Here is a 115,343-nt window from a genome sequence, read left to right on the forward strand (position 1 = left end):
GGCCTCGAGCCGCCGGTGCGCCTCGGCCGCCTCGGCGGCGGGCAGGGCCGCCGCGACGCGCGGGGTGATCGCGCCCGACTCGGCGAGCCGGCGGATCTGGTGCAGCTTGTCCGTGCGTCCCGCGTAGTCGGGGACGAACGTCGTCCGCACCGAGACCCGGCCGCCGCCGTCGATCTCGTGGCCGCCGGGTTCGTCGCCGGTGCGGAAGCGGGCGTAGACGCCGCCGTCACGGAGGGCGCCGAGGAGGCCCGGCCCGGCCAGCGCCGCGTCGGCGACCGCGTCCACGCCGCCCGGATACCGGTCCAGGATGCGTGCGGCGACGTCGGATCCTCTGGCCACGACGTCGGCCGCGCCCAACCGGCGGACCAGGGCCTCGTCGGCGGGCGCGGCGTCGGCGAGCACGGTCAGCCCCGCGTGCCCGCCCATCTGGACCAGGTAGCCGCCGAGTGCCCCGGCGGCGCCGATCACGGCGAGGACCGAGCCGGGCGCGAGCGCGAGCAGGTCGAGCGTCAGCTGCGCGGTGAGCCCGTTCATCGGCAGCGTCGCGGCCGCCACGTGATCGGCGCCCGCCGGTGCGCTGACGACCCAGCCGGCCGGCAGCACCACGTACTCGGCGTAGCCGCCCGCGGCCTGGCCGACCGGATGCACCATCGCCATCACCGGCTCACCGAGGGACAGATCGGTCCGCGTCCCCGGGCCGATCTCGTCGATCACACCGGCGATGTCCATTCCGGGGACGTAGGGAGCCGGTATCCCGGCGAACGCCTGCGCGAGCCCGCCGGAGCGCAGCAGCGTGTCCGCCGGGTTCACCGCGGCCGCGTGGACCCGCACCCGGACCTCACCGGGCCCGGCATGTGGTTCCGGCAGCTCGACGAGCCGCAGCACGTCGGGTCCTCCGAACTCATAATGACCGACCGCTCGCATAGTCCCAGCTCCTTGATGGTTCTCGATGTATACCAGGTCCGACATCCGTACCCTGGCATCGATGCGGAGGACGCGGCAAGAAGGCACTTCGACGTGCGCAGGTATCCCCGGGAGAACCGTTCCCAGGTGGAGCCCGGTACCTGTCGTATACTGCGAACCGTGACGCATCCGCTCATGGAGGTGGACGGCGCCGGCCTGAGCGAGCAGGACCGGCGAGACCTGATCCGCGGCGTGCTCGAACGCATCGGCGACAAGTGGTCGGTGGTCGTCATCTGCCAGCTCGGCGACTCCACCCGGCGGTTCAACGAACTGCGCCGGATGAGCGAGCCGATCACCCAGCGCATGCTCAGCGCGACACTACGAGGGCTTGAGCGGGACGGCCTGGTGACGCGCACCGTCTTCGACACCAAACCCCCGCGGGTCGACTACGCGCTGACCCCGCGCGGGCACACGCTGCTCGAGATCGTCCGCACCCTGGCCGGATGGGCGGAGGACAACGCCGCCGGCATCCTGCACTCCAGAACGGCCTTCGACGCCCGCTGACCTCCGGGGAACCGGTCTCGGTGACCGTCTCTGGTCGTCCGCGACGATCCCCGGAGAGGGAAAAGGCCTCGAGCCTCAGAAATCGTTACGCATCGGGATCAGCGGGCGGGGGCCGGGGTGTCGTCGGGGGTCTCGGGGCGGCGGTGTCCGAGCGCGGTGCCGAGGGCCGCGCCGCCGACCGTGCCCACGGCCCAGAAGACGATCATGACGACGAGGAACTCCGGGCGCAGCACGTCGAGGACCGCCGCCTGCCAGGTCGGCGGCACCGCGTCGCCGGTGCTCAGGTAACCGGCCTGCCGGCGCATCCAGACCACCGCCTCGGGAAGGCCGACGGCGATCACCGCCACCAGGGCGGCGAACCCGGCCAGGGCTCCGGTGTGCAGCCCTGAGCCGAATGATCGGTCGCGCCAGGCGGCGGCGAGCGCGACCGCGAGCAGCAGGACGCTCGGGCCGGCGATCCAGAAGTCGAGCACGCCGCCCCGGTCGTGCGCCAGTGACCAGCGCGAAGCGGCGAACGACCCGCCCGCCACGACGACCGCCACCCCGGCGGCCTTTGCCCACGCGCCGTGCGCACGCCCGGACCGCAGCGCGGCCCACGCCCCGCTGAGGGCGAACCCGCGGCGCTCGGCCGGCGGGTCGATCGCCGCGAGCTCGGCCCGCAGCGCGGCGCCCCACGCGGACCGGCTCCCCGGCAGGTCCGCGACGGCCACGTCGATCACGAGTTGCCAGACGTCGCCTGCCGCGTGCCGGCGCCCCGCGGCCGTGGCGCGGGACCCGAGCGCGGCCCCGAGGACGGGCCACGGCAGGGCCCAGATCAGCGCGGCGAGGAAGACCTCGAACGGTCCGAGCAGCTCGCCGCGGCCGAGGATCACGACGGCGGGGAACGTGCCGGGCTCCGCCAGGTAGGCGGCGCGCAGCGGCAGGTGCGCGGACGCGGTGCCGGCGGCGACGGCGGCGAGCGTGAGCAGCCCGGCGACGGTTCCGGCCCCGAATCCGCGGGCGCGGGCCACGGCGGACGCGGCCACGCCGGCGAGCACGGCGCACACGACCGCCGCGAGCAGCCCGAGCGTCGCGGTCAGCAGCAGCACGTCGAAGCCCCAGCGCGGGCCGCCGGTCGCCGTGGCGAGATAGGAGCGCTCCAGGCCGGCGGTGAGCACTCCGGCGGCGACGGCGATCAGTCCCGGCCACAGCGGGCGCCGGGCGCCGTCCCGCAACGCGGCCCGGGCGCGGGCGGCGAGCGAGCCCGCACCGCCTCGGCGCACGGCGTCGCGCAACCGGATCGCGAGCACCACGATCGCGAGCAGGGGCGCCGGTGCGAGCACCACCACCAGGAGAACGAGGAAGACGAGCATCGAGGGCCTCCGAGACGGCAGGGGCGGGCCGGGATCGAGCGGTCGCGGTCAGGTGGTCCTGGGCGTCAGCCGGGCCGCGCCGGGGGTGCGCGCCCCTTCGCCGGCGGGCGCCGGCGCGACGGTGCGCGCGAGCTCGGCGCCCGCGGCGGTGAGCCGGTACAGGTGCCTGGCCGGCCGCCCGCGCGGCGGGTCGGTCTCCCAGGAGGTCTCCACCTGCCCGCGCTCGGTGAGGCGGATGAGGATCGGGTACACCGTGCCGGCCTTCAGGCCGAGGCTGCGGCACAGGTCGTAGCCGTGGCTCCAGTCCGCACCCGTCTCGGCGAGGGCGGTGAGCACGGCCGCGGTCTGCGGGGAGGGGCGTCGTGCGCGTACCATGACTCCAATATCTACCTAGGTAGACTTATTGCGCAAGTCCCGGCCGTGTCCTGTAACGACGTCATCGCGAGCGTGCGGGAGCCGGGAGGTCCGGCGCCGGCGAGCCTCTCGCCCGCCGCCGCGCCCCCGGCGATCCCGGTGATGTCCGAGCGCCTCCCGCGCGCCCCTTTCCGATTCCGGGGGCGCGCCGCCTGGACGTGGGCCCGCGGCCCTACTGCAGTCCGGCGCGGACGGAGGTGATGCGCTGGGTGTTGAAGCCGAGCCAGTGCATGCGGCCCAGGTAGCGCGCGTGCTCGACCTTCAGGCAGCGGTCCATGATCACTGTCGCACCGCCGTCCTCCGCGATGCGCGCGCCCTCCTCGTTGATCACGCCGAACTGGCACCACAGGGCGCCGGCGCCGATCGCCACGGTCTCGCGCGCGATCTGCGGCAGCGCGTCCGGCGCGCGGAAGACGTTCACGATGTCCACCGGCACGGTCACGTCCGTCAGGCTCGCGTAGCACGTCTCCCCGAGGATCCGCGTCTCGCGGGGATTCACGGGGATCACGCGGTAGCCGTGCCGCTTGAGGTAGTAGCCGACGAAGTGGCTGGCTCGCAGCTCGTTGCCCGACAGGCCCACGACCGCGATGGTCTTCGCGCCGTGGAGCACGCGCTGGATCGCGAACGGGTCCTGGTAGTGCCCGAGATCGGTCATGCTCGCTACCTCTTTCCCGCTGTCGCGGCGACGTGCGCGAAACTCTGCTCCAGGTCCCAGACCAGATCCTCGACGGACTCGGTGCCGACCGACAGCCGCACCGTCCCCGGCGCGATGCCGGCGGCCCGGAGTTCGTCGTCGCCCAGCTGACGGTGCGTCGTGCTGGCAGGGTGGATGATCAGGCTTTTGGCGTCGCCGACGTTCGCCAGGTGGGACCAGAGCGTCACGCCTCGAATGAGGTCCTGCCCGCCGGCCCGGCCGCCGGCGCAGTCGAAGGAGAACACCGCGCCGGCGCCGCGCGGCAGGTACTTCTCCACCAGCGGCCGGTATCTGCTCGACGGCAGGCCGGGGTGGGTGACGTTCTCCGCCAGCTCGTGCGACTCGAGGAACGCCGCGACCGCCCGCGCGTTCTCCACATGGCGTTCCATGCGCAGCGACAGCGTCTCGAGCCCTTGCAGGAACAAGAAGGCGTTGAGCGGCGCGAGCGCCGCGCCGAGATCGCGCAGGGTCTCGGCGCGGAGCTTCATCAGGTAGCCGTAGGTCCCGAAAGTCTCGTGGAACCGGAGGCCGTGGTAGGCCGGAGACGGATCGGCGACCACGGGGAACCGCCCGTTGGACCAGTCGAAGGTGCCGGCCTCGACGACGACGCCGCCGATGCTCGTGCCGTGACCGCCGATGAACTTGGTCGCCGAATGGATCACGATGTCGGCGCCCCATTCGATCGGGCGGCACAAATACGGCGTCGCGAACGTGTTGTCCACGATCAGCGGCAGCTCGTGCTCGTGCGCGATGGACGCCACGGTCTCGATGTCCAGAACGTTCCCGGCCGGGTTGCCGATCGTCTCGCCGAAGAAGGCCTTCGTGTTCGGGCGCACCGCCCGCCGCCACGCGTCGGGGTCATCGGGATCGACCCACGTCAGCTCGACGCTCATCTTGCGCAGCAGGTGCTTGAACTGGTTCACCGTCCCGCCGTAGAGCGCGGAGGACGACACGACGTGGTCGCCCGGCTCCAGCAGCGTGAAGAGCGCGGCCGTCTGCGCGGCGATGCCGCTGGCGAACGCCACCGCGCCGGCGCCGCCCTCCAGGTTCGCGACGCGCTCCTCGAACACCGCGACGGTCGGGTTCATGATGCGCGAGTAGGTGTTCCCGTACTCCTGGAGGTTGAAGTACGCCGCCGCCGACTCCGGGTCCTCGAACACGTAGCTGGTCGTCTGGAAGATCGGCACCGCACGGGCGCCGGTGTTCGGGTCGGGCCGTTGACCGGCGTGCAGTTGTCGTGTCTCGAATCCGAACGCGCGGGCCTGCTCCGCGCGGGGGAACTTGTCGGTCACCGGTGCCTCTTCCTCGAAACGTCATCCGCCGGCCAGGAACCGGCGGACGATGGGCGTCTGACGCGCTTCCTCGAGCAGGAAACAGTCGTGGCCGTACGGCGCGTCGATCACCCGCAGCTCGACCGGCTTGCCGAGCGCGCCGAGCGCGTCCGCGATCTCCTTGGACGCGGACGGCGGGTACAGCCAGTCGGAGCTGAACGCGATCAGCAGTGTCCGCGCCGAGACGGGTTCGAGTGCCCGCGCGAGCGATCCGCCGCCATGCTGCCGGGCGAGATCGAAATAGGTCAGCGCACGCGAGGTGAAGAGATACGTGTTGGCGTCGAAGCGCTTGACGAACGAGTCGGCCTGGTGGCGCAGGTAGCTTTCGACCTCGAACTCCGGTTCGGTGACCGTGTGGCGGATGTCGTCGGCGAACTGCAGTCGCCGGCCGAACTTGTCGTTCAGGGCCGGTGCGGACAGGTAGGTGATGTGGCCGACCATGCGCGCCACGCCCAGGCCGGCGTGGGGCGTGCGGCCTGTGCCGTGATAGTGGCCGCCCTGCCAGGCGGGGTCGCGCATGATGGCCTCGCGCGCGATCGCGTTCCAGGCCACGCCCTGCGGGTGCAGGGCGTGGGTGCTGGCGATGGCCACGATGGCGTCGACCTGGTCGGGGAACAGGACGGCCCACTGCAGCGCCTGCATCCCGCCGAGCGAGCCGCCGGCGACCGCCGCGAGCCGCTCGATGCCGAGGACGTCGAGGAACGCCCGCTCGGTGCGCACCATGTCCGCGACCGTGATGACGGGGAAGCCGGACCCGTACGGCTCGCCGGTCGCCGGGTCGATCGACGACGGCCCCGTCGTCCCGCGGCAGCCGCCGAGCAGGTTCGTGGAGATGACGAAGAAGCGGTCGGTGTCGAACGCCTTGCCGGGGCCGATCATCCCGTCCCACCAGCCGAGCCCCTTGCCGGCCGCGCCGTCGCGCTCCGCGGCCCCGAAGCCGTCGCGCGTGCCGCTCTCGGACGGCGTCTTCGACAGACCGGCCGCGTGGGCGTCGCCGCTGAGCGCATGGCACACCAAAATGACGTTGTCCCGCGCGGGCGAGAGGGTGCCGTAGGTCTCGTACGCCACCCGGATCGGATGCAGCGACCGCCCGCACTCCAGCGGCACCGGTTCGGGCAGATCGAGGTACCGCGTTTCGACTTCGCCGACCGAGCCGGCTGAGAGCGTCGAAGCTGACACCATGGGCTGGATCATACCTAGTCATGTTCCCACCGGCCAATGTATTGTCAAGAATCCCGATGGGAAATAGGGGAAAAGTGAAAGGGGTATCACGCGGCATGACCACGATCGACAACGGAGTCAACGTCCAAGCTCTGCTCGACGCGCGCGAGGCGCTGAAGGGCGCGCCCGAGGCCGCCCAGTTCACCTGGCGGGCGTCCTCCAAGTGGGAGAACGGCGTCCACAGCACGACGACGATCCAGAACTTCTTCGGCCTCGGGCAGGAGCAGAGCCACAAGCGCGAGACGGTGTTCACCGCCGACCACCCCGAGGTCTTCGCGGCGGAGGACAACGGCATCACGCCGATCGAGTACCTCCTCGTCGGCCTGGCGAGCTGCCTGACGGCCGGCGTGGCGTCCGTCGCGCAGAACCGCGGCATCCAGCTGCGCTCGGTCGAGTCGACCGTCGAAGGCGACCACGACATCCGCGGGATCCTCGGCGCCGACAGTGACGTGCGCAACGGCTTCAACGACATCAAGGTGACGTTCACCATCGACGCGGACGCCTCCAAGGAGGACATCGAAGCGCTGGTCGCCCAGTCGCAGAAGCGCTCCGCCGTGTTCGACGCCCTCACCAACCCCACGAACGTCACCGTCGAAGTCGCCTAGGGAGGCCGGGCCATCGAACGCACCACCACGGTCGTCATCGGCGCGGGGCACGCGGGCCTGGCCGCGAGCCACTTCCTCCGCGGCCGGTCGGTCGACCACGTCGTGCTCGAGCGCGGCGAGGTGGCGAACTCCTGGCGGCGCGAACGCTGGGACTCCCTGCGGCTGCTCACTCCCAACTGGCTGAGCCGCCTGCCGGGCCGGCACTACCAGGGCCCGGACCCCGACGGCTACATGACGATGGGCGAAGTGATCGAGTTCATCGAGCGCTTCGCCGCCGTCTCACGCGCTCCCGTCCGCACCGGCACGAACGTCACCTCGGTGCGACGCGCCGGCGACGGATACCGCGTGACGACGAGCCGCGGCGAGATCGGCTGCCGGGCCGTGGTGATCGCGAGCGGCGCCTGCAACCGGCCGGCGGTGCCGCAGCTCGCGGAGGCGGTGCCGGCGTCCGTCGCGCAACTGACGCCGTTCGGCTATCGCGGCCCCGCCCACCTGCCAGACGGGGGCGTGCTCGTCGTGGGAGCGTCGGCCACCGGCGTGCAGCTCGCGGCGGAGCTGAGGCGGTCGGGGCGGCCGGTGATCCTCTCGGTGGGGGAGCACGTGCGGTTGCCGCGCCTGTACCGCGGGCGCGATGTGCTCTGGTGGATGGACGCGTCGGGCGTGTGGGACGAGCGCCATGACGAGGTCGACGATCTGACGCGGGCCCGGCGGCTCCCCTCACCGCAGCTGGCCGGCACCCCCGAGCGTGAGACGCTCGATCTCAACACGCTCGCCGCGATGGGCGTGGAGCTGGTGGGCCGCTGGGCGGCCGTGCGTGACGGCCGCGCGCTGTTCTCCGGTGGCCTGCGCAACGTGTTCTCGCTCGCGGACCTCAAGATGCGGCGCCTGCTGGAAGCCTTCGACGCGTGGGCCCGGGTTCACGGGCGCGACGCCGAGTTCGGTCCTCCCGAGCGTTTCACGCCGACACGCGTGCCCGAGTCGCCGCGATGGCAGCTCGACCTGCGCGGCGGCGAGATCCGCGCGATCGTGTGGGCGACGGGATTCCGGCCCGACTACGGGTGGCTCGACGTGCCCGTGGTCGACGCGAAGGGCCGGCTGAGCCACGAGGGCGGCGTGGTCGAGAGCCCGGGACTGTACGCGCTGGGACTGCCCGTGCTGCGGCGGCGCAAGTCCACCTACATCCACGGCATCGAGGACGACGCGCGCGAGGTGATCGATCACCTCGCGCGCCACCTGGCCGCACGCCGATGAACCCGCCACGTCCGCCGCCGGTCATGGCCGCCGGGTCCGGCGTCGTCCGCCGCGCGCGCCCCGCCGCGTGAGTCGATCCCTACAGGTAAAGGCTAGAGATCAGCCCGCCACCCCCGGTGGCGGGGCTGGTCGGGAGGGTGTGGCGGCGAGGCGCCCCGCCCTTTCGCCGCACCCCCGACGCCGGCACGGAGTCGCCTGGCGTCTGACCGAAGGACGGCCGTCCTAAAAGCCAACTATTTAGGTAGGTATAGACAGATATCCGGGATCCGGAGTAGCCTCCGGCCAAGGCCATACCGTCCGCGCCCGGCAGGGTCGCGCCCTGGCGCGGCGATCAGGCGGCAGGCCCGTCGCGTGACCAGCAGTACCGGTGTCCCCACGCCGGCGTGACGACAGGAGGTGAGGACCATGTCCCTGGTCTTCCGCCGGCACATCGACCCGCGGCGCGTCGCCGGCGCGCTGTGCCCGCGCTGACCCGTCGCCGGTTCACTCCGACCGAGCCCCGCCCACGTCACCGCCCGCCGGCCATCGATCGGCGGACGGGCCATCGTGGCGCCCTCCGATCAGGAAGTGGTCACTGCTCATGCCCGATTCGTTTCCCCCGCTGCACCTCGCCGTCGCGCTCGACGGGGCCGGCTGGCATCCGGCCGCATGGCGCGCGCCGAGGGCCCGGCCGAGAGAGCTCTTCACCGCCCGCTACTGGTCCGACCTGGTCGCCGAGGCCGAGCGGGGCCTGCTCGACTTCGTGACGATCGAGGACTCGCTCGGGTTGCAGTCCGCGAGCCCGGCCGAGCCGGACCGGCGCACCGACCAGGTCCGGGGCCGCCTGGACGCGCTCCTGATCGCCGCCAGGGTGGCGCCGCTGACCCGCCGCATCGGCCTGGTGCCCACGGTGGTCGTCACGCACACCGAACCGTTCCACATCGCCAAGGCGGTCGCGACGCTGGACCACGTCTCGGCCGGACGCGCCGGCGTGCGGGTCCGGGTGTCCGCCCGGCCCGACGAGACGGCGCACTTCGGCCGCCGCGCGCCGGCCACGGTCCGCCTGGACGAATCAGCCACCCCGGCGGCGCGGCGACTGGCGGCCGACCTGATCGACGAGGCGGCCGACTACGTCGAGGTGGTCAGGCGGCTCTGGGACAGCTGGGAGGACGACGCGGAGATCCGGGATGTCGCGACGGGACGGTTCGTCGACCGCGCCAAGCTGCACTACATCGACTTCGAGGGGCGCTGGTTCAGCGTCAAGGGCCCCTCGATCACCCCCCGCCCGCCACAGGGACAGCCCCTGGTCAGCGCGCTGGGGCACCAGAGCGCGCCGTACCGGCTCGTCGCCCGCTCGGCCGACATCGGGTACGTGACGCCGTTCGACACGGCCCAGGCCCGCGCCGTCGTCGAGGAGATCCGCGCCGAGCAGGCCGCGGCCGGACGGGCGGAGGAGAGGGTGCTGGTCTTCGCCGACCTTGAGGTGTTCCTGGACGACACCACCGCCGCGGCGGTCGAGCGCAAGGCCGGCCTCGACGATCTCGCCGGCGCCGTTCACGCGGGCGACGCCCGCGTCTTCACCGGCACGCCGGCCGAGCTGGCCGACCTCCTCCAGGAATGGCAGCGGGCCGGCCTGGCCGGATTCCGGCTGCGTCCCGGCACCGTCCCGCACGACCTGGAGCAGATCACCCGCGGCCTCGTACCGGAACTGCGGCGCCGTGGGGCGTTCCGGACGGAGTACCGCGCCGAGACGCTGCGAGGCCGGCTCGGCCTGCCCCGGCCCGCGAACCGGTACGCCGCCGCCTGAGCCCGGGCCGCCCAACGTGGAAGGACCTTCACGACCATGACCAGACCGCCCAAGCAGATCCACCTCGCGGCCCACTTCCCCGGCGTCAACAACACGACGGTGTGGAGCGACCCGGAGGCGGGCAGCCACATCGAGTTCAGCTCGTTCGCCCACTTCGCGCGGACGGCCGAGCGCGGGAAGTTCGACTTCCTCTTCCTTGCGGAGGGGCTGCGCCTGCGCGAGCAGAACGGCCGGATCCACGACCTGGACGTGGTCGGCCGCCCCGACACCTTCACCGTGCTGGCCGCGCTCGCCGCGGTGACCGAGCGGCTCGGACTGACCGGGACGATCAACTCCACCTTCAACGAGCCGTACGAGGTCGCCCGGCAGTTCGCGAGCCTGGACCACCTCTCCGGCGGCCGGGCGGGCTGGAACGTGGTCACCTCCTGGGACGCGTTCACCGGCGAGAACTTCCGCCGGGGCGGCTTCCTGGCGCAGGAGCACCGCTACCGCCGGGCGCGCAACTTCCTGCACACCACCTTCGAGCTCTTCGACTCGTGGCGTGGCGACGAGCTCGTCGCGGACGCCGCCGCCGGGGTATTCCTCGGCGACCCGGAGGCGGGGTCCTTCGAGCACCACGACGAGGACTTCGACATCTCCGGGCGGTTCACCGTCCCGCGCGGCCCGCAGGGACGTCCGGTCATCCTGCAGGCCGGCGACTCCGAGGAGGGCCGGGAGTTCGCCGCGTCGTCGGCCGACGCGATCTTCAGCCGGCACGCCACGCTCGACGCCGGGCGGGCCTTCTACTCCGACGTCAAGGGCCGGCTCGCCCGCCACGGCCGGACCCGCGACGAGCTGCTCATCCTGCCGGCGGCCACCTTCGTGCTCGGAGACACCGACGCGCAGGCACAGGAACTCGCGCACGAGGTACGGCTCGCGCAGGTGAGCGGCCAGACCGCGATCAAGTTCCTGGAGCAGCTCTGGAACCGCGACCTGTCCGGCCACGACCCCGACGGCCCGCTGCCGGAGATCGACCCGCTGCCGGGCGAGAACGTCGTCTCCCGCGGCCGGGCGAGCGACCGGCACCACAGGGACCCGATCGCGGTCGCCCGGGAGTGGCGGGAACTGGCCGCCGCGAAGAACCTCTCCACCCGTGAGCTGATCATCGAGGTCACCGGCCGTCAGTCGTTCATCGGCTCGCCCGCGACCGTCGCCCGGCAGATCAACGACCTGGTGCAGGCCGACGCCAGTGACGGCTTCATCCTGGTACCGCATGTCACGCCCGGAGGGCTCGACCGGTTCGCCGACGCCGTCGTGCCGCTGCTGCAGGAACGCGGCGTGTACCGCGCCGACTACACCGGCACGACCCTGCGCCACCACCTGGGCCTCGCCGAGCCCCGGCGGACCGGCGAGGCCGCGGGGACCGGCGCATGAGATTCCTGCTGATCAGCTTGATCGTGCACGCGCCGGATCCGGTGACCGGGGTCAGCAAGCCGACCAACGAGCGGTTCCGCGAGGTCATCGAGAACGCGCTGATCGCCGAGGAGCTCGGCTTCGACGGCTTCGGGGTGGGGGAGCGGCACGAGCGGCCCTTCATCTCCTCCTCGCCTCCGGTGGTGCTGAGCCACATCGCCGCGCTCACCTCCCGGATCCGGCTGTTCACCGCGGTCACCACGCTGAGCCTGCTCGACCCGGTCCGGGCGTACGAGGACTACGCGACCCTCGACCACCTCTCCGGCGGCCGGCTCGAACTGATCATCGGGAAGGGCAACGGCACCGCCCAGCGGGAGCTGTTCCACGTCACGCCCGAGGACCAGTGGGACCGCAACGCCGAGAGCTACGAGCTGTTCCGCAGGCTCTGGCGGGAGGAGAAGGTCACCGCCACGCCGCGGTTCCGGCCGAGCCTCACCGAGGCGGAGGTGTGGCCCCGGCCGCTGCAGAGGCCGATCCGGGTCTGGCACGGCAGCGCGACCAGCCGGGAATCGGTCGACCTGGCCGCCCGCTACGGCGACCCGCTCTTCTCGGCGAACGTCAGCAACCCGATCGAGCCGTACGCCGAACTGGTCCGCCACTACCGCGAGCGGTGGGCCGCCTACGGTCACGACCCGGCCGCCGCCGTGGTCGGAGCCGGCACCGCCGGCTACTACGCCGACCACCGGTCGCAGGACGCCGTCGCCGCCTATCGGCCGGTCTTCGAGGGAACGCTCGCGTTTCAGCGGCGACTCGGGCTCGAGCCGGTCTTCCCCACTCTGGAGGACTTCATCGAGCGCAGCTCCGCCCTGATCGGCAGCCCGCAGCAGATCGTCGAGAAGGTCCACCGCTACCACGAGCGGTTCGGCCACAGCGTCACGCACCTGCACGCCGACGCCGACGGCCTGACCGACGCCCAGCACCGCGCGTCACTGGAGCTGTTCCAGTCCGACATCGCGCCGGTGCTGCGCAAGGAGATACCGGACCCGCCCTGGGGGTGGGGACCGGTCGCTCCGGTGCCCGAATCCGCTTTCGTCGAAGGGTGACCGATGGCCGCCATCCCGCTGGCCGTGCTCGACCTGGTCCCGATCTCCTCGGGATCGACCGCCGCGCAGGCCCTGCGCAACAGCATCGACCTGGCACGGCAGGCCGAACGCCTCGGCTACGCCCGCTACTGGTTCGCCGAGCACCACCTCAACCCGGGGGTCGCCGGGACGTCGCCCGCCGTGCTGCTGGCGCTGACCGCGGCGGCGACCTCGACGATCCGGATCGGATCCGGCGCGGTGCAGATGGGCCACCGTACGGCGCTGGCGACGGTCGAGGAGTTCGGCCTGATCGACGCCCTGCACCCGGGGCGCCTGGACCTCGGCCTCGGCCGGTCAGGCGGGCGGCCGCCCGGGCGGACACCCGAACCGGCGCTGGTGTCGGGCGCCTCGGTGGCCGACGGCCGGGCGCCGAACGGGCTGCTGATCCCGCCGAAGTTCTCCTTCGCCCACCTGCTCGCCTCGCCGCGTTTCGCGCTGCAGAAGACGCTGCTGCAACTGCCCGGCGCGCGGTCGCAGGACTACACCGAACAGGTCGGCGACATCCTCGCGCTGCTGGGCGGCACCTACCGGTCCCCGGAGGGCGAGGAGGCGCATGTGGTGCCGGGCGAGGGCGCGCAGGTGCAGATCTGGATCCTCGGCAGCAGCGGCGGCGAGAGCGCGAACGTCGCCGGCGCGAACGGCCTGCGGTTCGCCGCCAACTACCACGTCAGTCCTGGCAGCGTGCTGGAGGCGGCCGAGGGCTACCGGGCCGCGTTCCGCCCGTCCGCGGAGCTGGACCGGCCCTATGTCAGCGTCTCGGCCGACGTCGTCGTCGCCGAGACCGAGGCCGCCGCCCGCGAACTCGCGGCGGGCTACGGGCCGTGGGTGCGCAGCATCCGGACCGCCGAAGGGGCGATCCCGTACCCGACCCCCGCCGAGGCTCGCGCCCTCCCGTGGGGCGAGGCCGACCGTGAGCTGGTCGCCGACCGCGTCGACACCCAGTTCGTCGGGACCGCAGGGCAGGTCGCCGACCAGCTCGAACGGCTGAGGGAGGCGACCGGCGCCGACGAGCTCGTCATCACCACCATCGCCCATGATCACCAGGACCGGGTGCGTTCCTACCGGTTGCTCGCGGAGGAATGGCGCCGACGCTGAGATGGCCGGACGCCCTCGCCCCTGACGCTCGATCCGCGCCGGTCGTTCCGCGGTCGTTCCGCGGTCGTCCCGGTCGCGGCCGGTCGCGGCCGGGTCGACCGGTGGCGGCCCCCGGCAGGATAATAACCTACTAAACATGTAGGACTTGACGGGAACTAGTGGCTGTGTTGAGGTGAAACTGTCCACCTCGTCCCAGAAAGGCGGCACTCATGCCCGTCGAGTTTCTCGGCATCGGCGGGACCAACGACGGCTCAGAAACCTCGCCGCGCTCCGGTCCCTCGTTCGACAAGCAGTACACACTCCGCCTCGCCCGGGCCCACGAGGAGTACGGCTGGGATCGTGTGCTGTTCGCCTACGGGTCCGGTTCGCCCGACCCCGCACAGGTGGCCGCCTTCGTCGCCACGAGGGTCACCGACCTCGGCATCCTTCTCGCGCACCGGCCGAACGTGTCGTACCCGACGTACGCCCTCAAGACGTTCGCCACACTCGACCAGATCAGTGACGGACGGCTGACCGTCCACTTCATCACCGGCGGCAACGACCACGAGCAGGGCCGCGAGGGTGACTTCCTGACCAAGGACACCCGGTACTCCCGCACCAGGGAGTACATCGGGATCGTCAAGAAGGGCTGGACCTCGCGCGAGCCTTTCGACCACGAGGGTGAGCACTACAGCTTCAAGGACTTCGTCTCCGACGTGTTCCCGGTCCAGCGGCCGCGCCCGTCGGTGTCCTTCGGCGGATCGTCGGCGGCGGCGTACGCGGCGGGCGGGGCGGAAGCCGACATCTACTGCCTGTGGGGCGAACCCCTGGCCGACACCGCGCAGCAGATCGTCTCCGTCAAGGAGGCCGCGCTGCGGGCGGGACGCGCGGACCTGCCGAGGATCCAGGTCGCCTTCCGGCCGATCATCGCACCGACCGAGGAGCTGGCCTGGGAGAAGGCGCACCGCATCCTCGGCGACCTGCGCCGTGCCGGAGGCAACGGGCGGCGCCTGCCGGGGCCGCCGGAGAACACCGGATCACAACGACTGCTGGAAGTGGCGGCCAGGGGAGAGCGTCACGACCGCGCGCTGTGGACGCCGACCGCGGCCGCGACCGGCGGCGCGGGCAACTCCAACGCGCTCGTCGGCACTCCCGAGACCGTGGCCGAAGCGCTGCTGGACTACTACGACCTCGGCGTGGAGATCATCTCCGCGCGTGGTTACGACATCCTCGACGACACGATCGACTTCGGCCGGCATGTGATCCCGCTGGTCCGGCAGGGGGTCGCGGAGCGCGACCGGGCCAGGGCCGCCGGGCTCAGCTCGGTGGGATCATGACGCTCTCCGGCACCCGGGCGGCGCCGGACGTCCGGCGAGACGAACTCCCGCCGAGAGTCGTCCCGACCCGTCATCCGCTGCGCTGGGCGGCGACGGCCCTGGTCCTGCTCCTGCTGGCGATGGCGGCCAACTCCCTTGCCACCAATCCCGAATGGGACTGGGAGGTCGTCGGACAGTACCTGTTCGCGCCCTCGGTCATGCGCTCGGTGGTGCTCACCCTGGAGCTGACCGCTCTCGGCATCGTCCTGGGATTCGCCATCGGCACGCTGCTCGCCCTCATGCGCCTGTCACCCAACCGGCTGCTGTCGTCGGTGGCCTGGGGCTACGTCTGGCTCTTCCGCTCCGTCCCGTTGATCTTGCAGCTGCTGTTCTGGTACAACCTCGCGCTGCTGTATCCCCGGCTGTCGTTCGGCGTCCCCTTCGGGCCGGCGTTCTTCGACATCGGCACCATGGACCTCATCGGGCCGCTGACCGCCGCCGCCCTCGGCCTGGCCCTGCACCAGGCCGCCTACGCCGCCGAGATCGTACGGGGCGGGCTGCTGTCGGTGGACCCGGGCCAGCGGGAGGCCGCGGCGGCACTGGGCATCCCGCGCGCGCGACGGCTGTTCCGGATCATCCTGCCGCAGGCGATGCGCACCATCGTGCCGAACGCGGGCAACGAGATCATCGGCCTGGTCAAGGGAACGTCCGTCGTCTACATCATGGCCCTGCCCGAGTTGTTCTACCAGGTGCAAGTGATCTACATGCGCAACGGCAGAGTGCTGGCCCTCCTGCTGGTGGCGGCCATCTGGTACCTGGTGCTGACCACGGCGCTGTCGGTCGTGCAGTACTACGTCGAGCGTCACTACGGCCGGGGGCGCTCATGACGGCGATGGTGGAACTGCGCGATGTGCACAAGAGCTTCGGCACGCTGCACGTGCTGCGCGGCGTGAGCCTGAGCGTGCGCCAGGGCGAGGTGGCCGTGATCCTCGGCCCGTCCGGCTCGGGAAAGTCGACGCTGCTGCGCACGATCAACCATCTGGAGAAGGTGGAGTCCGGCACGGTCGAGATCGAGGGCGAGCTGCTCGGCTACCGGCGGTCGGGCGACCGGCTGCACGAACTGCACGAACGGGAGATCCTCCGGCAGCGCACGAAGATCGGTTTCGTCTTCCAGAACTTCAACCTCTTCCCGCATCTCACCGTGCGGCAGAACGTCGCCGAGGCGCCGCTCTCGGCGCAGAGACGGCCCAAGGCGGAGGTCGCCGCCCTGGTGACCCGGCTGCTCGACCGCGTGGGCCTGGCGGAGAAGGCCGACGCCTACCCGCGCACCCTGTCGGGAGGCCAGCAGCAGCGGGTGGCCATCGCGCGGGCGCTGGCGCTGGAGCCCAAGGTCGTGCTGTTCGACGAGCCGACCTCGGCGCTCGACCCCGAACTCGTGGGCGAGGTCCTCGAGGTGATGAAGGACCTCGCCCGCACCGGCACGACCATGCTCGTCGTCACCCATGAGATCGGGTTCGCCCGTGAGGTGGCCGACACGGTCGTCTTCATGGACGCCGGCCGGATTCTCGAACAAGGACCCCCGTCCCAGGTCCTCGACGGCCCGCGGCACGAACGCACCCGCGCCTTCATCGGCAAAGTCCTCTGACGCAAGGAACCATCATGCGCCTCTCCCCCCGGTGGGCCCCCATCATGCCCGCGATGCTCCTGGCCTTGGCCGTCGCCGCGTGCGGCGCCGAGCCGACGGTCGCGGCCAAGGACGCCGCGACGAACGCCGCCACGAACGCCCCTGCCGGCGCGACGGAGAAGAAGATCAACACAGGGCCCGACCAGAACCGCGTGCGCGCGAAGAAGGTCGGCGCCATAGCCGCGCAGGTGCCCGCCCCCATCGCGGCGGACGGCGAACTGGCCGTCGGGTTCAGCGGCCAGGGCGCTCCGCCGCTGGGGTTCCTCGCCGACGACGACACGACGTACATCGGAGTGGAGACCGACATCGCCCAGCTCGTGGGCGACGTGCTCGGCCTGGAGGTGAAGCCGGAGATCACCTCATGGGAGAACCTCTTCGTGGGAGCCAAGTCCGGAAAGCTCGAGGTCGTCTTCAACAACGTCACCGTGACCGAAGAGCGCAAGGACGTCTACGACTTCGCCACCTACCGCGTGGACCAGCTCGCCTGGCAGGTTCCGAAGAACAGCCCGATCAAGGCGATCTCCAAGCCCGCCGACATCGCCGGGCTGCGCGTCTCCGTCGGATCGGGCACCAACCAGGAGAAGATCCTCCTCGACTGGGAGAAGCAGAACAAGGACGCCGGTCTCAAGCCGGCCGAGATCCAGTACTACACGAACTACGGCGATGTCCTGCTCGCGCTGAAGTCGGGCCGCATCCAGGCCTATTTCGGGCCGAATCCGTCCATCGCCTACAACGCGGCCGTGAGTGGCGACTCCCGGATCGCCGGCACCGCCTCCGGCGCGGGCCCCGACCTGCAAGGCCTGATCGCGGCGATGACCAAGAAGGACAACGGCCTGGTCAAGCCGCTCAACGAGGCGCTCAACACGGTGATCCGGAACGGGAAGTACAAGGAAGTGCTCGACCGCTGGAGCCTGGGCAACGAGGCGATCCCCGAGTCGCAGATCAACCCGCCGGGCCTGCCCCGCCAGTCGAGCTGATCGGGGAGGAACATGCGGACATCACCGAGGCGCGCCCTCGGCACGGTCGTGATCAGGGGGGCCCGGTGACGCACCCGCTGGACAACCCCGCATGGGCCTCGCTCACCGGGCCGCACGCACACCTGGCCGAAGCGCGCGGCGCCGTCCGGCGCTACCCGGCCGACATGTCCCCCTTCATGGCGGTCGGAAGCGAGCCGTCGGCCGCCGACTGGGAGGACATCGCCGCGCTCTCGGGCCCGGGATCCATCGTGGCCGTGGCCGGCGCCACGGCCTCGCCCCCGCCCGGCTGGGAAGTGGCGCACGTCGTGCCAGGCGTCCAGATGTCGGGCGCCGAGGTGTTCGGCGTGCCAGACGAGGAGGCGGTGCGGCTGACCACGGCCGACGTGCCCGAGATGCTCGACCTCGCCGACCGCACACGGCCGGGCCCCTTCCTCCCGCGCACGGTCGAACTCGGCGCCTACCTCGGCATCCGCCGTGGCGGCGCACTGGTCGCCATGGCGGGTGAGCGGCTGCACCCGCCCGGCTGGACCGAGATCAGCGCCGTCTGCACCGACACCGCGTTCCGCGGCCAGGGCCTGGCCTCCCGCCTGGTCCTGGCGATCGCCGCGGGCATCCGGGCGCGAGGGGAGATCCCGTTCCTGCACGCCGCGGCGAGCAACACCGACGCGATCCGCCTGTACGAATCGCTCGGCTTCTCCCTGCGGCGCAGGACGTCGTTCAAAGGCCTTCGCGTCCCGGAGAACGAGGTGGTCAGCGCGTCCCGCACGCGGGTCTGACCGCTACCGGGCGGCGTCGGGCCGCCGGATCGGGCGGTGTTCACCTCAGGGGGCGACGCGCCCGCGGGGAGTCGTCGTGCGCCTCGCGGGCTTCGAGCAGCGCGGGGAGATGGTCCTTGCTCCAGGCGCGTGCGGCCGCGATCAGGGCCAGCAGGCTGCGCCCCAGTGCCGTCAGCTCGTATTCGACGCGGGGCGGGTTCTCGTCGTACGCGGTGCGTGTGATCAGCCCGTCACGCTCCATCGCCCGCAGGGTCTGGGTGAGCACTTTCGGCGTGATGCCGCGTAGCGGCGCCCGGAGCTCGGTGAACCGCCGCCGGCCGCCTTCCAGGCAGAGCACGACCATCGCGGTCCACTTGTCGCCGATCTGTATCGGCATCGCGCTGGACGGGCAGACGGGGTCGAACATCCGCGGGTCCAAGGGGTCGGCCATGGCGTGAGGCTATCCCAGTATCTTTGAGGTAACGAGTATCTCGTGGATACCGTCCTATCCGGCAGCGACACGCGCGGGCCAGATGGGAGAGACATGAGCGGCATCGTCATCTTCGGAGCGGGCGGCCGGGCCGGCCGGGCGGTCACGGCCGAAGCGCTCGACCGGGGACATCGCGTGACGGCCGTGGTCCGGGATCCGGACAAGCACCGCGACATCGCCGCGGACGGCGTCCGCGTGCTGCGGGGTGACATCACGGACCTGCAGGCGGTCTCCTCGATCGTGCCCGGTCATGATGCCGCGGTTCACGCCGTGAGCCCCTTCTCCGGACCGGAGCAGGGCTTCGACGCCCTCGACCCCCGATTCTTCGTCAAGGCGGCGGACGCGCTGCTCGGCGGCCTGGCGGAAGCACGCGTGCCCAGGCTCGTCCTGATCGGTCTGTTCGCGAACCTCAACGATGCCGGTGGGCGTCCGGTGATGGACGACCCCTCGGTCTTCCCGGCCGAGATCCGGCCGTTCGCCGTCGCGCACACGGCAGGCCTGGAAAGGCTCCGGGCGGCGAAGGACTCGCCCGTCGACTGGCTCATGCTCACCCCGCCCGCGCTGCTGGACGCGGCAGGTCCGCGGACCGGCCGCTACGGGATCGGAGGGGAGACCGCGCCGGGGCCGGCATCCGCGCGTCTGTCCTACGCGGACCTCGCGGTGGCGGTGATCGACGAGATCGACACGCCGCGGCACCGCCGCACCCGCGTCTCGGTCTTCGACCGGCCCGGCGACGACCACGTCTCTGGCCGGCCGCCACACGCGCGGCCGGCCGGTCTACAGGACTGAAGCGTCCGCGTCCTCTTCGACCAGGAAGCCGCCCGACTGGTGGTGCCACAGGCGGGCGTAGGGGCCCTGGGCCTGGAGAAGCTCGTGGTGGTCGCCCTGTTCCACGACGTGGCCCTTGTCGAGGACGATCAGGCGGTCCATGCGGACGACGGTGCTCAGCCGGTGCGCGACCACGATGGCGGTGCGGTCGCGCATCAGCCGCCACAGGGCTTCCTGGACGAGGATCTCGCTCTCGGAGTCCAGCGCGCTCGTCGCCTCGTCCAGCAGCAGGATCGGCGTGTCGCGCAGGATGGCGCGGGCGAGGGCGACGCGCTGCCGCTGGCCGCCGGAGAGCTTGACGCCGCGCTCTCCGACCAGCGTGCCGAAGCCGTCCGGCAGGGTCTCGGCGAACTCTGTGACGTGCGCCGCCTGCGCGGCCTGGTGGATCTCGTCGTCGGTGGCGCCCGGCCGGGCGAACGCGATGTTGTCGCGCAGCGACCGGTGGAACATCGCGGGCTCCTGGGGGACGTACGCGATCAGGCTGCGCAGGTCGGCCTGACGGAGCCGGCTGATGTCCTGGCCGCCGATCAGGATGCGGCCGTCGTCGATGTCCATGAGACGGAGCAGCAGCCGGGTGAGGGTGGTCTTGCCGCCGCCGGACCGGCCGACCAGGCCGACCTTGGTGCCGGCGGGAATGTCCAGGTCCAGGCCGTCGAACAGGAGCGAATTGCCGGAGTGCGCGAACGCCACCCGCTCGAACCGGACGCTCGCGTCGGCCGGGCGCAGCGGTTGCGGGTCCTCGGGGTCGACCACGCTCGGCGGCGTGAGAAGAAGCTCGGTGAACTGGGCGGCCTCGGTGACCACGCTCTCCATGCGACGGTAGATCTGGTTGAACTCGAACATGAGGCCGGTCGTGTTCGAGTAGTAGGTGAACGTCACCACGATCGCCTCCACGCCCAGGCCGCCGCGGAGGCCGACGGCGAGCAGCAGGCCGACGGTGCTGGTGACGATCGAGAACGGTGCGACGATGGTGTCCACCCGGAGGTTGCCGTAGTCCCAGGAACGGAGCGACAGCCTGCGCTGCTCGGCGAGCCGGGCCCGGTGCTCCGCCCCCTCGCGGTCCTCGGCGGCGAACGCGCGGACCGTCTCCATGTTGGCCAGCACGTCCGCGACGTGCCCGGAGACCCGCACCTTGGCGGCCTCACGCCGATCCACCAGCCTCTGGCGGCGGCGGATGAGCGGGGCGACGACGAGGCCGGTGACGATGATGAGGCCGAGCAGCACGAAGACCAGCAGCGGGTGATACCGCCACAGCACCACCGAGGCGAACACCAGCGGCACCAGCTTGGCGAAGATCGAGAACGCGAGCGTGTCCATGAAGCCCTCGAACCCGCTGGAGAAACTCAGCACCCGTTTGGTCAGCGCGCCGGCGAAGTTGTCGTGGAAGAACGCGGCGTCCTTGGCCAGCAGCCTTTCCATGCCCGTCGTGCCGAGGTGTTCGATGCCCCGGGCGTCCGCGCGGTTCAGGAAGTGCAGGCCCGCCCGCCACAGCACCTCGCCCGCGAACAGCATCGCGCCGAAGCCGAGCACGTACGGCATGAGCACGGCGACGGAGCCGTCCCCGCCCTTCGACAGATGCCCCACGATGCCGGCCACCGCCAGCGGCGCCAGGTAGAACAGGCAGATGTTCCCGAGCGCCGGAAGGATCAGCGCGGGCACCGCGAACCGCCGCTGGTTCAGCAGCTCGCCGATGTAGTGCCGCAGCGCCAGCAGCACGGCCGACTTCCGGGCGGACGGTCCGTCCCCCGAGGACACAGGCGATTCGAGCACAGCCATCCCCACCCCCTCCGATCGCCCACCACTATGGCCATGGTGGCGCGGGGCAGGCGGAGGGAGCGAACGGTTTTCCGCCGATGGTCGCCTGTGCGGCGGTCGCTGAGGTGGCGTTGCGGGGCGATATCGCCCCGCAACGGGACATCTCGGTGGTCAAGGCGTGCGGTTCGTCACTCGGCTGGAAGCAGGGCCACGGGCTCGGGTCGTTCACAGGTGCTCGCGACGGTCACCGCGCTCCGAGACTGCGCCGAGGACAGCAGCGACTCCATGACGTCGAGCACGTGGTACCCCAGTGTCCCGCCCGCGCGGGGCTCCTGGTCCGATGGGGACGTGGCGAAGTCCAGCAGCCCCACGCCGCGCCCGGCCTCGGCATGACCGGCCGTGGCGGGCATGGTCTCCCAGCCTTGCCCGCCCGCCCTCGCCAGCAGGACGGAGCCGTCGAAGTGGTTCGGGTCGGGGACGACGAGCGAGCCCCGTTCGCCGTGCACTTCGATGTTGGGCGCCTTCGTGGCCGCTCCCTCGAAGCCCATCACCAGTGTGGACAGCGCCCCCGACGCGTGCACCAGCACGCCCGTGACGTAGGTGTCGACGGTGACCGGGATCTCCTCGCCGCGGCGGGGGCCCGAGCCGATGGTCCGTTTGGGCCGCGTGCGGGTGCCGGCGCCGATGACCGTCGTCACCGGTCCGAGCAGCGTGACCAGGCTGGTGATGTAGTACGGGCCCATGTCCAGGAGCGGGCCGCCGCCGGGGGCGTAGTAGAAGTCGGGATTCGGGTGCCAGCGTTCGTGACCGGGGGTCAGCATGGTCGCGGTCGCCGCGACCGGCCTGCCGATCAGGCCGTCGTCGATCGCCTTGCGCGCCGTCTGCGTACCGGTGCCCAGCACCGTGTCCGGCGCGCAGCCCACCCGCACTCCGGCGGCGGCGGCCTCGCGCAGCACCCGCGCGGCGTCGGCGGTGGTCGCGGCGAGGGGCTTCTCGCAGTAGACGTCCTTGCCGGCGGCGATGGCCCGCGAGGCGATCTCGGCGTGCGCGGCGGGGATGGTCAGGTTCAGCACGACGTCGACGCGCGGGTCGGCCATCAGCTCCGCCACGCTCAGCACCTCGACGTCGGCGTCCGGTCCCACCGCCTCCCTGGCCCTTTCGAGGTCCAGATCGGCCACGGCGAGAAGCCGCAGCTCCGGCAGCCGCTCGATGGTCTTGCGGTACTGGGCGAAGATGACACCGCATCCGACGACGCCGATGTTCACCGGCTGGCCCACAGCATTCCCCTTTCGATGATGGTGCGCACGCTGTCGTTCCGCAGGACGTCGAGGCTGTGTCCCGGTGTCGTGACGAAGATCTTTCCGCTGCCCCACTCGCGGGTCCAGATCGCCGGCGAGGTGACCTCCCTGTGCCAGGGGTCCCACGGGCGGACCTTCTGCGTCGTGGTCGCCAGCACGTCGCTGTAGTCGTCGGCCAGCACCCAGTACTGCTCGGTGACCAGGTCGAAGTCCGCGATGCCCGCGGTGATGGGATGGTCGCCGGCCCCGGGCCGCATGGTGACGGTGTAGGGGATGAAGTTGTCGGCGGGCGAGCCGTCCCGCTCGTCCGGGTGCTTGCCGGGATGACAGGCGAACTGCCCGCCGATGAGGTGCAGATAATCGGAGGAGCTGCGGAAGGAGTCGGCGATGCCGCCGTGCCAGCCCGCCATGCCCGTGCCGGCTCGGATCGCGCTCTCCAGTCCGCGCAGCTCCTCCGGCTCGATCGTGCCCATGGTGTAGCACTGCACGATGAGGTCGATGCCGGACATGAAGGCGGGGTCGGCGTACGGCGCCGGCGAGTCCGCCCGATGCACCTCGAACCCGTGCTTCTCGAGGAAGGGAACGAAGAGCTCGGTGGCCTCGACCGGGACATGCCCTTCCCAGCCGCCCCGCACCACCAGAACCCGACGACCGTGATCACTCATGTCTCACCTATCGCTCAATAGAGGGCAAACGACTCCAATGGTCACACTTCGGTCACTTGGACACCACCCTTCTGGCGGGCATCGTTACCGCGCCCGTCATTTCCGCCGGCGGCGCCCGGCGGGGCATGGGGAGACGGGCCGCCGCCGCGGGCGTGAGGACGTCATGGAGGGAGGTTGCGCACACCGTCCACCACCTGGTACGACGGAGTCCGCTTCGAGGAGGTCTCGTTGGGATACCCGAGTCAGTGGAAGCACCGGGCCGCGCCGCCCGGCCGGCCGCGTCAGATTCCGCCGGTCCCGTGATCGAGCGCATCCTGCCCGACGGCGTGGTCGCGGCCGAGCTGTTCGACGACCCCGCGGACGTCGAGCTCTTCCCCGAAGAAGAGGCGCACATCGCCGAGGCGGTGGACAAGCGCCGCAGAGAGTTCACCTCCGGACGCCACTGCGCCCGGACGGCGCTGGCCAAGCTCGGGTTCCCGCACGTGCCCGTCCCGCCGGGGGAGAGGGGATCGCCGATCTGGCCGCCGGGCGTGGTGGGGTCCATCACGCACTGCGCCGGATACCGGGCCGCCGCGGTCTCGCTGGACGTGCTGAGCGTCGGCATCGACGCCGAGCCTTACCTGCCGCTGCCCCCAGGGGTGCTCGACGCCATCTCCCTGCGCGAGGAACGCGTCATGCTGGCCGCGCTCGGAGGCGATCTGCACTGGGACCGGGTGCTCTTCAGCGCCAAAGAGAGCGTCTACAAGGCGTGGTTCCCGCTCGCCCGCCGGTGGCTGAACTTCGAGGACGCGCTGATCCGCATCGACGGGGACGGCGCCTTCGCGGCCTCGCTGCTCGTTTCCGGCCCCAGCGTCGACGGCAGGATGCTGACCGGCTTCGCCGGCCGGTGGACGGTGGCCGGCGGCATCATCGCGACGTCCGTGACGGTGCCTCGCGACCCGGGATAGCCCGCGGGACCGCGGGCCGCCGGCCGTGCGCCATGGGCGGACCGGCGCGCGCACAGGACGCGCGGTGAGGGTCCGGAGGCGGTCGCGATACTCTGCGGTCTAGCCCGGCGACGGGGCCGGCCGGGCATCCGGGGCGGACCTGATCTCCTCGGGGCGTCAGCGGGAGAAGGGGACGGGGACCCACCTCGTACACCGGCCGGGTAGCCTGACGATCGAATTCGTTCACACGTGTGGCAGGGGTAGGCGTGGCTGTCGGTACCATTCTTCGATTCGACGAGGTGCGCGGATACGGGTTCATCGCCCCGTCAGCCGGTGGCGAGGACGTGTTCTTCCACGCCAATGACTTCGGGGAGAACCGGCACCAGCTGCAGGCCGGGTTGCGGGTGTCGTACGAGGTCGCCGAAGGAGACCGCGGTCTCAAGGTGGCCGCGGTGCGCATCTTGGAGCCCGCGCGCCACTCGGGGGCTCCGGCGCGCGTCCACGAGCAGCGGGCCGCCCACCATACGGCGCCCCAGGCGTCGTCCGCCGCCTCCGTCCCCGCGTCCGGGGACTTCGAGGACGACGAGGGCCTGTGCGACGTGCTGGCCGCGGAGGACCTCAGCTCGGAGGTCACCGAGTTGCTCGTCACGAAGGTCCCCACGCTGACCGGCGCCCAGATCACCCAGATCAGGCAGCACCTGCTGCAACTCGCCCGCTCCCACGGCTGGGTCGACGCCTGACAGATCACTGGGGTGAGCGCCTCCCGCACGCCTCACCGTGCTCACGCTGATCGGGAACCTGCAGGGCCGGAGCGACGCCGCCCCGGCCCTGGTCATGATCGATGAGTGCCGGCCGCTGGTCAGGGGTTCTCGACGGCCGGCTTCTCGCTCGGGTCGCCAGGCTTCCCGCCCGGGTCGCCAGGCTTGCCGCTCGGTTCGGGCTTCCCGCCCGGGTCGCGGCCGGGCTTGCCGTTCGCGTCGCCGGGCTTGCCGATCGGCTTCTTGTCCTGCGTGTCGTCCGGCTTCTGCTGCACCTGGTCCGCGGGCGGGGCCGTGACCGTCACCGGGGTGCCGAAGTCGCCGAAGTTCAGGACATCACGCTGGCCGTCGTCACTGAAGGTGACCTCCAGACGCCGGACCCGTCCCTGATCGTCCACGTCCACGGCGCCCGTGACATCCAGCGGCTCGGCCTTGGAGCCGTGGGTGCCCGGCCAGTTCTCGTCCTTGAGCGAGAACGTGAACCGCTGACCGGTCCAGCCTGCGCCGGAGGCCGGGCCGCCCTCACGGACGTCGGTGGCCGAACGGAGTTTCTGCAGGGCGGCCTGTGGGTCCTGGGGGGCGAGCTTGACCAGCGCGATGGCCGCCGGCGCGTCCTTGACCACCGCCTGGCTGCGCGGGTAGGCCGTCCATTTCGCCGCGCCCTGCTCCCGTATGTACATCAGGTCGCCGATGAAGAGGGTGTCGGTCCCGCCTCCGTGGCCGGTGATGGTGCCGACGCGCTGGACGGGGTCGAAGGCGCCGTCGAACGTCCTGACGCCGGCGTCGACGTGGATGCGGTAACTCTCCCCGGTGGTGTTCTCGACGGCGGCGGCCACCTGGGCCTGCGCCGAGGGCTGGCTCCCGGGCAGGAGCACCAGCACGGTCGCCCCCGCCGCGGCGACGACGCCCACCGTAGTGATCACCGGCACCAGGGATCGGGTGCGCTCGGGCCTTCGGGTCACCCTCGGCATGAGATCGATGCCGGCGGGCCGGTCTTCGGTGGCTCTGACGAGCAAAGTGCGGAGTTCATTCTCGTTCATGGACGGCTCCTCGTGTCGGTCTCTCACCGGACCCCACTCCCTTCCTGCTCGGATCGGTTGACAACGGTGTCGGGCGAGATCAGCCGCCGCATCGCCTGAAGACCGCGATGGGTGTGGGACTTGACCGTCCCCGCCGAGCAGCCCATCAGATCGGCGACCTCCGCTTCGGGCAGGTCGGCGAAGAAGCGCAGCACCAAGGCCGTGCGCTGCCTGACCGGCAGCCGCGCCAGCGCGTTGCGAACGTCCTCGGCGACGGCCCGGGCGTCTCCCAGGTCACCGGGACCGGGGAGTTCGGGCAGCTCGGCGCGCGGGATCTCACGACGCCACCGGGCACGCCACCAGGACCGGTAGGTGTTGACCAGGATGCGGCGCAGGTAGGCGTCGGGCTCACTGGTGGTGTCCAGCCGGTTCCACACCCGGTGTAACTTGCCGAGGCTGGACTGCACCAGATCTTCGGCCGTGTGCCAATCGCCGGTGAGCAGGACCGCCGTTCTCAGATGATGGTCTCCCCGGTGCCGTACGAAATCCGCGAAGTCGGCATCCACCCGGTCTCCTCTCGTCGCTGAAAGCCACCCCTGACACTCCCTGGGTCCCATCCCAGGTTGACCGGAAGCGCCCGGAATCTCCGTGAAGTTCCAGCGCGTGAGCGAGCATCGGAGGGCCTGCCGACAGACGGATGAGCGGACGGGAACGGCACGAACGCCGCGACGGCGGAGGCGTGGGGCGCCGCCTATCGGGGAGCTTCGCCCGCCCGGCCGACGCCCTTGTGCACGCGGATGGTGCGGTCGAGGAGGTCGCGCAGCGCGCACTCGACGCCGGCCGCGGCAGCGCGGTCACCGTCCCCCGCCGGACAGGACGTCCGGCGGGGCGGCGGCCCGCACTGCCTCGGGGGGTCAGCCGTTCGCCGGGGGGAGCGCGTTCGCTCCGCCCACGAGCGGCAGCATGACCGTGCTCCTGGCCGTGTCGAGGTCCAGCCTCGCGCCGGGTGCGGGCCGGATGGTGTAGTCGTAGTCGCTCGACAGCAGCACGACGCCGATCTGGTGGCCCGCGGGGAACACGTAGTCATGCGGCTGCATGTCGAAGTCGAGACCGTAGGGGCTGCCGGGCTTGATCGGCGTGCTCTTCCAGATCGACCTGCGGTTCTGCGGGTCCGTCCAGCCGCGGGTGACGATCTTCGCCTTGCCGTTCTGGTCGTAGTCGACGAGCAGCGCCGTGACGTTCGCCGCCGGTTGGCCGAAGGAGATCCGCAGCGACACCCGGGGCGTCCCGCTGAGCCTGGCCGCACCGATCAGCGCCGCCGACCTGTAGGCCAGGCGGTTGGGAGAGGTGATCGCGCCGGCGAGCGTCTCGGCCGTCTGCGAGACGTCGTCGACGATGGTCTCGGTCACCGGCCTGCCGTGGCGGGGCCTGCCGGGGGTGAGGACGCCCGCCGCACCGTTCGCGCCGGGGGTCAGGTTGAGCTCGGTGTCCGCCTCGGCCGGGTCGGGCCACTCGGGGTAGGTCACAAGGCTCTTGTCCTCGCGCTGGATCAGAGCCCGCGGGTCGTTCTCCACGCCGTTCCTGTAGTCCCACAGGTAGCGGGTGAACCAGCGGTTGAGGACGTCGACGCTGGGGGAGCCGCCGTGCCCGCCCTGATGCAGGTAGATCTTGTGCGGCACCCCGCGCGCCTTCAGCGCCTCGTACCACTGCGCCGCCTGCTTGGTCTTGACGTTCCAGTCGTTGAGCCCGTGCGCGACCAGCACCGCGGCGTGGACCTTGCGGACGTCGTTCATGTAGTTGCGCTCGTCCCAGAAGGCGCTGTAGTCGCCGGTGACCCGGTCCTGCGCCTTCTCGAGCCCTTCGATGACGCCGCGGCAGATCTGCCTGTCGGCGCGGGTGTACACGTACTCCGCGAGCACGTCGGCGTCCTCGCCCTGGTAGCCGCCGGCCGCGACGATGGCGCCGTTGGCGCGGTAATAGTCGTACCAGCTCGAGATCGCCGAAATCGGCACGATGGCCTCGAGGCCCGCGACGCCCGTGCTCGCGACCGCGTTGGGCAGGGTGCCGTTGTAGGAGGTGCCGATCATGCCGACCTTGCCGGTCGTCCAGGTGGCCCTGACCTCCGCGCCGGTGGCGTCATAGGCCTTCGCGCGGCCGTTCAGCCAGTCGACGACGGACTTCGCGCCGAGGGTCTCGTTGCGCCCGCCGGTCGTCGGGCAGCCGTCGGACCCGCCGCTGCCCAGCGACTCGGCGTGGACCACCGCGAAGCCGCGGGGCAGCCAGTTGGCCTCGTGGCTGGTGCTGATGGCGGGCTGCGGGCCGGTGCCCGTGATCTTGGCGTCGGAGCCGGCGCCGTCGGCGGCCGCGGCGGTGAGCCGCTCGTCGGTCGCCGGGTCGCGCACCGGGCCGCCGCGGTTCAGCCAGCCCCTGCCCGGGCGGCGCGGCTGGTAGAGCTCGTGGTCGACGTCGTGGTTCGCGACGTCGTTGCCCCCGGCGTAGTAAGGGCTGGCCTCGTACACGACGGGCGACTTCAGGCCCGCCGTCTCGGTCTCCCGCAGCCGCGTGACCTCGGCGTGGACCCGGTCGTTCCGCCCGTCGCGGTCGCTGTCGACCGAGGTCTCGACCCACACTTCCTGGCGGATCCAGTCGGCCCGGTTCGACGAGAACACCGGCTGGGCCAGGCCGTCCTGGAACACCGGCCCGACGGGAGCGGCCGCGATGGCGGGAGCCGGGGTGGCGGCGAGCCCCGTGAGGGCGGTGGCGACAGCGAGGCCCAGCGCCGCGGCGCTGCGACGTGCTGACCCGGGACGGCGGACGGCAGGCGGAGCCGCGTGGCCCCTCGCCTGGCGCGGCATGGACATCGGCGAATTCCCCCAACGATCGGTGCCCGAGGCCGCGAAACGGCCGCGAGCGAAGGTAAAGGGACCGTCAAGGCGGGCCCGCTCGATGTTATGAGGCAAAGGCGCTAAATGTCACTAGATGGGTGATAGTCCTCTATCGCGGTGTTTGCGAAGAATGTCGAAGTGGGTGGGCCGCTCGAGGCCGCCATGACGTGCCGAGAGGTGAACGCCGGCCACCGATGACGGAGACGTTCTGTGCGGAAGCGGACCGTAGGAGTGGACTTCGCCGCTGCTCGAACAGGGACGGTCACCCGGTGAAAGCGGTGTCCCCGAGGATTCTCTGAGCTCAGAACGAGGTGCCGAAGCCGCCTGAGTGGCCCCCGGAGTCAAAGCCGCCTGAGTGGCCCCCGGAGTCGAAACCGCCAGGGGGAAGCCCATCCGCGTAGTTGCCGGACGGCCCGTAGTAGTTGCCGGACGGCCCGTAGGAGTGCGGTGACGCCTTCCGCTCGTGGCAGGGTTGCGGCGGATGCGCGACGATCGACTGCCCCGTGAGCGCCTGCCACGCATCCTCCTCAGAGCCGCCCTCCTGCCACTCTTCCAGCACCTCCGAGGTTTCCCAGTCCCAAAGGACGATGGTCGGCGGATGGTGGGCGCGTTCCTCGGCGAGCGCGGCCTGGATCCGGTCCAGGGTGACCCCGGCTTCTTCTCTTATCAGGCTTCGGTCCTCGATCCCGAATATGGTGTCACAGAGCAGTTGAATCTCGAAGTACCGTCTTCCGTCTTCCTCTGTCACCGTGTAAGCCCATAGGGGCGCGTCGGACTCACATGCCATCGCCATCAGCCGCTCCGCGATGTAGTGCGACCATCCGGGCGATGGCGATTGCTCCGCCAGTGCCCGCTCGGTGCCATTCTCCCAGGAGATCAAGGTCTGGCGATGAAGGGAGAGTTCTTCGGCGACCGCGGACAGGATCTGCTCCAGAGTGAGGCCGGTCCTCACCCTCGCGGATTCTGGGGAAGGCGTCTCGGCGGGTTCGAGGGTCTGCAAGAAGATGCTCAGGATTCGGCTGGTGCCCTCATGTATGAAGTATCCCCATGCCGGCTCGTTGAGCCCGCCGGCCAGCACTGTGGCTCTTCCTTGTCGCTCCTGCGCCTCTCGCGCCTGTTCGGCCTCGATGTGCGCGGGCAGATCGCTCACCTGTGCACGAAAGTCCAGGCAGGCGCCGTGCAGATCGTCGTGGACGCGCTGCGTGCTGATTTCGTAGGCGGCGGCCAGCCGCTTCTCGCGAAACCTCCAAAGAACCCGATGGCCCCATCGGGGAGGAGGGGTCAGGGATTTCAGAGCCTGACCCAGTTCGGAGTTCGCGGTCTCAATGGCCAACCGCATCGCCCTCGTGGCGGCCGACCAGCGGGCCGCGTCCGCGGCCGAGGCGCGTAAACGATACGTGGGTGGGCGGCCCGTCGCGAGATCGACGACACAGTAGAGACGCCGGATCTCATCGACCTCATCCCAGAAATCCGCTCTCGCGCGGGCGATCGTGTAGTACCAGATCGATGCGCGGTCGAACGGGGGGAGATGATCGATGTCGATCCACACTTCTCCATCGTCGGTGTTCATGAAAGGACCTGTTCTCATTCGCGGGGCGACCGAGGCGCGCGGGGAGCGGAGTCCGGCGTGGGAGCGGCCGGCGCGACGGCGATGCTCCCGCTCGTACCCCCAGCATGGACTCTGATCATCGCGCGCGGAACATGCCGGGCGGCCACCTTTGACTGCTCGTTCACACGGTCGCGTGCACTCGTCCCGCCAGAGCACCCCGGGCGGGAGGTCGCAGAAGCATCACTCATCTTCCGCTCGGGGATGGAACTCCCGGTAGGCCCCGTGCGTTGGTCAAGGCAGCGTGCCCTGGTGGATCGATGATCTCCGTTGGCTTCCGTCGGGCTCCCGATCGGAGGGCGAGAGGTCGATGATTTCCGAGCAGAGCGTTCCGTCACCGCAAGGCGAGCCGCACCGTGTGGGGGTCGTGGCCTCGGCCGAGCGTCTGCGTTATCCTCCCGGATCTCTGGTGCTGCTCGCCGGGCTGCCCGGCGCGGGCAAGAGCACCTTGCTCGCACGCCTGTACGGTCTGGACGGCGCCGAGACCGGGCCGCTGCCGGCGGGCGACGTGCGGGTGATCGACTCCCGCCAGTCGCGCAACTGGTGGGCGCGTTTCCTCGGCCCGGTTCCCCCTCGGATGCGCACCCCGCTCGTGCACGCGACCCATGTGCTGCGCATCGCGCGCGCGGTGTCGCGCGGCCACGCGGTCGTCGCGCACACCAGGGGCACCTGGCCGCACATCCTGCACGGGTTCGCCTGGCTCGCCCGGCGACAGGGCGCCGCGACACATATGATCTTGCTCGACATCTCGCCTCATGCGGCCCGTGCCGGGCAGTACGCGCGCGGGCGGGTCGTCACCGCCTCCACCTTCGCCCGGCACTGCCGCCGCTGGGGAGATCTGGTCGACCGCGCCCGCGCCGGCGGCCTGCCGCCGGCCGCGACCGTCACCGTGCTGGACCGCGACGCCGCCGACCGGCTCCGCGAGATCCGCTTCGACGCCGGGCCCGCCCGCGCGGGCGACGCACGCTGAGCCGCGTCCGTCACCGGCGTCGTGCCGCCGGCCGGGTCAGTCGTTCACGGCCGGGCGCTTGAGCCGCTCGGCGACCGTCCGCAGAAGCTGATCGGACAACCGCGGGTCGGCGACCGCGCGGGACATCAGCAACGCCCCGACCATCGCGCTGAGAGTGAGGATGGCGTCGGCGTGCGCCTCATCGGGGTCATCGCCGTCGCCCGTCTCGCCGATGAGCGCCAGATAGCTCCGTACCTGCGTTTCGTACGCCTCCTTCACCTCGGCGGCGCCGCGGCCCGCCGCAGCGCCGAGCGTCACCAGGGCGCAGCCTGTTCCGGGAGCGTCGCGATGGCGGGTGCTGAGGTAGGAGTCGATCAGTCCTGTGCGGGGCTCCTCGCGGTTCTGCCGAGCGGCCTCCGCCATCTTGGTCTCACCGTCGGCCAGCGCCAGCGCCGCGGCCTGGTTCATCAGGTCGTCGCGTGAGGCGAAGTGCTTGTAGAACCCGCCGTGGGTGAGACCCGCCTCTTTCATCAGGTCGGCGACGCCCGGGCGGGTCATGCCCTCCTCGCGGACACGCCGGGCGGTGATCCGCAGGACTCGTTCACGCGACTCCGCCTTGGCCGCCCGAGAGTGACCCATCTCCTGACCTCCTGATACGCGACAGGCTCCGCCGGCCATATGTGGATGATGGTCATCATACACACGTCCTTCGCAAGGGCGCGTCCGGCTTGACATCCCAGGATGATACGCATAATCCTGAATGTGGATGACGAACATAATCCATGCTCGGGAAGTGACTCGCACCATGACTCAGATCTACGACCCCGGCCGCACCGCGGTCCTGCTCGTCGACCCCTACAACGACTTCCTGTCCGAGGGAGGCAAGCTCTGGCCCCGGCTCGAGGGCGTGGCCACCGAAGTCGGCCTGCTGGACAACCTGCGCGCCGTCGTCACCGCGGGCCGCCGGGCCGGCCTGCGCGTCGTCTTCGTTCCCCACCGTCGCTGGCAGGAGGGCGACTACGAGGGCTGGGACCACCCCAACCCGACCCAGCGCGCCATCCAGGAGCGCCACACCTTCGCGCTCGGCACCTGGGGAGGGGAGTTCCACCCCGACTTCCAGCCCGCCGCGGGCGACGTGGTCGCCCGCGAGCACTGGGCGCAGAGCGGTTTCGCCGGCACCGACCTGGACCACCAGCTCAGGCAGCACGGCATCGGCCACGTCATCGTCATCGGCCTGCTCGCCAACACCTGCATCGAATCCACCGGCCGCTACGCCATGGAACTCGGGTACCACGTCACCCTCGTCCGCGACGCCACCGCGGCCTTCACGCCCGAAATGATGCACGCCGCCCACGAACTCAACGGCCCCACCTACGCCCACACCATCACCACCACCGCGGAACTCCGCCGGACGCTCGAGAACGGAGAGCAGTGAGATGCCCCTGACCGGAGACCTGCTGATCGGCGCGTCGGCGGTGGCGGCGTCCGATGGCACGATGAAGGCGCTCAACCCCGCGACGGGCGAGCGGATCGAGCCCGGCTTCGCGCTCGGCGGCCCGGCCGAGGTCGACCGTGCCGCACGACTGGCCGACGAGGCGTTCGACGGCTACAACCGCACCGGGCCCGAGGAACGCGCCGCCTTTCTCGAACTGATCGCCGACCGGCTGGAGGGGATCAACCAGGAACTGGCCGAGCGGGCGGCGCTGGAGACCGGCCTGCCGGTCGCCCAGCTCGAGGCCGAGGCCGCCAAGGCGGCCGTCCAGTTCCGGCAGTTCGCCGAGGTGGTCCGTCAGGGCCGCTTCCGCCAGGCCACCCTCGACCCGGCGCTGCCGGAGCGGCGGCCGCGGCCGCGCATGGACCACCGCATGCAGAAGATCGCGATCGGCCCGGTCGCCGTCTTCGGCGCGAGCAACTTCCCCATCTCCTACTCCGTGGCCGGAGGCGACACCGCCGCCGCGCTGGCGGCGGGCTGCCCGGTCGTCCTCAAGGCCCACAACGCCCACCCGGGCGCGTCGGAGCTGGAGGGACGCGCCATCCAGAGCGCGGTCGCCGACTCAGGACTGCACGAGGGCGTGTTCTCCCTGGTGCGCGGAGCGGGCGACGAGATCGGCGCGGCCCTGGTGGACCACCCGCTGATCAAGGCGGTGGCGTTCACCGGCTCCGAGGGCGGCGGCATGGCGCTGTACCGCCGGGCCCAACTGCGCCCCGACCCGATCCCGGTCTTCGCCGAGATGACCAGCGTCAACCCGACCTTCGTCCTGCCCGCGGCGCTGGCGGCGCGCGGCGGCGAGATCGGCGACGGTTTCGCCGAGCGCATGCTCGTCAACGTCGGCCAGGCCTGCCTGAAGCCGGCCATCCTGCTCGCCGTCGACGGCCCGGGCTACGCCGAGATGCGCGACGCGGCCGCCGCTCGCGTGAGCGCGATGGGTGCGCGCCCCATGCTGACCCCCGGCATCCACGACGCCTACGTCCGAGGCGCACAGCGGCTGCGCGACTCCGGCGCCACGCTCCTCGCCGAGGGCCCGGAACCCGAAGGGACCTGGGACGGCCGCGCGCGGCTGCTCGAGGTCGGCGGTGACCGGTTCCTCGCCGGCCCCGCGCTCGCCGAGGAGGTCTTCGGGCCTGCCGCGCTCCTGGTCCGCGTGACCGGCGTCGACCAGCTCATGGAGGTGGCCCGGAGCTTCCGCGGCCAGCTGTCGGCGACGATGCACCTCGACGAGCCCGACCACGCCGACGCGGCGCGGCTGCTGCCGATCCTGGAGCGGCGCACCGGCCGCATCGTGGTCAACGCCTTCGCCCATCCGCAGGAGGTCGGCCACGCCACCGTCCACGGTGGGCCGTTCCCGGCCACCACGGACAGCCGCTTCACCTCGGTCGGCATGAGCTCCATCGACCGGTTCCTGCGACCCGTCACCTACCAGGGCTTCCCGGACGCGCTGCTGCCCGGCGCGCTGGCGGCAGGCAACCCCCTGGGATTGTGGCGGCTGGTCGACGGGCACCTCACCCGCGACTGAGGACGGCCGCCGCCCGGCGGCCGTCCTCAGTGCACGGCGGGGATCGAACCGCCGTCGATGACGTACTCGGCGCCGGTGATCCAGGACGCGCGGTCGGAGGCCAGGAAGGCGACCAGCTCCGCGACCTCCTCGGGGCGTCCCGGCCGGCCCATCGGGATGCCGCCCAGCGATCGCATGATCTCGGCGCGGGCCGACGCGAGGTCGCCTCCGGTGGCGGCCATGATGGACTCCATCAGGTGCCGGGCGCCGTCGGACTCCACGAATCCCGGCAGGACGGCGTTGACACGGACGCCGTGCGGCGCCAGTTCGGCGGCCAGGCCCTTGCTGTAGCCGGTCAGCGCGGCCTTGGCCGTGGCGTAGGGCAGGGGAGCGGTGGTCGGCATGATGCGCGCGATCGAGGTGACGTGCACGATGGCGCCGGAGCCCTGCTCGACCAGCGACGGGATGAAGGCCCGGTCAAGGCGCACGGGAGCGAGCAGGTTCAGCTCGATGGTGCCGAGCCAGTCGGCGTCGCGGACGGACGCGGCCGGGCCGGGCTCGCCGACGTGGCCGCCGACGTTGTGGACGACGATGTCGATGCCGCCGAACCGGGCGAGCACCTGGTCGGCCACCTGCTCGGCGCCGCCGGCGGTGCCGGCGTCGGCCCTGACGAACAGCTCGGCCGGAGTGCCGGCGGCGGAGCGGGCGGTGGTGGCCACCCGGGCGCCGAGGGCGGACAGGTGGGCGACGATCGCGGCGCCGATGCCCTTGGTGCCGCCGGTGACCAGGGCGCGCTTGCCCCGCAGGGAATCGGTGAGTGGTGTGACCATGGTGTCCTCGGAATCGCGGCCAGAGGGGGGTGCTACATTCGATATATAACGACTGTAGCACCCCCTGCCGGGCGGCCGGGACGCGCGGCTCAGGTCAGGCGCCGCAGCCACTCTTTGAGCATGAGCTTCTCTGTGGGGGTCATCGAGGCGGCGCCGTCCTCGTCGAGCGCCGCGGACAGGGCGGAGGCGAGCGCGGCCAGGCGGGGCCCCGGCTCGCCGTCGTCGGCCTCGGCGGTGATGAGCGAGCCGAGGATCATGTCACGCACCTGCCGGGACATCGCGAGGTCTCGCTCGCCCTCGGGCTGGGCGATGAGGCTGAGGGTGACGCCGGCGTTGGCGGCGGCGATCTGCCGGGCCGCGTCCGCCGGGCCGGTTCTCAGCCGCCCCTGGCGTGCGACCGCGGTGAGCAGGTCCAGCAGCATGGCCTCGGCGCTGGAGGTCAGCGTGCAGGGCGTGCCGGGCTCGATCTGCCCGTAGAGCAGGACGTAGAAGGAGGGGTGCTCCAGCCCGTACTGGACGTGCCTGTCCCAGCCCTCGCGGATGGCCGAGACCGGGTCGGCCGGGCCGTCCGCGCCGCCGGGCGCCTGGACGTACTGGGTGAACCCGTAGTTCACCACGGCGTCGATCAGGCCCTGCTTGCTGCCGAAGTGGTGGTAGAGCGTGGGCGCCTGCACGCCGGCGCGCTCGCAGATGGCGCGGGTCGAGACCTGCCTGTCCTTGGACTCGTTCAGCAACTGGCCGGCGGCGAGCAGCAGCCGGTCGCGTGCGCTCGCGCCCACCTTGCTTCGGGCGTCGGTACGAGAAGCCATATACCGATTGTAGCGCCACGGCCGCCACCGGACCGGCGTGGCTCCGGGAGGCCGCCCATCCGTCGTTCCGTCGCGCGAGGAGTGCTATATTCGTTATGTATCCAATGTAGCAGCCGTTTGAGGAGGCATGCGATGGACGTGATCGAGCGCTACTTCCAGGTCGCGCAGAGGCAGGACCACGAGGGAGTGGCGGCCTGCTTCAGCGAGGACGGCGTCGTCGTCGACGAGGGGCGCGCCTACCGCGGCAGGCCGGAGATCCAGGGCTGGCGCGAGGCGACGGCGGGCACGTGGACCTACACGGTGACCGTTCTCGACACCGAACACCTCGGCGGGCAGGAGTACAAGGCGCACACCCTCGTGCGGGGCGACTTCCCCGGCGGGGAGGTGAAGCTGACCTTCCGCTTCACGCTCAGGGACGGGCTCATCGCCCGGCTGCACATCGGCGAGCAGCCCTGACCGAAGGAGCCGCGAGATCGCCCCACCGAACGGGCCCGGCCCCTTCCGCGCGTTCAGGGCAGGAAGGGCGCCGCGGACACCAGCAGTGTGAGTGCGAGCATCGCCAGCGCGATCCGCACGCGCGGGCGGCGTCGCCCGTCGGTGCCCTTCATGGCGGCCGCCGCGGCCGCCGTGGTCAGCGCGGCCAGCGCGGTGGCGATCGTGAGCAGCAGGCCGCGGCCACTCGCGTCCTCCGAGATCCCGACCTGCCGGCGCTGTTCCTCGCCCATCCGCTTCCAGTCCGCCTCGCCGGACCGCAGAGCGGCGGCGATGACCGGGTCGACGCCGCCGGCGGCGGTGGGAAGCCGCCCCATCACGTCGGCGACGCGCTCCAGGCGTGAGACGATGCCGCGCTCGGCCGTCGCGAGTGCGGCCTGCCTTCCGGCCTCCTTGGGCTCGACGGCGTTGAGCGACGCGAGTTCCCTCGCGTCCGCCTTGATGCTCTCCCGCAGGACCGTCAGCCTGCTGGTCGTGGTGAACGCCGTGCGCTGGCCGCTGACGATGATGCTCGCCGCCAGGCGGGTGGCCTGCCGCGCGGCGGCGGCCTGGGCCTGCTGCTCCTCGCCGGCGGCGATCAGCTGCGCCGACGGCAGGATGACGAGCGACGCCCACGCCAGCACCGCCACCGCGGCCGCGGTCCGGCGGCCGGCGGGCTCCAGCAGCGGCTGCGGGAACAGGTCGGTCGCGCTCTCCGCGCTTCGCGGGACGTCCAGGCGACGGTGCCGGGTGAACGCGCTCAGCAGCGCCAGCAGGCCGAGCACGACGCCCGCGAGCGCGAAGCCGCGGCCACGGCCGGCGAACCGGTCGGCTCGCGCGCGGGGGACGTCCGGGTCGAGGTCGCGCAGAGCCGGGTGCGCGGCGCGGACGTTCGCGAGCCTGCGAGGCAGGTCGTACCCGCCGTCGTCCAGCGCGTAGAGGGTGGTGGTGAGGTTGTCCGGCCCCAGCCGGCTCGCCGCCCCACGCAGGGCGAACGCGCTGTCGGCGGCGATCGCGTGTTCCGCCCACGCCGAGCCGCCGCGCGCCATCGCCGGGACCAGGCCCGCCGCCCTCGCCTCCAGCGCGGCCAGTTGGAAGGCCTGCGGCGCCTCATCGCCGTAGACGGTGCGCGCGTCCTCCTCGGCGGCGCCCATCCGCGCCGTCTCCTGCCGGGCGGACTCCTGCCAGAGCCCGCCGGCCTCGCTGAAGCTCCACGCCGCGAGCCCCGTGGTCACCGCGAGGGCGGCGACCACGGCGAGCTGGATGTAGCTGCGGAGGGTGAGGCGGCCGCGGACCGTCGGCCGGTGCCGGCGGAGCGTCCGCGCTCCGCCGTGCCGCCCCCGCCCATGGCCGGCGACCCCCCGCAGCGCCGCCTCGGACGCTCCAGAAGGCTTCCGGGCCCGCTCTTCCCGGGCGGGACCCGGGAGCTCCGAGGCCGGCGCTTCCTGCTGCGGAGCCGCGGCCTGTGCGGTGGGTGCTTCCCGCGGCGGGGCGGCCGTGTGCTGGACGGGTGCCTCCTCGGCCGGAGGCGGCGGGGCCGGCGCTTCCGCTATTGGTCGCGCGGGGAGCGGCGGATCCGGCTCCGGTGCTCGGCCCTCCTGGACGCGCACCCCTGTCTCCGGCGGTGCCGCCGCCTCCCCGTCCCCGTCCCTGTTCTCGTGCCCGTTTTCGTTTTTGTCGTCGTTTTCGTTCTTTGCGGGTTTTTCGTCTGGGACGTCGGCGCCTGTCACCGCTGCCTCGTGAAGGTCAGCTTCAGCCCGGTCGGGTCGACGAGGCGCAGGGTCGTACGGCTGAGCCGCATCGTGTAGCGGAGCGGTGTCAGCGGCTCCTTGCGGTTGGTGTAGTTCTCGTGCGGCGAGTTGGGATCCCGGCGGGTCGAGGTCACCTTGCTCGGCGTCAGGGTCAGCCGGTTTCCCCGGACGCGCGCCTTGCCCTCGGAGTAGCGGAAGAACTCGACCGTGCCGGCGGCGGTGGGATAGCTCAGCAGCCATGCCTGCCGGTAACGCCCGCTGCGGCCGAAACCGAAGGCGAGGGTCGCGTCACCGCTCGCGGCCTCCCATTTGCCCACCAGGCCCTTGGGAATGCGCGGCTTGGCCGCGCCGCGCGCGACCGTCGCCTCGCCGGAGGAGGGGCGCGACCAGGCATCCGGGGCGCGCGACCAGGCGGCGGGGGCGACGCCCACCTGCGCGTTCTCCGCCTCGCGGGCTGCCCCGCCGGCGGTGTCGCCCGCGACGGCGGACGCGCTCCCGCAACCGACAACCGTCGAAATAGCGACAAACAGCGCCAGTAGTGGATGAATCATGAATTGTCTTATATTTGGGCCTAATTCGACCACCTTGCGGGTCGTTCTCATCGCCATGTCCCCTTTTCTGGATTCTTGCGCGGTTCTTCGTGCGCATCGCTCCGCATATGACGTGGATGATGATGAATACAGAATGCGCCACGCCGAATACCTCGTCCAGGGGAATATCGCTTCAGGTCTCACCATCGCCGTCCCGCACGGAATCCGATGGCGATGACCGCCGAACGCGCACCGGCCCGTCGCGATCGCGACGGGCCGGTGACCTGACAGGAGCGGGTGGCGCCTACCGAGCGGCCTTGTCGGGGCGCTCGGTGATGCGGATGGCGTTGACGATGGGGTCGCCGGTCCGCGCGCAGAACTTCACGTTCAGCCGGCCGTCGGTGACCTTCACCGTGTACTGGCGGTTGAGCGCGGTGTTCTGGCCGGCCAGGCGGGCGACGTCGAGCGCCTGTGCCAGGAGCACGTCCTCGGCGCGGACGTCGAAGACCCGCTTGCCCGCGTGCTTGCCGCGGGTCTCGGCGAAGCCCAGCTCGACGGTGTAGACGCCGTCGGGCACGTTGTCGAACCGGTACTCGCGCATGCCCTCGCGGGCGCTGCTGAACAGCGCCTGCTCGGTGGTGCCGGCGATCGTCTTGCCGGTGGTGCTCTCATGGCCGCCGCCCACATGGCCGTAGCCGCCGCGGGAGTACTCACGGTCGGCCACCCAGGTGTCACCCGCGGCGTCGACCACCTTCTTGCCGCCACCGGCCTCGATGGCGACCTGGAGCTTCGGCACCACGACCGACACCAAGACCGGGAAGGCCGGGTTGCGGCCGCTCGCCGAGCGCACGACCAGCGTGCCGGTGCGGACGGTGCCGGGCTTGACGCCCACGCTGGACGCGGTGACCCGCAACGTGACGGACCTGCCCGCCTCGATGCGCCCGCCGGCCGGGGTGACGCTCAGCCAGGTCTGCGCCGGGTCGCTCTCGATCGTGTACGTCGTGCCGGCCCCCAGGTTGGACAGCTCGAAGGCGCCCTTCCTGGTGGCGCCGGCGGGCATCACCAGGGTGACCTGGCCCGTCGACGCGGTCACCCGGCCGGTCGCCAGGGCGGTGTCGAGCCGGTTGCGCGTGCCGGCCGTGACGGTGACCTCCTTGGCGAGGGTGCCGTAGTTCTCCGCCGAGACCTCCACGTGGTGGTCGCCGGCCGGGACCTCCCCGAGGAAGGCGCCGTCGGCTCCGGTGGTGAAGGAGGCCGCGTCGCCCACCTTGACCGTCGCGCCCGCCAGGGGCTCGCCGTCGTTGGCGTCGGTGACGGTGCCGGTCACGAGCCCGTGCGCCCGGGCGGCGAAGGTCAGGCTCTGGCTGTCGCGGAGGGCGGGGATGTCCGAGGAGTACTGGAACGCGTCGGTGCCGTCCCCGTTCTCGATGCCGACCGTGGCCTTCTCGCCGGCCGCGTAGGTGCTGTCGATCCCGCGGTAGCGGAACCCGACGGAGCCGTCCTCGCCGAGCAGCGCCTCGAACGAGATGAGCGCGTCGACGCCGTAGAACCGCGCCTTGCGCCATTCGACGACGAAGGTGCGGTTCGGCGCGGTGCCGATGGTGGCCGTGTAGAGCCCGGCCCCCTCGTCGAAGATGCCGAGGTCGGTCCAGTACGGGTAGATGGCCGGGTGCGGCCCGTCGCCGGAGGGCAGGGATTCGTGGGTCGGGAAGGCGTAGTGGTCGCCCCCGAAGGACATGAACCCGTTCGTGCTGACGATGCCGCTGGTGTAGGTCTTGCCGTAGAACGGGAAGGCGAACGGCAGCGCGAGCGTCTGGGTCTCGTCGTCCCAGGCGAGCGGCTCCAGGTGGGTGCCCTCGACGTAGGCCTCGGAACCGCTCCTGCAGGTGTGGCCGAAGGCGTCGATGTGGCTGTTCAGCTCGACGTCCTCGGTCATGTCACCGGTCACCGTGACGGGCACGGTGGTCTTCTCGGCGCAGAGCGAGGTGGCGGTGACCTGCAGGTCGTAGGTCTTGTGCGGCAGCCGCAGCTCATAGCGGCCGTTCGCGTCGGTGACCGTGGCGGCCGGGGTGCCGGCCGCGGCCACGGTGGCGCCCGCCTCGGGAAGGCCCACGCTGGTGACCGTGCCCGACACGGTGCTCATGTCCTGGGCCGTCAGCGACAGGTCCGTGGTCACGGTCCGGTCGGTGGAGACGGTGACGGTCACCGTGGCGTCGTCGTAGGTGAACTTCCTCACGGTGAGCCGGTACTCGCCGCTGAGCAGGCGGGGCAGCGTGTACGTCCCGTCCTGCGCGGTGGGGACCGAGCGGTTCAGCGGCCCGGAGACGCTCACGGTCGCGCCGGCCACGGGGGAGCCGCCGGAGGTGACCGTGCCGGTCAGCGCGCCGAGCTCGCCGGCAGGGGTGGCCTTGACCGCCGCGTAGGCGTCGAGCCTGCCCTCGCCGAAGACGAAGTTGTCCTGCGCGGTGCCGCCGCAGCCCTGGTCGTCCACGTCGGCCGCGGTTCCGTCGAGCAGCGCGCGCGTGGCCTCGATGTCGCCCCGCAGGAAGGGGGACGCCGACCACATCAGCGCCACCGTCGCGGCGACGTGCGGGCTGGCCATCGAGGTGCCGGACTTCAGGCCGTAGCCGTCGCCCGGCAGCGCGGAGCGGATGTCGACGCCGGGCGCGGCGATGTTCGGCTTGATCTCGCCGTTCTCGCCGGGGCCCCGGGAGGAGAAGTAGGCGATGTTGCCGCTTGCGTCGAAGGCGCCGGCGCTGTAGCTGGCGACGTAGCCGCCGGGTGTGCCGGTGGTGCCGCACGACGGGCCCGCGTTGCCGTTGGAGAACGCGGGGAAGATGCCGGCGGCGACCCACGCCTCCACCATGCTCGTGTACCAGAGGTCGATGCCCTCGCCGCCCCAGGAGTTGTTGACGACGTCGGGGGCGAGGTCGGGCCGCGGGTTCTGGTTGTTCAGGTCGGTGGGCGCGAGGATCCACTGCCCGGCCGCGAGCAGCGTGTAGTCGGGGCACCCGCCGACGAGGAGGCACGCCTTCGCGGCGATCCACTTGGCGCCGGGGGCGACGCCGATGGTGTTGGCCCCGCCGTCACCGCCGACCATGGTGCCCACGGTGTGGGTGCCGTGGCCGCGGTCGTCACATGGGGCCTTGGCCGGGCACGCGCCGGAGGGGTCGAACCAGTTGTAGTCGTGGTCGGCGGTGCCGTCGGGCTTGGTGCCGCGGTACTGGGAGACGAGCGCGGGGTGGTCCCACTGCACGCCGGTGTCGATGCTGGCGATGGTGATGCCCTCGCCGTGGTCGCCGAGCTCGTCCCACACCTTGGGAGCGTTGACGCGGTCGACGTTCCACTCGACGGAGGCGGCCGTGGCCTTGGCCGTGCCCGGCTCCGGGTCGGGCAACGCGACGACCTTGGACGGCTCGATCGCCGTCACCTCGGGAAGCTCGGCGATCTCGGCCGCCAGCTTCGCGTCACCGGTCACCTTGACCGTGTTGACGATCCAGAAGGGGGTGAAGTCGGCGTGCGCGGCCTTGAGGAGCTTGCGCAGCCCGGCCTGGGAGGCGGTGGCGGTCTCCGTCTTCAGCCGGTAGACCTGCTTGCCCTTGTCGGCCTTGGTCTTGGCGGCGCGCGCGGCGCGCAGGTCGGCGCCGTCCTTCAGGCGCACCCAGAAGGTGGCCTTGTCGTCCTTGGACAGGTCGGCCCGGACCGCACGATCGATCTTGTCGGACGCGGGTGCGGCCTGCGCGGCGCCGTAGGCCACGCTCTGGGGGGCCAGCAGGGCGAGTGCGGTTGTCCCGATCAGGGCCGCTCGCCAGAGGCGGGGGATGGACACACGATCTCCTTCACGGGCGGTGGGGCACCCGTGCGGGGTAGCAAAAGGGGCAATAGGGGATCTTGCGGACCCACGGGGAGCATCGTGGAGGGATCTTGGCTTTATTGGCAAGAGTTGGACAAAGCGTGTTTACCAGGATTTAGCGTGCGTATCGGGACGATGGCCGATAGCCCGGTGGGCACACGCGAGGCGGACGGCCGATGAGCTGCGACGACATCCGCGGCTGCGAAGGATGTCGGCCTGGCCGCGCGCGGGCCTCCGCGGGCATGACGTATTCCCGCCATTGACCGAAACGGACATCCCGGCGCCCTGAACCGGCCGGCGCGACGAGCCCGCGCGTGAGGGCCGGAGGTCCCGCCGTCGCGGGCGCCGGCCGCGTGCCCGATAGTCTCGCGGGGTGACCGGTGGTTCCCGTCCTCGCCGTACCTCGCAGCGCGCCGACGCGCGGCGGCCCTGCCCGTGCGGCCTGCCCGCCGTCTACGACGAGTGCTGCGGCCGGTTCCACGCCGGCCGGGCCGCGCCGACGGCCGAGGCGCTCATGCGCTCGCGTTTCACGGCGTTCGCCGTCGAGGACGAGGCCTACCTGCTGCGCACCTGGCATCCCACCACCCGGCCGGCGCGCGTCGAGTTCGAGCGGGGCATGCGGTGGACCGGCCTTGAGGTCGAGGAGGTCTCCGGCGGCAGCCTCGTCCACACCGAGGGCACCGTCACCTTCCGTGCCCGCTACACCTTCCGGGGCAGGCCCGGCGAACTCCGCGAGAAGAGCCGCTTCACCCGCGACCAGGGAGCCTGGACCTACCTCGACGCCGTCCACGCCGGCTGACGGCTCGCGCCGCCCGGCCTGCCCGCCCTCGGCCGCGGCGAAGGCCGCGCGCGGCCCGCCCTCGGCCCTGGACGCCGATCAGTCGTGGTCGCCGGTGCAGCGGATCTCGGCGCCGGTGGTGGCCTTTCGCAGGATGGCGTAGAGGTTCTCGCGTTCTTCCGGGCCGAGCGCGCCGAGGACCTCGTTCTCCGAGAGGGCGAGCGCGCACTCGGCCCTGGTGAGGACCTCGACGCCGGTGGGGGTCAGCTCGACGATGTGCCGGCGCCGATCTTGGGGGGAGCGCCGCCTGGCGATGAGCTCGTGCGCCTCGAGCTCGTTGAGCAGCCCGACGACGTTCGTCCCGTCCATCTCGAGCATGACGGACAGCGCCTGCTGTGAGCAGTCGCCCTGGGCGCGCAGCACCGTCAGCGCCACCAGATGGCGTGGACGCAGGCCGAGGGGAGCCAGGGCCGTCTCCGAGCGCAGCCGCATGCGGCGCGCCAGGTGGTCGAGCAGCGGCCCCAGTCGATGCGTCGACTCCTCGACTACCGGCTCGGAGGTCATGGACAGGATTCTAGTCCACTTGACGAACTGTCGATGTCGCGCTAATCCTTTGTCCTACGCAAACTATTTGTGGAGGCAAAGCCATGGCTCATCTATTGCACCTCGACGCCAGCATCCAGGGCGAGCGCTCCGTCAGCCGCAAGCTCACCGCGCGGGCCGTCGCCGGGTGGCGTGCCGCGCATCCGGGCGGGACCGTCACCTACCGCGACCTCGGCCGCCATCCGGTGCCGCACCTGGACGAGGCGGGTGGCACGGCGCGGCTGCTGCCGCCCGGCCAGCACACCCCGGCGCAGGCCGCCTCGTGGGCGCTGACGCAGCAGCTGGTCAAGGAGGTGAGGGACGCCGACACGATCGTGCTCGGGCTCCCGCTGTACAACTACGGCGTGCCGAGCTCCGTCAAGGCGTGGGTCGACCACCTGATCGCCCCCGGGCTCTCGATCGACAGCGCCACGGGAGACGGCCTGCTCGGCGGCACGGACTTCGTCGTCATCGCCTCCCGCGGCGGCGGCTACGGGGAGGGCACGCCCCGCGAAGGCTGGGACCACGCGCAGCCCTGGCTTCCGCACGGCGTCTCGCTCACAGGACTCGCGCCGCGGTTCATCACCGTCGAGCTCACCCTCGCGGAGGTGCAGCCGGCGATGGCCGAGCTGATCCCGCTGGCGGCCGAGAGCCTCGCCACGGCCGAGCAGGCCATCGACGGCCTCTGGACGCCGGCCCACGCCATGGCGTGACGAGCTCGCGGCCGCGCGCCGGTGTTCAGGCGCCTCCGCGGAGGTAGCCGAGCTGGGGGAGCTCGTGCTCGTATCGCTCCAGCAGCCGTGCGGCGAGCGCCACGGAGTCGACGAGCGGGTGGACGGCGAAGGCGCGCAGCGCGGCCCGGCGCGACCCGGTGGCGGCCGCCTCGATGACCGCGCGTTCGGCCGCCTTGACGCTGGTGACCAGGCCCTGGGCGTGGCCGGGGAGCGGGTCCACCGCCAGCGGGCGGGCGCCGTTGGCGTCCACGAAGCAGGGCACCTCGACCACGGCGTCGTCGTCAAGGGCGCCGATGGCGCCGCGGTTGCGGACGTTGAGGATGAGCGTCGTGCGCTCGTCCAGCGCGATCGCCCGCATGAGCGCGAGGGCGACCCGGTCGTAGCCGCCGGACTCAAGGTCGCTGGACGCCCGCTCGCCGGCGCCGGCCGCCTCGCGGTTCTCGGCCATGTAGGTGGTCTCGCGCTCAAGCCGGGTGCTCTCCCACAGGGCCAGCGCGGAGCCGCCGGTCTCGAGGGCCGGCGCGGAGCCGCCGGTCTCGCCGTAGAAGCGCCGCTGCTGGTCGATGAGCAGGGCCCCGCGCGTGCGCCCGGCGGCGCGCGCGGCCTCCACGGCCTCGCGGGTGAAGTAGTAGTAGTGCAGGTACTCGTTGGGGATGGCGCCGATCGTGCGCAGCCACTCGCCGCCGAACAGCTTGCCCTCCTCGAAGGAGGTCACGGCCTCGTCGTCGGCGAGCAGTCCGGGCAGCAGGTCGCGGCCGCCCACGCGCACGGCGCGCAGCCAGCCCAGGTGGTTCAGGCCGGCGTAGTCGAGCCGGACGGCGGCCGGGTCCACCCCGAGCGCGTGCGCCACACGGCGGCCCAGCCCGACCGGCGAGTCGCAGATGCCGATGACGCGGTCGCCGAGGTGACGGGACATCGCCTCGGTGACCGTGCCGGCCGGGTTGGTGAAGTTGATGACCCAGGCGTCCGGCGCGAGGGCGGCCACCCTGCGGGCGATGTGGTCCGCCACCGGCAGCGTGCGCAGGCCGTAGGCGATGCCGCCTGCCCCCACCGTCTCCTGGCCGAGCACGCCTTCGCCGAGGGCGACCCTTTCGTCCACGGCGCGCCCTTCCAGCCCGCCGACGCGGATCGCGGAGAACACGAAGTCGGCGCCGGTGATCGCCTCGTCGAGGTCGGCGGTGACCTCGACCCGCGGGGCGCCGGGGACGCCCTGCCCCTGCTCGGCGAGCACGCGGCCGATCGCCGCGACGCGGGCGGCGTCCAGGTCGTGCAGGGTGACGTGCGTCACCCGGCCCTCCCCCTGATCCTGCATCAGCGCCCGGTAGACCAGCGGGACCCTGAAGCCTCCGCCGCCGAGAATGGTCAGCCTCATGTCTCGATCACCCCTGTCCCGGCTTCGCGCGGCGCGGCGCCGCTCATCGGATCCATGATCCCGCGTGCGCGACCGTCGCGACCCGGCCGCATCCCCTCACTATTCTTATGGCGGTGGTGAACGGCGAGGAGGTCGGCCTGTGACGGTCAAGGTGGCGGTGGCCGGGCTCGGCGCCATCGCGCAGACCGCGCACCTGCCGCTGCTCGAGCGGCGCGGCGACCTGTTCGAGGTGGTGGCGCTCTGCGACATCTCGCCCTCGCTGACCCGGCGCATGGCCGACCGGTACGGAGTCGCCCGGCGCTACACCGACGTGACGAAGATGCTCGACGCCGGCGGCTTCGACGCCCTGGTGGTGCTGACCTCCGGCTCCCACGGGCACGTGGTCGCGGACGCGCTGCGCCGCGGTCTCGCCGTCCTGTGCGAGAAGCCGCTCGCCTACACCCGGGCCGAGATCGACGAGATCGCCGCGCTGGAGGACCCCGAGCGGCCCCGGGTGATGGTCGGGTACATGAAGCAGTACGACCCCGCCGTCCAGCGGATGGCGGGCCGGCTCACCGGTGTGCGCGCCATCCAGGTGACCGTGCTGCACCCCAGCGACGGCTCGCAGCTCGCCTTCGCCCGGCTGCCCGCGCCGCCCGCCGACGTGCCCGCAGAGGTGGCCGACCGGCTGCGCGCGCAGCACGACGAACTGGTCCGCGCCGCGATCGGGGACGCGCAGCCCGAGGCGCGGTGGCTCTACATGACCATCCTCAACAGCATCTGCCACGACCTGTCGCTGCTGCGGCTGCTCGCGGGCGGGCCCGGCGGCGTCGACCACGTGACGACCTGGCCGGGGGCGGGCGGGCGCTCGGTCGAGCTGTCGGGGCCGTTGCGGGCCGGGGGCCGGTACGCCGTCCACTGGCATTACCTGGAGGACTACCCCGGCTACCGGGAGACCGTGGCCGTGCACCACGCCGCGGGCTCGTTCGAGGTGGTCTTCCCGACGCCGTACCTGCTGGGCGCCGCCGCCCGGCTCACCGACGTGAGCGCCGAGGGACGCCTTTCCTTCCAGGACGTCACCCCGTCCTTCGAACGTGAGCTCGTCGCCTTCCACGAGATGGTCACCCTCGGCGCCCCGCCCCTCACCGGAGTGCTGGGCGCCCTCGACGACGTCATGACCGCCCAGCAGGCGGTGAACAGGCTGCTCACCCGCGACGGCCTGGCCCCCGGCGGCGAGGTCCGCGCCGAGGCGGAGGTCGTCTAGCCCGGCGGCGCCCGGTCGTCCGCGAGGCCGGCGGACGGCGGACGGGCCGGGCCGGGCCGAGCGGATCACGAGCTCGCACCGACGGGTCCATCGGCGCGTGGCCGTCAGGTCCGGTTGGCATCATCGAGGCATGAGACGTAGTGGCAGGCGGCCGCCGTGGCTCTGGAGGGCGGGCGGATCGGCGCTGCCGCTCGTCGCGGCGATCCCCGTGCTGCTCGCCTCCCGGTCGAAGACGTCGATCCTCTCGGCGCGGTCATCGGGCGCCGGGGTCCGGTCCGGCTGCCGTGGCGCCTCGGGCGTTTCCTCCACTGGGCTTACGACGCGGGCTTGATGCGCGTCGCGGGGATCGCCTACCAGTTCCGGCATCGTGAGCTGCATGACCACCTCTCGGACGCCCGGCCCCCGGGGTGGTCCCCGTCCGGAGAGCGCCGGCAACGAGCCGGCTCGCTCCCTCCGCCGCCTGCTTCGAGCGGCCCGGAGCGGCCGTGGCCAGGGACGGGGACCACCCCCCGGGATGGGCACCTCGGTGCGGGGCTGACAGGCTTGTGTCTTCGAGGCGCGAGCGTGGGAGGCGTTGGAGATGACGCAGCAGGTGCCCGACGGGCCCGCCGTGCGGGCGGCCGTCCCGCAGCCGGTGCTGAGCCCGCTGACGACGACGGCGATCTTCCTGGTGGTGACGGTCGCCCCGGGCGGCGAGCCGGTCGCCAGAGAGTTGCTGAGCGACCTGTCGGCGCTGCAGCGGTCCGTGGGCTTCCGGTCCCCCGAAGGCAGGCTGAGCGTCGTCGCGGGCGTCGGCTCCACGGCGTGGGACCGGTTGTTCGCCGGGCCGCGCCCGGCCGAGCTGCACGAGTTCCGCGAGCTGAACGGCGCGCGGCACCGGGCGGTGTCCACCCCCGGCGACCTGCTGTTCCACATCCGCGCCATGCGGCTGGACCTGTGCTTCGAGCTGGCCTCCCAGATCATGGACCGGCTGCGGGGCGCCGTCGTGGTCCGCGACGAGGTGCAGGGCTTCAAGTACTTCGACGTGCGCGACCTGCTCGGCTTCGTCGACGGCACCGAGAACCCCGTCGGCCCGGTGGCGAGCGAGGCCGTCCTGATCGGCGGGGAGGACGCCGAGTTCGCCGGCGGCAGCTACGTGATCGTGCAGAAGTACCTGCACGACCTCCAGACGTGGAACGCCCTGCCGGTGGACGAGCAGGAGAAGGTGATCGGGCGGACGAAGCTGTCCAACATCGAGCTGGAGGACGCCGTCAAGCCGGACGACTCGCACGTCGCCCTGACCACGATCACCGACCCGGACGGCACCGAGCGGCGCATCCTGCGCGACAACATGCCGTTCGGCAACGTCGGCAAGGGCGAGTTCGGCACCTACTTCATCGGGTACGCCCGCACGCCCGCCGTCACCGAGAAGATGCTGCAGAACATGTTCCTGGGAGACGCCCCGGCCTCCCACGACAGGATCCTGGACTTCTCCACGGCGGTGACCGGCACCCTGTTCTTCGTGCCCACCGTCGACTTCCTCGACGACCTTCCCGATCCCCCTGGCGCCGGCGTCGTGGCCGGGGCCGGAACGAACCCCGAGGTCCAGGTCCGGAACGAGGGGTCTTTGGGCGTCGGCGATCTCAAGAGGAGCACGTCCCGATGAACAACTTGCACCGCGAGCTCGCACCCATCTCCGACGCGGCGTGGGCCGACCTTTCCGAGGAGGCGCGGCGCACGTTCAAGCGTCACGTGGCCGGCCGGCGGGTCGTCGACGTCCCCGAGCCGGCCGGGCTGGAGCTGGCCGCGGTCGCGACCGGGCACCTGGACGCCATCGAGCCGCCCGCGTCGGGGGTCGTCGCCCGCACCCGCAGGTCCCAGCCGATCCTGGAGCTGCGGGTGCCGTTCACGGTCGACCGGCGTCAGGTGGACGACGTCGAGCGGGGCGCGAAGGACGCCGACTGGCAGCCGGTGAAGGACGCCGCGAAGCGCGTCGCGTTCGCCGAGGACCGCGCGGTGTTCCAGGGATACGCCGCGGCGGGCATCGCCGGCATCCGCGACAGCTCCTCCAACCCGGCGCTCACGCTGCCGTCCGAGGTGGGCGACTACCCCGACGCCGTCAGCCAGGCCATCTCCGCGCTGCGGCTGGCCGGCGTCGGCGGCCCGTACGACCTGGCGCTGAGCGCCGACGCCTACACCGCCGTGAGCGAGACCGCGGTGCACGGCTACCCGGTCATCGAGCACATCGCCCGCCTGCTCGACGGGCAGATCATCTGGGCGCCCGCCATCGACGGCGCGTTCCTGCTGTCGAGCCGTGGCGGCGACTTCGAGCTGTGCATCGGGCAGGACCTGTCCATCGGCTACCTGTCCCACGACGCCACCACCATCGAGCTCTACTTCCAGGAGACGCTGACCTTCCTGGTGCACACCGCCGAGGCGGCCGTGGCGCTCACCCCGGCGTCCCCGGCCACCGCCTGAGATCCACTCTCCGCCGCCGGGCCGCCGAAGGGTCGCACCGCCTCTCCCGGTGCGACCCTTCGGCGGCGGAGGGACGCGTACGGGCGCGCGAGGAGACCTTCCGGTCGCCGGAGCGGACCTCATGTACGGCGCGCAATTCCGCAATTACCGCGAATGGCCGCTTGTTCCGGGTGTTGCGGATGTCGTCAATGATGTGTTACTTTTCTGCGCGTTCGACTGCTCGGTAAGTGATTCCTGTTTCTCCGCCATTCGACTGCGTACGGGGACGCCGTGAGTGTGAGAAAGGCACTGTTCAGAGCCACGAAGCCGGTGCCCTGGCGAGCCATGGGCCATCCGGACCGCTTTCCATCGAACCGTCGGGGGGCACGGCGCGGCCGCTCATCGCTTCATCGCGCCCGTCCTCCCGAATTCCCGTCCGAACCTTAACGTAGTCGTGTCCGCGCCGGTCACATGACCGGTGAGGCGCGCTTACGCGTGTCCCGCCGCGCGGGACGCGCGCGGATCCCCGTCGCAATCGGCCGCCTGTCGCATCGGAACTCGTTCCGCGGGTTCCGCGCGGCTGAAAACACTTCCCGAGTAAAGCGCGCATGCGCTCGTCGCGTTATGCGCCGGGTGAAGGAAATCTATTTCTTCGCCACTGCCAGGTTTAATCGCGCATAAAAGGGAGAGAAAAAGTGAACGCTTCCAGGATCAACCTCAAGGGCAAGTTCGCGGTCGCGGCGTCGCTTGCGGCGGCCGCGTTGCTCGCCGGCGGCCTCACCGCCGGCCCCGCCGCCGCCTCGTCGTCCTCGGCGCTCGCCGGGACATGCGAGTTCACCCGCACCCTCTGTTTATTCGAGGGCGCCGGGTACACCGGCGCGAGGTTCACCGCGCTGTCGCTGATTCCTCCGGCGGGCGTCTGCGTCGACCTCGTCGCACACGGCTGGGGCTCGGGGCGGGCCCACTCGGCGATCAACACCGCCACCCAGATCGCCACGCTGTGGAGTAACACCAACTGCACCGGCACCCCCCTGCCGATCTACCCCGGCAGCTACCCGAGCTTCACCTTCAACGCGGGCAGCGTCTTCGTGTACTGATCCCAGAGGGCATCGCACCGCGGGGAGGGCCACGAGCGGCGGCCCTCCCCGCGGGCATGCCGCGCCCCGGCGCGACACGCTCCCGGGCGCCCCGGCGAAGCGCCCGGCGCTTCGCCGTGCGGCCGAGGTTCGTCAACGGTTAACCGGAAATGCCGTTGTGCGTCGTCCTCCTGCTATGCGCAGGCACTGGGATGCTGAGGCCGCCGGAAAGATCGGCGGCCCAAGCAGAAAGGACCATGATGTCCCAGGGCCTGTCCCGCCGAGGGTTCCTCGCCGCCGGCGCCGGCGCCGCCGCCGCGTCGTTGCTGCCCCCCTCCGTCCACGCGGCCATGGCGATGCCGGCCCCCTCCGGCGGCCTGTCCGCCATCAAGCACGTCGTGTACCTCATGCAGGAGAACCGGTCGTTCGACCACTACTTCGGCGGGCTGCGCGGAGTGCGCGGATTCGGCGACCGCAACGCGATCAGGCTGCCCGGCGGCGGATCGGTGTTCGAGCAGCCGGACGGGGCCGGCCACGTGCTGCCCTTCCCGGTGCGGGCGGCCGCGGGCGCGGTGGGCAAGGACCTGCAGTGGATCTCGGCGCTGGCGCACGGCTGGAGCGACGGCCAGGCCGCGGCCGCGGGCGGCTGGCACAACGGCTGGATCCCCGCCAAGAGCAGCGCCACCATGACCTACTACGAGCGCCAGGACATCCCGCTGCAGTACGAACTGGCCGACACCTTCACGGTCTGCGACCAGTACTTCTGCTCGGTGCTGTCCTCCACCAGCCCCAACCGCAACTACCACGTGAGCGGGCACACCGGCTACGAGCCCGGCACCGCCAAGCGGGCGATCGACAACAGCGCGTACGACGAGGACACCCACGCCGGGTACACCTGGGCGAACGCCGGCGAGGTACTCCAGGCCGCCGGGCGCTCCTGGCAGGTCTACCAGGAGTGGGACAACTACGAGGACAACAACCTCGAGTTCTTCGCCACCTTCCGCCGCGTCGCCCGCAAGGCGCTGCGCGGCGACTTCCAGAGCATGGACTCCTTCTACTCGGCGCTCGGCCGGGCGAGCGACGCGCAGCGCGAGCAGATGCTGGCCCGCCTGGACGAGGGCGCCGCCGCGCTGACCCCGCATGAGCGCTCGCTGTACGACCGCGCGCTGCGCCGGGTGCGGCCGGGCACGCTGGCGGCGAGCTTCCGCGCGGACGTCGAGGCGGGCCGGCTTCCCGAGGTGAGCTACATCGTGCCGTCGGCGGCCGACTCCGAGCACCCGAGCGCGTCCTCGCCGATCCAGAGCGCGCAGATCACCTGGGACATCCTCGACGCCATCGCCTCCACCCCGGAGGTCTGGCGCTCGACCGCGCTGTTCATCACCTACGACGAGAACGACGGCTTCTTCGACCACGTGCCGCCGCCGCGCCCCCCGGCCGAGCGGGCAGAGGAGTACTACGAGGGCAACCCGGTCGGGTTCGGCATGCGGGTGCCGATGACCGTCGTCTCGCCGTGGACCGTCGGCGGGTACGTCTGCTCGCAGGTCTTCGACCACTCCTCCACGGTGCGGTTCCTGGAGAGCTGGCTGCGGGTGCGCTTCCCCGACGTCTCGCCCTGGCGGCGCACGGTCTCGGGCGACCTCACCTCGGCGTTCGACTTCACCACGGCGGGCCGGCGGCCCGCCCCCGCGCACCCGGCGCAGGTGCCGGCGTTCAGCGGGCGCTGGCGTCCGTCCCCGCCCGCCGACCAGCGGATGCCCGTGCAGGAGGAGGGCGCCCGCCCGGCCCGCCCGTTGCCGTACCAGCCCGACGCCTCGGCGCGGCTGCGCGGCAGGACGCTGCACCTGGCCTTCGCCAACCGGGGCGCCGAGAGCGTGCACATGGCGCTCTACCCTTACGCGGGCGAGCTCGCCGCGCCGCTGCACCTCGACGTGCTCGGGGAGACCACCCGGGCCGTCCAGGTGCCCGGCGACCGCTACGACCTGGTGCTGACCGGCCCGAACGGCTTCCGCAGGGAGTTCGGCGGCTCGCTCGCCGGCGCGGCGGCGGGCCTGCGGGTCTCCACCCGGATCGACGGCGGCGCGCAGCGGCTGACCCTCGTGTTCGAGAACGCGGGAAGCGAGCGGGTCAAGCTGCGCGTCCACGCGCTGGCCTACGAGGACCGCGACATGGCGGTCGTCCTTCGGCCGGGCCAGTGCCGGGAGGTCCCCTGGCCCGCCAAGGCGGCGCGGGGCTGGTACGACGTCCAGGTCTCCTGTGAGCAGGACCCGGCGTTCGCCCGGCGCCTGATGGGCCACATCGAGAACGGCCGACCCAGCGTCACCGGCTGAGAACCGGCCACCGCTTCGCCGTCCGGCCGACGATGTCGCCTCGCGGTGGTCGCGACGAGGGGTCCACTCCCTGTGCGGTGTTCCTCGTTCACCCGCGGTGACGCCACGGCTCGACCGGTCCGCTCGTCCGTGAGAAGCGGAGATCCGCGGGGACGGCGTGGACGCCTCCTGCAGTGGGTGTTCGTGCTTCACGGCAGATCTGCGGAGATCAGCGCCCTCGACGAGGTGATCGTGCGGGCCCGCGACGGGTTCGGCGGCGCGGTGGTGCTGCGAGGCGAGGCGGGCGCGGGCAAGACCGCCCTGCTCGGCGCGGCATCCTCGCGCACACGGCCGGGTGAGGTGTCGTGAAGGAGCGCCGGCACCGGCCACCGGCCGGCCCGCCACGCGCGGGCGCGACGGCCCGCCGCCGGAGGCCGTTCACAAGGGGCCGGGCGGCCTCGATGAGCTCCTGCCGGCCCGCACGTCCGCGCGTGCGGGCCGGCGCCTGTCAGGAGGGTCGGGCGGCCTCGATGAGCTCTTGCAGGCGCAGCCCCCGGGCCGCGTCCAGCTCACCGGAGCGGCCCGCGCGCACGGCCGCGGCGAACTCGGCGCGCAGCACCGGCCAGCCCTGCTCGTGGTCGATGCCGGAGGTGTCGTAGAGCAGGGTCCCGGCCGGTCCGAACAGCTCCACCTGGGTGCGCGCCCCGGTCAGCGGGACGCACCCCGACAGCGACGCCTGGCTGACGGCGCCGCCGGCGTGCTCACAGGTCAGCTCCACCCACCGGCGCGGGTCGCCGGTGCCCCTGATGGAGACGATGGGCCCGATGGCGGTGTCCAGCAGGTCCAGCAGGTGCGGGCCGAGGTCGAGCAGCGCCCCCTCCTGGAGCCGCCAGCCGGTGGCGAACTCCCCGCCGAGGAAGGCGCCGTGCAGGTAGCACGAGCGGGCGCCGGTCGTCTCGAACCCCGCCGCGCGGCGCAGGAACTCGCGCGTGGCGGGGTGGTAGCGCTTGGTCAGCACCATCTGCGAGACGACGCCCGCGGCGGCGACGGCGTCGGCCACGGCGCGGGCCGCGGCGAGGTCGGGGCCGAGCGGCTTCTCCAGCAGCAGGGCCTTGCCGGCCTTGGCCGCGCGCACCGCGAGCTCGGCCTGCACGGCGGGCGGGACGGCGAACGCGACGGCCTCGCAGCGGTCGAACAGCTCCTCCGGCGTGCCGGCGACGGCGGCGCCGTACGGCGCGGCGACCTCGCGGGCGGCGTCCGGGCGGCGCGCCCAGACGGCCGCGAGCCGCGTCTCGGGGCCGGCCGCCAGCATGCGGGCGTGCATGGCGCGGGCCCACGGGCCGGCGCCGACCAGGCCGACCTCGACGGGAGTGGTGGTGCTCACAGGTTCTCTCCAGCGGTGGGGCGGGATGGGCGGGCCGCCGCCAGACGGGCGTCGGCCTGGTCGGGGGCGTACAGGTGCTCGACCACCATCGCGGTGGCGCCGGCGAGCGCGGCGCGCTCGCCCAGCCGGGAGGTCACCACCTGCAGGTTGCGTGTGGCCCGGGGCAGGGCGCGCTGGTACAGCAGCTCGCGCACCCCGGTGACGAAATGGGTCTCGGCCAGATCCCCGGCGATCATCAGGACGCCGGGGTTGAGCAGGGTGACGACGGTGGCGAGCACCTCGCCGCAGCGCTTGCCCGCCTCGCGGGCCAGGCGCACCGCGTCGGGGGAGCCCGCGTCGAGGAGGGCGCGGACGTCGGCGGCCGACTCGGCGGGCACGCCGAGGGCGGCGAGCCGCCCGGCCAGGGCCCGGCCGCTGGCGACGGCGGCCAGGCAGCCGTAGGAGCCGCACATGCAGTGGGCGTCCTGCTGGTCGTGCAGGCGGATGTGGCCGAGGTCGCCGGCGCCGCCGTCGACGCCGCGGAAGACCCCGCCGTCGATGACGACGCCGGCGCCGATGCCGGTGGACACCTTGACCAGGACGAACGTGGAGCAGTCGGCGAACGCGCCGCGCTGCTCGCCGAGCCCCATCAGGTTGGCGTCGTTGTCGACCAGGACGGGGACGGCGGTGTCCACGCCGGCGTGCCGGTTCAAGGACTCCTGCGTGCGCTCGGGCACCGGGTAGCCGTCCCAGCCGGGCATGATCGGCGGCCGGACCACCCGTCCGGACGTCCAGTCGACGGGGCCGGGCAGCGACAGGCCCACCCCGCACACCGCCGACGGAGCGGCGCCGGCCGCGGCAAGCAGGCCGGCGAACCAGGCGGCGAGCCGGTCGAGCACCGGCTCGGGGCCGTCGTCGATCAGCAGGACCCCGGCGCGCTCGGCCAGGACGCCGCCGGCCAGGTCCAGGACGGCGGCGCGCGCGTGCGTGGTGTCCAGGTCGGCGGCCAGGACGACGGCGTGCCCGGGGTCGAACTCCAGCCGGACGGAGGGACGCCCCCCGGTGGACGGGCCGCCGGCGGCCTCGCGCAGCCAGCCCGCGGCGAACAGCTGGTCCAGCCGCTGGCCGACGGTGGAGCGTGACAGGCCGGTGACGCTCTGGAGCTCGGTGCGGGTGTTCGCCTGACCGGTGCGGATCAGTTCCAGCAGGTGACCGGCCGTGCTCCAGGGCGTCGCCATCTGGGGGATGTCTCCTCTAGCTCTTGTCGGCGCCGCTGGTCAGGCCTTCGGTAAGGAGGCGTTCAACGGCGTAGAAAAGAAGTACCACGGGGATGGTGAGGACGACCGACCCGGCCATGAGCACGGTCTTGGAGACCTCGATGCCGTTGGCGAGCTGCTGCAGGCCGAGCGACACCGTCCACTTGTCGGGGTCGGCGGCGAGGAACAGCAGCGCGAACAGGAACTCGTTCCAGGCGATCATGAAGACGTACAGGCCGGTCGCCATCAGCGACGGCGCCGACAGCGGCAGCACGATGCGGCGCACGATCTGGACGCGCGAGCAGCCGTCGAGCGCCGCCGCCTCCTCGATGCTGCGGGGGATGGTGACGAAGTAGTTCTTCAGCATGTAGATGGAGACGGGGACGGTCTGCGCGATGTACACGATGGCGAGCCCCACGAGGCTTCCCTGCAGGCCGATGCGCGCGAACATCACGAACAGCGGCACCGCGAGCAGCGTCGCGGGGAACAGGTAGACGGCCAGGAACACGGCGCTGACCTGCCGGCCGCCGAAGAACCTCAGCCGGCTGATGGCGTAGGCGCCCGGCACCGAGGCCAGCAGCGTGAGCGCGACCGTGGCCAGGGCGACGAGCGCGGAGTTGCCGAGCATCCGCAGGAAGCCCTGCCCCCCGTCGTCGGTCGAGCGCAGGACCTCCTGGTAGGTGGCGGAGGTCAGTTCCGACAGGCCCACCCACAGCTTGCCTGGGGCCAGCAGCAGCTGGTCGATGGGCTTCACCGACAGCAGCAGCATGTAGTAGAAGGGGAAGATCGTGATCACCGCGAGGAAAGCGATGACGACCCATCGCAGCGCCCCGAAGACCCGCTCCTCGACCTGCGCGCGGCTCATGACTCCTCCTCCTGGACCTTCCTGGCGAAGAACGTGAAATAGACGCCGAGCAGCACGGCGAGGATGACGGCCAGCACCAGGGCCTGCGCGGCCGCCGCGCCCACGTCGTAGCGGGCGGTGAGGAAGTCGTAGACCCGCACGGCCACGACGTCGGTGCCCGAGCCGCCGCCGGTGAGCAGGTAGACGTCGTCGAACTTGTTGAACGTCATGATGAACCGCAGCACCGTCAGCAGCGCGATCACCGGCATCAGCTGGGGGAGCAGGATGTGGCGGAAGCGCTGGGTGAGCGTGGCGCCGTCGACCGTGGCGGCCTCCTCCAGCCCGGCCGGCACGGCCTGCAGCCGCGCGAGCAGGAACAGGAAGGCGAAGGGGAAGTAGCGCCAGATCTCGAAGGCGATGACGGTCAGCAGGGCGAGCGGCACCTGCACGTCCCAGCCGAGGAAGGAGACCTCCTGGGCGCGGGTGGACAGGAAGGCGACCGGCTTCTCCCAGCCGAGCAGCTTGGCGCCCCACTCGTTGACGATGCCGAACTGCGGGCTGAGCGCGATCTCCCAGACGAAGGTGACGGCCACCACCGGCGCGACGTAGGGCAGCAGCATCGACCCGCGCAGCAGGGCCCGGCCGCGGAAGGGGCGGCGCAGGGCGAGCGCCGCGACCAGCCCGAGGGCGATCGAGCCCGCGGTGCCGCCCACGGTGTAGACCAGGGTGGTCCACAGCGAGGACCAGAAGCCCGGCGAGGTGAGGACCTCGGCGAAGTTGTCCCACGTCCAGCCGGACAGGAAGCTCATCGTCTGGATGTCGACCAGCCGCGCGCGCTGGAAGGCCAGCAGCACGGTCCAGGCGATCGGCAGGATGACGACGACCAGGACGACCAGCGCCGTCGGGGACACGAAGGCCAGGCCGGTGCGGTTCTCGCGCTGGGCCAGGGTGAGGTTTCCTCCGGCGCGGGCCGGCGGCCGTCCGGGGCCGGTCGCGGGGGAGGGGCGCCGCTCGGCGCCTCGTACGGTGCTCATCGTGGGTTCCTCTGGGGACGGAGCCGAAGGGCGGCTCACTGGAGGGACTTCCGCAGGGCCGCGACCTCCTCGGCGGCCTGCCGGGCGGCCTCGCCGGGAGGGATCTGGCCGGAGGTCATGGCTCCGACCGCCTTGGGCAGCGGCAGTTCACCGAGCGTCGCGCCGACCAGGGCTCCCTGGCCCTGGGTGATGCCCCAGCGGCGCATGTCGCCGACGCCCGCGGCCAGCGCGTCCAGGAGCTCGGCCGAGTAGGCCGACTGCATGGGCTCACGGGTGTCGACGCCGATGTCGCTGGCGCGCCAGGCCTTGCGGTACTTGCCGGGCTCCTCGGGCGTGCCGTCGCGGACCGGGATCTTGCCTTCGGCGGCCATGCCGAACCAGCCCTCGTACCCGGTGCTCATCATGTACTGGACGAACCTCTCCGCGGGCGCGGTCTCGGCGGTCTTGCTGATCACCCACGAGGCGATCTCGCCGAACTGGGCGGGCTTGGCGGCGTCCGGGCCCTTCAGGGAGGTGACGATGCCGCTGTTGGCGGCCAGGAACCCCGGGTCCTTGGCGCACTCGGGGCAGCTCGGCAGGGCGTCAGCGCGCAGGCCCGCCAGCTCGTCCAGCAGGAAGGTCGACCAGACGATCATGGCGGAGCGCCCGGCGAAGTAGGTGGCGCGGGTGGAGTCCACCGTCTGGGTGCCGGCGGCGCCGTAGTCGGCGGCGAGCTTGTCGTAGGTGTCGAAGGCGCGGCCGCACTGCGGGCTGCCGAGGCCGACGGCGCCGCCGGAGCCGACGAGCTCGCAGTCGTTGGCGAGCGCCAGGTCCTCGAAGCTCTGCTGGGTGAAGACGTCGCTGGGGTCGGTGGCCAGCGAGATGCCGCTGACGCCGCCCGCGTTCAGCGTCTTCGCGGCGTTGAGCATGGCGTCGTAGGTGTCGGGGGCGGGCAGGCCCGCCTTGGCGAACAGGTCCTTGCGGTAGACGAGGATCTGCAGCCAGGCGTCGCTGGGGACCGCGAGGCGCGTGGCGCCGTCGGCGGTGAGCTTCAGGGCGTTGCCGTTGAAGGTCGCAGGGCTGAGCGCGTCGACGACCTTCCCGGCGGCGGCGGTGTCGAGCAGTCCGTTGGTGTACATCTGCCAGGCCGAGGCCAGCGGGACGCCGCCGATGACGTCGGGCAGCGTTCCTGCGGCGGCCGCGGACATGATCAGCTGGGGGAGCTGGCCCTCGTCGACCCCGACCAGCCGCACCCGGACGCCGGTCTCCTTCTCGAAGGCGGCGACGACCTTCTTGGTCGCCTCCATGCGCGGGGTGAGGTTCTCAAGGCTCCAGACCGTGATCGTGCCGTCCGGGGCGCTTCTGCCCTGCGCGGCGCAGCCGGACGACAGCCCGGCTCCCGCCATGACGGCCAGACCCACCGCCAGTGCCCTCCACCTTCGGGACCACATCTATGAACCGTCCTCACTGCCGCCTTCATGTTTCGTGTGTGTTGCATCAGAACACCACTTTTGTCTGTTGACAAGACCTAACTCTGGGATATCTTCGACATAACCCCGGCAAATTTGATCGATCCACCGTAAGAACCACCCCACGGAGTCTCCTGTGGAACGTGTCGTCCAGTTCACCGGCCCCCGCCAGGTGGAGGTCGTCCCCGCCGAGCCTGTCCCGCTGCCCCCCGGCCACCTCCGCGTCCGCACGCGGTATTCCGGCATCTCGGCGGGCACCGAGCTGACCGCCTACCGGGGCACCAACCCCTACCTGACCCGCACCTGGGACGCCGGCGCGCGGCTGTTCCGCGACGGAGGGCCCGGCATCGCCTACCCCGTGGCCGGGTGGGGGTACTCCGAGGTCGGCGAGGTCGTCGAGGTCTCGCCCGAACTCAAGGGCGCGCCCGGCATGCCCGAGCCCGGGGACCTGGTGTGGGGCATCTGGGGGCACCGCAGCGAAGGCCTCGTCCCTGCCGAGCGCATGGCCGGCCACCGGCTGCCCGACGGCCTGTCGCCGCTCGCCGGGGCCTTCGCCCGGGTCGGGGCGATCGCCTACAACGCCGTCCTCGCCGGCGACCTGCACCTCGGCGAGGACGTCGCCGTCTTCGGCCAGGGCGTGATCGGCCTGCTCACCACCCGGCTGGCCCAGCTCAGCGGCGCCCGCGTCACCGCCGTCGACGCGCTGGACGCCCGGCTCGCCGTCGCGGTGCGGTACGGCGCCTCCCACACTCTCAACGCCCGCACCGAAGCCGTCGCCGAGCGCATCCGCGAGGCCACCGCCGGTCAGGGCGCCGACGTCGCCATCGAGATCAGCGGCGCCTACCCGGCCCTGCACGAGGCCCTGCGCTCGGTGACCGTCGGCGGACGCGTCGTGGCCTCCGGTTTCTACCAGGGCGACGGCGCCGGCCTGCGGCTCGGCGACGAGTTCCACCACAACCGCGTCCAGCTCGTCAGCTCGCAGATCGGCGGGGTCCCGCCCCAGCTCGCCGGGCGCTGGAGCGTCGAGCGGCTCCAGCGCACCTTCCTGCGGCTCGTCGCCGACGGCCTCGTCGACGTCGCGTCCCTGGTGAGCCACGTCGTCCCCGCCGCCGACGCGGCCGAGGCCTACGTCCTGCTGGATGAGCGTCCCGCCGACGCCCTCCAGGTCGTGCTGGAGTTCTGAGAGGTCATGTCCATGTTCAAGATCGCCTGCCAGGAGCAGCTGCTTCCCGGCGAGACCCTCCAGCACAAGTGGGAGTTCGCGCGGGAGGCCGGCTACGACGGCATCGAGCTGCGCGCCAAGGGCGGCTTCCACTTCCGCGACCGGCTGCCCGAGCTGCGCAAGGCCCGCGCCGACGGGGTCGTCATGCCCACCGTGTGCGTCGACATGCTGCACTTCTTCGGCGCCTTCGACGACGAGCCGCGCCGCGACGCCGTCGAGCAGATGAAGTCCCAGCTGTCGGTCATCGCCGAGCTGGGCGGGCTCGGCGCCCAGACCCCCGCCTCCTACGGCATGTTCTCGCGCCGCCTGCCCCCCTTCGAGCCGCCGCGCGACGAGGAGCGCGACCGCGAGGTGCTGCTGGAAGGGCTCGCCGAGATGGGCGAGCACGCGCGCAAGGAGGGCGTCACCCTCTTCCTCGAACCGCTCAACCGCTACGAGGACCACATGGTCAACCGGCTTGAGCAGGCCGCCGACCTGATCCGCGCGACCGGGCTGGACTCCGTCCGCATCGGCGTCGACAGCTACCACATGAACATCGAGGAGGCCGACCCCGCGGCCGCCATCCTCGCCGCCGCACCGCTCATCGGCCACGCCCAGGTCAGCGACTCCAACCGCTTCCAGCCCGGAGCCGGCCACCTCGACTGGCCCGCCTGGCTCGGCGCCCTGGACGCCATCGGCTACGACGGGTACCTCGCCGTCGAGTGCCGGCTCACCGGCGACCCGATCGAGGCCGTGCGTTCCATCCCCTCCTTCATCGCCCGGGCCGCCACGTGATCACCTTCCCCGAAACGGCCGCCGCCGCCCCCGCCGGCGGCCGCCGGGCACGCCTGCGCCGGGCCGCCGCCCAGGTCCTGCTCACCAACTGGACCGGCGCGGCGACCGTCCCCTCGCGCGCCCTCTACCCCCACCAGTGGAGCTGGGACTCCGCCTTCGTCGCCCTCGGGCTGCGCCACATCTCTCCGCGCCGCGCCCAGCGCGAGCTGGAGACCCTGCTGGGCGCGCAATGGGGCGACGGCCGCGTCCCGCACATCGTGTTCAACCCCGCCGTGCCGGCCGGCGCCTACTTCCCCGGGCCGGACTTCTGGCGCTCCGCCGCCGCGGGCCGCGGCGCCGGCGCGCCGCCCGCCGTCCATACCTCCGGCATCGTCCAGCCGCCCGTCCACGCCCTGGCCGCCTGGCAGGTGCACCTGGCCGACCCCGCCGAGTCGCGGCGCCGCGGCTTCCTGCCGCGCCTGTACCCGCGGCTGGCCGCCTGGCACCGCTATCTCGCCGGCGCCCGCGACCTGGCCGGCGGCGGGCTGGCCGCCGTCGTGCACCCCTGGGAGCCGGGCCTGGACAACAGCCCCGTCTGGGACGCCGCGCTGGCCCGGGTCGAACCCGCGCCGCCGGGCTCGTTCACCCGGACCGACCTCGACCACAGCCCCGCCGCGGACCGGCCCACCGACCTGGACTACGCGCGCTACGTCCGCCTGGCCACCTCCTACCGCGACCACGCCTACGACGACGCCCGCACCCCGCACGGCTTCGCCGTCGAGGACCCGTGCTTCAACGCCCTGCTGATCGCCTCCGAGCACGCGCTCGCCTCGATCGCCCGGGCGGTGGGCGCCGACCCTGGCGTCCATCTGCGGCGGGCCGAGGCGGCCACCGCCGCCCTGGTCGACCGGCTGTGGGACCCGGCCGGCGGCGTCTTCCTCGCCCGCGACCTGGCGACCGGGGCGCCCATCCCCGGGTACAGCGTGTCGGGGCTGGTGCCGCTGATCGTCCCCGGCCTGCCCGCGGACGTGGCGGCGGGCCTGGTGCGCACCCTCCACGGGCCGCGCTTCGGGCTGGGACGGGTGCATCTGGTCCCGAGCTACGACCTGACGGCCGCGCAGTTCGACGGCAACCGCTACTGGCGCGGGCCCAGCTGGTTCAACACGGCCTGGCTGATCCACCGCGGGCTCGTGCGGCACGGCGAGCACGAGGCCGCCGGGCGGCTGCGCGAGCAGACGCTGACCGCGGCCCACCGCTCCCGGTTCGCCGAGTACCTGGAGCCGTACACGGGGGATGGGCGGGGCATCCGGAACTTCAGCTGGACCGCCGCCCTGGCACTCGACCTGCTCCACACCCACGCGGGGGAGGGCCCCGCCCGATGAACGCCCGCTCCCGGCGGGGCGCGCCATGACCGGCCGGCGCCTGCTGGTCGGCGACGGCACCTTCGCCGCCCTGACCGCCTCCGGGGACGTCGAGGGCGGCCGCGGCACGGCGACCGACGGGCTGTTCGTGCGCGACGCCCGCCACCTGAGCCGCTGGCGGCTCACCGCGGACGGCGCGTCCCCCGCTCTGCTGACCTCGACGGACGACGGCTGCGTGCTCGCCCCGCCCGGCACCCGCGACGCGCCGCCCGCCCACACGCTGTTCCGCCGCCAGGCGGTGGCCGAGAGCGCGTTCACCGAACACCTCCAGGTGGTCTGCAACCGGGGCGAACCCACGGTCGTGACGGTCGAGGTCCACGTGGACGCCGACTTCGCCGACCAGTTCGAGCTGCGCGCCGACCACCGCGCCTACGCCAAGCCGGGCGTCCGCCGCGCCGTGCGCGACACCCCGGACGGCGTCGCCTTCGACTACCACCGCGACGAGCCCGGCCACCGCTCCGCAGAGACCGGCCCCGGCGAGAGCGGTGGCGGTGGCCATCACGGCGGGAGCTGGTGGTCGAGGACCGTGGTCGCCGCCTGCCCGGCGCCCGGCCACATCCGCCCGGCGGAGGACGGCGGCACCGGCCGCGTCCTGACCTGGCGGTTCGAGCTGCCCGCCCACGGCACGGCCGACCTCGCGCTCACCGTCGTGGCCGTCCCGCACGGCGCCCCCGAGCCGCCCGGCCCGGAGAACCCCGCCGCCGTGCGCGACCGTCAGCGGGCCCGCGCGCGGGCGTTCGTCCACGCCGACCCCGCGCCCGGCTCGCTCACCACCTGGGAGGGGCTGGCCCGCGCCTGCGAGCAGGGCCTGGCCGACCTCGACCGCCTGCGCATCCCCGCCGCCGGGCCCGGCGGCGAGCGGCTCAGGGCGCCCGCGGCCGGCATCCCCTGGTTCCTCGCGCTCTTCGGCCGCGACGCGCTGCTCACCTCGCTGTTCGCCCTGCCCTACCGGCCGGAGCTCGCGGGCCACACGCTGCTCGCCCTGGCCGCCACGCAGGGGACGCGAGAGGACCCGTCGCGCCTGGAGCAGCCGGGACGCATCGTCCACGAGGTGCGGCACGGCGAACTCGCGCACTTCCGCCAGGTGCCCTATGGCCGCTACTACGGCAGCGCCGACGCCACCCCGCTGTTCCTCGTGCTGCTGGAGGCGCACGCCGCGGCCACCGGCGACTCCCTCGCCCGCCGCCTGGAGCCGCACGCGCGCGCGGCGGTCGCGTGGATGTTCCGCGACGGCGGCCTCGGCGAGCACGGTTACCTGCGCTACACCTCCGACGCGGCGCGCGGCGGGCTCGCCAACCAGAACTGGAAGGACTCGCCCGGCGCGATCTGCTTCGCCGACGGACGCCAGGCCGAAGGCGCCCTGGCCGTCTGCGAGGTCCAGGGGTACGCCTACGACGCCCTGGTGCGCACGGCGCGGCTGGCCCGCACGGTGTGGGGTGACCCGCGCGAGGCGGGCCGCCTGGAGGAGGCCGCCGCCGACCTTCGGACGCGCTTCCGCCGCGACTTCTGGATGCCCGGACAGGACTTCCCGGCGCTCGCCCTCGACGGCGACGGCCGGCAGGCCGACGCGCTGGCCTCCGACGCCGGGCACCTGCTGTGGTCGGGCATCCTGGACCCCGACCAGGAGCGGGCGGTGGGCCGGCGGCTGCTGGCGCCGGACTTCTTCTCCGGTTTCGGCGTCCGCACCCTGGCCGCGGGCCAGGCCCCCTACCATCCGCTGTCCTACCACCGGGGCAGCATCTGGCCGCACGACAACGCGGTCATCGCGCTCGGCCTGGCGCGCGCCGGGCTCGCCGAGCAGGCCGCCGCCGTCGCGCGCGGCCTGGTGGAGGCGGCCGCCCCGCACGGATGGCGGCTGCCGGAGGTCCTGGCCGGGTACGGCCGCGAGGAGCACCCCGCCCCCGTGCCCTACCCCCACTCCTCCTCCCCGCAGGCCTGGGCCGCGGCGGCGCCGCTGGCCCTGCTCACCGCCCTGCGCGGTTCTCCCGCGTCCGAGGAGGGAACCGCCGGCGCCTGAGGGCGAGGCTCCCGGGCCTGAAGACGAGGCCCTGGGGCCCTGAGGGCGAGGCTCGCCGGGGCTTGAGGGAGGAACGCGGGCGGCCACCCCCGGCGGCGGGGAGTGGATCGCCGCCGGGGGTGGCCGTGTGGAAGGGCCGTCGGACAGGGGCGTGCCGGGAGGAGCGGGGGCCCTCCCGGCACGCGCCCTACTTCAGGCCGAAGGCGCGGGTGATCGTCTGGGCCACGGTGTTGCCCCGCGCGTCGGCCGCGGCGGCCCGCAGGGTGACGTACGAGGCCCGGGCCGGGGCGTCCAGACGGGTGCTCCAGCCGGCACCGTCCTTGCGGAGGCCCGCCTTGTGCCAGGTGGCGCCGTCGTCGTAGGAGACCTCCAGCGTCACCGACCGGATCGCGCCCGATCCGGTCACGCCGTCCAGGTGCGACGGGGTGAGGGTGATCGCGTCGTGACGGCGGGCCTTGCCGGCCGCGTCGGTGTCGGCGTCGTAGTCCAGCTGGATCAGCGGCAGGCGCGCCACCTCGCCGGGCTTGCCCGCCTCGGAGGTGAAGCCCCACTCGGTCCGGGTGGCCGTCGAGTACGGGTTCGCCCACTCGCCTCGGGAGTTCTCCGACACCAGCCGGTACGGCAGCCGCTCCGGGCGCACGCCGAACACGGCGATCGCGTCATAGGCCGACTCGCCGAGCAGGGTGTCGCCCTGGTAGATCTTCAGCTGGTTGGACACCTGGCCGTTGTAGAGGGTACGGCCGACGTGCGCGGATCCCGTGTCGCCCCAGCCGGGCACCACGGCCTGGAGGGTGTCGTCCAGCCGCAGCGGCGCGGTCTCGGCCTCCAGGCGCGGCCGGTGGACGGGGCCGAACCAGCGCGAGGCGGTGGTGGTCCCCGCGCGGTAGCTCACCTCGCCCACGGCGTGCTGCTGCACCTCGCGCATGATCTGCGCCTCCTCGTGCCACCGCGTGCCGGCCGTGACCCAGTCGGTGCGCTCGCCGACGGCCGGCGCCGTCCAGCCGCCGATGTTGCTGGCGGTGTTGTAGCCGAACCGCCAGAAGTCGGAGCGGTTCTCCATCGCCTTGCCCGGACGGGCGTTGCGGAAGGAGACCTCGACGCGGGCGAGCTCGTCCTGGCGGGGCCGGTGGACGGGCTCGGCGGGGACGGCCTTCTGGAAGCGGTGGACCAGGTCGTAGACGTACTCGGTGACCGGGTTGGAGGTGACCTCCAGCCGCGTGGTCCGGCCGCTCTCGATGCGGGAGATCAGCTTCTCGCCCTCGTCCTGGGTGAGCGTCGCCACCGTCAGGGGCGCCGGGTTGGACGGGAGGTAGGGCCCGTCGTTCCAGGGGACGATGCGGCCGTCGCCGTCGTTGACGACCAGCAGCAGCTCGGCGCCCGCCGCGGCGGCCGCGGCGGCCTGCTCCTCTCGGGTGACGACGCCGCCGTTCCTGACCACGACGGCTGCGCCCTTGACGGGCCTGGACCGGTAGGCGGCCGCGCCGCCGTCGCCGGCGAACACCGCCGAGAGGGTCCGGCGGCCCTTGGGCAGCGGGGTCGCGCCGCGCTGGACCATCAGGTCGTCGAAGGCGCCGTCGGGGGAGGCGACGGTCAGCGCGGGCTGCTCCAGCCGCCAGTGGCCGCCCATCTCGAACACGCCCGCGCGCACCTTGGCGGTCGGCAGGACCCAGGCGCTGTCATGGGAGCTGTCCGGCCACACACTGGAGGCGGTGTAGTCGTCGTCGGCGAGGCCACGGTAGAGGTCCAGGCGCACGCCGCTGAGGCTGGTCGCCTTGGGGGCGACGGCGGTGATCCGGCGGGCCTTGCGCGCGTCGAAGGTGGCGGTGCGGTCCTGGTCGAGCCGGATGTCGGTGACGGCGAGCATGCCGAGGCCCTTGGAGTGCGGCCCGTTGGCGCCCTCCAGTTCGGCGCTCAACCAGGCCGTGTAGGTGCCGTCCGGGATGCGCAGGTCGAGCGTGCCGGTCTCGTCCAGCCAGATCGGGGCGAAGAAGTGCTCGCCGGTGAGGATCAGGTCGCCGCTCAGCGGCCGGCCGGAGCGGTCCTTGGCGGTGAGGGTGAGCGTGTGACGCTCGCCCTCCTTCGCGACGCCGATCATGGTGCGGGCGCGCACCGTGCCGCCGGCGTCGGTGGCCTCCACCGTGCCGTAGACCCTGGCGTCGACCGGCACCTCGTCCAGGTGGGCCGTCACCGTCACCGTGCCGGTGCCGTGCGCGGGCACGGTGATCTTCGAGGCCGACAGGGTGAAGGCGGCCTGCGGGGCGCCGGTGAAGCGGGCGGCGAGGTCGAGGGTGACCGGGGCGTCGCCGGTGTTGGTGTAGGTCACCTCCTTGTCGCCGGTGGTGCCGGGCGCGGTCGGGTAGCCGTGGAAGCCGGCGTACGCGCCGGTCGTGGCGAACACGGTCGCGCTGGTGGTGGCGGCGATGTCCAGCCGTCCGCTGCCGGCCTCGGCGACGGAGTAGGCCGGGGTGGGCTTGGTCGTGCTGACCAGGGCGTCCTTCAGGCGCGGGCCGCTCCAGTCGGGGTGCTGGGCGGCGAGCAGCGCGGCGGCCCCCGCGACGTGCGGGGTGGCCATGGAGGTGCCGCTCATCGTCTGGTAGAAGCCCTCGCCTTCGATCGCGTACTGCGAGCGCGCGGCGAGGATGTCGACCCCGGGGGCGGTGAGCTCGGGCTTGAGCCCGCCGTCGCCGGGGCGCGGTCCCCGGCTGGAGAACGAGGCGAGCGCGTCGGAGGAGTCGACCGCGCCGACGGCCAGGGCCGCGTCGGCCGCGGCCGGGGTCGAGACGGTGTAGTCGCCGCCGGCGTTGCCCGCGGCGATGACGAACAGCGCACCGGTCTCGGCGCTCAGCTCGTTGACGGCCATGCTGAGCGGGTCGGTGCCGTCGGAGGGCCCGGCGCCGAGGCTCATGCTGATGATCTTGGCGTGCCGATCCCGTGCGGCCCATTCCATTCCGGCCAGCACCCAGGAGTCCAGGCCGCCGCCGTCGTTGTCCAGCACCTTGCCGATGTGCAGCCGGGCGCCGGGCGCGACGCCCTTCTCCTCGCCGCCCGAGGCGGCGCCGGTGCCGGCGATGGTGGAGGCGACGTGCGTGCCGTGGCCCTTGCCGTCCTCGACGGACTGGCCGGGCACGAAGCTCTGGCTGTCGATGATCTGGCCGGCCAGGTCCGGGTGGCCGGTGTCGATCCCGGTGTCCAGGACGGCCACCTCGACGCCCTTGCCGGTGTTGCCGCCTGCCCACACCTTGGGGGCGCCGATCTGGGCGGTGCTGGTGGAGAGGTCGGCCCGCACCTTGCCGTCGAGCCACACCTTGGCGATGCCGCCCGCCAGGGAGCCCTGGCCGGCGGCGCGCTCGGACGGGGAGGGGAGGGTGGCGCCCTTGGTGAGCGAGGCCCAGAACCCGGCCGAGCGGTCGGCGTCCACCGCCGCGCCCTGGATGCTGCTCAGCGCGCGCACCTGCCGCGCGCCCTGGGGCAGCGCCGCGGTGCGGGACCGGGTGGCGGCGTCGGTGTAGGAGACGATGAGCGGCAGGCGGGAGCGGTGCGCGTCGTCGTAGCCGTCGGCCAGCAACCGGGTGACGTTGAACAGGCCCTGGTCCAGCAGCCCGGCGGCCACGTAGCGCAGCGTGGAGCGCGGGTAGACGTAGACCTCGCCCTTGTCGGCGTGGGTGACGACGTCGGCCGGGCGGCCGTCCGGGCTCAGCACCGTGCGGGTCTCGGTGCCGTCGGGCGCGGTGCCGACGGTCACCTTGTCACCGTTGATCAGCGTGACCGTGCGCCCGGGGGCGGTGCGGGCCGGCTCGGGCGCGGCGGCGGGAGCCGCGGCGGTGGAGGCGCCGGCGGGCGGGACCGCAGCGAGCGCCGCGAGCGCGGCGGCCAGCGCCACCAGCGCGCGTCCCCGTGAGGGAGGGAAGGACAAGGGAACCCCAATGCTAAGAGTGCAGCGAGATCCCTAGATTGTGGACAGCCGCCGGAGGTTTCGGTCCTGTTCGGCTCTGGCGCATTTGTGCCATGTCGCATTTGCGAAGGCCCTGGCCGTCCACGCGACGCCGCCGCCCGGCGCCAGGGGGGTGAGCGCCCGGCGATCATGCCGGCTCACGAGATCATGGCCGTCGCGATCTCCCACAGGCGTCCGGCGCCGGCCGGGTCCAGGGCGAAGGGGGCGACGCCGCCGCCGAACATGGGCGGGCGCTCCCGCAGCACAGGGGCCTCGGCGCAGTCCTCGAAGTAGCGGCCGCCCACCCCGGCGAGCAGCGGCGAGGCCGCGCACAGCACCGACGTGGCCGCGCCCTGCGCGAGGGTCTTGCGGCGCTCGGGCGGCGTCCTCAGCCCGCCCGTGTGCTGCTGCAGGTTCGTGGCGATCGCTCCGGGGTTCACCGCGTTGGCGAAGATGCCCTCGCCGGACCAGCGGCGGGTGACCTCCACCGCCAGCAGCACGTCGGCCGTCTTGGACTCCCCGTACGCGCCGATCGGGTCGTAGGGGCGGAAGCGGTGGTCCAGGTCGTCGAAGACCAGCGGGCAGTAGGTGTGGGCGTTCGAGCTGAGGGAGACGACGCGTGCGCCCCCGGCCCGGGCGAGCGCGCCGTGCAACCGGGTGGTGAGGGCGAAGTGCCCGAGGAAGTTCACCGCGAACTGCATCTCGCGCCCCTCGGCGGTGCGGGTGAGCTCCGGCAGCGCCATGATCCCCGCGTTGTTGACGAGCATGTGCAGCGGCCCGTCCCAGGCGGCGGCGAACCCCCGCACCGAGGCCAGGTCGGCGAGGTCCAGCCGGCCGGCGGCGACGTCCTTGTTGCCCGTCGCCTCCGAGATCCGGGCGGCGGCCCGCTCGCCCGCCGCGACGTCGCGCACGCCGAGCACGACGGAGGCTCCGGCGGCGGCGAGGGCGCGGGCCGTCTCGGCGCCCACGCCCGAGGTGGCGCCGGTGACCAGCGCGCGGGCGCCGGAGAGGTCCACCCCGGAGAGGACCTCGTCGGCCGTCGAGGCGAATCCGAAGGGTGTGCGCAAGGTCTGCGTCATGGAGTTCTGAGTCATGCGGCCGATCCTGCCGCCGGGCCGTCACCGGAGGTTAGACCCTGCCGGCCCTGGTACCGGCAGGGACAGGATGAACTCCGCCTGACCGTCACGGACGGTCAGGCCTTGGTGACACCGGTGCCGGCGGGGACGGGATGAACTCCGCGCCGTCGCCTACCCTGGGGGCCATGGCGACCAGCAGCAGACTCGGCGACTACCTGCGCGTCCGCCGCGAGCGCCTGCGGCCGCAGGACGCCGGCCTGCCCGCGGGGCCGCGCCGGCGGGTGCCCGGGCTCCGGCGCGAGGAGGTCGCGCTGCTCGCGGGCATCAGCGTCGAGTACTACCTGCGCCTGGAACAGGGCCGCGACCAGCACCCCTCCGACCAGGTGCTCGACGGCATCGCCCGCGCCCTGCACCTGGACGCCGACGCCGAGGCCTACCTGCGCGAGCTCGCGCGGCCGGTGCGCGCCGCCCAGCGCCGTCCCGCCGCCCGGCCCGAGCGGGTCGGCGCGGGCGTCCGGGGCCTCATCGACCAGTGGGCGACCACGCCCGCCCTCGTCCACGGCGTGTCCATGACCACGCTGGCCGCCAATCCGATCGCCGTCGCCCTCAGCCGCTTCTTCGCGCCGGGGGTCAACAGCCTGCGCGCCGCGTTCCTGGAACCGGAGATGCGCGAGTTCTACCGTGATTGGGACGACATGACGGCCAAGGCGGTCGCCTACCTGCGCTCGGTGATCGGCGCCGCCGACGACCCGCGGCTCGTCGAGCTGGTCGGCGAGCTGAGCCTGCGCAGCGAGCGCTTCCGGACGCTCTGGGCCCGCCAGGACGTGCGTCAGAAGACCAGCGGGGTCAGCCGAGTGCTCCACCCGCAGGTCGGCCCGCTGGACCTCCACTACGAGAAGCTGGCGCTGCCGGGGACCTCCGGCCAGATGCTGGTCACCTACCACGCCGAGCCGGGCTCCCCCTCCCACGAGCGCCTCCAGCTCCTCGCCCACCTGGCCGCCCGCCCCTCCTCCCCTCGCCCCGCCGAAGGCCCGTCCCGGCCGCAGGACCTCGCCGCCGAAGACCCGGCGCCGCCCCGGCGTCCCTCGCGCGGCCCGGCCTCCGGGCGCCCGTCCCCGCCGCGATCGTCCTGACTCCGGGCGCCCACGGCCCCCGGCTCGGCGCCGGCGCTACCGTGGGGCCGGAGGAGGGGACGATGCCGGGGATCAGCGAGGGGCCGTACTTCGAGGAGCTGGCGGCCGGACAGGTGTTCGGGGACGCGCCGGGGGTGACCCTCACCGAGGGGCTGGCGGCGGCGCACCAGGCGATCGTCGGCGACCGGCTCAGGCTGCCGCTGGACGCGCACCTGGCCCGGGAGGTCACGGGCGCGGGGACGCCGGCCCATCCGGCGCTGGTGTGGGACGTGGCGATCGGCCAGTCCACCCTGGTCACCCACCACGTCAAGGCGAACCTGTTCTACCGGGGCCTGGTCTTGCGCCGGATGCCGCTGATCGGCGACACGTTGCGCACCTCCACCGAGGTGGTGGCCCTGCGGCAGAACCGGCCGAGGCCGGGCCGCCGCCCCACCGGCCTCGCGGCCCTGCGCATCACGACGGCCGACCAGGACGGCCGGCCGGTGCTGGACTTCTGGCGGTGCGCGATGATCCCCCTGCGCGACCCTGACACGCGCACCGGCCACGACGCCGACCTCGGCCGGGTGGGCGAGGAGGCCGGCGACGCCGGCCTTCTCGCGGCCGCCGGTCGGCTGCTGGCCGGCTGGCGGCCCGGCCGGTTCAGGGAACTTGCCGGAGGCCGTCACTTCGCCGACGTGGCCGAGGGCGAGCGGTGGGAGGTCGGCGGCGGGGACGTGGTGTCCTGCGCGCCCGAACTGGCCAGACTGACGGGCAACGTGGCGCAGGTGCACCACGACGCGCGGGCGGCGGGCGGCGCGCGGCTGGTCTACGGCGGGCACACGATCGGCCTGGCCCTGTCCCAGGCCGCCCGCGCCCTGCCCAACCTCGTCACGGTCGTGGCCTGGCACGGCTGCGACCACCTCGGCCCGGTGCACGAGGGCGACACGCTGTCCAGCGAGATCAGCGTGGAACGCCGCCAGGAGCTCCCCGGCGGCGGAGGGCTGGTCCACCTGCGCTCCCTGGTCACAAAGCCCGGCGCCGAACCCTCCGGCGTCCTCGACTGGCGTTTCGTCGCCGTCATGGCGTGAGATCACGTCCGGCGGGACAGGCCGGCGAGGTCCGTTCGACGATCTCCATTCGGGTGGGTTCGGGGTGTCGGGGGCTGATGAAGACGACCTCGCGGCGGTCGGTCTCCTCGGCGAGCCTTGCCAGGTGGGATGTGCCTTCGGCGTCCAGGCCGATCGAGGTGGCCGCCGCCGCGCGTTCCCCGCCGTGGACCACCCGTTGAATGATCTTCGTGCCGGTGTTCACGATGAGGCCGTCGGAGACGGCGAGCAGGCTCTGGTCGGCGAACACCAGGCCAAGCCCGTCCGCGCGCGCCTCGGCGACCATCTGGTCGACGAAGGTGGTGAGGGCATCGCGGGCCGACAGCAACTCGCCGCCGGGGACGGCTCCCGCGGGTGCCAGGCGGTGCGCCTCGTCGATCACGGCGAGGTGGCGCAGATCCTCGTCCTGATCGCCTCGCGCCGCCCGTTCGACGGCCTCGCTGCGGTAGTGCCCGCACAACAAGGCGAACAGCAGGAGCGTGAGGGTGACGCGCTCGTCGTCGCAGAAACCCGCACCCAGTTCGACCAGGATCCGCCGGTTCCACCATCTCCTGGCGGACCGCACCGCGGTGAGCCCGCGCGTCGCCTCCGGCTCGCCGCCGCCGAACACCCGGTAGAGGGCGCTCTTGCGCAGCCCTTCCCAACGTTGCGCGAAATGCCCTTCGGTGTCGCGGAACCACTCGGTGGAGAACTCCTCCGGCCCCTTGATCGTCTTCAGGAACTCAGGCGAGATCGCGATCAGGTCGTCGATGACCGGGATCTGGTCGCGGTGCCGCAGCAGGTGCTCGCCCGTCACCCCGAGGAAGTGGTTCCAGGCGCGCTCCTCGTCGCCGCACTCGGGGCACGCCTTCAAATGGCGGTCCCGGTAGAGGTGCCTGACCATCGAGCCGAGCAGGTCGAACGCGACCCGGTTGGTGGGGAACATCAGCGCGAGCGCCTGGGTGACGAGCTCGCAGTGCTGGTAGGCGCTGCCCTGCGGTGCCGGGAGGAAGGGATTGAACCGGACGGACTGATCACCGGACGCGAAGTCGATCCGGACCGCCCCGATCGCCTTCGCCACCCGCGCGAAGCGGCCCTGCAGCGGATCGATCAGCGTGATCGGCACGGCCGGCTCGGCGAACGCGGCGACCTCCTCGGTCACGTTGCCGATCGTGGTGGTCTTGCCGGAACCGGTCGTCCCGGTCACGAACATGTGCCGGGTCAGGCTCACCGCGGGCACCGTCACCGGCCGTCCGAGGACGAATCCGATGACGACCTCCCGCGCACCGGCCGCGCCGCCGGTCATCGCGAAGGGTATTCCCGTCGCCGCGTAGGAGGGCATCCGCGAGGGCGTGTCGATCCGGAGATAGGGCGGGAACGCCAGCAGGCCGGCCTCCTCGGGCGCGAACCCGGAGGCGCGCCGCTCGAGGTGACCGTCGACGGAGGGAGAGCCGCCGAGGCCCAGCTGCCTGCCGGCGTCGTCGACGGTCAGGGGCGTCAGCGGCAGATCGCGCAGCAGCGCGCCGTTCCGCCCCCGCATCGACGGCGACGTCGACACGGTGACCGCGACGAGTGGCGCCCCGACCGCCAGCGACCGCAGCTGACCGGTCGACGCGGGGTCGAGCCGTGCGGCCGGCATCGCGTCCAAAGCGTCGAGGGAGACGCCGGAGTATGACTGCTCGAACTCATCGGACCACTGCCGGGCGAACCGGACGTGGACGCACCCGCCGATCTCGGCCAGGCGCTGGAGGGTCGGGGCCCAGCGGGTCGACCGCTCCTCCGCGACCAGCGGCTCGGCGATCGGGACCCGGTAGCGGACGCCGTCCTCCGGCTTCTCCGGCAGCAGCGCCGTCCGGGCGGTCCCACCGCCGACGACGACCGCGCGCATCCTCCGGTAGACCTGTGAACCATCGCCCGCGCAGGCGCAGGACGTCACCGGAACCGGTCCGGCCAGCCGGAGGAACTCGGCGGCGTCGCCCAGCTCGTCGCCGAGGTCGTAGCCGTCCGGCACCTCGTAGCCGAAGCGTGCCCGGCCGTCGCCGTCGCTCCACATCCGGATCGCGAGATCGTGCAGGGACAGAGCGAACCGGGTGAACCCGGCGTAGCCTTCTCTGGCCCGCTCGGCCAGCCGCGGAGCCCGCACCAGATCGAACCGCGGCACCGCGACCACCTCGAACAGCGCCGGCATCTCAGGCGATCCAGCCGCTGAGGATCGCGGCCCACGCCAGGACGGCGCCGAGCGCACCACCGGCGATGGCGGCGAAGACCCCGAGCGCGAGCCGCCCCGCCGACCCCGGTGCGAACCGGCCGGGCTTCTGGTCGGCCCGGACGCGCAACGCCGTGGTCTCCTGCCGGAGGGCTTCGAGCGTCACCTGGATCTGCGCGAGCGCCGCCCGCATCCCCACGACATGTCCGTCCAGGCCCGTCATGCGCCTCTCGGCCCCGTCAAGCCGCTCGACGGTCGCGGGCGAGGCCTCCGCCAGCCGGTACACGTCGCTCGCGAGCCCGACGAGCGTCGAGTTCAACCGGAACCCGAGATCGTCGAGCTTCGCGTCGAACCCGGCCGCCTGCCGCCCGGACGACTCCGCCCCCGCCGATGCCTCGGCCCGCGCCGCCCGCGTCTCAGCCGTGAGCCCTTTCAGCAGCTCGGTGAGATCGCCCTGTCCCGCCGATGCCTCGGCCCGCGCCGCCCGCGTCTCAGCCGCGAGCCCTTTCAGCAGCTCGGCCAGATCGCCCTGACCCGCCGAGAACTCGGTCGCGGAGTCCGACTGGGCCTCGATGAGCTCGTCCAGGCGTCCGTTGACCCGGTCGATCGCGCCGCCCATCATCCGGTCCCGGTCGGCGAGCCCGTCGGTGAGCTCCTCCAGCCGACCGTCGATCTCCTGCCGCACCGCTTCGACCGGAGGCCGCATGACCGCCTCCACCACGGAGCGGAAGGTCAGGAAGCCAGGGTTCCCGCTGTCCGTCATCGCCTTCCCACCAGGTCATCGAGATCCATCAGAAGCCGGAGCGCCGCGACGGCCGTCACGATCTGGTCCGCCTCCGTCATTCCGGGAAGAGAGCCGATCATCTCGGTGACGGACGCGTGGTTCGCCGCGTGCAACTCGCCCGCCAGCCGGTTCACCATGGCGAGGGCGTCCCGGTCGTTCTCGCGCTCGGCGGCGGCTTCCCGCCGCTCCTCATCGAGCGAGGCTTCCGCCTCCTCGACCGGTGTCACCCTGGCCATCGCCAGCGCCCGCGCCCGATGCGCGGCCGTGTGGGCGACCTGATGTCCGGCCTCCAGCCGCGGGGTTCCCTCCCGGGCGTGCGCCGTGAAGCGCTCGGTGACCCAGGCTCGCGTGGCCACCCCCGTCGAGACCATCCGTTTGTAGCAGGGGACCGCCGGCACCCGGCTCGAACACCACCAGGAGCAGAAGATCCGGCAGAACATCAAGGAGTCGTACTTGTCCCTGATCTCCGACGCCTTCACCGGCAGGAGCGGCTCGACCGGCATGACCACCGGCTGGAGCGCGGCAGCGGTCTCGTCGTACCAGCTCTGCCAGATCGCCCGGGCGTCCTCGGCGTAGGCGGCCTTCTCCTCGAGCTGCCGGTCCGGCAGCCTGGTGACGACACCGGCGATCGGCAGGTCGGGCAGCCTGCGCGGCGACCTGCCCGACAGCCGCGAGACGGCGGTCTTCCACGTGGTGAGCGCCGTGGCGGCCGCCACGCGTTCCGCTTCGCGTTCGGCGTGGGCGTCCTGAGCCAGCCGCAGGTCGCCGGCCGCTCGCTCCAGCCGCCCCATGGCCACGCCGATCCGCTGCTCACGTGCGGCTTCGGCCCGGCGCACCCGCAGGACGACCCGTCCTCGCACGTTCATGGCGGCACGGTAGAACGACGAGGTGTCCGCCCCGCTTTCCATCATCGACCGCAGCTGAGCGAGCGACTCCGCGTTGACGCGGCCGGCGATCTCGTGGGTGTCCGGGTGCTTGGACGGGTAGCCGCGCCACGATCCGCCGAGCTCGATCGGAAAGCAGCGGTCGAGCAGCGGGGCGCGGTCGGAGATCGCGTGTGTGCCGGCGAACTGGGTGACCTGCCAGTCCCGCAGCAGGGCGAGGGCCTCGTCCGTTCCGGTCCCGGAGGGCAGTCCGGCAAGGATGTCCTGGCCGTTGGTGTCGGTGAAGGAACGGGTGAAGACGAACATGTACCGCTCGGGGTTGTCCTTCCAGTCGGCCAGGTGGTGGTTGTCCTGGATGGCCGCGTCCTTGAACGCTTCGTACATCTTGTTGACGGACACGACGAACGCCACGCGCGAGACCGTGGGCGAGAAACGGTCGACCAGCCGGCGGGCCAGGGCGCGTTCGTCCGGGTTCTGGGCGAACAACCCGAGCAGATCCAGCACCTCGGCTCCGACGGCCCGCTCGCGGTGGCCGTACCGGCGGGGAACGCCGATCGCCACCGGAGCACGTTCCACGTCCCACAGCGTGCCTCCGTCGCGGTCACGGAATCCGGCCAGCCGCGCGGTCAGCGCCGTGGAGTCCAGGAACTCGGGCCCGTCCTGGTCGGTGAACTCCCAGAACTCACCGGTCTCGTCGGACGACCAGCCGTAGCGGACCGGAAAGGAGGTCGAGGACCGCCCCACCTCGCGGCCGGCGCGGAGCACGTCGTGGACCTCCTCGGCATGCTCGGGATCGACCACGCCGAGCACCTGTATGGCGAGGCACGTCTTCCCGGCCTGCGAGTCGCCGACGAGCATCGTGGTCACATGCCGCGACGCCCTGTCGATCGGCCGGCCGGTGAGCTTCTCGAAGGCGTCGTCGAGGGCATGGTCGGCCCACCCCCACCGTGCCCGCTGGTGGGAGTTCCACAGCGCCCCGTTCCACGGGTCTACCGCCACGACGCCTCCATCAACATGCGGTCCTGGATGGTGCGCGCCTTGTTGAGGACCGCCAGATGATGCAGGGACTGGTCGGCCTGGGCGTCGAGGCCGGTCGCCTGCCGGTAGAGGCTCTCGAACGCGGTGAAAGTGACGTCCAGGAGCTCCCGCACCGAGCCGATGGTCGCTTCGGTGACGGAATCCTGATAGCCCGCGAGGAGCGAACGGGCCGCGTGGCCGCGGTTCCAGCCCGTCTTCTTGATCATGCCGATGACCTGGGGCAGGAGGGTGCTGAGCAGGACCGGCACGAGCCCTCCGCCGGCGGCGCCGAGCATGACCATGATCCACGACAGGTCGGGCGCGGCGGCCCGCGGCGGCTCATCACCGGAAGGCGGCCGGTGGTCCGGCCACAGGAAGACGCTGAAGGCGTCGAACCCCGCGATCGCTCCCTGCGGGAGGGAGCTCGTGGGGCGCTGGTCCGCGGCCGCTCGTGTCATCCGCTGGGCGTTCAACGCCAGGTAGGGCAGGGCCCGGGCGGTGGTGGTCAGCGCGAGCCCCTCGGTCTTCCCGGCCGCCAGCCGGTTCAAGGTCTGCTGGATGGTGTCGGCGGAGGCGGCGAAATTGATGGACCGCCCCTCCAGTTCGGCGACGGAGGCGATGACGTCGTCGCACACGGCCCGCACGTCGGCCGGTGGGTAGACCCGCTCGCAGAGCAGCCGCAACCGCAGCGCCGCTTCCGGCGACCCGCTGAGCCAGAGCTTCCAGTCGTCGAAACGAGTCCGCTTGAGCTCCGCGACGAGCAGTTCCTCCCGTCCCCGCATGTAACCCTCGAGCGCGTGGGGCAGCTTCTCCCCCAGTCCTCGCAGGACGGTGACGAAGCGACTCTGGTATTCCTTCTGGTACAGGCGGACCTTGGAGCAGTCGTCCGGCGGGGTCGCGTGGAAGCGCCGCGCGGCCTCGTCCAGATGCGTCTTCACCTCTGCGAACAGCGCGTCGCGCAGCCGCCTGCCGGCCTGCCGGGACAGCGCGGACGACCGGCCCAGGCGTCCCAGCGATTCCTGGACGTTCGCGCGGAGCCGTCCGAGCTCCTCGTCGCCGCTCAGAACGAACAGGCTCGACGGCCGCACGTCGTACACGGCCGCCGCCCGCTCGCGCACCGTCGCCAGGTCGTCGGGGTCGTCGTATCGGGCCACCACGACCTGACGCTCGATCGACGCCTCGATGAGCGCGAGCGAGATGATCGCCTCGCTGTCCAGAGCGAGGTTCTGCTCTCCGGTCACCGCGACGCAGACGGGCAGGAGACCGAGCGCCTCCCTCATCCACCGCTGCCACCGCTCGTTCCGCGACGGCTGGTTCCGACGATCGTCGGCCCGCTCGAACCCGGGTAGCAGGAGCACACCCTGGCCGTCCTGCCAGCCGTCGCCGGCCGGAAGCTCCAGGAGACACATCAGGGTCGATTCGTCCTGCCCGCGGACCGCCCGGTGCCACGCCTCCACACTGTCGACCGCCTCGCGCCGGTAGCTCTGCGGACCCGGCGCCTGAAGATAGGTCGAGGCCGACACCGCGCCGGCACCGGTCCGGTGCACGATGGCGACCGGCACCCTCTCACCCTGGCCGGGGGCCGGAACCAGCCACTGAGCGGCGGCGGGGAACAGCCGCGACGCCAGTTCGGTCTTTCCGATGCCCTGGTCACCCGCGATCGACGCCAGATTCCAGCGGGTGACGAGGTCGATGAGGGCCAGGGAGCGGAGGGTGTCCTCCATGGAGTGGTCGGGAGCGATCTTCCTGATCTCCGACTCGAGCCGCCCGAGGCAGGACAGCAGTTCGGGGATCAGGCTCGTGACGTGCGGCTGCTTCTCCAGGGCCGGCCTGGGGGACTCCGATACCGTCATCGGCTCTTCCTCATTCGGATCGTGGTGAGAGGGTGGTGGGTTCCGCCGGTGGAGCTCGGCCGCGGCGTCTCCGGGTCGGGGTCGTCCACCACACGGGCCGGAACCACCCGCTCGGGATGGCCGACGATGACGTTCGCCCGGTTCTGCAGCGTGGTCGATCCGGGTATCCAGTAGTCGCCGTGCCGATCGACCATCCCGTGCGCGGTGTGCTCGTCGGCGGGCAGCCGCTGGAGGAACTCCGTGGGATCGACGCCGTGCGCGAGCTCGTGGACACCGGGCGGGATGCCGCCGTTGAGGCCGTGGTCGATCTGCTTGAGCGTGCCGCTGTGCACGATGAAGTCTCCCTGGATGGTGCCGGCCCACATGTCCTCGGCGGGCATGTGCAGCGCCTCGGGGGAGTCCACGCCGAGGCCGGGTGAGCCCAGGAAGATCGCCCGGTCGACCAGGGACGACAGGCCGTCATGGGCGAGGGCGTCGCCCGCGAGGACCGTGCCGTAGCTGTGGGACTCCAGGATCACCTCGAGGCCCGGGTTGGTGTTCTGGGCGCGGAGCTTGGCGACGAATTCGGTGAGCTCGGGCGCGGCGGCCTTGGCGATCTGGGTGGAGTTGGCGGCGATGAGGCCGTTCGGAGGGCCGTAGAGCCAGTAGACCGCGGCCGTCGTACGCCCCGGATCCGCGTCGGCGATGGCGTTCAGCTCCAGGCGGGTCCGCTCCAGCTCTTCGGCCGTGTCCATGATCGACTTGTTCATCCCCTGGACGCGGGCGACGATCCGGTCAGCGGTGCGCGGGTCACCGATCACGACCGCGATCCGGTTGTCCCGGAGATTCATCTCCACGATCCGGACCGGCAGTTCCTGCGAGACGCCTCCGCCCTCCACGACCATCGGACGGCCGACCGCGTCACGGACCGACGCGACGATCTCTCGCGTGCGCTCGGCGGTGACGAGCCGCAGCGCGGCCTTCTCGTCCTCGGGGGTCGGCTCGAGACCGGCGGCGGCCCGCTCGACGACCTGCTCGTACTCGAACCGGGCCGCGTTCGCCCTGGCGACGTCCCGGTCGAACACGTCGGCGAGGGCCCTGCGGTTCGCGGCGTCCAGCGCCTCGATATCGGAGAGGTCGCCGGGCGTACAGGAGATCGCGTGGTGGGAGGAGGTGGTCCCGTGGTCCGGGAGGGAGGCGAGGATCAGGTCGTCGGCCATCGCCGCGCCGGCGTCTTCGATCTCGCCCGCGACGGCCCTGCCCTGCTCCCTGACGGTGTCGGCGACCGCCCGTCCGGCGGCCTCGACGCCCGCGGCCATGGCGCCGGCGTCCGTGCCGGCGGCGCGGAGGAGAGCGGCTGCTCCGGCCCCGATGGAGGCGACGGAGGCGGCCGTGTCAGCGGCGTCGTGGGCCGCCGCCGCGAAGGTCTCCGCGGCCCCGGCGGCGGCGTCGCCCGCCGCCCGGAGGAGGGCGTCCGCCTCGGCCGCCGCCCTCGCGGACTCCTCGGCCACGCCGCGGGCGACTCCGCCGGCGGCCTCCGAGACCTCCCGAACCCCCTCCACCACCAGCCGGGCCGCGCCGTTGACGGCCTCCGCGCCGGCTTCGGCGGCGACGGCCACCTCGGCGCCGGCCAGCCGGGCCTCCATCGCGCCGAGATCGGCGACGGGTCCCTGAGCGGGGGGATCGGCCGGGGTGACACCGTCGACGGCGCGGTTCGTCGCCTCGGCGACCGCGTCCTTCGCCGTCGTCGCCGCTTCGGCGGTCGCGGTCGCGGCCCCGGCGACGGCCCGCCCTGCCTCGTGGACGAGCCTCGCGGTGGTGTCCGCACCACTCGCGAGGATCCCGGCCGCCGCCGCGGTGATCCGGGCGGTGTCCTCGGCGAGCCTGGCGGTCGCCGCCGCCGCGTCCCGCGCGGCGTCGGCGGCGTCCTCCGCGACCCGGTCGGCGGAACGCGCGAGGTTGCCGGCCGCCGATTCGGTGGCCTCCGCGGCCGCTTCCGCGCCGCGCGCGACCTGTTCGGCGACCTCTCCGGCGATCCGGGCGCCGTCCTCGGCGACCGTGCCGGCCGCGACGGCCGTGACGATGACGGCGTCAGCGGCCTCCTTCGCCGTGTCGATGACGGTCTCGGCGACGTGCACGGCCGTCCCGGTCAGCATGCCTGTGGTCTGTTCCGGCTCATCACTCATGGCGCATCCCGGCCTCACGAAGCACTCATGTGTACATGGAGAGAATCATTTGAAGATCAAATAAGACGCTGACTTAGCGAGTATCGCTGGCAAAAACCCCATTCGACAAGGGATTTGAGTCACTAGACCCAGTCCTGCGCTGTCCAGTTTGCTCGGGACAACTGGACGTCGGCTTGACCCTGTTGAACGCACTGCTAGCTTGAGCAGGGTGAATGTCGAAGATCAAGATCCCCGGCAGGCGTTCTTCGAGGCGATCCGTGAGGTCTACCGGCTGGCCGGCCGTCCGAGCTACCGGACGCTCGCCGAGAACACCGGAATCGCCAGCGCCACGATCGGCAACCTCCTCAACGGCGTCGGTACGCCCCGCTGGTCGACGATCGCCCCCTTCGTGGAGATCTGCGATCCGGGAGACGTCACCGGGCACGTCGACCTGCGGGCATGGCGCCTCCGCTACCTCGAGACCTTCGAGGACCTCGCGCCCGCCGGGGAGCCGGCCGCCGACACCTCCCACCAGCTCATGCGGCTCAGCTCGCAGCTCCACGCGATCACCGACGGGCAGGACCCGATCCTGGAGCTGCTGGTCCGCAGCCGGGTCGCCGAGTTCGCCGACGAGGTGGCGGCATGGGACCGCGACGGCATCGTGCTGAGCAGACCCTCCTCGCACGCCAGGCTCGTCGACCATTACCGGCACTCGAGCACCATCCAGGCGGTGACGACGCCGGGCTTCATCTCCATCTGGGACACCGCCCAGGGCAAGGAGCTGGAGAAGGCCTGCGCCCGGCCGGACTGCACCTGTGTCCGGATCTTCCGGTACTCCACCGCCGCCGAGGCGAACGCCCAGCGGACGATGATGGGACGGCATGCCGACCTCGGCATCGAGGTCCTGGTCCTCATCGAGGCGGAGATACCCGACATCGAACGCGGTGTGCCGACCGACCTCGGGATGATCCGCGACTACGCCGTCATCGACGGGAAGTCGATCGTCCAGTCAGTCGAGGACGCATCCGGGGACACCATCGCGGACCGCTGGTTCCTCAACGACACCCGCCGGACCCTTCCCTACCTGGCGCACATCGAGAGCATGCGGCGGCACGCCCAGCCGTTCGCCCGGTTCGCGTCCCGCGGCCCGGACCGTCGATGAGCTCCACCACCAGCCGCTCCACCACCAGCCGCTTCACCGTCGGCCGCTTCACCGCCGGCCGCGTCGACGTGCGGCGATCATCGAGCGTCCGCGGAGAGGTGATCCCTTTGGCCCGCCGGTCCAAGCGGGCCAAAGGGTGAACACCTCAGCGTCGGACGTCTCCGGCGGCCGGCGGGTCTTCGGGGGTCATGACCGCATCGGGACACCGCCACGCCCCGGCCGGCCGGCCACGACAGGCCGACCGGCGGAGCATCGCTAGGGCGCCCGGAACTCTGTCGGGTTCCACTTGACGTAGTCGCCCCACCACAGGTTGGCCTCCACTTCGAAGTCGTTGACGGCCGCCGGATGGCCCGTCTTGTACTCGGAGTAGGCGGAGGCGGCGCCGTACTTGGCGATGAAGCCGGTGGCCGGCAGGGACTTCGCCCACTGCTCGGAGTGCACGGCCTCGCGCTCTTCGAGGTTCGGCCCGTGTTCGCCGGCCTCCGCGCGGCCGGCGACCTCGGCGACGTCGTCCCGTCGTCCTCCAGTTGAAGGGGCGGAACGTCGGCACCAGCGGCAGGATGACCCGCCCGGACCCGCGGTGGCAGCCGCCGGGCGGCGCCGTGGGCGCCGGTCCGGGGGACGGGAGGGTTTTCACTGGGCCGAAAGCTGCGGAAAGCCGGTCGGAACCCGCCGTTCACGAGGGTCTGGACGCCGGCTCGCGTCCTCGCCGGCCGCCGCTCCGGGTTACGCGCCGGAGAAAACCGGGACTTCGGCCCGGCCGCGCCGACGCCGATGGAACACGGTGGAACGCCTATCCCAGGGAGGCGAACGACAGGGCCTCCGGGGGCGTGAAGGGGACACGGGCATCGCCGCGCGAATCGGCGTGCCCGTCGCTCCGCGCGTCACCTCACGGGTCGGCGCGTCAAAGGGGGAGAGGCGGGGCGATGGACATCGCGGAACCGGACCAGCGTGTGATCGCGGAGGGGGAACGGCGCGCGCCCTGGGCGGCCGGCACGGGACCGCCGCGCGACGGCACGACGGGGCCCACGGGGGAGGGCGCGTCGGAGCCGACAGGGAACGGTGCGACGGGGCCGGCGGGGAACAACGGTGCGACGGGGCCGGCGGGGAACAACGGTGCGACGGGGCCGGCGGGGAACGGCGAGACGGGGCCTGTCGCGCCGCCCGGGAAGGGCGTGCTGCGGGACGGTAACTTCCGCCTGTTCTGGACCGGGCAGACGATCTCGCTGATCGGCGGTCAGGTCAGCCTCGTCGCCCTGCCGCTGCTGGCCGTCCTGACGCTGGACGCCGGATCGTTCGAGGTGGGCCTGCTGGCCGCGCTCGGCCGCGCGCCGTGGCTGCTGTTCGGGCTCCTCGCCGGAGCGCTGGCCGACCGCGTCCGGCGGCGCCCGCTGCTGATCGGCGCGGACCTGGTGCGGGCGGCGGCGCTGGCCTGGATCCCGGCCGCCGCCGCGCTCGGCGTGCTCACGATGGAACAGCTGTACGCCGTCACGTTCGTCGTCGGGTCCATGACCGTCGTGTCCGACGTCGCCGCCCAGTCGTTCCTGCCGAGCCTGGCCGCGCCCGCCCAGCTCGCCGACGGCAACAGCAAGCTGGAGATCAGCCGGGCGTCCGCGGAGGCCGTCGGCCCGGGACTCGGCGGCGTCCTGGTGCAGGCGGTGACCGCGTCGTTCGCGATCGTCGCCGACGTGGTGTCCTTCCTGCTCTCGGCCGTCCTGCTCGGCCGGGTCAAGGTGGACGAGCGGACCGTACGGGCCGGCGCCGGGGCCATGACCGGGTCCGGTGCCGGGACAGGTGCCGGGACCGGATCCGAGGCGGGAGCGAGGGCCGGGGCCGGGTCGGTCGCCGGCGAGGTGCGAGAGGGGATGCGCTTCGTCCTCGGCCACCCCCTGCTGCGGTGGAACGTGCTGGCGGCCGCGGTGGCCAACTTCTTCGGCAACATCCTGCTCGCCATCCTGGTGCTGTACATCCTCAGGGAGATCGGGCTGGCCCCGGCCATGATCGGGCTGGTCCTCGGTCTCGGCAGCCTCGGCGCCGTCCTCGGCGCGGCGGTCGCGCAGAGGCTGATCCGGCGGATCGGCTTCGGGCCCACGCTCACCGCGGGCCTGGCGACGACCGCGGTGGGGGGCCTGCTCCTCGCCGCGGTGGACGGGCCCTACGCGCTGCGCGTGGCCTGGGCCGTGGCGGCCATGATGCTGCTGCTCGCGGGCGTCCCCCTCTTCGACGTCGCGGTGGTCACCCTGAGGCAGCTCATCACCCCGCCCCGCCTTCTCGGCCGCGCCAACGCGACCATGCGTTTCCTCGTCTTCGGCACGATGCCGCTCGGCGCGCTCGCCGGCGGCCTGCTCGGCGAGCACGCCGGGCTGCGGACGGCGGTCCTCGTGGCCGGCGCCGGCCTGGCCGGGCCCGTCGTCATCGTGCTGGTCTCCCCGCTCTCGCGGCTGCGCTCGCACCTGCCGCCGTCCGAGACGCGCCTGCCGACGCCCGGGGCGCACCCGCCGCCGGCCGAGGCCCACCCGACGCGGCCCGGGGCGCCTCCCGCGCCGGACGGGGCGTCATCCGAACCGCTTTCCGACATCACGACTTCTGGAGGAACCCCATGACCGCTGAGACGACCGGCAGGGCCATGCCCGCCGGCGCGCCGGCCCGCGGACCGCGGCGCCGCGCGATCCAGCTCACCGATCTGGACCTGGTGACCGTCGACACCACGGCGGGACCGTCGGCGCTCGTCCGCCCGAACGTCCCCGGCGTCGACCTGGCGCGCTGGCTCCAGGACAACCGCGACCGGGTGGAGCGGCTGCTGGCGGAGCGCGGCGCGATCCGCTTCCAGCGGTTCGACGTCACGACCGCCGCCGGCTTCGAGACCGTCTCCAGCGCCCTGTCCCCCGAACTGCTGAACTACGTGTACGGGTCGACACCGCGCAGCCGCGAGAAGGGCGGCGTGTACACCTCCACGGAGTACCCGCCGGACCAGACCATCCCCCAGCACAACGAGATGGCCTACTCCACGCGCTGGCCGATGAAGCTGTGGTTCTACTGCCAGTACCCGGCCGCCGCGGGCGGTGAGACGCCGCTCGCCGACAGCCGCCGGGTCCTGCGCCGCATCGACCCGGCCCTGCGGTCGCGGTTCGCCGGACGGGGCGTGCGGTACGTGCGCAACTACGGCGGCGGCCTGGACCTGTCGTGGCAGCAGGCCTTCGAGACCGAACGCCGCGAGGAGGTCGAAAGCACCTGCCGCGACCTCGGAATCGCCTACGAGTGGTTCGCCGACGGGCGGCTGCGCACCTGGCAGGTCTGCCAGGCGGTGGTGGACCACCCCGTGACCGGCGAGGCCGCCTGGTTCAACCAGGCCCACCTGTTCCACCCGTCGAGCCTTCCCGCCGAGGTCCGCGAGTCGCTGCTGGACTCGGCCGGCGAGGAGAACCTGCCCCGCAACGCGCTGTACGGCGACGGCACCCCGATCGAGGAGTCCGCGCTTGAGGAGATCAGGCAGGCGTTCGACGCCGAGACCGTCGCCGAGCCGTGGAGCGCCGGCGAGGTCCTGCTGATCGACAACGTGCTGATGTCCCACGGCCGCCGCCCGTACGAGGGGCCGCGGAAGGTGCTCGTGGCCATGACCGACCCCAATCCCGTCCCGGTGTCCCCGGCGGACGGCGACAAGCAGGAGGACAGCAAGTGACCACGTCATTCGAGGCCGCCCGCCCGGCCGCGCTGGAGGGCTTCCCCCTCTCGGCGCACCAGCGCGACGCCTGGCCGCGCACGGGCGTCGCCGGCGCGCCCACGATCACCTGCGCCGTGGACATCGACGGCGACCTCGACCGGAACGCGCTGCGCCGGGCGATCGCCGAGCTGGTACGCCGGCACGAGATCCTGCGCACGGGGTTCCACTCCGTCCCCGGCCTGACGCTGCCCGTACAGGTGATCAGCGCCACGGCCGGCGTGCCCCTCGCGGACCTCCACCCCGGCGAGCCCGTGCCCGGGGACGACGACCCGGTGGCGCGGTGGGCCCGCACCCCGGTCGACCTCACCGCCGGCGGGCTGCTCTCGGCGGCCCTGTGCCGGCGGTCCCCGCGCCGGCACACGCTGCTGCTGCGATTACCGCTGCTGTGCGCCGACGCCGCCGCCATGGAACTCCTCGTCCACGAGCTCGCTGCCCTGTACCGGGGTGAGCCTCTGGCCGACGAGGCCGGGCGGTGGCAGTACGTGGACCTGTCCGAATGGATGACCGACCAGGTCGCCGCCGCCCGCACCGGCAGCGCGGACCTCACCGGCGGCGCGGCGGTGGCGGCCGGCGCCGGAGCCGGGTCGCGCCCGGCGGGGGAGGGACCGCCCCGCCTGCCCTTCCAGCTCCAGACCGCGCTCCCCGACACCGCGGCCGTGCCCGCGGGGACCGGCGAGGTGGCCGTGGCGATCGGCGCGGCGGCGTGGAGCGGGGCCCGGCGGGCCGCCGAGCGGCTGGAGGTCCCGGTACGGGCGCTGCTCGCCGCGTGCTGGGCGGCGACGCTCCACCGCTACACCCGGCAGCGGTCGATGGTCCTGACCGTCGCCGTGGACGGCCGCGACGAGGCCGAGGCGCGTGGGGTGGCCGGGCCGCTGACCCGGGACATGCCCATGACCCTTGAGGTTCCGGAGACCCTTCCGTTCGAGGACCTGGCCCGCCAGGCCGCGCGGCTGGAGGCCGATCTGCGCACGGCCCGGTACCTCCCCGGCGCCGGCGACCTCCGGCCGGCGCCCGCGGGCGAGGAGTCTTTCCCGGCACACCCGGTGGCGTTCGCCCACCACGCCGTCGCCGCGCCGCCGCCCGGCGACCCCGCCTTCTCGGTCGGCTCGCTCGACCTCGGTCCGGGTCACCACCCGCTCGAGCTGCGTTGCGTCGAGCTACCCGGGACGGCGCGGCTCACGCTGCACCACTGCCCGAGGCGGTACGACCGCGCGGACGTCGTCCAGCTCGCGGCGGCCCTCGCCACGCTGATCACCCACGCGGCCGAAGAGCCCGGGACGCCCGTCGGCCTGCTGCGGCTGACCGGCGCGCCGGAGCCCCGCCCCGCCGTCTCAGGCGACGACCCCGCACTGGTGCACGAGCTCTTCGGACGGCACGCCGCCGCCACGCCGCACGCCACCGCGGTGGCCTTCGAGGACGACCACCTCACCTACGCCGAGCTGCACGGCCGCGCCCGTCGCGTCGCCGCCCGGCTCGCCGGCGCCGGCGTCCGGCCGGGGGACCTGGTGCCGCTGTTCGCCGACCGAGGGCTCGACGCCATCGCGGGCGTGCTGGGAATCCTCATGGCCGGGGCCGCGTACGTGCCGATCGAGCCGGTCACCCCGGCCAGACGGCTCGCCTTCCTGCTGGAGGACACCGGCGGGGGACCGGTCCTGACCCAGGCGCACCTGACCGGGCGGCTCCCCGCCGGATCGTCCCCGATCGAGCTGGACGGTCTGCGCGAACCGGCGACGGCCGCGGCCGCTCCGGGCGCGCTTCTCGCACCGGCGGAGCCCGGGGACACTCCGGACGCGACACGGGGCCCGGCGGAGGACTCGGCCGCCACCTCGCCGCCGGACCGTCACGGGCCCGCGTACGTGATCTACACCTCCGGGACGACGGGGACGCCCAAGGGAGTGGTCGTCGAGCACGACCAGCTCGCGCACTATGTGGCCGGCGTGACCGCCGCCCTGGGCGCGCCGGTCGCGGGCGGCTTCGCCATGGTCTCCTCGCTCGCCTCCGACCTGGGCAACACGGCGCTGTTCCACGCGCTGTGCAACGGCGGAACGCTCCATCTGATCTCCAAGGACCGGGCCTCGGACCCCGACGCGCTGGCCGCCTACTTCCGGCGGGCGCAGGTGGACCGCATGAAGATCGTCCCCTCCCACCTGCGCGCCCTGCTGGACGCGGCGACGCGGCCGAGCGACCTGCTGCCCCGCGTCGCCCTCGTGCTCGGCGGCGAACCCTGCCAGCCGGACCTGGTCGACCGGGTCGAGTCGCTCGCGCCGTCCTGCGCGGTGATCAACCACTACGGCCCGACGGAGACGACCGTCGGCGCGACCACGCACGCCGTCACCGCCGACGGCCTGGACCCGCGGTGCCGCACGGTGCCCATCGGCCGGCCGCTCGGCCGCACCAGGGTGCTGGTGCTCGACCCGTCCGGCAATCCCGTCCCCGACTGGGTGCCGGGCGAGGCGTACGTGGCCGGGCCCCAGGTGGCGCGCGGCTATCTGAACCGGCCCGACCTCACCGAGGAGAGGTTCGTCCCCGACCCGGCCGGCGGCGCGCCCGGCGCCCGCATGTACCGCACGGGCGACCGCGTCCGGCGGTTGCCCGGCGGCGCGCACGAGTTCATCGGCCGCGTCGACGACCAGGTCAAGGTGCGCGGGTTCCGCGTGGAGCCCGCCGAGATCGAGGCCGTGATCCGGACCCATCCGCGGGTACGCGACGTGGCCGTGCTCGCCCGCGAGGACGCCGCCGGCGACCGGCAGCTCGTCGCGTACACGGTGGCGCGCCGCGCGTGCGGCGCCTCCGGCCCCGTGGAGCTCGCCGGCCTGCGGGAGTTCCTGCTGGAACGCCTGCCCGACCACATGGTGCCCGCCGTGACGGAGACGCTGGACGCGCTGCCGCTCACCCCGAACGGCAAGGTCGACCGGGCCGCCCTGCGCGAGCGCGCGCCCGCGGCGGAGACGCACGGGCGTCCGGTCGTCGCGCCGCGGGACGAGGACGAGGCGCGGCTGCTCGCCATCTGGCAGGACACGCTGCGCACCCGCCCGCTGGGCGTCACGGACGACTTCTTCGAAGCGGGGGGCAACTCCCTGCTCGCCGTCCGGCTCATCGCCCAGATCCGCAAGCGGACGGGGCACAACCTTCCGCTCGCGTCCCTGTTCACCGACGGCACGATCGAGGCGATGGCCCGCCTCCTGCGCGCGGACGCCGGGGCAGGCCGGGACCGCCGGGACGGCGCCGCCGGGGACCCGATCACCGTGCCGATCCAGCCCCTCGGCGCGCGGCGGCCGTTCTTCTGCGTCCACGCCGGGGGCGGCACCGCGCTCGGGTACCGGGACCTGTCCCGTCACCTGGGCGCCGACCAGCCGTTCCACGCGATGCAGTCGCTCGGGCTGGACGGCGTCCAAGAACCCCTGCCGACCCTCGCCGAGATGGCCCGCCGCTACGTGGAGCGCATGCGCCGGATCCAGCCCGAAGGACCGTACCTCATCGGCGGATGGTGCCTGGGCGGGATCATCGCCTACGAGATGACCCGCGTGCTGCGCGCCCAGGGGCAGCGGACCGGCCTGCTGGTGCTCATCGACAGCGAGTCCCCGGCCACCGCCGCCGAGAGCCTGCGGGCCCAGGAGGGCGACGCCGGGGACCTGGACGACACGACCCTGCTCAAGCGCTTCGCCTGGCACTTCGGGATCGAGGACACCCGCGCCGACCTGGCCGACCTCACCGAGGAGCAGCGGCTGCGGCACCTGCTCGACCTCGCCCGGCGCCACGACGTGCTGCCGCACGACGCGGGACCGGAGCAGCTCGGCTGGCTGCTGCACGTCTACAAGAACAACATCCTGGCCGTGCACGAGTACCTGCGCACGTTCACGCTCGAGGCTCCGCCGGACCACCCGGTGGTGCTGTACCGGCCGGTGCGGGAGCTGGACGCCGGGCAGGACGTCGCGTTCGGCTGGACCGGGCTCGCCGGCGCGCGGCTCAGCGTCGAGCTGGTCCCCGGCGACCACCACACGGTCATGCGCCCTCCGGCCGTCGCCGTGCTCGCCGAGCGGCTGGCGACGCTGCTCGGCACCTGCCAGGAAGGATGGGAGTGCTGACATGCGGCCCGACCCCCGATGGAACGCGACGGCGCGGCCGTATCGCGTGGACACCATCCATGAGCTGGTGCGGGAGCAGGCGGCCCGGCGTCCGGACGCCGTCGCGCTGATCGACGGCGAGGTCCACGTGAGCTACGGCGTGCTGGACGCCGCCTCCGACGAGTACGCGGTGCGCCTGGCCGATCTGGGCGTCGGGCCCGGGACGATGGTCCCGGTCGTGATGCCGAGGTCGGCGCGGCTGGTGGCGGTGCTGCTGGCCGTGCTCAAGCGGGGCGCCGCGTACGGCGCCCTGGACCCCCGGTGGCCGGCCGGCCGGCTGGCCGCCCTTGCACGGCAGTGCGGCTCGATCGTGGTCGCCGGTGACCCCCTCCTTCCCGGCGACCCCGGCGACCCCGGCGGCCCCGGCGGACCTGATGGTTCCGGCGGACCTGATGGTCCTGGTCCGAACGGACCCGGGGTGCCGGGCGGATCCGCAGGATCCGGCGGCCGTGAGGGGCGCGGCGGCGGGGACTGGCCCGTGCCGGTCTGGGTGCCGCCGCCGGCCGGCCTCGCCGAGGTGGCCGCCACGGCGCGCACCCACGAGCCGGTGGCCGTGTCCGGGGACGCGCCCGCCTCCATCTTCTTCACCTCTGGCACGACCGGCGCGCCCAAAGGCGTCGTGTCGCCGCATCGCGGGACCGTCCGGTTGTTCCAGGACTGCGAGTTCGCCGTCTTCGACGAGCACACGGTCATGCCCCAGGCGGCCCCGCTGCCCTGGGACGCCTTCAACCTGGAGCTGTGGAGCACGCTGATGAACGGCGGGACGTCGGTGCTCGTCCACGGCGAGCACCTGCTGCCCGGGCGGCTCCGCGAGATGGTGGCCCGCCACGGCGTCGACACCCTGTGGCTGACCGCGTCGCTGTTCAACCTCTACGTCGACGAGGACCCGGCGGCGTTCGACGGCGTGCGGCAGGTCATGACGGGCGGCGAGCGCCTGTCGGTCCCGCACGTGCGGCGCTTCCTGGACCATCACCCCGGCATCAGCCTGCTCAACGCGTACGGCCCGGTCGAGAGCACGATCTTCGCGACGACCCACCCGATCACCAGGCAGGACCTCGACGCGCACGCGCAGGTGCCGATCGGCCGTCCCGTGGCCAACACCGCCGTGCACGTCCTCGACGGGGACCGGCCCTGCCCGGTGGGGCGGCGAGGCGAGATCTGCATCGCCGGCGACGGCCTGGCCGTGGCCTACCTGAACGATCCCGGCCTGACGGCGGGCAGGTTCACCACGGTGGACATCGACGGCGTCCCCACGCGGGTCTACCGCACCGGCGACCTCGGCCACTGGTCGGACACCGGCCTGCTGCACTTCGCGGGCCGGGCGGACCGCCAGGTGAAGATCCGCGGGAACCGGATCGAGCCCGCCGAGATCGAGCGCGCGGCCGGCGAGATCGCGGAGGTCGGCTGGTGCGCCGCCGTACCGGTGGAGGAAGGCGGGACGTTCCGGCGGATGGTGCTCTTCTACCGCGCCGGCGACGGCTCCTCCTACGGCTCCGCCGAGCGTGGCGCCGGCACCGCCGGGGGAGTGGAGACGGGCGCCGGCGACGGCATCGGCCCGGCCGAGGTGACCGCGCTGCTCCGTGCGCGGCTGCCGGGGTACCTGGTGCCGGACGAGGTGTGCGAGGTCCGGCGGATCCCGCTGACCCCGACCGGCAAGCTCGACCAGCGCGCCCTGCTGGACCTCACCTCCGCCGGCCGGCTCCGCGCGGGCGCCGCCGCGAGCGGCGGCGCCTCCGGCGGAGACCGGGCGGACGCCGCCACCCCCGCGGCGATCGGGCCGGATGCCGTCGTCCCCGCGGGTGACGGGCCGGGTGCCGCGGCGCCCGGCGGTGACCCGGGGCCGGTCGCCGCGCCGGGCTCTTCGCGGGATGAGCTGGCCGCCGTGTACGCCGAGGTGCTCGATCTGCCCGCCGTCCCGCATGACGTCCCGTTCTTCGCGCTGGGCGGCGACTCGCTGGCCGCGATGCGGTTGTGCACGCGGGTGGAGGCCCGCTTCGGCGCGACCGTCCCGATATCGCAGCTGTTCCGCACGCCCGAGGTGGCCGCGCTCGCCGCGTGGCTGGACCGCGCCCTGGCCGCGGAGACCGCGCGGGCCGAGCCGGGGGACACGGTCGACCCTCGCCGCGTGCCCCTGATGCCGATGCAGGTCGGGTTCCTGCTCAGGCACCTGATCGACCCCGACGACGTCTCCGGCCTGTGCCGGCTGGCGTGGTGGCTGGAGGGTCCGGTGAACGAGTGGGCGCTGGCCGGCGCGGTCCAGGACGTGACCGAGCGGCACGAGGCGCTGCGCGCGCGGTACGTCGTCGAAGAGGACGCGCTGGCGGTCGTGGCCGCCGGCGCGTCCACCGGCCGCGCGCCGCGGGCCGGCATCCCCGCCGGCTGGGAGGTGCTGACCGGCGCGCCCGACGAGGATGCCGCCTGGCAGGCGCTGGACGCGGCGCTCACCCGGCCGTTGCTCCTGGACGAAGGCGAGGTGTGGCGGGCCGGGCTCGTGCGGGCCCGCGACACCGGGCGGACGCTGTTCGCGCTGGCGGTGCACCATGTCGCCTTCGACGAGTGGTCTCAGGAGGTCCTGTGCGCCGACCTGTCCGCCGCCTACCGGTTCCGGCTGGACGAGGCCCGCGGTCAGGCGGGCCGTCCTCTGGCGGACCGGATCAAGGACGGCGGTCCCGAGGCGGACCGGCCGCGAAGCGCAGGGCGGTCCGGCGGCGGCCGGTTCCCGTGGGAGCGGCCCGCTCCGACGCTGGCGCGGGTGGTCACCGAGTATCGGCGGCAACTCCGTCACGCGGACCTGGCCGCCCAGCGCGAGTACTGGCGCTCCGCCCTGCGCGGACTCCCCAGACCGGCCATCCCGGCGATCCCGGCCGCCTCGGCGGTACCGGTGGTCTCGGCGGCTCAGGAGGGCCGGTCGCCGTCGGCGGCCCTGGACGTCCCCAGGATGCGGGCGACACCCGAGGCCCCCGCCGGGCCGGTGGGCGCGGCGGCCGGGCTGTCCTGGCGCGTCACCGCCGCCGAGCTGGCCGTCTGGGACCGCGCCGCCCACGAACACGGCACCACCCGGTTCGCGGTGCTGCTCGCCGCGTACGCCGACGTCCTGTACCGGCTCACGGGCCAGGGCGACCTGGCCGTCGGCACCCCGGTGGCGCGGCGCGGCGGCCCGGTTCTCAAAGACGCCCTGACCTGCCTGATCGACACGGTGTGCGTGCGGCTCCGTCCCGGGCTGGCCCGAGACCCGGGCACGCTGATCAGGCAGACCAGGGACGCCGCAGGGGAGGCGCTCGCCGCCGCCGACGTGCCGTTCAGCGAGGTCGTCGAGCTGGTCAACCCGGTACGGGAAGGCACGTCGAACCCGTTGTACCGGGTCATGTTCAGCCTGCACGACCGCAGGCCCGAGCTCCGGCTGGCCGGTTGCGCGGCGGAGTTCCGCCGTCCCGAGGCCGTGGACGCCACCTGCGACCTGGTCGCCGGGGTCTGGCCGGACGACGGCGGCGGCTGCGAGGTGCGCCTGGCCCACCGGACCGACCAGGTGCCGGAGGCCGCGGCCCGCGCCGTCGGCGAGGCGTTCGCCACCGCCCTGCGGGCCGGGCCGCACTCCTTGCGCGCGGAGCCGTACGCCCTTTTGGGCTGACCGCGCGCAAGGCCGGGCCCCGCCGGCGCGCTGACACGACAGCGCGCCGGCGGGGCTCTGGCGGGTGGTCAGCCGGGTTTGTAGGAGCAAAGGAGACCGGTATGGACGGTGGCGCGGAGCTCGCCGCCGAGGACGGGGTCGGCCTCGCTGATGCGGTTGAGCGCGCGGCGGATCGCCTTGCCGACGGCGATGCGGGCGCGTTCGTCGTCCCCGGCGAGGCGGCGGCCGCGGCCGCCGAGGCCGGCGGCGGAGGTCAGCTCGGCGACCAGCCAGTCCCGCTCGGCGCGCACGGCGGCGGCGCGCTCGAGGTCGTTCATCGCCTCGTGCTCCTCGATCTCCTCCGCCAGGCGGGACAGCCGCTGCTTGTAGGTGCGCTTGGCGGCCTCGTCCAGGACGGGCTGGTCGGACTCCCTGGCCGACTCGGCGTCCCGGTCGCGAGGACCTGAGGCCAGGTCGGCGGCGGGGATCTCGTAGCCCGGGTTGGCGAGCAGTTCGGCAAGGTGCCGCATGCCGACGCTGTGGTCGACGACCACGGTGCGGCCGCCCAGCTCGACCACCCACTGTTCGCCGCGCCGCCGGCACCGGGCCGCCGTCGTTCGCCGGCCGGAGAAGGGCCGGGCGGTGAAGCCCCGTCCCCCGCCGCCGGGCACGGTCATGCCGAGGGCCTCGGCGTCCTGCGCGGCGAAGGCGAGCTGCCGGTGGGCCTCCTCGTCCCTGGGCCCGTCGCGCAGCGCCAGCGCCTGCCCGAGGCGCGCCCGTGACAGGACGACGGCCGGGCGGTGCCCGATCGCGAGGTTGCCCTGGACGGCCGCGCGCAGGTGCTCCACGGCCCGGTCCAGGTCGCCGGCGGTGAGCGAGGCGACCCCGAGGCAGTGCCGCACGGATCCGAGGCAGGCGACGCCCAGGCTGACGATCACGGGCAGGTGCGCGAAGGGCGCGAGAAGGGCGTACGCCTGGGCGGAGGTCTCGGTGTCGGCGAGCAGGTGCGCCGTCTCCACCACCCCGTACATGGACATCAGCCAGGTGCTGGACCGGGGCAGGTCGGCCAGGTCCTGGCCGCGCAGGCGGGCCAGCATGGCGGACGCCAGGTGACGGTCGCCCGCCGAGGCCGCCGCCACCGCCAGGCCCGCGAACGTGGAGTTGTCCATCGCGCTGAGGTCGGGCGAGCCGACCAGCTCCGTCAGCACGGGGACCAGCTCCGCGGCGCGCCCCTGGTACCAGCGGATCGTGCCGAGCTGGGCCTGGTACCAGCCGACCGCGTCGGCGTCGCCGGCGGCGGCGCCTCGGGCCGCGCACGCGGCCGCGAGGGTCTCGGCCTCGTCGAGCCGGCCGCGGCGGATGCTCAGCATCACCTCGATCGCGCTGAGGACGAACGAGACGGCCAGGTGGTCGCGCCGGGCGAGCAGGGCCCGCAGCTCCTCCAGGCGGCGCTCGACGTGCGGGTCCCCCTCCGTGAAGGCGTCGACCGTCCGCCACAGCAGGCCCATCAGCAGGTCCCCGTGCCGGCCGCTGATCGAGGCGACCTCGATCAGCTCCTGGGCCAGGCGGCGCCGCAGCGCCTCGTGTCCCGGGCCGAGCACGCAGTGGTGGGCCAGGCTGAGCGCCTCGGCGAGCGCCACGGGGTCGCCCGCCCGCCTGGCCTGCGCGACCATGGCCAGGGTCGCGGAATGCCCGCCGTTGCGGTAGTCCTCCTCACCGGTCAGCCTGGCCCGCAGGCGTAGCGCGGGCAAGGACGCCGGGTCGGCCAGTGACAGCGCGTGGCGTTGCCGCACCCGTACCGTCGCCGCGTCGGCGGACGTGCGGTGCTCGTGCACCCACAGGCCGCCGAGCCCGAGCGCGGCGAGGGCCATCGCCTCCCCGTCGCCCCGGTGCTGCGCCGCACGGTAGGCGGTGTCGAACCATCGGCGGCCGGCCCGCAGGTCGCCTTCGGTGTGCAGCGAGCGTTCACCGGCCCGCAACGACGACTCCAGGTCGCCGCCCGCGATCCGGGCCATCTCCATCTGTGCCCCTGCCCCGCTCACAGCCTTCCTCCGTAGCGTCGGTCGATCCCGTCCCCGAGGGGCGCGTGGCGCACCCGGACCAGAGCCTGCTCGGGGCGCCTTGGAAGACGCTTTAAAGTTTTAGTAGCTCGTTAGGGCCGGTCACCGCCTTGTGGCGCCACAGAAAGGCGGCATGTCCAGATGAATGGCCTTATATCCGCTTGTTCCGGCGACGTGAACCGCCTATGCATGGACACAAACGGTATGGCCGCCCAAGGGGGTTCGATGAAGTTCCGCGTCCTGGGACAGCTCGAGGTCTCCGAGGAGGATCGGCCGCTGCCGCTCGGTCCCCGGAAACAGCGAGCGGTCCTCGCGGTGCTCCTCACCCGCGCGGGCCAGGTGGTATCCCTCGACCGCATCATCGAGGAGCTCTGGGAGTGCTCCCCGCCTCCCACCGCGACCGGGACCGTGCAGGCGTACGTGTCGAACCTGCGCACCATCGTCGAGCCCGCGAGGGGCCCGCGCGAGGCTCCTCGCGTCATCGTCACCCAGCCGCCCGGCTACATGCTGGCCGTCGCCCGCGACCAGGTCGACGCGCTCGTCTTCGAGGACGCCGTCAAGCAGGGCAGGCGGCTGCTCGCGCAAGGGCGGCCCGAGGACGCCCGCGCCGCCCTGTCGGGCGCGCTCGGCCTGTGGCGCGCGACGCCGTACGAGAACCTCGCCGAGTACGCGTTCGCCCGGCAGGAGGCCGAGCGGCTCGGCGACCTGCGCCTGGTCGCGATGGAGACCCACGCGGAGAGCATGCTGGCCCTCGGCCTCCACCACGAGGTGCTGGAGGCGCTCGAGACGCTGACGGCCGGCCATCCGCTGCGGGAGAGCCTGGTGGCGCTGCACATGCTCGCCCTGTATCGGGCGGGGCGCCAGTCGGAGGCCCTGGACGCCTTCCACAGGGTGCGGCTGGCGCTGGCCGACCAGTTCGGCATCGACCCCGGCCCGGCGTTGCGCCGGCGGTTCGACGAGATCCTCAGCCAGTCCGCCTCCCTGGACCCCGAGCCGGTCGTGCCCGAGCCGGTGACCCTCCGGGAACGCGCCCCTTCCCCGCCGGCCGAGCAGCTCATCGGCCGCGGCCTGGAGCTGACCCTCGCCGAGGCCGACCTGAAGGCCGCGCTCGGCGGAGAGGGACGCACCCTTCTGCTGGTGGGCGAGCCGGGAATCGGCAAGACCCGGCTGGCGGAGGCGGTCTCGGCGCGCGCCGAGACCCACGGGTCGCTGGTGGTGTGGAGCCGCGCGGTGGAGGACGCGGCGACGCCGCCGTACTGGCTGGGGGTGCAGCTGCTCAGGCGGCTCGCCGAGGAGCAGCCCGAGGCGTTCGCCGAGGCGGCCCGCCCGCACGCGCCGCTGCTGGCCCTGCTGGTCCCCACGCTGGTGGAGGGCGCCGTCCCCGCCGATGTGGACCTGCGGCGCGCCGACTCCGAGCACATCCGCGTCCCGATCTACGACGCCATCGCCCGCGTCGTGGTCAAGCTGGCGGAACGCCGGCCGCTCACGCTGGTGTTCGAGGACCTGCACTGGGCCGACCCGCCCTCGATACAGCTCACGGCCTACCTCGCCGCCGAGCTCTGGCGCTCGCCGGTCCTGCTCGTCACCACGCTGCGCGACGACGAGCACGCCGCCGCGGTGAGCGGCCTGCTGGCGTCCCTGGTCAGGGAGCGCCGCACGCGCAGGCTGCAGCTCGGCCCGCTGGACATCGAGGACGTCACCATGCTGGTGAAGAACTGCACCGAGAGCGCCGTGTCGCCCGAACTGCTGGCCGTCCTCCATGAACGCACAGGCGGCAACCCCTTCTTCGTCACCGAGCTCGTCCGCATGCTGCGCAGCGAGCGCGCCCTCAGCGACCAGGACATCCGCCGCAGGCTGGAGCGCGAGGTCCCGGCGGGCGTGCGGGACGTCATCCGCCGCCGCCTGCACCGGCTGCCCGACTCCGCCCGGGAGGTGCTCTCGATCGCGGCCGTCGCCGGGCAGGAGTTCGGCATGGCGCCGTTGAGCACCGTCGCCGGGCTGGACGAGGAGCGGCTGCTGGAGAGCCTGGAGACCGCCGTCGTCACCGGCCTGCTCCTCGAGGACCCCTGCGCCGTCGGCCGCTACCGGTTCGCGCACCCTCTGGTCAGGGAGACCGTGTACGGCCGGCTCGGCCAGGTGAGGCGGGCGCGGCTGCACGAGAAGATCGGGCTGGCCCTGCTGCGGTCCGGCGCGGACGTCGACGAGGTCGCCCACCACCTGTGGGAGGCGTGGCCGGTGGCGGGCCCGGTGGCCGCGCTCCCGCACGTGTTCGCCGCGGCGAGACGGGCGCAGAGCACCCTCGCGCACGAGCACGCCGAGACGCTGCTCGATCGCGCCCTGCAACTGGCGCGGGCCCTGCCCGGCGAGCAGGACCGCATCGACCAGGAGCTGCGCATCCAGGTGCGCCTCGGCGCGCTGCTCGCCCGCAGGCACGGGTACGCCAGCGCGCAGGCGCGCGCGGCGTTCGTGCGCGCCCGCGACCTCACCACGCTCAGCGCGCTGCCGAGCGCCCAGTGGGTCCCGGCGACGTGGGGGCTGTGCGTCGCGGCGATCAACGGCGGCCGGCTGGAGGAGGCCGAACGCGTCGCCCTCGACCTCGCCGAGCACACCGAGGACACCCTGGCCGGGCTCGCCGCCGTCCACGGCCGGGGCATGATCGCGTTCTTCCGGGGGGACCAGCACCTGGCGAGCAAGCTCCTGACGTCGAGCGTCGACCTCGCCGACCGCGCGGGGGAGGTGGCGGCCGCCCTGCGGTTCAACGACCCGCGGGTGCACGGCAGGTCCATCGCCGCGCTGTCCGCCGCGTTACGGGGGGACGACGGCGAGGCCGGCCGCCTGGACGAGGAGGCGCGCGAACGCGTGGCCACACTGGACGACCCCGTGCCCGAGGGCCTGGCCCTGATCTTCGCGGCGCGGCTCGCGTGGTTGCGCGGGGACGCCGACCTGACCTGGCGGCGCGCCAACGCGGCCCTCGAGCGGGTGAGCCGGTACTCCATCACTCCGATCAGCGTGATGGGGTCGGTCCTGGCCGGCTGGGCCGAGGCGGAGCTGGGGGACGCCGAGGAGGGCATCGCCCGTCTCAAGGAGGGCCTGGACGAGCTGGCCCGCACCGGCACGCTCCTCAACCGGCCCTGCTTCCTCGGCATGCTCGCCGAGCAGGAGCTCGGGCGTGACCGGCCGCTCGACGCGCTGGCGCGGCTGGACGAGGCCGAGAAGATCGCGTTCAGGACCGGAGAACGCGCCTTCCAGGCCAGGAACCTGCACCTGCGCGCGCTGGCGATCCTCGCGTCCGGCGGCGGCGCGGGGGAGGCGTCGCTGTCGCTGCGGCAGGCGATGGTCGTGGCCGGCGCCCAAGGGGCGGTGCTCCTGTTCCGCCAGGCCGAAGCGGCGCTCGCCCACCTCCGGCCCGAGCCGGGCTGACCCCGCGCCCCGCGTCCTGGACGCCGGTCCGCGGCGGCCGCCGCGCGTGCGGGCTCGTGGGCGCCAGAGACGATCCAGCGGGGGTCCGGCTGTTCTAGCACCGGCGAGCGCGGCCCGTTAGCGTCATCCTGTACCGGTTCATCCCCTTTGACTGCCGAGACGACCGACGACGACCGACGAGGACCAGAGGACCAACAGTGCCGCACGATGTGCCCGCCCTGATCTCCGATGATCTGTCACCCGAGGGCTCGCCCCCCTACCTGAACTGGACCGGCCCGCCGGTGGGCACCCGCGCCCCCCGGGCCGCGCTCCCCGGCCCGGGGCCGCGCGTCGCCCTCGACGGGCCCTGGCGCTTCCACTGGGCCGGGCGGCCCGCCGGGGCGCCGCCCGGGTTCGCCGAGCCAGGGTTCGACGACGGCGGCTGGGACGAGCTGCCCGTGCCCGCGCACTGGCAGCTCCACGGCTACGGCCGCCCCTGGTACACCAACATTCAGTACCCCTTCCCCGTCGACCCGCCGCACGTGCCCGGCGACAACCCCACCGGCTCCTACCGGCGGCGCTTCCAGGTCGCCGCCGGCTGGCTCGACGCCGTCGCCGCCGGCGGGCGGGTCGTGCTGCGCTTCGAGGGCGTCGACTCCACCGCCGCGGTGTGGCTGAACGGCCGGCCGCTCGGCCTGGTCGTCGGGTCCCGGCTGCCGGCCGAGTTCGACGTCTCCGCCCACGTCGTGGCCGGGGACAACGTCCTGGCGGTGCGGGTGCACCAGTGGTCGGCGTCCAGCTACCTGGAAGACCAGGACATGTGGTGGCTGTCGGGCCTCTACCGCTCGGTCGTCCTCGAACTGCTGCCCGCGGGGGCGCCCTCGGACATCGTCGTGCACGCCGACTACGAGCCGGCCACCGGCCACGGGGTGCTGCGGGTGGAGTCCGACGTGCCCGCCACCGTGGAGATCGCCGAACTCGGCCTGTCCGGCCGCACCGGACAGGACCTGGCGGCCGGCCCCGTCGAGCCGTGGAGCGCCGAGTCGCCGCGGCTGTACGAGGCGGTGGTCTCCACCGGCGCGGGCACGGTCACCGTCGCGGCCGGCTTCCGCCGCGTGACGATCGACGGCGGAGCCTTCCTGGTGAACGGCCGCAAGGTGCTGCTGCGCGGGGTGAACCGCCACGAGTTCCACCCCGAGCGCGGGCGCGCCCTCACCTCTCAGGACATGCTCGACGACGTGCTGATCCTCAAGCGGCACAACGTCAACGCCGTGCGCACCTCGCACTACCCGCCGCACCCGCACTTCTTGGACCTGTGCGACCGCCACGGGCTGTACGTGATCGACGAGTGCGACCTGGAGACCCACGGCTTCGAGTCCGGCGGATGGCAGGGCAACCCGTCCGCCGAGCCGATGTGGCGGGAGGCGCTGGTCGACCGCATGCGCCGCATGGTGGCCCGCGACCGCAACCACCCGAGCATCGTCATGTGGTCGCTCGGCAACGAGGCCGGCACGGGCGCCAACCTGGCGGCCATGTACGCCTTCGCCAAGCGGGCGGACCCGGGCAGGCCCGTGCACTACGAAGGCGACCAGGAGACCCGCTACAGCGACGTGTGGTCGCAGATGTACCCGGCGCCCGAGTCCGTCGCCGCCGTCGCCGTGCGCGCCGAGCCGCCGCTGCCGGACGCCGCCCAGGACGCGGCCAGGCGCGGCAAGCCGTACCTGTTGTGCGAGTACGCGCACGCGATGGGCAACGGCCCCGGCGGGCTGCTGGAGTACCGCGAGCTGCTGGAGTCCGGCGACCGGTGCGCGGGCGGGTTCGTATGGGAGTACATCGACCACGGCCTGGCCACCACCGACGACCGGGGCAGGACGATCTACGCGTACGGCGGCGACTTCGGCGAGTCGCCGCACGACGGCAACTTCGTGTGCGACGGGCTGATGTTCGCCGACCGGACGCCCTCGCCCGGCATGACGCAGTACGCGAAGGTGATCGAACCGGTGCGCATGGAGGCCGCCGGCCCGGGACGGCTCAGCGTGCGCAACGTCCAGGACCACATCGGCGTCTCCCACCTGGAGTTCACCTGGTCGGTCGAGGTCGACGGCGTCGAGACGGGCAAGGGCGCGCTCGCCGTGCCCGAGCTGGGTCCGTGGGAGAGCGCCGAGCTGGACGTGCCCGCCGACGCGGCGGCCCTCGCCGGCTCCGGGACCTCCATGCTCAACCTGAGCGCCCGGCTGGCCGCCGGGACCAGCTGGGCTCCCGCCGGCCACGAGGTCGCGTGGGGCCAGATCCCCCTCGGCCCGCCCGCGGAGGGAGCCGCCCCGGGCTCCGGGCACGAGGCCGCCGGGACAGGCCGGGCAGGGACGCCGGGCGGCGTCGGGCCCGTCCGGCAGGAGGGGAACCTGCTGCGGCTCGGGGCGGCCGTGTTCGACCTGACGCGCGGCGAGCTTCGCGAGCTGGCGGGCACGCCCGTCGCCGGCCCCAGGCTGGAGCTCTGGCGCGCGCCCACCGACAACGACCGGCTCGGCCACCGCCCGGAAGGCGTGACCACCGCCGCCGTGTGGGAGGCGCTCGGCCTGCACCGGCTCACCCACCGGGTGGTCTCCGCCGAGGAGGAACCCGGAGGGGTCGCCTTCACGGTCAGGACGGCGGCGGCCGGACTCCGCGACGGCGTCCTCACCCGCTACCTGTGGCGGGCCGACGGGGACACGCTGGCCGTGTCGATCAGCGTGACCCCGCAGGGCTCCTGGGGGTTCCCGGTGGCCCGGCTCGGCTGGACCTTCCGGCTGCCCGCCGCGTTCGACTCGGTGACCTGGCTGGGCGGCGGCCCCGGCGAGGCGTACGCCGACACCCGGGCGGCCGCGAGGTTCGGCCGGCACGGCGGCGCGGTCGGCGACCTGCACACGCCCTACGCCAGGCCGCAGGAGAACGGGCAGCGCGTCGACGTCGCCTGGGTGGAGTCCGCCGGGCCCGCCGGAGGGATCCGGATCGCGGGCGAGCCGCGTTTCGCGTTCACCGCGACGCGCTACTCGCCGCAGCGCCTCGCGGGCACGCCGCACGAGGGGTCCCTGGAGCCGGAGGACGTGCTGTACCTGCACGTCGACCTCGCGCAACGCGGCATCGGCTCGGCGTCGTGCGGGCCCGCGCTCCCGGACCGGCACGAGCTGCGGCTCGCCCCTGCGACCCTCGAACTGCGCCTGACCTCGTCCGCCGAGCCGGCGAAAGGCCGGTCGTGACCCGCCGGCCGATCGCCCACCGGTCCCACCGGTCCCACCGGTCCGCGATCGCCACGTCGACGCGCAGGGACCACGTCTCTCACCTGGGCCGATCAGCGGCCCCGTCGCGGGGGCCGCGAGCCGGGCGGAAGCGGACGCGCTCTTGAACATCCGTTGAGGGGTGGGGCCGGTAAGCTGTGCTAGTGTGTACGCAGTTGCAGTTGTGGTACCCATGCGAACTTTGCGTGCACCTGACGGGCATTCCTTCAGGTGCATTTTTGTTTACCGGTCATCTCCGGATGGGCTTACACGCGGCGACGACGAATCCGCACAGGGCGGGTTCCGGCGACTGCTATCTGAAGGAGATCGACATGGCAGCTGGCACCGTGAAGTGGTTCAACTCGGAAAAGGGCTTCGGCTTCATCGAGCAGGACGGCGGCGGCCCCGACGTCTTCGCCCACTTCTCCAACATCGTTTCCCAGGGCGGCTACCGCGAGCTGCGTGAGGGTCAGCGCGTGGCCTTCGACGTCACCCAGGGTCAGAAGGGCCCGCAGGCCGAGAACATCGTTCCCGCCTGACGAAGCACGTCACAGCAGCCGGGGCCCGCACCGAAAGGTGCGGGCCCCGGCTCGTTTTCGAGGTGGCGTTTTCGAGGTGGCGTCCCGCCGGGTGGTGATCGGCGATCTTACGGGCTGCTCATCAGCGTGAACGCTCTTCGCCGAGCACCCGGTCGGCGACGGCGAAGGCGCTGTTGGCCGCCGGGACGCCGCAGTAGACGGCCGCCTGCAGCAGGACCTCCCGGATCTCTTCGGGAGTGAGGCCGTTGCGCAGCGCCGCGCGCACATGCATGGCCAGCTCGTCCAGATGACCGCGCGCCACCAGGGCCGTGAGCGTCACGCAACTGCGGGTGCGGCGGCTCAGACCCGGACGGGTCCAGATCTCGCCCCAGGCGTAGCGGGTGATGAAGTCCTGGAACGGCGCGGTGAAGTCCGTCGTGCGGGCGATGGCCCGATCCACGTGCTCGTCGCCGAGCACGGCCCGCCGCACCGCCATCCCCCGCTCGTACCGCGAGTCCTCGCCGCCGGTCCGGCCGGCTTCCGGGCGACCGGGCTCACCGGCGGAGGGGCCGGGGCCGGGCGCGGTGGCGGCGGACAGGTGGGCGAGCAGGGCGGCGAGGACGGGAGCCGGGCGCTCGACACCCGCGAGGTGGGCGGCGTGCCCGACCTCGGTGAGCGACGCTCCCGGGATGCCGTCGGCCAGCTCGCGGGCATGGCGCGGCGGCGTCGCCGGATCGTCCCGGCCCGCGATGACCAGCGCCGGCACGGTCACGCGCGCCAGGTCGGCGCGCAGGTCGTAGGCCGCCAGCGCGTCGCAGCAGGCGGCGTAGCCCTCCGGATCGGCCGCGCGGAGGTCCGCCGTCAGGGCCAGCGCGGCCGGCGCGGCCGCGAAGCCGGGGGTGAACCAGCGTGCCGCGGCGGTCTCGGCGACCGGGGCCGTACCCTCCGCCCGCACCAGGGCCGCGCGTTCGCGCCAGGCCTCCGGCTCGCCGAACCGGGCCGACGAGCACACCATGGCCAGCGAGCTCACGCGCTCGGGGTGGTGGACCGCGAGCCAGGCGCCGACGGCCCCGCCGAGGGAGACGCCCGCGTACGCGAAGGCGTCCAGGCCGAGCGCGTCGGCGAGGTCGAGGACCAGCCGGGCGAGGTCGGCGACGGTGGTGGCGCCCGGCGCGGTGTCGGGCAACAGGCCGGCGGGCGAGCCGCCGTGCCCGGGGAGGTCCCAGCGCACGACCCGGTGGTGGCGCGCCAGCACCGGCACCTGCGGCTCCCAGACGGCCAGGCTCGTGCCCAGCGAGGGTCCGAGCACCAGCGGCGGCGCCGCGTCCGGTCCGTCCACGAGGTGACCGAGCAGGCGCGGGGCGGCGATCATGATGTCCTCTCCGTCGAAGCGGTGGCCAGCGCCCGATCCACCAGGGCGCCGGCAGATCCGAGATACCCCGCCGGATCGGCAACCCGGAGCAGCTCCTCCCAGCTCAGCGCAGCCCCCTCCCCGGCGCGGACCGCGCCGACTCCAACTCGAGCTGAGCTGTCCTGGGCTGAGGTGGCATCGGCCCTGGCTTGGGCGGTGCTGTCCTGGACTGGGGCGGTGCCGGCTCGGGCGGCGTCGTCTTCACCTGGGGCGGTGTCGGCCGTGGCTCGGGCGGTGGTGTCTCCGGTTTGGGCTGAGCTGTCCTGGGCTGGGGTGGTGTGGTCTCTTGGCAGGAGCGCTGCGACGTCGGGCTCGGCCGCGACGGCCTCGGCCAGGGGAACGCCTTCCTCGGAGACCCGGCGGGACGCGCGGGTCACCGCCTGCTTGGCCCGGTCCCGGCCGATCACTCCGGCTAGGACGATGGTGAGGCGCTCCGCCGCCACCAGGCCGTTCGTCAGCCCCAGGTTCTCTCGCATGCGTTCTGGACGCACGCGCAGGCCCTCGGCCAGTTCGGCGGCAGCCTCGGCGGCGCCGCCGGTCAGGCGCAGGACCTCCCGCAACGGCTGCCACTCGGCGTGCCAGGCGCCGGCGGGGCGCTCGTCCTCGGCGGCGAGCGAGCCGAACAGCACACCGGCCAGCGCGGGGACCTGCCGCGCCGCGGCGGCGATCAGCACGGCCCGCACCGGGTTCGACTTGTGCGGCATGGCGGAGGATCCGCCGCCCACGCCCTCCGCGACCTCGCCGATCTCGGTGCGCGACAGCACCAGCACGTCGGCCGCCACCTTGCCGAGGGCTCCGGCGGTGAACGCGAGCCCTCCGGCGAGGTCGGCGATCGGAGCGCGCAACGTGTGCCACGGGAGCGGCGGCTCGGCCAGCCCCGTCTCGGCGGCAAAGGCGCCCAGCAGCCGCACCCCGACATCCCCGGCATCGCCGTCCTCACCGACATCGGCCTCCTCGCCGACATCGGTGTCCTTCCCGATATCGGCCTCCTCACCGACATCACGGTTGCCGTGATTCCTGCCGACACCACGGGTATCGCCGTCCCCTACGTCGCCGTCCGCGGACGGGCCATCGACCGCTCCGCCGGTGGACGGTCGTTCCCCGTAGGCGTGGAAGGCGGCGAGCGTGCCCGCGGCGCCGCCGAGCTGGGCGGGCAGGGCCGCTCGGACCGCCGCCAGCCGGTCGCGCGCCCCGGCGACCAGGGTCAGCCAGCCGGCGACCTTGAGCCCGAACGTGGTCGGCACCGCGTGCTGGGTGAGCGTGCGACCGGCCATCGGGGTGTCGCGGTGCGCGGCGGCCGTCTCCGCCAGAGCCCGTGCCGCACGGTCCAGGTCGGCCAGCACCGGCGCGAGGGCCCGGCCGGCGACGAGCATCAGCGCGGTGTCCCAGATGTCCTGGCTGGTGGCGCCACGGTGGACGTACGGGGCCGAATCGGGATCGCGGGCGGCGACCGCGGCGGTGAGGTCGGCCACGAGCGGGATGACCGGGTTGCCGCCGGACCGGGCGCGCAAGGCCAGGTCGCGGACGTCGTAACGGCCGGTCTCGGCCGCTGCCGCCGTCACGGCGGCGGCTGCGGACGCCGGAGCCAGGCCGGTCGCCGCCTGTGCCCGGGTGAGCGCCGCCTCGGCGTCCAGCATGCCGCGGACGAACGCGGCGTCCCCGGTCGCCGCCTCCACCGCCGAACCCGCCCAGACCGGTGCGAGCAGCCCCACGTCCACTGGATCGCCCGGATCGCCCGGATCGCCCGGACCTGGCCGGCCCACCGGGCGATCCGGGCCCGTCTCGTCAGTCGAAGGCAAAGCGAGCCGTCCTGTCAGTCGAAGATGAGGAAACCCGCCCCGCCGGCGGAGGGCAGGGAAACCCGTCCCGTCAGCGTGAGCCGAAGGCAGGGAAGCCCGTCCCGTCAGCGTGAGCTGGGGGGAGAGGAGACTCTTCCCGTGCGCCCCAGGCAGGGAGATTCGTCCCGTCAGCCGAGGGCGACGAGACCCTTCCCGTCAGCCGAGGGCAGGGAGAGCCGTGCTTTCAGTCGAAGGCAAGGAACACCGTCTCCTCGTGGTCGCCGTCGTTCTGCAGGCGGATGTCGAACGCGTAGACCTTCTCGCGTTCGGCCACGGCGAGCAACGTGGCCCGCCGCCGCGGCGGCAAGGACGCCAGCAGCGGCTCGGTGGCGGGGTCGGTGAGTTCGGGCAGGTAGGCACGGGTGAACAGGTGGTGCAGAAGGCCACGGGCGAAGACGCACACCGAGATGTACGCCACGCCGCCGCCCGGCGGCAGCGTGCGCACCGTGTAGTGGCCGTCGGCGTCGGTGGCGACGCGCCCGAACCCGGTGAAGTCGACGCCGGTGCGGCCGACGACCGCGCCCGAGACCGGGTCGCGGCGCAGCGATCCGGGAGCCCCGGCCCGCGACCCGTCGGCGGCGGGCTGCCAGAACTCCAGCAAGGCGTCGGGGACGGGCTGACCTGCTCCGTCGTAGACCCTGCCGTGCAGGGTGAAGGTGTCAGGGTGCCCTGTGGGGGCGATGTCCCCGCCCTTCGCGAACGGAAGGGCGTAGCCGTAGAAGGGACCCACGGTCTGCGACGGGGTGGGCGGCCGCGTCATGGGGCCTCCTCGATCGGTCGGGGGATGGACGGAAGCGGAGCGGGCGCACCGGCCGGCCGCGCGAGCCGGTTCCGGAGGGGCCGCCGCGATGGCGGACCGGAAGAGGGCGGGTGGATCATCGGCCTTCTTCGATCCAGGTGGCGGAGGGGCCGGACAGGACGATGTCCCATCGGTATCCGAGCGACCATTCCGGAATCGAAAGATCGTGGTCGTAGCGGGCGACGAGGCGCTCGCGGGCGGCGTCGTCGGTCACCGACTGCATGATCGGGTCGAGGGGGAAGAGCGGATCGCCGGGGAAGTACATCTGCGTGACCAGTCGCTGGCTGAAGGCGGCGCCGAAGAGCGAGAAGTGGATGTGCGCGGGCCGCCAGGCGTTGTCGTGATTGCGCCACGGGTAGGCGCCCGGCTTGACCGTGGTGAAGGCGTACCGGCCCTCGTCGTCGGTGAGGCAGCGGCCGACGCCGGTGAAGTTCGGGTCCAGCGGCGCCGGATGCCGGTCCCGCTGGTGGGCGTACCGCCCGGCCGCGTTGGCCTGCCAGATCTCGACCAGCTGCCCGCGCACCGGCCGGCCGGCCCCGTCCAGCACGCGCCCGGTGACGTGGATGCGCTCGCCGAGCGGTTCCCCGTGGTGCTGAAGGGTGAGATCGGCGTCCAGGTCGGTGACGTCGGTGACGCCGAACACCGGGCCGCTCAGCTCCACCGCCTCGGGGTCGCGGAGGGTGACCAGCGGTCGCCGGGGATGGCGCAGCACGGTGCTGCGATATGGCGCGTAACCCCGTTCGGGGTGGTCGCGGCGCGCCGCGCCGCCCTCCACGGCCTTGACGTAGTCCTGGCGCGCCTGGGCGATCTCCGCACTGATGGTCTCCTGAGTGGGCGGAGCCGCGGCGCGTCCGGGACCGCCGGGAGCGGGCCCGACGTACGCACCGGACATGGGCGCGGCGTGTGCGCCGGCCGTGGGCTCGGCCTGCGTGCCGGGCGTGGGCTCGGCCTGCGTGCCGGGCGTCGTGGACTCGTCGCGTGCGCTGGGCAGGGGCTCATCGCCCATGCCGGTCGCGGGTTCGGCGTGCGTGCCGGGCACGGGCGTGTCGCGCGTCGTGCCGGGGGCGGGATCGGGGGTTGTGGGCATATGTCGTCGCTACCTTTCCAGGACCAGGGCGATGCCCTGCCCCACGCCGATGCACAGCGCCGCGAGGCCGGTTCCTGAGCCGGCGGCGGCGAGCTGGTGGGCGACCGCCCCGGCCAGGCGCGCTCCGGACGCGCCGAGAGGGTGGCCGATGGCGATGGCGCCGCCGCGCGGATTGACGATGGCCGGGTCCAGGCCGGGCCACTCGCCCAGGCATCCCAGGGCCTGTGCCGCGAACGCCTCGTTGAGCTCGAAGACCGAGAGGTCGTCAAGATCCTTCCGGGCGCGTGCCAGCGCCCGGCGCACCGCCTCGACGGGGCCGAGGCCGTAGTACCGCGGCTCTATGCCGGTGACCGCCGAGGCCCGGACGCGGGCGAGCGGTTCGCGGCCGATGGCCCGCAGCCCGTCCTCGTCGCACAGCAGCAGCGCGGCCGCGCCGTCGTTGAGCGGAGAGGAGTTGCCGGCGGTGACGGTGCCGCCGTCGGGGCGGAAGGCCGGATTGAGCCGGGCCAGGGACTCCATGGAGGTGTCGTCGCGGATCGTCTCGTCGCGCGGCGGCCCGGCGCCCTCCAGCGGGACGACCTCGCCCGCGAAGGCGCCGTCCTTCCACGCGCGGGCCGCCTTCTCGTGGCTGGCCAGGGCGAACGCGTCCTGCCGCTCGCGGCTGATCGCGTACTTGCCGGCGATGAGCTCGGCGCCCTCGCCGAGGGCGGCCGTCCACTCGGGCGGCATGCGCGGGTTCACCATGCGCCAGCCGAGGGTGGTCGAGTACAGCTCCTGATTTCCGGCCGGGAACGCCCGCTCGGGTTTGGGCAGCACGTAGGGCGCGCGCGACATGGACTCGACGCCCCCGGCCACGACGATGGAGGCGTCCCCGGAGGCGACGGCGCGGGCGGCCTGGATGACGGCCTCCATCCCCGAGCCGCACAGCCGGTTGACCGTCGTGCCGGGGACGGTGACCGGGAGCCCGGCCAGCAGGACGGCCATGCGGGCGACGTCGCGGTTCTCCTCGCCGGCGCCGTTGGCGTTGCCGAAGAAGACGTCGTCGATGCGGGCGGGGTCGAGGCCGGGGCTGCGGGCGGCGATCGCCCGCACGACGTGGGCGGCCAGGTCGTCGGGCCGGACCCCGGACAGGGCGCCGCCGTACTTGCCGAACGGGGTGCGGACGGCGTCGGCGATGTACACGTCACTCATGTGCGGCCCTCCTCCGGAAACTCGATCATGCCCGGCCCGCGGCGGCCGGCACCGGCCGCGTCCCAGCTTGTCGTGAAAGGTAGCGGCGTGTCGTTGTGGGGCTGGTGTGTCGCCGTCATCTCAGGCGGCCTTGAGGGCGCGCAAGGTCGCGAGCTCGTCGCCGGTCGGCGGCGGAGTGGTGGCGACGTGGCCGGCGGTCTTCAGCGGCCAGCCGGTGGCGGCGCGGGCCTGCTCGACGCTCACCCCGGCGTGCAGGTCCGTCAGGACGAGCTCGGCGGTCTCCGGATCGGGGCGCAGGATGCCGAGGTCGGTGATGACGGCGACCGGGCCCTTGCCGCGCAGGCCGAGGCGCTCGCGGTCGCCGCGTCCCGCGCCGTGGCCGACCGACGTGGTGAAGTCGAGCCGGTCCACGAAGTTGCGTGTCGAATGGCGCAGCACGATGAGCACCTCGCCGCAGCCGGCGGCGATCTCCGGCGCCCCGCCGGCGCCGGGGAGGCGTGCCTCGGGACGGTCCGGGCCGCGGTCGACGACGGTGGTGTTGATGTTGGCGAACCGGTCGATCTGGGCGGCGCCGAGGAAGCCGACGTCGACGCGCCCGGCCTGCAGCCAGTAGTTGAACACGTCTGGCACCGACACGACCGCGTCGGCGGTGTCGGCCAGCTCGCCGTCGCCGATGGACAGCGGCAACCGGCTCGGTTTGGCACCCAGTGCGCCGGACTCGTAGATCAGGACGAGGCCGGGGCGGCAGGTGCGGCGGGCGAGGTTGGCGGCGGTGCTCGGCAGGCCGATGCCGACGAAACAGGTGCGCGCCCCGGCCAGGGCGCGCGCCGCGTTGACGGTCATCACCTCGTCCGGCGTCCAGTCGCTCATCAGGCGGGCGCTCCTCTGCTCATGACGATCGTGCCGTCCGTGGTGTTCGTGCCGTCCGTGGTGTTCGTGGTGTCCGGGCCGTTCGGGTTGTTTGTGGTGTTGATGCCGCTCGTGGTGGTCGGGTTGGCCGCGGTGTCCGGGCTGACGTTCGGGGGTCCTTGGCTACTCCGGAGGGTCATCGGGCAGGGGCGTCCTCGCTCGGCGCCCCCACGGTGTCCGTGATGGTCTCCCTGAGCCAGGCGGTGAACCTCTCGCGGTCGCGTGAGATCGGGTCCCACGCCTGGTAGAAGTCGTTGTCGCGGACCGAGTAGCCGGCCGCGTAGGACGGGTGGGCGCCGCCGGGCGCCTCAGCGACCGCGGTGATCGCCCAGCCGGGCAGGACGACGCCGCCGGGGCGGGGCCGTAGCGTTTCGACGATCTCTTCGACGGTGACCAGCACCCGGCGGGCGGCCAGTGCCGCCTCCTTCTGCACCCCGGTCAGACCCCAGAACTGGACGTTGCCGTCGCGGTCGGCCTGCTGGGCGTGGATGACGGTGACGTCGGGGTTGACCGCCGCGACCGCGGCCAGCTCTTCGCCGGTGAACGGGCAGGTCACTGTGGCGACGGTGTCGGTGCGGCGCGCCAGGTCGGTGCCGCGGTAACCGCGCAGCACGGCGAAGGGCAGGCCGGAGGCCCCGGCGACGTACCGGTTGGCCATTCCGGCGTGGCTGTGCTCGTCGACCTCCAGCGGACGTGGCCAGCCGTTCTCGACGGCGTCGCGGAACCGGTGGAGCGAGCCGACCCCCGGATTTCCGCCCCAGGAGAAGACCAGCTTCTTGACCAGGCCGGCGCCGATGAGCTGGTCGTAGATCAGGTCGGGAGTCATCCGGATCAGGGTCAGGTCGGTGATCCCCTGCCGGATGACCTCGTGGGCCGCGGCGAACGGGATCAGATGGGTGAAGCCTTCCATCGCGACGGCGTCGCCGTCGTGGATCAGCTCCGCCACCGCTTCCGGCAGCGTACGGATGTCAGCCATGTCCCTCGCCCTCGCGCCGACGCCGGCCGTGCATCGTAGACGCACCGCAGAATGCCCGACTGTTGTTCGCCTGGCGAACTTTTGTTCATTATAGTGCTCTCGACCTTCGTGAAGTCCATGGGCGCAAGGCCTCTCGCCGTGCCGGCCGCGTCCGGACAGGGCATGTCCGCCCATGCGCCGAGTGCCTCGATTCGCCCGACCGTGCTGGTATCCGCCCTCGCCCACCCCGGGCGGGCCGTGCTCGCGTCCGGGCCCGTTGAACGCTCTGGTCGACGACCGCCAGAAACGAGACGCCAAGGCCGAGGACGTCATGGCCGCCTACATTTCCGGCGGCGTCGAGGGCGCCTGGATGAAGGGCCCGCATACGGTAATAATGCGACGTACTAGACGATTATCGTGAAATAAATGCAATGCCGGGAACCGTCAGTTCTGCCGTCGATTATGGCGAAGTTTTGTTCGAGCTTTGCCATTCCTGTAATGTCGCCGCCATGTCATATCTGGAACACGAGGCGTTGATTCTTCTATTCAAAAATCGTCCCGCTCTGGCCGCCGAGCTGCTGGGGCAGGCGCTGGCCGTGGCGGTGCCCGACCACAACGAGGCCAAGATCGAGCCGGGAGAACTGACGGAGTGCTCGCCGACGGAGTATCGCGCCGATGCGGTGGTGGTGCTGTCGTCGGGTGGCGAACCGGTCCTTGCGGTGGTGGTGGAAGTTCAGCGCGGCCGCGATCCGGACAAGCGATGGAGCTGGCCGATGTACCTGGCGTCGGTTCGCGCGAGTAAGCGCTGCCCCGCCATCCTGCTGGTGGTCTGCACCGACACCGGCATCGCGCGGTGGTGCGCGACTCCGATCGACATGGGCCACCCGGGCTGGCGGCTGATCCCGATGGTCGCCGGTCCCAAGGCGGTCCCGGTGGTGACCGACCGCGCGGCAGCCGTCCGGGCGCCGGAACTGGCGGTGCTGTCGGCGGTGGCGCATGGCGGTGATCTCGAGGCTGAGCCGATCCTGGAGGCCTTGATGGCCGCCCTGGGCGTCATCGACGATGAGCACGCCCGGTTGTACGCTGATTTCGTGCTGATGACGCTCCCTGAGGCGGCTCGAAAGCATATGGAGGTTCTTATGGCTACCGGGACATACGAGTACCAAAGCGACTTCGCAAAGAAATACGTCGCCGAGGGCAAGGCTGAAGGAAAGGTCGAGGGCAAGGCGGAGGGCAAGGCGGAGGGGAAGGCGGAGGCTGTTCTCATCTTGCTGGGGGCTCGGGGCGTCGCGGTCTCCGAGGAGGTTCGGCAGCGCATTCTCGGCAGCACCGAGGCCGCCCGGCTCGACGAGTGGATTCAGCGGGCGGCCACCGCACAGACCGTCGAGGACCTGTTCCGCTGACGCATGTCGACCGAGGTGCACGGGATCAACTATTGCGATGCTTATAGGGTTTTGAGATGCTTGGGTGATGGACGCCAGGAACACCCCGCGCGGCCGTGATCTTCTCCTGGCCGCCAAGTCGATCGCCGGAGCTCTCGGCCACACCGCCGCCGAGGTCACCGAGCTCGCCATCCGGCTCGGCGAGGACGGCCGTCGCGACTGGCAGACCGCCGAACTGCTGCTGGCCGCCCTCGCCGACCTCGTCGGCCGGGAACCGGGTCGTCGCGACCTCGTCGGCGCCGTCGAGGCGGGTGAGATACTCGGCGTCTCCCGGCCGCGCGTGCACCAGCTCGCCGAGCGCCCGGACTTTCCCGCGCCCCTCTATGTCCTGGCCGCGGGCAAGCTCTGGGCGCGGGCCGACATCGTCGCCTTCGGCGCCCAGTGGGACCGGCGTCCCGGTCGTCCGCGTAAGCCGCCGGGCGAGGGAGGATCCATCCTGGAACTTCCGGCAGGGGAGGAACCGGTCGATCCAGGCATGTAGGCCGATCAGGAGACAGGTCGGGCCTCGTAGCCGACCGGTTGATGCCGTGGGTGTGAAGAGGTCAGACCACGGTGGTCGGCTGGTTGGTGCGGTGGGTGAAGAGGTCGGGCCTCGGTGGTCGGCTGGTTGGTGCGGTGGGTCGGTATGACGGGGGGCAAGGCGGGGGCTTGACGGGGGTCAAGGGCGTGGTTAGCTTCCGGGGTGCCGCCCGGCTCCGTCCCCAGAGGAAGAGCCACCGCCATGCCGAGACGACCCGCCGTCCGCCTCCTGCCGCGCTTCATCGCTCTCGCTCTGCTGGCCGTCGCCGGCGCGGTGGCCGGGCCGGCGCCCGGGGCCCGGGCCGCGGCCCCCACCGTCACCCCGCGCGCGACGACACTGCTGACGTCCAACGGCAACCCAGCCCTCACCTACACCGGGTACATGAACGGTGAGTCCTTCCAGCAGGAGGGCATCACCAGTTACCGGGGCTGGCAGTACGCCGTCTTCTGGGACTCCGCCTCGCACGTCAACATCGCCCGGCGCCAACTGCCCTCCGGCGGCTGGCAGATCCTGACCCTCACCGATTACACGACCACCTCGACCGACTCGCACAATGTCATCAGCCTCGGCATCTCCCGCGCCGACGGGACGATCCACCTGGCGTTCGACATGCACTCGAGCACGCTGCACTACCGCAGGTCGGTGACGGGCCTGGCGAACGACCCGGCCAGGTTCCCCTGGACCGCCGCGAGCTTCGGGCCGCCGCAGACCCAGCTCACCGGGCCCACCGTCACGACCGTCACCTATCCCGCGTTCATCGACGCGCCCGGCGACCGGTTGCAGCTCACCTTGCGCACCGGCATGAGCGGGGCGGGCAACCAGGTGCTGTACGAGTACGCGGGCGGGGCGTGGACCTACCTCGGGCAGTTCCTCGACGGAGTGACCCGCGACCAGAACGCGTACCTGTTCGGCATCGAGTACGACCGCGCCGGACGCCTGCACATGACCTGGACCTGGCGGGAGACGTCCAACGCCGCCACCAACCACGACCTGATGTACGCCTACAGCGCCGACCTCGGCCGGACCTGGCGCAACAACTCGGGCGCGGTCATCGCCACCACCGGCGCCACGTCGATCACCTCGGGCTCGCCCGGGGTGCGGGTGTGGAGCATCGGGCAGAACCGCGGCCTCATCAACCAGGAATCGCAGGTGGTCGACTCCACGGGAGTCGTCCACGTCCTGGCCTCGCACCTGCCCGCGAACGCGCCCAGCCAGAGCGACTTCACGACCGCGCGCGAGAGCGCCGTCCTGGTCCACTACTACCGAGACGTCTCCGGAGGCTGGCACCAGACCTACACGCCGTTCCTGGAGCGTTCGAGCCGGGGCGACATCGGCGTGGACTCCGGCGACGACCTGTACGTCGTGAGCGGGGACAGCAAGACGCACAAGCTGCACATCCAGACGGCCTCCAAGGCGTCGGGATGGTCGGACTGGGCGCTGCGATACACCTCGGCGGCCATCTACTACTCCGACCCGCTGCTCGACCATGCCCACCTGCGCGACGACGACCTTCTCACGATCTTCGCCCCGCAGTACGGCGGTAGGAAGATCGACATTCAGGACTGGGCCACGGGCCCCTGACTCCCGCTCTCGTGCTCGGCGCTCACGGAGATCGGGACCGACCTGGCGACCGAGATCGAGAGATTCCGCGCGACCTGGTGGCATGCTTTCCGGTCCGGGGGCGCGCCCGCCGGGGGCATGTTGACATTCGCCGGGAGTGGGCCTAATGACCAGGTATGCATGAAGGGCTGAGCGCGCGGCAAGGGACGGATGGGTCTGACCGGAGCGGGACCTTTCCGAGCGGCTTCCTGTGGGGGGCGTCGTCGGCGGGGCACCAGATCGAGGGCGGCAACGTCGCGAGCGACTTCTGGGAGATGGAGCACGCCCCCGGCTCCGTCTTCGCCGAGCCGAGCGGCGACGCGTGCGACGGGTACCACCGCTGGCGCGAGGACGTCGGCCTGCTGGCGGGGCTCGGGCTCAACGCCTACCGCTTCAGCGTCGAGTGGAGCCGCGTCGAGCCGGAGGAGGGCCGGTTCTCCCGGGCCGCCATCGACCACTACCGCCGCGTCGTGGAGGGCTGTCACGAGCGCGGCGTCACGCCGGTGGTGACACTTCAGCACATCACCGTCCCGCGCTGGTTCCGCCGGTCCGGCTGGTGGACCGGCCCGGCGGCGGCCGACCGCTTCGCGCGCTTCACCGAGGCCGTGCTGCCGGTCGTCTCCGAAGGCGTCGGCCACGTCTGCACGATCAACGAGCCCAACTTCGCCGCGATGCTTGAGTACGACCTGGACCCGGCGCGCGCCGCGCGGGCGACGCCGGGCGCGGAGGGCGGACCCGCCGTTCCCGGCCCGGCCACCACCGAGGCGCTCGTCATCGCTCATCGCAGAGCTGTTGAGGTGCTGAGGTCGGTGCCCGGCCTGGCGTGCGGCTGGACGGTCTGCGCGGTCGACCACCAGCCCGTCGACGGCGCGGAGGAGGTCGCCGCCGCGTGG

At 72.8% G+C, this 115,343-nt stretch carries 92 protein-coding genes (2 of these 92 cut by a window edge); 47 read left to right on the forward strand and 45 right to left on the reverse strand.

Annotated elements, in window-relative coordinates; genetic code table 11:
- A protein-coding gene (locus tag ACFO60_RS06385; protein WP_380838182.1) for a quinone oxidoreductase family protein crosses the window boundary here: on the reverse strand, window positions 1-924 show its 5' portion. Its footprint begins 36 nt before the window's first position; the window shows 924 of its 960 coding nt (coding positions 1-924); its start codon is at window positions 922-924; its stop codon lies beyond the left edge, outside the window.
- Window positions 925-1,083: 159 nt separating this feature from the next.
- Here ACFO60_RS06385 and ACFO60_RS06390 point away from each other — a divergent pair, with 159 nt between their 5' ends.
- A complete protein-coding gene (locus ACFO60_RS06390; protein WP_380838183.1) occupies window positions 1,084-1,467 on the forward strand; it encodes a winged helix-turn-helix transcriptional regulator in 384 nt (127 codons plus the stop codon).
- A 98-nt stretch (window positions 1,468-1,565) separates the two neighbouring features.
- Here the strand turns inward: ACFO60_RS06390 and ACFO60_RS06395 are convergent, their stop codons facing one another.
- The 5 genes from ACFO60_RS06395 to metX all read right to left on the reverse strand — a co-directional run bounded on the left by ACFO60_RS06395 (window position 1,566) and on the right by metX (window position 6,440).
- Window positions 1,566-2,819, reverse strand: a complete 1,254-nt coding sequence (locus ACFO60_RS06395; protein ID WP_380838185.1) for a hypothetical protein — start codon at window positions 2,817-2,819, stop codon at window positions 1,566-1,568.
- Window positions 2,820-2,867: 48 nt separating this feature from the next.
- A complete protein-coding gene (locus ACFO60_RS06400) occupies window positions 2,868-3,194 on the reverse strand; it encodes a PadR family transcriptional regulator (RefSeq protein ID WP_380838186.1) in 327 nt (108 codons plus the stop codon).
- 211 nt (window positions 3,195-3,405) lie between these two features.
- Window positions 3,406-3,888 carry a CoA-binding protein gene (locus ACFO60_RS06405; RefSeq protein ID WP_380838188.1) on the reverse strand — a complete coding sequence of 161 codons (483 nt, stop codon included), beginning with the start codon at window positions 3,886-3,888 and terminating at the stop codon, window positions 3,406-3,408.
- 5 nt (window positions 3,889-3,893) lie between these two features.
- The gene (locus ACFO60_RS06410) at window positions 3,894-5,219 is read right to left on the reverse strand and encodes an O-acetylhomoserine aminocarboxypropyltransferase/cysteine synthase family protein (RefSeq protein WP_380838190.1); all 1,326 of its coding nucleotides are present in this window, start codon (window positions 5,217-5,219) and stop codon (window positions 3,894-3,896) included.
- Window positions 5,220-5,240: 21 nt separating this feature from the next.
- Window positions 5,241-6,440, reverse strand: a complete 1,200-nt coding sequence (gene metX / locus ACFO60_RS06415; protein ID WP_380838192.1) for a homoserine O-acetyltransferase MetX — start codon at window positions 6,438-6,440, stop codon at window positions 5,241-5,243.
- Window positions 6,441-6,535: 95 nt separating this feature from the next.
- Here metX and ACFO60_RS06420 point away from each other — a divergent pair, with 95 nt between their 5' ends.
- From ACFO60_RS06420 to ACFO60_RS06475, 12 genes are all read left to right on the forward strand, one after another.
- Window positions 6,536-7,084 (forward strand): OsmC family protein, encoded by a 549-nt coding sequence (locus ACFO60_RS06420; protein WP_380838194.1) that lies wholly within the window; start codon window positions 6,536-6,538, stop codon window positions 7,082-7,084.
- 36 nt (window positions 7,085-7,120) lie between these two features.
- Window positions 7,121-8,335, forward strand: coding sequence for an NAD(P)-binding domain-containing protein (locus ACFO60_RS06425; RefSeq protein ID WP_380838648.1), 1,215 nt, complete (start codon window positions 7,121-7,123; stop codon window positions 8,333-8,335).
- Between the two features lie 405 nt (window positions 8,336-8,740).
- Complete coding sequence (locus ACFO60_RS06430) at window positions 8,741-8,806, forward strand: putative leader peptide (protein ID WP_380838650.1); 66 nt, start codon at window positions 8,741-8,743, stop codon at window positions 8,804-8,806.
- A gap of 109 nt (window positions 8,807-8,915) precedes the next feature.
- Window positions 8,916-10,121: an LLM class flavin-dependent oxidoreductase gene (locus tag ACFO60_RS06435; RefSeq protein ID WP_380838195.1), complete on the forward strand. Its 1,206-nt coding sequence runs from the start codon at window positions 8,916-8,918 to the stop codon at window positions 10,119-10,121.
- Window positions 10,122-10,157: 36 nt separating this feature from the next.
- Window positions 10,158-11,534, forward strand: coding sequence for an NtaA/DmoA family FMN-dependent monooxygenase (locus ACFO60_RS06440; RefSeq protein WP_380838197.1), 1,377 nt, complete (start codon window positions 10,158-10,160; stop codon window positions 11,532-11,534).
- Window positions 11,531-12,616, forward strand: a complete 1,086-nt coding sequence (locus ACFO60_RS06445) for an LLM class flavin-dependent oxidoreductase (protein ID WP_380838199.1) — start codon at window positions 11,531-11,533, stop codon at window positions 12,614-12,616. The genes ACFO60_RS06440 and ACFO60_RS06445 overlap by 4 nt, the downstream gene beginning before the upstream one ends.
- Window positions 12,617-12,619: 3 nt before the next feature.
- On the forward strand, window positions 12,620-13,750 hold the full coding sequence (locus ACFO60_RS06450) for an LLM class flavin-dependent oxidoreductase (RefSeq protein ID WP_380838201.1): 1,131 nt from the start codon (window positions 12,620-12,622) through the stop codon (window positions 13,748-13,750).
- Between the two features lie 209 nt (window positions 13,751-13,959).
- Window positions 13,960-15,066 carry an LLM class flavin-dependent oxidoreductase gene (locus ACFO60_RS06455; RefSeq protein ID WP_380838203.1) on the forward strand — a complete coding sequence of 369 codons (1,107 nt, stop codon included), beginning with the start codon at window positions 13,960-13,962 and terminating at the stop codon, window positions 15,064-15,066.
- Window positions 15,063-15,932, forward strand: a complete 870-nt coding sequence (locus tag ACFO60_RS06460; protein ID WP_380838204.1) for an amino acid ABC transporter permease — start codon at window positions 15,063-15,065, stop codon at window positions 15,930-15,932. Before ACFO60_RS06455 ends, ACFO60_RS06460 begins: the two co-directional genes overlap by 4 nt.
- On the forward strand, window positions 15,929-16,690 hold the full coding sequence (locus tag ACFO60_RS06465; RefSeq protein ID WP_380838205.1) for an amino acid ABC transporter ATP-binding protein: 762 nt from the start codon (window positions 15,929-15,931) through the stop codon (window positions 16,688-16,690). Before ACFO60_RS06460 ends, ACFO60_RS06465 begins: the two co-directional genes overlap by 4 nt.
- Before the next feature lie 14 nt (window positions 16,691-16,704).
- Window positions 16,705-17,706: an ABC transporter substrate-binding protein gene (locus ACFO60_RS06470; protein WP_380838207.1), complete on the forward strand. Its 1,002-nt coding sequence runs from the start codon at window positions 16,705-16,707 to the stop codon at window positions 17,704-17,706.
- Between the two features lie 65 nt (window positions 17,707-17,771).
- Window positions 17,772-18,482 carry a GNAT family N-acetyltransferase gene (locus ACFO60_RS06475; RefSeq protein WP_380838209.1) on the forward strand — a complete coding sequence of 237 codons (711 nt, stop codon included), beginning with the start codon at window positions 17,772-17,774 and terminating at the stop codon, window positions 18,480-18,482.
- Window positions 18,483-18,522: 40 nt separating this feature from the next.
- Here ACFO60_RS06475 and ACFO60_RS06480 read toward each other — a convergent pair whose 3' ends face one another.
- Window positions 18,523-18,912, reverse strand: a complete 390-nt coding sequence (locus ACFO60_RS06480) for a winged helix-turn-helix transcriptional regulator (protein WP_380838211.1) — start codon at window positions 18,910-18,912, stop codon at window positions 18,523-18,525.
- 93 nt (window positions 18,913-19,005) lie between these two features.
- Here ACFO60_RS06480 and ACFO60_RS06485 point away from each other — a divergent pair, with 93 nt between their 5' ends.
- The gene (locus tag ACFO60_RS06485) at window positions 19,006-19,740 is read left to right on the forward strand and encodes an NAD(P)-dependent oxidoreductase (protein ID WP_380838213.1); all 735 of its coding nucleotides are present in this window, start codon (window positions 19,006-19,008) and stop codon (window positions 19,738-19,740) included.
- Here ACFO60_RS06485 and ACFO60_RS06490 read toward each other — a convergent pair.
- From ACFO60_RS06490 to ACFO60_RS06500, 3 genes are all read right to left on the reverse strand, one after another.
- Window positions 19,729-21,555 (reverse strand): ABC transporter ATP-binding protein, encoded by a 1,827-nt coding sequence (locus ACFO60_RS06490; RefSeq protein ID WP_380838214.1) that lies wholly within the window; start codon window positions 21,553-21,555, stop codon window positions 19,729-19,731. The genes ACFO60_RS06485 and ACFO60_RS06490 overlap by 12 nt on opposite strands.
- 167 nt (window positions 21,556-21,722) lie before the next feature.
- Window positions 21,723-22,811: a Gfo/Idh/MocA family protein gene (locus tag ACFO60_RS06495; protein ID WP_380838216.1), complete on the reverse strand. Its 1,089-nt coding sequence runs from the start codon at window positions 22,809-22,811 to the stop codon at window positions 21,723-21,725.
- Complete coding sequence (locus tag ACFO60_RS06500) at window positions 22,796-23,497, reverse strand: ThuA domain-containing protein (RefSeq protein ID WP_380838218.1); 702 nt, start codon at window positions 23,495-23,497, stop codon at window positions 22,796-22,798. The genes ACFO60_RS06495 and ACFO60_RS06500 overlap by 16 nt, the downstream gene beginning before the upstream one ends.
- 299 nt (window positions 23,498-23,796) lie before the next feature.
- Here ACFO60_RS06500 and ACFO60_RS06505 point away from each other — a divergent pair, with 299 nt between their 5' ends.
- Window positions 23,797-24,444, forward strand: a complete 648-nt coding sequence (locus tag ACFO60_RS06505) for a 4'-phosphopantetheinyl transferase family protein (protein WP_380838220.1) — start codon at window positions 23,797-23,799, stop codon at window positions 24,442-24,444.
- Between the two features lie 245 nt (window positions 24,445-24,689).
- Window positions 24,690-25,163, forward strand: a complete 474-nt coding sequence (locus ACFO60_RS06510; RefSeq protein ID WP_380838221.1) for a cold-shock protein — start codon at window positions 24,690-24,692, stop codon at window positions 25,161-25,163.
- A 119-nt stretch (window positions 25,164-25,282) separates the two neighbouring features.
- Here ACFO60_RS06510 and ACFO60_RS06515 read toward each other — a convergent pair whose 3' ends face one another.
- From ACFO60_RS06515 to ACFO60_RS06530, 4 genes are all read right to left on the reverse strand, one after another.
- The gene (locus ACFO60_RS06515; RefSeq protein WP_380838223.1) at window positions 25,283-26,221 is read right to left on the reverse strand and encodes a hypothetical protein; all 939 of its coding nucleotides are present in this window, start codon (window positions 26,219-26,221) and stop codon (window positions 25,283-25,285) included.
- A gap of 23 nt (window positions 26,222-26,244) precedes the next feature.
- Window positions 26,245-26,766 carry a SigE family RNA polymerase sigma factor gene (locus ACFO60_RS06520; protein ID WP_380838224.1) on the reverse strand — a complete coding sequence of 174 codons (522 nt, stop codon included), beginning with the start codon at window positions 26,764-26,766 and terminating at the stop codon, window positions 26,245-26,247.
- A 348-nt stretch (window positions 26,767-27,114) separates the two neighbouring features.
- Window positions 27,115-29,061 carry a Xaa-Pro dipeptidyl-peptidase gene (locus tag ACFO60_RS06525; RefSeq protein ID WP_380838226.1) on the reverse strand — a complete coding sequence of 649 codons (1,947 nt, stop codon included), beginning with the start codon at window positions 29,059-29,061 and terminating at the stop codon, window positions 27,115-27,117.
- A 325-nt stretch (window positions 29,062-29,386) separates the two neighbouring features.
- Window positions 29,387-30,655: a hypothetical protein gene (locus ACFO60_RS06530; protein WP_380838227.1), complete on the reverse strand. Its 1,269-nt coding sequence runs from the start codon at window positions 30,653-30,655 to the stop codon at window positions 29,387-29,389.
- Between the two features lie 394 nt (window positions 30,656-31,049).
- On the opposite strand from ACFO60_RS06530, the gene ACFO60_RS06535 reads away from it, so the two are divergent.
- Window positions 31,050-31,661: an AAA family ATPase gene (locus ACFO60_RS06535; protein ID WP_380838228.1), complete on the forward strand. Its 612-nt coding sequence runs from the start codon at window positions 31,050-31,052 to the stop codon at window positions 31,659-31,661.
- A 36-nt stretch (window positions 31,662-31,697) separates the two neighbouring features.
- Here the strand turns inward: ACFO60_RS06535 and ACFO60_RS06540 are convergent, their stop codons facing one another.
- Window positions 31,698-32,279, reverse strand: coding sequence for a TetR/AcrR family transcriptional regulator (locus ACFO60_RS06540; RefSeq protein WP_380838230.1), 582 nt, complete (start codon window positions 32,277-32,279; stop codon window positions 31,698-31,700).
- 154 nt (window positions 32,280-32,433) lie between these two features.
- Between ACFO60_RS06540 and ACFO60_RS06545 the strand changes: the two genes are divergently transcribed.
- Entirely contained in the window at window positions 32,434-33,075 is a 642-nt protein-coding gene (locus ACFO60_RS06545) for a cysteine hydrolase family protein (RefSeq protein ID WP_380838232.1), read from the forward strand.
- Window position 33,076: 1 nt separating this feature from the next.
- Complete coding sequence (locus ACFO60_RS06550; RefSeq protein ID WP_380838234.1) at window positions 33,077-34,654, forward strand: aldehyde dehydrogenase (NADP(+)); 1,578 nt, start codon at window positions 33,077-33,079, stop codon at window positions 34,652-34,654.
- Between the two features lie 26 nt (window positions 34,655-34,680).
- Here the strand turns inward: ACFO60_RS06550 and ACFO60_RS06555 are convergent, their stop codons facing one another.
- On the reverse strand, window positions 34,681-35,463 hold the full coding sequence (locus tag ACFO60_RS06555; RefSeq protein WP_380838236.1) for an SDR family oxidoreductase: 783 nt from the start codon (window positions 35,461-35,463) through the stop codon (window positions 34,681-34,683).
- 89 nt (window positions 35,464-35,552) lie between these two features.
- Window positions 35,553-36,272 carry a TetR/AcrR family transcriptional regulator gene (locus tag ACFO60_RS06560; protein ID WP_380838238.1) on the reverse strand — a complete coding sequence of 240 codons (720 nt, stop codon included), beginning with the start codon at window positions 36,270-36,272 and terminating at the stop codon, window positions 35,553-35,555.
- Window positions 36,273-36,404: 132 nt separating this feature from the next.
- On the opposite strand from ACFO60_RS06560, the gene ACFO60_RS06565 reads away from it, so the two are divergent.
- Entirely contained in the window at window positions 36,405-36,728 is a 324-nt protein-coding gene (locus ACFO60_RS06565) for a nuclear transport factor 2 family protein (protein ID WP_380838240.1), read from the forward strand.
- A 53-nt stretch (window positions 36,729-36,781) separates the two neighbouring features.
- Here the strand turns inward: ACFO60_RS06565 and ACFO60_RS06570 are convergent, their stop codons facing one another.
- From ACFO60_RS06570 to ACFO60_RS06580, 3 genes are all read right to left on the reverse strand, one after another.
- Window positions 36,782-37,996, reverse strand: coding sequence for a hypothetical protein (locus tag ACFO60_RS06570; protein WP_380838242.1), 1,215 nt, complete (start codon window positions 37,994-37,996; stop codon window positions 36,782-36,784).
- A gap of 473 nt (window positions 37,997-38,469) precedes the next feature.
- A complete protein-coding gene (locus ACFO60_RS06575) occupies window positions 38,470-39,045 on the reverse strand; it encodes a hypothetical protein (protein WP_380838244.1) in 576 nt (191 codons plus the stop codon).
- Window positions 39,046-39,328: 283 nt separating this feature from the next.
- Window positions 39,329-42,853, reverse strand: coding sequence for a S8 family serine peptidase (locus ACFO60_RS06580; RefSeq protein WP_380838246.1), 3,525 nt, complete (start codon window positions 42,851-42,853; stop codon window positions 39,329-39,331).
- Between the two features lie 397 nt (window positions 42,854-43,250).
- Between ACFO60_RS06580 and ACFO60_RS06585 the strand changes: the two genes are divergently transcribed.
- A complete protein-coding gene (locus ACFO60_RS06585) occupies window positions 43,251-43,676 on the forward strand; it encodes a YchJ family protein (RefSeq protein ID WP_380838248.1) in 426 nt (141 codons plus the stop codon).
- 78 nt (window positions 43,677-43,754) lie between these two features.
- Here the strand turns inward: ACFO60_RS06585 and ACFO60_RS06590 are convergent, their stop codons facing one another.
- Entirely contained in the window at window positions 43,755-44,219 is a 465-nt protein-coding gene (locus tag ACFO60_RS06590; protein ID WP_380838250.1) for a MarR family winged helix-turn-helix transcriptional regulator, read from the reverse strand.
- Window positions 44,220-44,302: 83 nt separating this feature from the next.
- Between ACFO60_RS06590 and ACFO60_RS06595 the strand changes: the two genes are divergently transcribed.
- The gene (locus ACFO60_RS06595) at window positions 44,303-44,950 is read left to right on the forward strand and encodes an FMN-dependent NADH-azoreductase (RefSeq protein WP_380838252.1); all 648 of its coding nucleotides are present in this window, start codon (window positions 44,303-44,305) and stop codon (window positions 44,948-44,950) included.
- A 25-nt stretch (window positions 44,951-44,975) separates the two neighbouring features.
- Here the strand turns inward: ACFO60_RS06595 and ACFO60_RS06600 are convergent, their stop codons facing one another.
- Entirely contained in the window at window positions 44,976-46,343 is a 1,368-nt protein-coding gene (locus ACFO60_RS06600; protein WP_380838253.1) for a 6-phospho-beta-glucosidase, read from the reverse strand.
- 139 nt (window positions 46,344-46,482) lie between these two features.
- Here ACFO60_RS06600 and ACFO60_RS06605 point away from each other — a divergent pair, with 139 nt between their 5' ends.
- The gene (locus tag ACFO60_RS06605) at window positions 46,483-47,586 is read left to right on the forward strand and encodes a Gfo/Idh/MocA family protein (RefSeq protein WP_380838255.1); all 1,104 of its coding nucleotides are present in this window, start codon (window positions 46,483-46,485) and stop codon (window positions 47,584-47,586) included.
- 120 nt (window positions 47,587-47,706) lie between these two features.
- Here ACFO60_RS06605 and ACFO60_RS06610 read toward each other — a convergent pair whose 3' ends face one another.
- Window positions 47,707-47,964: a hypothetical protein gene (locus ACFO60_RS06610; protein ID WP_380838256.1), complete on the reverse strand. Its 258-nt coding sequence runs from the start codon at window positions 47,962-47,964 to the stop codon at window positions 47,707-47,709.
- Between the two features lie 202 nt (window positions 47,965-48,166).
- Here ACFO60_RS06610 and ACFO60_RS06615 point away from each other — a divergent pair, with 202 nt between their 5' ends.
- The 5 genes from ACFO60_RS06615 to ACFO60_RS06635 all read left to right on the forward strand — a co-directional run bounded on the left by ACFO60_RS06615 (window position 48,167) and on the right by ACFO60_RS06635 (window position 53,773).
- Window positions 48,167-49,231, forward strand: coding sequence for a Dyp-type peroxidase (locus ACFO60_RS06615; protein ID WP_380838258.1), 1,065 nt, complete (start codon window positions 48,167-48,169; stop codon window positions 49,229-49,231).
- Window positions 49,228-50,043: a family 1 encapsulin nanocompartment shell protein gene (locus ACFO60_RS06620; RefSeq protein ID WP_380838259.1), complete on the forward strand. Its 816-nt coding sequence runs from the start codon at window positions 49,228-49,230 to the stop codon at window positions 50,041-50,043. The genes ACFO60_RS06615 and ACFO60_RS06620 overlap by 4 nt, the downstream gene beginning before the upstream one ends.
- A 674-nt stretch (window positions 50,044-50,717) precedes the next feature.
- Window positions 50,718-51,119, forward strand: coding sequence for a peptidase inhibitor family I36 protein (locus tag ACFO60_RS06625; RefSeq protein ID WP_380838261.1), 402 nt, complete (start codon window positions 50,718-50,720; stop codon window positions 51,117-51,119).
- Between the two features lie 236 nt (window positions 51,120-51,355).
- Window positions 51,356-53,425, forward strand: a complete 2,070-nt coding sequence (locus tag ACFO60_RS06630) for a phosphocholine-specific phospholipase C (RefSeq protein WP_380838263.1) — start codon at window positions 51,356-51,358, stop codon at window positions 53,423-53,425.
- A 177-nt stretch (window positions 53,426-53,602) separates the two neighbouring features.
- A complete protein-coding gene (locus ACFO60_RS06635) occupies window positions 53,603-53,773 on the forward strand; it encodes an ATP-binding protein (protein ID WP_380838265.1) in 171 nt (56 codons plus the stop codon).
- Between the two features lie 139 nt (window positions 53,774-53,912).
- Here ACFO60_RS06635 and ACFO60_RS06640 read toward each other — a convergent pair whose 3' ends face one another.
- The 5 genes from ACFO60_RS06640 to ACFO60_RS06660 are packed head-to-tail and all read right to left on the reverse strand — an operon-like array spanning window position 53,913 to window position 59,331.
- On the reverse strand, window positions 53,913-54,788 hold the full coding sequence (locus ACFO60_RS06640) for a Gfo/Idh/MocA family protein (protein WP_380838266.1): 876 nt from the start codon (window positions 54,786-54,788) through the stop codon (window positions 53,913-53,915).
- On the reverse strand, window positions 54,785-56,005 hold the full coding sequence (locus ACFO60_RS06645) for an ROK family transcriptional regulator (RefSeq protein ID WP_380838268.1): 1,221 nt from the start codon (window positions 56,003-56,005) through the stop codon (window positions 54,785-54,787). The genes ACFO60_RS06640 and ACFO60_RS06645 overlap by 4 nt, the downstream gene beginning before the upstream one ends.
- A gap of 16 nt (window positions 56,006-56,021) precedes the next feature.
- Window positions 56,022-56,888, reverse strand: a complete 867-nt coding sequence (locus ACFO60_RS06650) for a carbohydrate ABC transporter permease (protein WP_380838270.1) — start codon at window positions 56,886-56,888, stop codon at window positions 56,022-56,024.
- The gene (locus ACFO60_RS06655) at window positions 56,885-57,901 is read right to left on the reverse strand and encodes a carbohydrate ABC transporter permease (RefSeq protein WP_380838272.1); all 1,017 of its coding nucleotides are present in this window, start codon (window positions 57,899-57,901) and stop codon (window positions 56,885-56,887) included. The genes ACFO60_RS06650 and ACFO60_RS06655 overlap by 4 nt, the downstream gene beginning before the upstream one ends.
- Before the next feature lie 35 nt (window positions 57,902-57,936).
- Entirely contained in the window at window positions 57,937-59,331 is a 1,395-nt protein-coding gene (locus ACFO60_RS06660; RefSeq protein WP_380838273.1) for an ABC transporter substrate-binding protein, read from the reverse strand.
- 154 nt (window positions 59,332-59,485) lie between these two features.
- Between ACFO60_RS06660 and ACFO60_RS06665 the strand changes: the two genes are divergently transcribed.
- From ACFO60_RS06665 to ACFO60_RS06680, 4 genes are read left to right on the forward strand one after another with little or no spacing between them, the layout of a single operon-like run.
- Window positions 59,486-60,532, forward strand: coding sequence for a zinc-dependent alcohol dehydrogenase (locus ACFO60_RS06665; RefSeq protein ID WP_380838275.1), 1,047 nt, complete (start codon window positions 59,486-59,488; stop codon window positions 60,530-60,532).
- 6 nt (window positions 60,533-60,538) lie between these two features.
- The gene (locus ACFO60_RS06670; protein WP_380838277.1) at window positions 60,539-61,345 is read left to right on the forward strand and encodes a TIM barrel protein; all 807 of its coding nucleotides are present in this window, start codon (window positions 60,539-60,541) and stop codon (window positions 61,343-61,345) included.
- Complete coding sequence (locus tag ACFO60_RS06675) at window positions 61,342-62,706, forward strand: MGH1-like glycoside hydrolase domain-containing protein (protein WP_380838279.1); 1,365 nt, start codon at window positions 61,342-61,344, stop codon at window positions 62,704-62,706. The genes ACFO60_RS06670 and ACFO60_RS06675 overlap by 4 nt, the downstream gene beginning before the upstream one ends.
- 25 nt (window positions 62,707-62,731) lie before the next feature.
- Window positions 62,732-64,762 (forward strand): amylo-alpha-1,6-glucosidase, encoded by a 2,031-nt coding sequence (locus ACFO60_RS06680; RefSeq protein WP_380838280.1) that lies wholly within the window; start codon window positions 62,732-62,734, stop codon window positions 64,760-64,762.
- A gap of 187 nt (window positions 64,763-64,949) precedes the next feature.
- Here the strand turns inward: ACFO60_RS06680 and ACFO60_RS06685 are convergent, their stop codons facing one another.
- The gene (locus tag ACFO60_RS06685) at window positions 64,950-68,675 is read right to left on the reverse strand and encodes a S8 family serine peptidase (RefSeq protein ID WP_380838282.1); all 3,726 of its coding nucleotides are present in this window, start codon (window positions 68,673-68,675) and stop codon (window positions 64,950-64,952) included.
- 176 nt (window positions 68,676-68,851) lie between these two features.
- Window positions 68,852-69,787: an SDR family NAD(P)-dependent oxidoreductase gene (locus ACFO60_RS06690; RefSeq protein ID WP_380838284.1), complete on the reverse strand. Its 936-nt coding sequence runs from the start codon at window positions 69,785-69,787 to the stop codon at window positions 68,852-68,854.
- A gap of 167 nt (window positions 69,788-69,954) precedes the next feature.
- On the opposite strand from ACFO60_RS06690, the gene ACFO60_RS06695 reads away from it, so the two are divergent.
- Together ACFO60_RS06695 and ACFO60_RS06700 are read left to right on the forward strand one after the other, a co-directional pair.
- Entirely contained in the window at window positions 69,955-70,902 is a 948-nt protein-coding gene (locus ACFO60_RS06695) for a helix-turn-helix domain-containing protein (protein WP_380838286.1), read from the forward strand.
- Window positions 70,903-70,964: 62 nt separating this feature from the next.
- Window positions 70,965-71,969, forward strand: coding sequence for a MaoC family dehydratase (locus ACFO60_RS06700; protein ID WP_380838288.1), 1,005 nt, complete (start codon window positions 70,965-70,967; stop codon window positions 71,967-71,969).
- Here ACFO60_RS06700 and ACFO60_RS06705 read toward each other — a convergent pair.
- The 5 genes from ACFO60_RS06705 to ACFO60_RS06725 are packed head-to-tail and all read right to left on the reverse strand — an operon-like array spanning window position 71,959 to window position 80,875.
- Window positions 71,959-74,154 carry an ATP-binding protein gene (locus tag ACFO60_RS06705; protein ID WP_380838289.1) on the reverse strand — a complete coding sequence of 732 codons (2,196 nt, stop codon included), beginning with the start codon at window positions 74,152-74,154 and terminating at the stop codon, window positions 71,959-71,961. The genes ACFO60_RS06700 and ACFO60_RS06705 overlap by 11 nt on opposite strands.
- Window position 74,155: 1 nt before the next feature.
- Entirely contained in the window at window positions 74,156-74,935 is a 780-nt protein-coding gene (locus ACFO60_RS06710; RefSeq protein ID WP_380838291.1) for a hypothetical protein, read from the reverse strand.
- Window positions 74,932-76,839 carry a hypothetical protein gene (locus ACFO60_RS06715; protein WP_380838292.1) on the reverse strand — a complete coding sequence of 636 codons (1,908 nt, stop codon included), beginning with the start codon at window positions 76,837-76,839 and terminating at the stop codon, window positions 74,932-74,934. The genes ACFO60_RS06710 and ACFO60_RS06715 overlap by 4 nt, the downstream gene beginning before the upstream one ends.
- Complete coding sequence (locus tag ACFO60_RS06720; RefSeq protein ID WP_380838294.1) at window positions 76,830-78,710, reverse strand: hypothetical protein; 1,881 nt, start codon at window positions 78,708-78,710, stop codon at window positions 76,830-76,832. The genes ACFO60_RS06715 and ACFO60_RS06720 overlap by 10 nt, the downstream gene beginning before the upstream one ends.
- Complete coding sequence (locus tag ACFO60_RS06725) at window positions 78,707-80,875, reverse strand: alpha/beta hydrolase (protein WP_380838296.1); 2,169 nt, start codon at window positions 80,873-80,875, stop codon at window positions 78,707-78,709. Before ACFO60_RS06725 ends, ACFO60_RS06720 begins: the two co-directional genes overlap by 4 nt.
- Window positions 80,876-81,083: 208 nt before the next feature.
- On the opposite strand from ACFO60_RS06725, the gene ACFO60_RS06730 reads away from it, so the two are divergent.
- Both ACFO60_RS06730 and ACFO60_RS06735 read left to right on the forward strand, forming a co-directional pair.
- On the forward strand, window positions 81,084-82,016 hold the full coding sequence (locus ACFO60_RS06730; RefSeq protein ID WP_380838297.1) for a hypothetical protein: 933 nt from the start codon (window positions 81,084-81,086) through the stop codon (window positions 82,014-82,016).
- Window positions 82,013-82,156: a hypothetical protein gene (locus ACFO60_RS06735; protein WP_380838298.1), complete on the forward strand. Its 144-nt coding sequence runs from the start codon at window positions 82,013-82,015 to the stop codon at window positions 82,154-82,156. The genes ACFO60_RS06730 and ACFO60_RS06735 overlap by 4 nt, the downstream gene beginning before the upstream one ends.
- 115 nt (window positions 82,157-82,271) lie before the next feature.
- Here ACFO60_RS06735 and ACFO60_RS06740 read toward each other — a convergent pair whose 3' ends face one another.
- On the reverse strand, window positions 82,272-82,457 hold the full coding sequence (locus ACFO60_RS06740) for a hypothetical protein (protein WP_380838300.1): 186 nt from the start codon (window positions 82,455-82,457) through the stop codon (window positions 82,272-82,274).
- Window positions 82,458-83,191: 734 nt separating this feature from the next.
- Between ACFO60_RS06740 and ACFO60_RS06745 the strand changes: the two genes are divergently transcribed.
- From ACFO60_RS06745 to ACFO60_RS06760, 4 genes are read left to right on the forward strand one after another with little or no spacing between them, the layout of a single operon-like run.
- Window positions 83,192-84,619, forward strand: a complete 1,428-nt coding sequence (locus ACFO60_RS06745; protein ID WP_380838302.1) for an MFS transporter — start codon at window positions 83,192-83,194, stop codon at window positions 84,617-84,619.
- Window positions 84,616-85,695 (forward strand): TauD/TfdA family dioxygenase, encoded by a 1,080-nt coding sequence (locus tag ACFO60_RS06750; protein ID WP_380838304.1) that lies wholly within the window; start codon window positions 84,616-84,618, stop codon window positions 85,693-85,695. Before ACFO60_RS06745 ends, ACFO60_RS06750 begins: the two co-directional genes overlap by 4 nt.
- On the forward strand, window positions 85,692-89,822 hold the full coding sequence (locus ACFO60_RS06755) for a non-ribosomal peptide synthetase (RefSeq protein ID WP_380838305.1): 4,131 nt from the start codon (window positions 85,692-85,694) through the stop codon (window positions 89,820-89,822). Before ACFO60_RS06750 ends, ACFO60_RS06755 begins: the two co-directional genes overlap by 4 nt.
- A 1-nt stretch (window position 89,823) precedes the next feature.
- Window positions 89,824-93,489: an AMP-binding protein gene (locus ACFO60_RS06760; RefSeq protein ID WP_380838306.1), complete on the forward strand. Its 3,666-nt coding sequence runs from the start codon at window positions 89,824-89,826 to the stop codon at window positions 93,487-93,489.
- Between the two features lie 68 nt (window positions 93,490-93,557).
- Here ACFO60_RS06760 and ACFO60_RS06765 read toward each other — a convergent pair whose 3' ends face one another.
- The gene (locus ACFO60_RS06765) at window positions 93,558-95,510 is read right to left on the reverse strand and encodes a hypothetical protein (RefSeq protein WP_380838307.1); all 1,953 of its coding nucleotides are present in this window, start codon (window positions 95,508-95,510) and stop codon (window positions 93,558-93,560) included.
- Window positions 95,511-95,753: 243 nt separating this feature from the next.
- On the opposite strand from ACFO60_RS06765, the gene ACFO60_RS06770 reads away from it, so the two are divergent.
- The 3 genes from ACFO60_RS06770 to ACFO60_RS06780 all read left to right on the forward strand — a co-directional run bounded on the left by ACFO60_RS06770 (window position 95,754) and on the right by ACFO60_RS06780 (window position 102,720).
- Window positions 95,754-98,948: a BTAD domain-containing putative transcriptional regulator gene (locus ACFO60_RS06770; protein WP_380838309.1), complete on the forward strand. Its 3,195-nt coding sequence runs from the start codon at window positions 95,754-95,756 to the stop codon at window positions 98,946-98,948.
- A 197-nt stretch (window positions 98,949-99,145) separates the two neighbouring features.
- A complete protein-coding gene (locus tag ACFO60_RS06775; RefSeq protein ID WP_380838310.1) occupies window positions 99,146-102,163 on the forward strand; it encodes a glycoside hydrolase family 2 TIM barrel-domain containing protein in 3,018 nt (1,005 codons plus the stop codon).
- Window positions 102,164-102,513: 350 nt separating this feature from the next.
- Window positions 102,514-102,720 (forward strand): cold-shock protein, encoded by a 207-nt coding sequence (locus ACFO60_RS06780; protein WP_380838312.1) that lies wholly within the window; start codon window positions 102,514-102,516, stop codon window positions 102,718-102,720.
- 121 nt (window positions 102,721-102,841) lie between these two features.
- Here the strand turns inward: ACFO60_RS06780 and pcaDC are convergent, their stop codons facing one another.
- The 8 genes from pcaDC to ACFO60_RS06820 all read right to left on the reverse strand — a co-directional run bounded on the left by pcaDC (window position 102,842) and on the right by ACFO60_RS06820 (window position 110,910).
- Window positions 102,842-104,071, reverse strand: a complete 1,230-nt coding sequence (pcaDC, locus tag ACFO60_RS06785) for a bifunctional 3-oxoadipate enol-lactonase/4-carboxymuconolactone decarboxylase PcaDC (protein ID WP_380838313.1) — start codon at window positions 104,069-104,071, stop codon at window positions 102,842-102,844.
- Entirely contained in the window at window positions 104,068-105,822 is a 1,755-nt protein-coding gene (locus ACFO60_RS06790) for a lyase family protein (RefSeq protein WP_380838315.1), read from the reverse strand. Before ACFO60_RS06790 ends, pcaDC begins: the two co-directional genes overlap by 4 nt.
- A gap of 310 nt (window positions 105,823-106,132) precedes the next feature.
- Entirely contained in the window at window positions 106,133-106,708 is a 576-nt protein-coding gene (gene pcaG / locus ACFO60_RS06795) for a protocatechuate 3,4-dioxygenase subunit alpha (RefSeq protein ID WP_380838317.1), read from the reverse strand.
- Between the two features lie 115 nt (window positions 106,709-106,823).
- A complete protein-coding gene (gene pcaH, locus ACFO60_RS06800) occupies window positions 106,824-107,639 on the reverse strand; it encodes a protocatechuate 3,4-dioxygenase subunit beta (protein WP_380838651.1) in 816 nt (271 codons plus the stop codon).
- A gap of 204 nt (window positions 107,640-107,843) precedes the next feature.
- The gene (locus ACFO60_RS06805; protein WP_380838318.1) at window positions 107,844-109,025 is read right to left on the reverse strand and encodes a thiolase family protein; all 1,182 of its coding nucleotides are present in this window, start codon (window positions 109,023-109,025) and stop codon (window positions 107,844-107,846) included.
- Window positions 109,026-109,145: 120 nt separating this feature from the next.
- Window positions 109,146-109,895, reverse strand: a complete 750-nt coding sequence (locus tag ACFO60_RS06810; RefSeq protein ID WP_380838320.1) for a CoA-transferase subunit beta — start codon at window positions 109,893-109,895, stop codon at window positions 109,146-109,148.
- Entirely contained in the window at window positions 109,895-110,074 is a 180-nt protein-coding gene (locus tag ACFO60_RS06815) for a hypothetical protein (protein WP_380838321.1), read from the reverse strand. The genes ACFO60_RS06810 and ACFO60_RS06815 overlap by 1 nt, the downstream gene beginning before the upstream one ends.
- Window positions 110,071-110,910, reverse strand: coding sequence for a CoA transferase subunit A (locus ACFO60_RS06820; RefSeq protein ID WP_380838322.1), 840 nt, complete (start codon window positions 110,908-110,910; stop codon window positions 110,071-110,073). The genes ACFO60_RS06815 and ACFO60_RS06820 overlap by 4 nt, the downstream gene beginning before the upstream one ends.
- 488 nt (window positions 110,911-111,398) lie before the next feature.
- Here ACFO60_RS06820 and ACFO60_RS06825 point away from each other — a divergent pair, with 488 nt between their 5' ends.
- From ACFO60_RS06825 to ACFO60_RS06840, 4 genes are all read left to right on the forward strand, one after another.
- A complete protein-coding gene (locus ACFO60_RS06825) occupies window positions 111,399-112,292 on the forward strand; it encodes an RpnC/YadD family protein (RefSeq protein WP_380838324.1) in 894 nt (297 codons plus the stop codon).
- A 67-nt stretch (window positions 112,293-112,359) separates the two neighbouring features.
- A complete protein-coding gene (locus tag ACFO60_RS06830) occupies window positions 112,360-112,812 on the forward strand; it encodes a hypothetical protein (RefSeq protein ID WP_380838326.1) in 453 nt (150 codons plus the stop codon).
- Window positions 112,813-113,052: 240 nt separating this feature from the next.
- Complete coding sequence (locus ACFO60_RS06835) at window positions 113,053-114,432, forward strand: BNR repeat-containing protein (RefSeq protein WP_380838327.1); 1,380 nt, start codon at window positions 113,053-113,055, stop codon at window positions 114,430-114,432.
- A gap of 155 nt (window positions 114,433-114,587) precedes the next feature.
- Window positions 114,588-115,343 carry the 5' portion of a glycoside hydrolase family 1 protein gene (locus tag ACFO60_RS06840; protein ID WP_380838328.1) on the forward strand. It continues 486 nt past the right edge of the window, so only the first 756 of its 1,242 coding nucleotides appear in the window; its start codon is at window positions 114,588-114,590; its stop codon lies off the right edge, out of view.

Origin of the sequence: Sphaerisporangium dianthi, from assembly GCF_042654065.1 — a bacterium.
GTDB classification, from domain to species: Bacteria; Actinomycetota; Actinomycetes; order Streptosporangiales; family Streptosporangiaceae; genus Sphaerisporangium; species Sphaerisporangium dianthi.

Coding starts and splice junctions, on each gene's coding strand:
- ACFO60_RS06500 (WP_380838218.1), bottom strand. CDS start 23,497: ATGAGTGATCACGGTCGTCGGGTTCTGGTGGTGCGGGGCGGCTGGGAA.
- ACFO60_RS06560 (WP_380838238.1), bottom strand. CDS start 36,272: ATGGCTTCTCGTACCGACGCCCGAAGCAAGGTGGGCGCGAGCGCACGC.
- ACFO60_RS06620 (WP_380838259.1), top strand. CDS start 49,228: ATGAACAACTTGCACCGCGAGCTCGCACCCATCTCCGACGCGGCGTGG.
- ACFO60_RS06600 (WP_380838253.1), bottom strand. CDS start 46,343: ATGAGGCTGACCATTCTCGGCGGCGGAGGCTTCAGGGTCCCGCTGGTC.
- ACFO60_RS06530 (WP_380838227.1), bottom strand. CDS start 30,655: ATGAACACCGACGATGGAGAAGTGTGGATCGACATCGATCATCTCCCC.
- ACFO60_RS06435 (WP_380838195.1), top strand. CDS start 8,916: ATGCCCGATTCGTTTCCCCCGCTGCACCTCGCCGTCGCGCTCGACGGG.
- ACFO60_RS06555 (WP_380838236.1), bottom strand. CDS start 35,463: ATGGTCACACCACTCACCGATTCCCTGCGGGGCAAGCGCGCCCTGGTC.
- ACFO60_RS06490 (WP_380838214.1), bottom strand. CDS start 21,555: ATGGCTGTGCTCGAATCGCCTGTGTCCTCGGGGGACGGACCGTCCGCC.
- ACFO60_RS06660 (WP_380838273.1), bottom strand. CDS start 59,331: ATGTGGTCCCGAAGGTGGAGGGCACTGGCGGTGGGTCTGGCCGTCATG.
- ACFO60_RS06420 (WP_380838194.1), top strand. CDS start 6,536: ATGACCACGATCGACAACGGAGTCAACGTCCAAGCTCTGCTCGACGCG.
- ACFO60_RS06810 (WP_380838320.1), bottom strand. CDS start 109,895: ATGAGCGACTGGACGCCGGACGAGGTGATGACCGTCAACGCGGCGCGC.
- ACFO60_RS06760 (WP_380838306.1), top strand. CDS start 89,824: ATGCGGCCCGACCCCCGATGGAACGCGACGGCGCGGCCGTATCGCGTG.
- ACFO60_RS06460 (WP_380838204.1), top strand. CDS start 15,063: ATGACGCTCTCCGGCACCCGGGCGGCGCCGGACGTCCGGCGAGACGAA.
- ACFO60_RS06725 (WP_380838296.1), bottom strand. CDS start 80,875: ATGAGTGATGAGCCGGAACAGACCACAGGCATGCTGACCGGGACGGCC.
- ACFO60_RS06705 (WP_380838289.1), bottom strand. CDS start 74,154: ATGCCGGCGCTGTTCGAGGTGGTCGCGGTGCCGCGGTTCGATCTGGTG.
- ACFO60_RS06615 (WP_380838258.1), top strand. CDS start 48,167: ATGACGCAGCAGGTGCCCGACGGGCCCGCCGTGCGGGCGGCCGTCCCG.
- ACFO60_RS06525 (WP_380838226.1), bottom strand. CDS start 29,061: ATGTCCATGCCGCGCCAGGCGAGGGGCCACGCGGCTCCGCCTGCCGTC.
- ACFO60_RS06780 (WP_380838312.1), top strand. CDS start 102,514: ATGGCAGCTGGCACCGTGAAGTGGTTCAACTCGGAAAAGGGCTTCGGC.
- ACFO60_RS06645 (WP_380838268.1), bottom strand. CDS start 56,005: ATGGCGACGCCCTGGAGCACGGCCGGTCACCTGCTGGAACTGATCCGC.
- ACFO60_RS06815 (WP_380838321.1), bottom strand. CDS start 110,074: ATGACCCTCCGGAGTAGCCAAGGACCCCCGAACGTCAGCCCGGACACC.
- ACFO60_RS06700 (WP_380838288.1), top strand. CDS start 70,965: ATGCCGGGGATCAGCGAGGGGCCGTACTTCGAGGAGCTGGCGGCCGGA.
- ACFO60_RS06590 (WP_380838250.1), bottom strand. CDS start 44,219: ATGACCTCCGAGCCGGTAGTCGAGGAGTCGACGCATCGACTGGGGCCG.
- ACFO60_RS06485 (WP_380838213.1), top strand. CDS start 19,006: ATGAGCGGCATCGTCATCTTCGGAGCGGGCGGCCGGGCCGGCCGGGCG.
- metX (WP_380838192.1), bottom strand. CDS start 6,440: ATGGTGTCAGCTTCGACGCTCTCAGCCGGCTCGGTCGGCGAAGTCGAA.
- ACFO60_RS06710 (WP_380838291.1), bottom strand. CDS start 74,935: ATGACGGACAGCGGGAACCCTGGCTTCCTGACCTTCCGCTCCGTGGTG.
- ACFO60_RS06770 (WP_380838309.1), top strand. CDS start 95,754: ATGAAGTTCCGCGTCCTGGGACAGCTCGAGGTCTCCGAGGAGGATCGG.
- ACFO60_RS06575 (WP_380838244.1), bottom strand. CDS start 39,045: ATGATTCATCCACTACTGGCGCTGTTTGTCGCTATTTCGACGGTTGTC.
- ACFO60_RS06595 (WP_380838252.1), top strand. CDS start 44,303: ATGGCTCATCTATTGCACCTCGACGCCAGCATCCAGGGCGAGCGCTCC.
- ACFO60_RS06750 (WP_380838304.1), top strand. CDS start 84,616: ATGACCGCTGAGACGACCGGCAGGGCCATGCCCGCCGGCGCGCCGGCC.
- ACFO60_RS06830 (WP_380838326.1), top strand. CDS start 112,360: ATGGACGCCAGGAACACCCCGCGCGGCCGTGATCTTCTCCTGGCCGCC.
- ACFO60_RS06655 (WP_380838272.1), bottom strand. CDS start 57,901: ATGAGCACCGTACGAGGCGCCGAGCGGCGCCCCTCCCCCGCGACCGGC.
- ACFO60_RS06820 (WP_380838322.1), bottom strand. CDS start 110,910: ATGGCTGACATCCGTACGCTGCCGGAAGCGGTGGCGGAGCTGATCCAC.
- pcaH (WP_380838651.1), bottom strand. CDS start 107,639: ATGTCCGGTGCGTACGTCGGGCCCGCTCCCGGCGGTCCCGGACGCGCC.
- ACFO60_RS06450 (WP_380838201.1), top strand. CDS start 12,620: ATGGCCGCCATCCCGCTGGCCGTGCTCGACCTGGTCCCGATCTCCTCG.
- pcaG (WP_380838317.1), bottom strand. CDS start 106,708: ATGACGCGGCCGCCCACCCCGTCGCAGACCGTGGGTCCCTTCTACGGC.
- ACFO60_RS06455 (WP_380838203.1), top strand. CDS start 13,960: ATGCCCGTCGAGTTTCTCGGCATCGGCGGGACCAACGACGGCTCAGAA.
- ACFO60_RS06695 (WP_380838286.1), top strand. CDS start 69,955: ATGGCGACCAGCAGCAGACTCGGCGACTACCTGCGCGTCCGCCGCGAG.
- ACFO60_RS06540 (WP_380838230.1), bottom strand. CDS start 32,279: ATGGGTCACTCTCGGGCGGCCAAGGCGGAGTCGCGTGAACGAGTCCTG.
- ACFO60_RS06400 (WP_380838186.1), bottom strand. CDS start 3,194: ATGGTACGCGCACGACGCCCCTCCCCGCAGACCGCGGCCGTGCTCACC.
- ACFO60_RS06470 (WP_380838207.1), top strand. CDS start 16,705: ATGCGCCTCTCCCCCCGGTGGGCCCCCATCATGCCCGCGATGCTCCTG.
- ACFO60_RS06835 (WP_380838327.1), top strand. CDS start 113,053: ATGCCGAGACGACCCGCCGTCCGCCTCCTGCCGCGCTTCATCGCTCTC.
- ACFO60_RS06550 (WP_380838234.1), top strand. CDS start 33,077: ATGCCCCTGACCGGAGACCTGCTGATCGGCGCGTCGGCGGTGGCGGCG.
- ACFO60_RS06680 (WP_380838280.1), top strand. CDS start 62,732: ATGACCGGCCGGCGCCTGCTGGTCGGCGACGGCACCTTCGCCGCCCTG.
- ACFO60_RS06825 (WP_380838324.1), top strand. CDS start 111,399: ATGTCATATCTGGAACACGAGGCGTTGATTCTTCTATTCAAAAATCGT.
- ACFO60_RS06735 (WP_380838298.1), top strand. CDS start 82,013: ATGAGCTCCACCACCAGCCGCTCCACCACCAGCCGCTTCACCGTCGGC.
- ACFO60_RS06650 (WP_380838270.1), bottom strand. CDS start 56,888: ATGAGCCGCGCGCAGGTCGAGGAGCGGGTCTTCGGGGCGCTGCGATGG.
- ACFO60_RS06805 (WP_380838318.1), bottom strand. CDS start 109,025: ATGAGTGACGTGTACATCGCCGACGCCGTCCGCACCCCGTTCGGCAAG.
- ACFO60_RS06720 (WP_380838294.1), bottom strand. CDS start 78,710: ATGACGGTATCGGAGTCCCCCAGGCCGGCCCTGGAGAAGCAGCCGCAC.
- ACFO60_RS06465 (WP_380838205.1), top strand. CDS start 15,929: ATGACGGCGATGGTGGAACTGCGCGATGTGCACAAGAGCTTCGGCACG.
- ACFO60_RS06480 (WP_380838211.1), bottom strand. CDS start 18,912: ATGGCCGACCCCTTGGACCCGCGGATGTTCGACCCCGTCTGCCCGTCC.
- ACFO60_RS06515 (WP_380838223.1), bottom strand. CDS start 26,221: ATGAACGAGAATGAACTCCGCACTTTGCTCGTCAGAGCCACCGAAGAC.
- ACFO60_RS06610 (WP_380838256.1), bottom strand. CDS start 47,964: ATGCAGCTCACGATGCCGGAACTGGTAGGCGATCCCCGCGACGCGCAT.
- ACFO60_RS06445 (WP_380838199.1), top strand. CDS start 11,531: ATGAGATTCCTGCTGATCAGCTTGATCGTGCACGCGCCGGATCCGGTG.
- ACFO60_RS06440 (WP_380838197.1), top strand. CDS start 10,158: ATGACCAGACCGCCCAAGCAGATCCACCTCGCGGCCCACTTCCCCGGC.
- ACFO60_RS06565 (WP_380838240.1), top strand. CDS start 36,405: ATGGACGTGATCGAGCGCTACTTCCAGGTCGCGCAGAGGCAGGACCAC.
- ACFO60_RS06670 (WP_380838277.1), top strand. CDS start 60,539: ATGTCCATGTTCAAGATCGCCTGCCAGGAGCAGCTGCTTCCCGGCGAG.
- ACFO60_RS06405 (WP_380838188.1), bottom strand. CDS start 3,888: ATGACCGATCTCGGGCACTACCAGGACCCGTTCGCGATCCAGCGCGTG.
- ACFO60_RS06395 (WP_380838185.1), bottom strand. CDS start 2,819: ATGCTCGTCTTCCTCGTTCTCCTGGTGGTGGTGCTCGCACCGGCGCCC.
- ACFO60_RS06690 (WP_380838284.1), bottom strand. CDS start 69,787: ATGACTCAGAACTCCATGACGCAGACCTTGCGCACACCCTTCGGATTC.
- pcaDC (WP_380838313.1), bottom strand. CDS start 104,071: ATGATCGCCGCCCCGCGCCTGCTCGGTCACCTCGTGGACGGACCGGAC.
- ACFO60_RS06630 (WP_380838263.1), top strand. CDS start 51,356: ATGATGTCCCAGGGCCTGTCCCGCCGAGGGTTCCTCGCCGCCGGCGCC.